120 protein-coding genes, 1 tRNA gene and 1 pseudogene (2 of these 122 only partly in view) are annotated in these 109,144 nt (G+C 65.6%); 63 read left to right on the top strand and 59 right to left on the bottom strand.

Annotation, left to right across the window (positions count from 1 at the left end):
* Nucleotides 1-1,091: the 5' portion of an ABC1 kinase family protein gene (locus HSR6_RS01970; RefSeq protein ID WP_199399068.1), read on the bottom strand. The gene continues 595 nt to the left of window position 1, outside the view; 1,091 of the gene's 1,686 nt are visible here — the first part of the coding sequence; the start codon lies at nt 1,089-1,091; the stop codon falls past the left edge of the window.
* Nucleotides 1,092-1,096: 5 nt separating this feature from the next.
* Complete coding sequence (locus tag HSR6_RS01965) at nt 1,097-1,447, bottom strand: Hsp20/alpha crystallin family protein (protein ID WP_070364369.1); 351 nt, start codon at nt 1,445-1,447, stop codon at nt 1,097-1,099.
* Nucleotides 1,448-1,547: 100 nt separating this feature from the next.
* Here HSR6_RS01965 and HSR6_RS01960 point away from each other — a divergent pair, with 100 nt between their 5' ends.
* Complete coding sequence (locus tag HSR6_RS01960) at nt 1,548-2,777, top strand: molybdopterin molybdotransferase MoeA (RefSeq protein ID WP_071932654.1); 1,230 nt, start codon at nt 1,548-1,550, stop codon at nt 2,775-2,777.
* On the opposite strand, the gene HSR6_RS01955 is transcribed toward HSR6_RS01960, so the two are convergent.
* The 3 genes from HSR6_RS01955 to HSR6_RS01945 form a co-directional block, all read right to left on the bottom strand.
* The gene (locus HSR6_RS01955; RefSeq protein ID WP_071932653.1) at nt 2,726-3,376 is read right to left on the bottom strand and encodes an HAD family hydrolase; all 651 of its coding nucleotides are present in this window, start codon (nt 3,374-3,376) and stop codon (nt 2,726-2,728) included. The genes HSR6_RS01960 and HSR6_RS01955 overlap by 52 nt on opposite strands.
* A gap of 43 nt (nt 3,377-3,419) precedes the next feature.
* Entirely contained in the window at nt 3,420-3,695 is a 276-nt protein-coding gene (locus tag HSR6_RS01950; protein WP_070364366.1) for a 4a-hydroxytetrahydrobiopterin dehydratase, read from the bottom strand.
* Between the two features lie 65 nt (nt 3,696-3,760).
* Nucleotides 3,761-4,174 (bottom strand): DUF5778 family protein, encoded by a 414-nt coding sequence (locus tag HSR6_RS01945; protein WP_070364365.1) that lies wholly within the window; start codon nt 4,172-4,174, stop codon nt 3,761-3,763.
* Between the two features lie 85 nt (nt 4,175-4,259).
* On the opposite strand from HSR6_RS01945, the gene uppS reads away from it, so the two are divergent.
* The 4 genes from uppS (at nt 4,260) to HSR6_RS01925 (ending at nt 7,965) form a co-directional block, all read left to right on the top strand.
* Nucleotides 4,260-5,162, top strand: a complete 903-nt coding sequence (gene uppS, locus HSR6_RS01940; RefSeq protein ID WP_070364364.1) for a polyprenyl diphosphate synthase — start codon at nt 4,260-4,262, stop codon at nt 5,160-5,162.
* 38 nt (nt 5,163-5,200) lie between these two features.
* Entirely contained in the window at nt 5,201-5,833 is a 633-nt protein-coding gene (locus HSR6_RS10800; protein ID WP_070364363.1) for a DUF6517 family protein, read from the top strand.
* 46 nt (nt 5,834-5,879) lie between these two features.
* Nucleotides 5,880-6,830, top strand: coding sequence for a glutathione S-transferase family protein (locus HSR6_RS01930; RefSeq protein ID WP_071932652.1), 951 nt, complete (start codon nt 5,880-5,882; stop codon nt 6,828-6,830).
* A gap of 91 nt (nt 6,831-6,921) precedes the next feature.
* A complete protein-coding gene (locus HSR6_RS01925; protein ID WP_083426077.1) occupies nt 6,922-7,965 on the top strand; it encodes a Cdc6/Cdc18 family protein in 1,044 nt (347 codons plus the stop codon).
* Here HSR6_RS01925 and HSR6_RS01920 read toward each other — a convergent pair.
* Nucleotides 7,962-8,834: a type II CAAX endopeptidase family protein gene (locus tag HSR6_RS01920; protein WP_071932651.1), complete on the bottom strand. Its 873-nt coding sequence runs from the start codon at nt 8,832-8,834 to the stop codon at nt 7,962-7,964. The two genes, HSR6_RS01925 and HSR6_RS01920, sit on opposite strands and share 4 nt — an antisense overlap.
* Nucleotides 8,835-9,027: 193 nt before the next feature.
* Here HSR6_RS01920 and HSR6_RS01915 point away from each other — a divergent pair, with 193 nt between their 5' ends.
* The 4 genes from HSR6_RS01915 to HSR6_RS01900 are packed head-to-tail and all read left to right on the top strand — an operon-like array spanning nt 9,028 to nt 13,210.
* Complete coding sequence (locus HSR6_RS01915; RefSeq protein ID WP_071932650.1) at nt 9,028-9,705, top strand: P-loop NTPase family protein; 678 nt, start codon at nt 9,028-9,030, stop codon at nt 9,703-9,705.
* Complete coding sequence (locus HSR6_RS10795) at nt 9,705-9,962, top strand: hypothetical protein (protein ID WP_070364360.1); 258 nt, start codon at nt 9,705-9,707, stop codon at nt 9,960-9,962. The genes HSR6_RS01915 and HSR6_RS10795 overlap by 1 nt, the downstream gene beginning before the upstream one ends.
* Nucleotides 9,963-12,092 (top strand): type B DNA-directed DNA polymerase, encoded by a 2,130-nt coding sequence (locus tag HSR6_RS01905; protein WP_071932649.1) that lies wholly within the window; start codon nt 9,963-9,965, stop codon nt 12,090-12,092.
* Between the two features lie 41 nt (nt 12,093-12,133).
* Nucleotides 12,134-13,210 carry a tubulin/FtsZ family protein gene (locus HSR6_RS01900; protein ID WP_071932648.1) on the top strand — a complete coding sequence of 359 codons (1,077 nt, stop codon included), beginning with the start codon at nt 12,134-12,136 and terminating at the stop codon, nt 13,208-13,210.
* Nucleotide 13,211: 1 nt separating this feature from the next.
* Here the strand turns inward: HSR6_RS01900 and HSR6_RS01895 are convergent, their stop codons facing one another.
* Nucleotides 13,212-13,820 (bottom strand): undecaprenyl diphosphate synthase family protein, encoded by a 609-nt coding sequence (locus tag HSR6_RS01895; protein WP_070364357.1) that lies wholly within the window; start codon nt 13,818-13,820, stop codon nt 13,212-13,214.
* Nucleotides 13,821-13,915: 95 nt separating this feature from the next.
* Here HSR6_RS01895 and HSR6_RS01890 point away from each other — a divergent pair, with 95 nt between their 5' ends.
* Nucleotides 13,916-15,208: a DUF92 domain-containing protein gene (locus tag HSR6_RS01890; RefSeq protein ID WP_071932647.1), complete on the top strand. Its 1,293-nt coding sequence runs from the start codon at nt 13,916-13,918 to the stop codon at nt 15,206-15,208.
* Here the strand turns inward: HSR6_RS01890 and dnaG are convergent.
* Nucleotides 15,205-16,455, bottom strand: coding sequence for a DNA primase DnaG (gene dnaG, locus HSR6_RS01885; RefSeq protein ID WP_071932646.1), 1,251 nt, complete (start codon nt 16,453-16,455; stop codon nt 15,205-15,207). The genes HSR6_RS01890 and dnaG overlap by 4 nt on opposite strands.
* A gap of 154 nt (nt 16,456-16,609) precedes the next feature.
* Here dnaG and HSR6_RS01880 point away from each other — a divergent pair, with 154 nt between their 5' ends.
* From HSR6_RS01880 to HSR6_RS01865, 4 genes are all read left to right on the top strand, one after another.
* Nucleotides 16,610-16,837, top strand: a complete 228-nt coding sequence (locus HSR6_RS01880; protein ID WP_070364354.1) for a DUF3311 domain-containing protein — start codon at nt 16,610-16,612, stop codon at nt 16,835-16,837.
* Nucleotides 16,834-18,342 (top strand): sodium:solute symporter family protein, encoded by a 1,509-nt coding sequence (locus tag HSR6_RS01875; RefSeq protein ID WP_071932645.1) that lies wholly within the window; start codon nt 16,834-16,836, stop codon nt 18,340-18,342. The genes HSR6_RS01880 and HSR6_RS01875 overlap by 4 nt, the downstream gene beginning before the upstream one ends.
* On the top strand, nt 18,339-19,280 hold the full coding sequence (locus HSR6_RS01870) for an HFX_2341 family transcriptional regulator (protein ID WP_070364352.1): 942 nt from the start codon (nt 18,339-18,341) through the stop codon (nt 19,278-19,280). Before HSR6_RS01875 ends, HSR6_RS01870 begins: the two co-directional genes overlap by 4 nt.
* Nucleotides 19,281-19,391: 111 nt before the next feature.
* Complete coding sequence (locus HSR6_RS01865) at nt 19,392-21,176, top strand: PAS domain-containing protein (RefSeq protein WP_070364351.1); 1,785 nt, start codon at nt 19,392-19,394, stop codon at nt 21,174-21,176.
* A gap of 3 nt (nt 21,177-21,179) precedes the next feature.
* On the opposite strand, the gene HSR6_RS01860 is transcribed toward HSR6_RS01865, so the two are convergent.
* From HSR6_RS01860 to HSR6_RS01840, 5 genes are all read right to left on the bottom strand, one after another.
* The gene (locus HSR6_RS01860; RefSeq protein ID WP_071932644.1) at nt 21,180-22,820 is read right to left on the bottom strand and encodes an ATP-binding protein; all 1,641 of its coding nucleotides are present in this window, start codon (nt 22,818-22,820) and stop codon (nt 21,180-21,182) included.
* 141 nt (nt 22,821-22,961) lie between these two features.
* Nucleotides 22,962-24,866 carry a vWA domain-containing protein gene (locus tag HSR6_RS01855; protein WP_071932643.1) on the bottom strand — a complete coding sequence of 635 codons (1,905 nt, stop codon included), beginning with the start codon at nt 24,864-24,866 and terminating at the stop codon, nt 22,962-22,964.
* A gap of 6 nt (nt 24,867-24,872) precedes the next feature.
* Nucleotides 24,873-25,919: an AAA family ATPase gene (locus HSR6_RS01850; RefSeq protein ID WP_070364348.1), complete on the bottom strand. Its 1,047-nt coding sequence runs from the start codon at nt 25,917-25,919 to the stop codon at nt 24,873-24,875.
* The gene (locus tag HSR6_RS01845) at nt 25,919-26,365 is read right to left on the bottom strand and encodes a hypothetical protein (protein WP_071932642.1); all 447 of its coding nucleotides are present in this window, start codon (nt 26,363-26,365) and stop codon (nt 25,919-25,921) included. Before HSR6_RS01845 ends, HSR6_RS01850 begins: the two co-directional genes overlap by 1 nt.
* 120 nt (nt 26,366-26,485) lie before the next feature.
* The gene (locus tag HSR6_RS01840; RefSeq protein WP_071932641.1) at nt 26,486-27,151 is read right to left on the bottom strand and encodes a DUF1405 domain-containing protein; all 666 of its coding nucleotides are present in this window, start codon (nt 27,149-27,151) and stop codon (nt 26,486-26,488) included.
* Nucleotides 27,152-27,284: 133 nt separating this feature from the next.
* On the opposite strand from HSR6_RS01840, the gene HSR6_RS01835 reads away from it, so the two are divergent.
* The 7 genes from HSR6_RS01835 to HSR6_RS01805 all read left to right on the top strand — a co-directional run bounded on the left by HSR6_RS01835 (nt 27,285) and on the right by HSR6_RS01805 (nt 35,079).
* On the top strand, nt 27,285-28,502 hold the full coding sequence (locus tag HSR6_RS01835; RefSeq protein ID WP_071932640.1) for a LeuA family protein: 1,218 nt from the start codon (nt 27,285-27,287) through the stop codon (nt 28,500-28,502).
* Nucleotides 28,503-28,725: 223 nt separating this feature from the next.
* Entirely contained in the window at nt 28,726-30,501 is a 1,776-nt protein-coding gene (ilvB, locus tag HSR6_RS01830) for a biosynthetic-type acetolactate synthase large subunit (RefSeq protein ID WP_071932639.1), read from the top strand.
* 11 nt (nt 30,502-30,512) lie between these two features.
* On the top strand, nt 30,513-31,088 hold the full coding sequence (gene ilvN, locus HSR6_RS01825) for an acetolactate synthase small subunit (RefSeq protein ID WP_070364343.1): 576 nt from the start codon (nt 30,513-30,515) through the stop codon (nt 31,086-31,088).
* Nucleotides 31,085-32,092, top strand: coding sequence for a ketol-acid reductoisomerase (gene ilvC / locus HSR6_RS01820; RefSeq protein ID WP_071932638.1), 1,008 nt, complete (start codon nt 31,085-31,087; stop codon nt 32,090-32,092). The genes ilvN and ilvC overlap by 4 nt, the downstream gene beginning before the upstream one ends.
* Entirely contained in the window at nt 32,085-33,491 is a 1,407-nt protein-coding gene (leuC, locus tag HSR6_RS01815) for a 3-isopropylmalate dehydratase large subunit (RefSeq protein WP_071932637.1), read from the top strand. The genes ilvC and leuC overlap by 8 nt, the downstream gene beginning before the upstream one ends.
* Complete coding sequence (locus tag HSR6_RS01810; protein WP_070364340.1) at nt 33,488-34,114, top strand: 3-isopropylmalate dehydratase small subunit; 627 nt, start codon at nt 33,488-33,490, stop codon at nt 34,112-34,114. Before leuC ends, HSR6_RS01810 begins: the two co-directional genes overlap by 4 nt.
* Nucleotides 34,111-35,079 (top strand): isocitrate/isopropylmalate dehydrogenase family protein, encoded by a 969-nt coding sequence (locus tag HSR6_RS01805; protein WP_071932636.1) that lies wholly within the window; start codon nt 34,111-34,113, stop codon nt 35,077-35,079. Before HSR6_RS01810 ends, HSR6_RS01805 begins: the two co-directional genes overlap by 4 nt.
* Before the next feature lies 1 nt (nt 35,080).
* Here the strand turns inward: HSR6_RS01805 and HSR6_RS01800 are convergent, their stop codons facing one another.
* The 3 genes and pseudogenes from HSR6_RS01800 to HSR6_RS11370 form a co-directional block, all read right to left on the bottom strand.
* On the bottom strand, nt 35,081-35,956 hold the full coding sequence (locus tag HSR6_RS01800) for a homoserine kinase (protein ID WP_071932635.1): 876 nt from the start codon (nt 35,954-35,956) through the stop codon (nt 35,081-35,083).
* Nucleotides 35,957-36,006: 50 nt separating this feature from the next.
* Nucleotides 36,007-36,159: a hypothetical protein gene (locus HSR6_RS11185; protein ID WP_233488545.1), complete on the bottom strand. Its 153-nt coding sequence runs from the start codon at nt 36,157-36,159 to the stop codon at nt 36,007-36,009.
* Nucleotides 36,160-36,216: 57 nt separating this feature from the next.
* Nucleotides 36,217-36,399 (bottom strand): annotated as a pseudogene (locus tag HSR6_RS11370) (transposase); the annotation flags it as partial.
* A 163-nt stretch (nt 36,400-36,562) separates the two neighbouring features.
* On the opposite strand from HSR6_RS11370, the gene HSR6_RS01790 reads away from it, so the two are divergent.
* Nucleotides 36,563-38,443: a C69 family dipeptidase gene (locus HSR6_RS01790; protein WP_083426075.1), complete on the top strand. Its 1,881-nt coding sequence runs from the start codon at nt 36,563-36,565 to the stop codon at nt 38,441-38,443.
* Between the two features lie 21 nt (nt 38,444-38,464).
* On the opposite strand, the gene HSR6_RS01785 is transcribed toward HSR6_RS01790, so the two are convergent.
* On the bottom strand, nt 38,465-39,058 hold the full coding sequence (locus tag HSR6_RS01785) for a metal-dependent hydrolase (protein ID WP_070364337.1): 594 nt from the start codon (nt 39,056-39,058) through the stop codon (nt 38,465-38,467).
* 192 nt (nt 39,059-39,250) lie between these two features.
* Here HSR6_RS01785 and HSR6_RS01780 point away from each other — a divergent pair, with 192 nt between their 5' ends.
* From HSR6_RS01780 to HSR6_RS01755, 6 genes are read left to right on the top strand one after another with little or no spacing between them, the layout of a single operon-like run.
* Entirely contained in the window at nt 39,251-41,110 is a 1,860-nt protein-coding gene (locus HSR6_RS01780; RefSeq protein ID WP_071932633.1) for a COG1361 S-layer family protein, read from the top strand.
* Nucleotides 41,111-41,115: 5 nt separating this feature from the next.
* Complete coding sequence (locus HSR6_RS01775) at nt 41,116-42,006, top strand: ABC transporter ATP-binding protein (RefSeq protein WP_070365893.1); 891 nt, start codon at nt 41,116-41,118, stop codon at nt 42,004-42,006.
* A complete protein-coding gene (locus tag HSR6_RS01770) occupies nt 42,003-42,791 on the top strand; it encodes an ABC transporter permease (protein ID WP_070364335.1) in 789 nt (262 codons plus the stop codon). Before HSR6_RS01775 ends, HSR6_RS01770 begins: the two co-directional genes overlap by 4 nt.
* A 53-nt stretch (nt 42,792-42,844) precedes the next feature.
* A complete protein-coding gene (locus tag HSR6_RS01765) occupies nt 42,845-44,038 on the top strand; it encodes an MBL fold metallo-hydrolase (RefSeq protein ID WP_071932632.1) in 1,194 nt (397 codons plus the stop codon).
* Between the two features lie 2 nt (nt 44,039-44,040).
* Nucleotides 44,041-44,523, top strand: a complete 483-nt coding sequence (locus HSR6_RS01760) for a YeeE/YedE family protein (protein ID WP_070364333.1) — start codon at nt 44,041-44,043, stop codon at nt 44,521-44,523.
* Nucleotides 44,520-44,936 (top strand): DUF6691 family protein, encoded by a 417-nt coding sequence (locus tag HSR6_RS01755; protein ID WP_070364332.1) that lies wholly within the window; start codon nt 44,520-44,522, stop codon nt 44,934-44,936. Before HSR6_RS01760 ends, HSR6_RS01755 begins: the two co-directional genes overlap by 4 nt.
* Here HSR6_RS01755 and HSR6_RS01750 read toward each other — a convergent pair.
* Genes HSR6_RS01750 through HSR6_RS01740 form a run of 3 tightly spaced genes read right to left on the bottom strand, consistent with a single transcriptional unit; the run spans nt 44,928 to nt 48,041 of the window.
* Complete coding sequence (locus tag HSR6_RS01750) at nt 44,928-46,262, bottom strand: MFS transporter (RefSeq protein WP_071932631.1); 1,335 nt, start codon at nt 46,260-46,262, stop codon at nt 44,928-44,930. The two genes, HSR6_RS01755 and HSR6_RS01750, sit on opposite strands and share 9 nt — an antisense overlap.
* 45 nt (nt 46,263-46,307) lie before the next feature.
* Nucleotides 46,308-47,507: a cation:proton antiporter gene (locus tag HSR6_RS01745; protein WP_071932630.1), complete on the bottom strand. Its 1,200-nt coding sequence runs from the start codon at nt 47,505-47,507 to the stop codon at nt 46,308-46,310.
* A 36-nt stretch (nt 47,508-47,543) separates the two neighbouring features.
* On the bottom strand, nt 47,544-48,041 hold the full coding sequence (locus HSR6_RS01740) for a cation:proton antiporter regulatory subunit (protein ID WP_071932629.1): 498 nt from the start codon (nt 48,039-48,041) through the stop codon (nt 47,544-47,546).
* A gap of 150 nt (nt 48,042-48,191) precedes the next feature.
* Here HSR6_RS01740 and HSR6_RS01735 point away from each other — a divergent pair, with 150 nt between their 5' ends.
* From HSR6_RS01735 to HSR6_RS01720, 4 genes are read left to right on the top strand one after another with little or no spacing between them, the layout of a single operon-like run.
* A complete protein-coding gene (locus HSR6_RS01735) occupies nt 48,192-48,704 on the top strand; it encodes an ester cyclase (protein WP_071932628.1) in 513 nt (170 codons plus the stop codon).
* Between the two features lie 51 nt (nt 48,705-48,755).
* On the top strand, nt 48,756-49,727 hold the full coding sequence (locus HSR6_RS01730) for a metal-dependent hydrolase (RefSeq protein WP_071932627.1): 972 nt from the start codon (nt 48,756-48,758) through the stop codon (nt 49,725-49,727).
* Between the two features lie 46 nt (nt 49,728-49,773).
* Complete coding sequence (locus tag HSR6_RS01725; RefSeq protein ID WP_071932626.1) at nt 49,774-50,319, top strand: hypothetical protein; 546 nt, start codon at nt 49,774-49,776, stop codon at nt 50,317-50,319.
* 34 nt (nt 50,320-50,353) lie between these two features.
* The gene (locus HSR6_RS01720; RefSeq protein WP_071932625.1) at nt 50,354-51,364 is read left to right on the top strand and encodes an aldo/keto reductase; all 1,011 of its coding nucleotides are present in this window, start codon (nt 50,354-50,356) and stop codon (nt 51,362-51,364) included.
* Here HSR6_RS01720 and HSR6_RS01715 read toward each other — a convergent pair.
* Nucleotides 51,361-53,187 carry a DEAD/DEAH box helicase gene (locus HSR6_RS01715; protein ID WP_071932624.1) on the bottom strand — a complete coding sequence of 609 codons (1,827 nt, stop codon included), beginning with the start codon at nt 53,185-53,187 and terminating at the stop codon, nt 51,361-51,363. The two genes, HSR6_RS01720 and HSR6_RS01715, sit on opposite strands and share 4 nt — an antisense overlap.
* 118 nt (nt 53,188-53,305) lie before the next feature.
* Between HSR6_RS01715 and HSR6_RS01710 the strand changes: the two genes are divergently transcribed.
* The gene (locus HSR6_RS01710; RefSeq protein WP_071932623.1) at nt 53,306-53,725 is read left to right on the top strand and encodes a universal stress protein; all 420 of its coding nucleotides are present in this window, start codon (nt 53,306-53,308) and stop codon (nt 53,723-53,725) included.
* A gap of 22 nt (nt 53,726-53,747) precedes the next feature.
* Here the strand turns inward: HSR6_RS01710 and HSR6_RS01705 are convergent, their stop codons facing one another.
* On the bottom strand, nt 53,748-54,506 hold the full coding sequence (locus tag HSR6_RS01705; protein ID WP_071932622.1) for an Lrp/AsnC family transcriptional regulator: 759 nt from the start codon (nt 54,504-54,506) through the stop codon (nt 53,748-53,750).
* A 307-nt stretch (nt 54,507-54,813) separates the two neighbouring features.
* Here HSR6_RS01705 and HSR6_RS01700 point away from each other — a divergent pair, with 307 nt between their 5' ends.
* The 5 genes from HSR6_RS01700 to HSR6_RS01680 all read left to right on the top strand — a co-directional run bounded on the left by HSR6_RS01700 (nt 54,814) and on the right by HSR6_RS01680 (nt 58,974).
* Nucleotides 54,814-55,008, top strand: coding sequence for a hypothetical protein (locus tag HSR6_RS01700; RefSeq protein ID WP_083426074.1), 195 nt, complete (start codon nt 54,814-54,816; stop codon nt 55,006-55,008).
* A gap of 45 nt (nt 55,009-55,053) precedes the next feature.
* Nucleotides 55,054-55,737 (top strand): potassium channel family protein, encoded by a 684-nt coding sequence (locus HSR6_RS01695; RefSeq protein WP_071932621.1) that lies wholly within the window; start codon nt 55,054-55,056, stop codon nt 55,735-55,737.
* A gap of 31 nt (nt 55,738-55,768) precedes the next feature.
* Nucleotides 55,769-57,343, top strand: coding sequence for a TrkH family potassium uptake protein (locus HSR6_RS01690; RefSeq protein ID WP_071932620.1), 1,575 nt, complete (start codon nt 55,769-55,771; stop codon nt 57,341-57,343).
* Nucleotides 57,340-57,558, top strand: a complete 219-nt coding sequence (locus HSR6_RS01685) for a hypothetical protein (RefSeq protein WP_070364319.1) — start codon at nt 57,340-57,342, stop codon at nt 57,556-57,558. The genes HSR6_RS01690 and HSR6_RS01685 overlap by 4 nt, the downstream gene beginning before the upstream one ends.
* A 111-nt stretch (nt 57,559-57,669) precedes the next feature.
* Entirely contained in the window at nt 57,670-58,974 is a 1,305-nt protein-coding gene (locus HSR6_RS01680) for an amidohydrolase (RefSeq protein ID WP_071932619.1), read from the top strand.
* Nucleotides 58,975-59,349: 375 nt separating this feature from the next.
* Here HSR6_RS01680 and secY read toward each other — a convergent pair whose 3' ends face one another.
* From secY to HSR6_RS01555, 25 genes are read right to left on the bottom strand one after another with little or no spacing between them, the layout of a single operon-like run.
* Complete coding sequence (gene secY, locus HSR6_RS01675) at nt 59,350-60,831, bottom strand: preprotein translocase subunit SecY (protein ID WP_070364317.1); 1,482 nt, start codon at nt 60,829-60,831, stop codon at nt 59,350-59,352.
* A 3-nt stretch (nt 60,832-60,834) separates the two neighbouring features.
* On the bottom strand, nt 60,835-61,299 hold the full coding sequence (locus tag HSR6_RS01670; protein WP_070364316.1) for an uL15m family ribosomal protein: 465 nt from the start codon (nt 61,297-61,299) through the stop codon (nt 60,835-60,837).
* 2 nt (nt 61,300-61,301) lie between these two features.
* Nucleotides 61,302-61,766 (bottom strand): 50S ribosomal protein L30, encoded by a 465-nt coding sequence (gene rpmD / locus HSR6_RS01665; protein WP_070364315.1) that lies wholly within the window; start codon nt 61,764-61,766, stop codon nt 61,302-61,304.
* On the bottom strand, nt 61,766-62,404 hold the full coding sequence (locus tag HSR6_RS01660) for a 30S ribosomal protein S5 (protein WP_070364314.1): 639 nt from the start codon (nt 62,402-62,404) through the stop codon (nt 61,766-61,768). The genes rpmD and HSR6_RS01660 overlap by 1 nt, the downstream gene beginning before the upstream one ends.
* On the bottom strand, nt 62,401-62,958 hold the full coding sequence (locus tag HSR6_RS01655; RefSeq protein WP_070364313.1) for a 50S ribosomal protein L18: 558 nt from the start codon (nt 62,956-62,958) through the stop codon (nt 62,401-62,403). Before HSR6_RS01655 ends, HSR6_RS01660 begins: the two co-directional genes overlap by 4 nt.
* Nucleotides 62,958-63,419, bottom strand: coding sequence for a 50S ribosomal protein L19e (locus tag HSR6_RS01650; protein WP_070364312.1), 462 nt, complete (start codon nt 63,417-63,419; stop codon nt 62,958-62,960). Before HSR6_RS01650 ends, HSR6_RS01655 begins: the two co-directional genes overlap by 1 nt.
* On the bottom strand, nt 63,412-64,134 hold the full coding sequence (locus tag HSR6_RS01645) for a 50S ribosomal protein L32e (RefSeq protein ID WP_071932618.1): 723 nt from the start codon (nt 64,132-64,134) through the stop codon (nt 63,412-63,414). The genes HSR6_RS01650 and HSR6_RS01645 overlap by 8 nt, the downstream gene beginning before the upstream one ends.
* A gap of 1 nt (nt 64,135) precedes the next feature.
* Nucleotides 64,136-64,672 carry a 50S ribosomal protein L6 gene (locus tag HSR6_RS01640; protein WP_070364310.1) on the bottom strand — a complete coding sequence of 179 codons (537 nt, stop codon included), beginning with the start codon at nt 64,670-64,672 and terminating at the stop codon, nt 64,136-64,138.
* 2 nt (nt 64,673-64,674) lie between these two features.
* Nucleotides 64,675-65,067 (bottom strand): 30S ribosomal protein S8, encoded by a 393-nt coding sequence (locus HSR6_RS01635; protein ID WP_071932617.1) that lies wholly within the window; start codon nt 65,065-65,067, stop codon nt 64,675-64,677.
* Between the two features lie 2 nt (nt 65,068-65,069).
* The gene (locus tag HSR6_RS01630; RefSeq protein ID WP_070364308.1) at nt 65,070-65,225 is read right to left on the bottom strand and encodes a 30S ribosomal protein S14; all 156 of its coding nucleotides are present in this window, start codon (nt 65,223-65,225) and stop codon (nt 65,070-65,072) included.
* Nucleotides 65,222-65,746: a 50S ribosomal protein L5 gene (locus HSR6_RS01625; protein ID WP_070364307.1), complete on the bottom strand. Its 525-nt coding sequence runs from the start codon at nt 65,744-65,746 to the stop codon at nt 65,222-65,224. Before HSR6_RS01625 ends, HSR6_RS01630 begins: the two co-directional genes overlap by 4 nt.
* A complete protein-coding gene (locus HSR6_RS01620; RefSeq protein ID WP_070364306.1) occupies nt 65,746-66,468 on the bottom strand; it encodes a 30S ribosomal protein S4e in 723 nt (240 codons plus the stop codon). The genes HSR6_RS01625 and HSR6_RS01620 overlap by 1 nt, the downstream gene beginning before the upstream one ends.
* Complete coding sequence (rplX, locus tag HSR6_RS01615) at nt 66,465-66,821, bottom strand: 50S ribosomal protein L24 (RefSeq protein WP_071932616.1); 357 nt, start codon at nt 66,819-66,821, stop codon at nt 66,465-66,467. The genes HSR6_RS01620 and rplX overlap by 4 nt, the downstream gene beginning before the upstream one ends.
* A gap of 2 nt (nt 66,822-66,823) precedes the next feature.
* Nucleotides 66,824-67,222, bottom strand: a complete 399-nt coding sequence (locus tag HSR6_RS01610; protein ID WP_070364304.1) for a 50S ribosomal protein L14 — start codon at nt 67,220-67,222, stop codon at nt 66,824-66,826.
* A complete protein-coding gene (locus tag HSR6_RS01605; protein WP_070364303.1) occupies nt 67,222-67,554 on the bottom strand; it encodes a 30S ribosomal protein S17 in 333 nt (110 codons plus the stop codon). The genes HSR6_RS01610 and HSR6_RS01605 overlap by 1 nt, the downstream gene beginning before the upstream one ends.
* Complete coding sequence (locus tag HSR6_RS01600; protein WP_070364302.1) at nt 67,545-67,907, bottom strand: ribonuclease P protein component 1; 363 nt, start codon at nt 67,905-67,907, stop codon at nt 67,545-67,547. The genes HSR6_RS01605 and HSR6_RS01600 overlap by 10 nt, the downstream gene beginning before the upstream one ends.
* Before the next feature lies 1 nt (nt 67,908).
* Entirely contained in the window at nt 67,909-68,127 is a 219-nt protein-coding gene (gene rpmC / locus HSR6_RS01595) for a 50S ribosomal protein L29 (protein ID WP_070364301.1), read from the bottom strand.
* On the bottom strand, nt 68,124-69,017 hold the full coding sequence (locus HSR6_RS01590; RefSeq protein WP_070364300.1) for a 30S ribosomal protein S3: 894 nt from the start codon (nt 69,015-69,017) through the stop codon (nt 68,124-68,126). Before HSR6_RS01590 ends, rpmC begins: the two co-directional genes overlap by 4 nt.
* A complete protein-coding gene (locus HSR6_RS01585) occupies nt 69,017-69,487 on the bottom strand; it encodes a 50S ribosomal protein L22 (protein WP_070364299.1) in 471 nt (156 codons plus the stop codon). The genes HSR6_RS01590 and HSR6_RS01585 overlap by 1 nt, the downstream gene beginning before the upstream one ends.
* A 2-nt stretch (nt 69,488-69,489) precedes the next feature.
* Complete coding sequence (locus HSR6_RS01580) at nt 69,490-69,912, bottom strand: 30S ribosomal protein S19 (protein WP_070364298.1); 423 nt, start codon at nt 69,910-69,912, stop codon at nt 69,490-69,492.
* A 1-nt stretch (nt 69,913) separates the two neighbouring features.
* On the bottom strand, nt 69,914-70,633 hold the full coding sequence (locus HSR6_RS01575) for a 50S ribosomal protein L2 (RefSeq protein WP_070364297.1): 720 nt from the start codon (nt 70,631-70,633) through the stop codon (nt 69,914-69,916).
* A gap of 1 nt (nt 70,634) precedes the next feature.
* Complete coding sequence (locus HSR6_RS01570; RefSeq protein ID WP_070364296.1) at nt 70,635-70,889, bottom strand: 50S ribosomal protein L23; 255 nt, start codon at nt 70,887-70,889, stop codon at nt 70,635-70,637.
* The gene (gene rpl4p, locus HSR6_RS01565; RefSeq protein ID WP_071932615.1) at nt 70,886-71,635 is read right to left on the bottom strand and encodes a 50S ribosomal protein L4; all 750 of its coding nucleotides are present in this window, start codon (nt 71,633-71,635) and stop codon (nt 70,886-70,888) included. Before rpl4p ends, HSR6_RS01570 begins: the two co-directional genes overlap by 4 nt.
* A gap of 3 nt (nt 71,636-71,638) precedes the next feature.
* Nucleotides 71,639-72,652, bottom strand: a complete 1,014-nt coding sequence (locus tag HSR6_RS01560) for a 50S ribosomal protein L3 (protein WP_070364294.1) — start codon at nt 72,650-72,652, stop codon at nt 71,639-71,641.
* A gap of 4 nt (nt 72,653-72,656) precedes the next feature.
* Nucleotides 72,657-73,523 carry a putative RNA uridine N3 methyltransferase gene (locus HSR6_RS01555; RefSeq protein ID WP_070364293.1) on the bottom strand — a complete coding sequence of 289 codons (867 nt, stop codon included), beginning with the start codon at nt 73,521-73,523 and terminating at the stop codon, nt 72,657-72,659.
* A gap of 212 nt (nt 73,524-73,735) precedes the next feature.
* On the opposite strand from HSR6_RS01555, the gene HSR6_RS01550 reads away from it, so the two are divergent.
* Both HSR6_RS01550 and HSR6_RS01545 read left to right on the top strand, forming a co-directional pair.
* Complete coding sequence (locus HSR6_RS01550; RefSeq protein WP_071932614.1) at nt 73,736-73,954, top strand: hypothetical protein; 219 nt, start codon at nt 73,736-73,738, stop codon at nt 73,952-73,954.
* A 57-nt stretch (nt 73,955-74,011) separates the two neighbouring features.
* Nucleotides 74,012-74,082, top strand: a tRNA-Gly gene (locus HSR6_RS01545).
* 585 nt (nt 74,083-74,667) lie between these two features.
* Here the strand turns inward: HSR6_RS01545 and HSR6_RS01540 are convergent.
* The gene (locus HSR6_RS01540) at nt 74,668-75,585 is read right to left on the bottom strand and encodes a DMT family transporter (protein WP_070364291.1); all 918 of its coding nucleotides are present in this window, start codon (nt 75,583-75,585) and stop codon (nt 74,668-74,670) included.
* A 49-nt stretch (nt 75,586-75,634) separates the two neighbouring features.
* Nucleotides 75,635-75,889, bottom strand: coding sequence for a hypothetical protein (locus HSR6_RS01535; protein WP_070364290.1), 255 nt, complete (start codon nt 75,887-75,889; stop codon nt 75,635-75,637).
* A gap of 107 nt (nt 75,890-75,996) precedes the next feature.
* On the opposite strand from HSR6_RS01535, the gene HSR6_RS01530 reads away from it, so the two are divergent.
* From HSR6_RS01530 to cruF, 6 genes are all read left to right on the top strand, one after another.
* Nucleotides 75,997-76,242, top strand: coding sequence for a DUF7533 family protein (locus HSR6_RS01530; RefSeq protein WP_071932613.1), 246 nt, complete (start codon nt 75,997-75,999; stop codon nt 76,240-76,242).
* Between the two features lie 258 nt (nt 76,243-76,500).
* Nucleotides 76,501-78,585, top strand: a complete 2,085-nt coding sequence (locus HSR6_RS01525; RefSeq protein WP_071932612.1) for a hypothetical protein — start codon at nt 76,501-76,503, stop codon at nt 78,583-78,585.
* A 97-nt stretch (nt 78,586-78,682) separates the two neighbouring features.
* A complete protein-coding gene (gene mch, locus HSR6_RS01520) occupies nt 78,683-79,618 on the top strand; it encodes a methenyltetrahydromethanopterin cyclohydrolase (RefSeq protein ID WP_071932611.1) in 936 nt (311 codons plus the stop codon).
* Between the two features lie 49 nt (nt 79,619-79,667).
* Complete coding sequence (locus tag HSR6_RS01515) at nt 79,668-81,203, top strand: phytoene desaturase family protein (RefSeq protein ID WP_070364286.1); 1,536 nt, start codon at nt 79,668-79,670, stop codon at nt 81,201-81,203.
* 3 nt (nt 81,204-81,206) lie between these two features.
* Nucleotides 81,207-82,034: a prenyltransferase gene (locus HSR6_RS01510; RefSeq protein WP_070364285.1), complete on the top strand. Its 828-nt coding sequence runs from the start codon at nt 81,207-81,209 to the stop codon at nt 82,032-82,034.
* The gene (gene cruF, locus HSR6_RS01505) at nt 82,027-82,869 is read left to right on the top strand and encodes a bisanhydrobacterioruberin hydratase (protein ID WP_070364284.1); all 843 of its coding nucleotides are present in this window, start codon (nt 82,027-82,029) and stop codon (nt 82,867-82,869) included. Before HSR6_RS01510 ends, cruF begins: the two co-directional genes overlap by 8 nt.
* On the opposite strand, the gene HSR6_RS01500 is transcribed toward cruF, so the two are convergent.
* Nucleotides 82,840-83,793: a phytoene/squalene synthase family protein gene (locus HSR6_RS01500; RefSeq protein WP_071932610.1), complete on the bottom strand. Its 954-nt coding sequence runs from the start codon at nt 83,791-83,793 to the stop codon at nt 82,840-82,842. The two genes, cruF and HSR6_RS01500, sit on opposite strands and share 30 nt — an antisense overlap.
* 72 nt (nt 83,794-83,865) lie before the next feature.
* A complete protein-coding gene (locus tag HSR6_RS01495) occupies nt 83,866-85,476 on the bottom strand; it encodes a GTPBP1 family GTP-binding protein (RefSeq protein WP_070364282.1) in 1,611 nt (536 codons plus the stop codon).
* Between the two features lie 366 nt (nt 85,477-85,842).
* Between HSR6_RS01495 and HSR6_RS01490 the strand changes: the two genes are divergently transcribed.
* A complete protein-coding gene (locus tag HSR6_RS01490; RefSeq protein ID WP_233488544.1) occupies nt 85,843-87,210 on the top strand; it encodes an RNA-guided endonuclease InsQ/TnpB family protein in 1,368 nt (455 codons plus the stop codon).
* A gap of 52 nt (nt 87,211-87,262) precedes the next feature.
* Here the strand turns inward: HSR6_RS01490 and pyrF are convergent, their stop codons facing one another.
* The 3 genes from pyrF to HSR6_RS01475 are packed head-to-tail and all read right to left on the bottom strand — an operon-like array spanning nt 87,263 to nt 88,874.
* Nucleotides 87,263-88,060, bottom strand: a complete 798-nt coding sequence (gene pyrF, locus HSR6_RS01485; protein WP_070364280.1) for an orotidine-5'-phosphate decarboxylase — start codon at nt 88,058-88,060, stop codon at nt 87,263-87,265.
* On the bottom strand, nt 88,057-88,428 hold the full coding sequence (locus HSR6_RS01480; RefSeq protein WP_070364279.1) for a hypothetical protein: 372 nt from the start codon (nt 88,426-88,428) through the stop codon (nt 88,057-88,059). Before HSR6_RS01480 ends, pyrF begins: the two co-directional genes overlap by 4 nt.
* On the bottom strand, nt 88,428-88,874 hold the full coding sequence (locus HSR6_RS01475; protein WP_070364278.1) for a DUF2240 family protein: 447 nt from the start codon (nt 88,872-88,874) through the stop codon (nt 88,428-88,430). Before HSR6_RS01475 ends, HSR6_RS01480 begins: the two co-directional genes overlap by 1 nt.
* 89 nt (nt 88,875-88,963) lie before the next feature.
* On the opposite strand from HSR6_RS01475, the gene HSR6_RS01470 reads away from it, so the two are divergent.
* Complete coding sequence (locus tag HSR6_RS01470; RefSeq protein WP_070364277.1) at nt 88,964-89,350, top strand: 30S ribosomal protein S8e; 387 nt, start codon at nt 88,964-88,966, stop codon at nt 89,348-89,350.
* Here HSR6_RS01470 and HSR6_RS01465 read toward each other — a convergent pair whose 3' ends face one another.
* Nucleotides 89,351-91,579 carry a CDC48 family AAA ATPase gene (locus HSR6_RS01465; protein ID WP_071932608.1) on the bottom strand — a complete coding sequence of 743 codons (2,229 nt, stop codon included), beginning with the start codon at nt 91,577-91,579 and terminating at the stop codon, nt 89,351-89,353.
* A gap of 102 nt (nt 91,580-91,681) precedes the next feature.
* Here HSR6_RS01465 and radB point away from each other — a divergent pair, with 102 nt between their 5' ends.
* Nucleotides 91,682-92,377, top strand: coding sequence for a DNA repair and recombination protein RadB (gene radB, locus HSR6_RS01460; RefSeq protein WP_070365891.1), 696 nt, complete (start codon nt 91,682-91,684; stop codon nt 92,375-92,377).
* Nucleotides 92,378-92,524: 147 nt separating this feature from the next.
* On the opposite strand, the gene HSR6_RS01455 is transcribed toward radB, so the two are convergent.
* Complete coding sequence (locus HSR6_RS01455; protein ID WP_071932607.1) at nt 92,525-93,781, bottom strand: RNA-guided endonuclease InsQ/TnpB family protein; 1,257 nt, start codon at nt 93,779-93,781, stop codon at nt 92,525-92,527.
* Between the two features lie 200 nt (nt 93,782-93,981).
* Between HSR6_RS01455 and HSR6_RS01450 the strand changes: the two genes are divergently transcribed.
* Nucleotides 93,982-94,257, top strand: coding sequence for an AbrB/MazE/SpoVT family DNA-binding domain-containing protein (locus tag HSR6_RS01450; protein ID WP_071932606.1), 276 nt, complete (start codon nt 93,982-93,984; stop codon nt 94,255-94,257).
* Nucleotides 94,254-94,655, top strand: coding sequence for a hypothetical protein (locus HSR6_RS01445; protein WP_071932605.1), 402 nt, complete (start codon nt 94,254-94,256; stop codon nt 94,653-94,655). The genes HSR6_RS01450 and HSR6_RS01445 overlap by 4 nt, the downstream gene beginning before the upstream one ends.
* A gap of 65 nt (nt 94,656-94,720) precedes the next feature.
* Here HSR6_RS01445 and HSR6_RS01440 read toward each other — a convergent pair whose 3' ends face one another.
* Complete coding sequence (locus HSR6_RS01440; protein ID WP_071932604.1) at nt 94,721-95,863, bottom strand: CBS domain-containing protein; 1,143 nt, start codon at nt 95,861-95,863, stop codon at nt 94,721-94,723.
* Nucleotides 95,864-95,976: 113 nt separating this feature from the next.
* Here HSR6_RS01440 and HSR6_RS01435 point away from each other — a divergent pair, with 113 nt between their 5' ends.
* The 11 genes from HSR6_RS01435 to carB all read left to right on the top strand — a co-directional run bounded on the left by HSR6_RS01435 (nt 95,977) and on the right by carB (nt 107,084).
* On the top strand, nt 95,977-97,284 hold the full coding sequence (locus HSR6_RS01435) for an NAD(P)/FAD-dependent oxidoreductase (RefSeq protein WP_071932603.1): 1,308 nt from the start codon (nt 95,977-95,979) through the stop codon (nt 97,282-97,284).
* Between the two features lie 49 nt (nt 97,285-97,333).
* Complete coding sequence (locus HSR6_RS01430; RefSeq protein ID WP_071932602.1) at nt 97,334-97,573, top strand: CDGSH iron-sulfur domain-containing protein; 240 nt, start codon at nt 97,334-97,336, stop codon at nt 97,571-97,573.
* Nucleotides 97,574-97,594: 21 nt separating this feature from the next.
* Nucleotides 97,595-98,284: an MBL fold metallo-hydrolase gene (locus tag HSR6_RS01425; RefSeq protein ID WP_071932601.1), complete on the top strand. Its 690-nt coding sequence runs from the start codon at nt 97,595-97,597 to the stop codon at nt 98,282-98,284.
* Nucleotides 98,285-98,328: 44 nt separating this feature from the next.
* The gene (locus HSR6_RS01420; protein WP_070364268.1) at nt 98,329-99,594 is read left to right on the top strand and encodes an NAD(P)/FAD-dependent oxidoreductase; all 1,266 of its coding nucleotides are present in this window, start codon (nt 98,329-98,331) and stop codon (nt 99,592-99,594) included.
* A gap of 40 nt (nt 99,595-99,634) precedes the next feature.
* Nucleotides 99,635-100,042: a DUF7124 domain-containing protein gene (locus HSR6_RS01415; RefSeq protein WP_198400424.1), complete on the top strand. Its 408-nt coding sequence runs from the start codon at nt 99,635-99,637 to the stop codon at nt 100,040-100,042.
* On the top strand, nt 100,039-100,581 hold the full coding sequence (locus HSR6_RS01410) for a DUF5815 family protein (RefSeq protein WP_070364267.1): 543 nt from the start codon (nt 100,039-100,041) through the stop codon (nt 100,579-100,581). The genes HSR6_RS01415 and HSR6_RS01410 overlap by 4 nt, the downstream gene beginning before the upstream one ends.
* Before the next feature lie 48 nt (nt 100,582-100,629).
* A complete protein-coding gene (gene pabB, locus HSR6_RS01405; RefSeq protein WP_071932600.1) occupies nt 100,630-102,075 on the top strand; it encodes an aminodeoxychorismate synthase, component I in 1,446 nt (481 codons plus the stop codon).
* Nucleotides 102,072-102,668, top strand: a complete 597-nt coding sequence (locus HSR6_RS01400; protein WP_071932599.1) for an anthranilate synthase component II — start codon at nt 102,072-102,074, stop codon at nt 102,666-102,668. The genes pabB and HSR6_RS01400 overlap by 4 nt, the downstream gene beginning before the upstream one ends.
* Nucleotides 102,653-103,519 (top strand): aminotransferase class IV, encoded by an 867-nt coding sequence (locus HSR6_RS01395; RefSeq protein WP_070364264.1) that lies wholly within the window; start codon nt 102,653-102,655, stop codon nt 103,517-103,519. The genes HSR6_RS01400 and HSR6_RS01395 overlap by 16 nt, the downstream gene beginning before the upstream one ends.
* A 23-nt stretch (nt 103,520-103,542) precedes the next feature.
* Nucleotides 103,543-103,788: a DUF7385 family protein gene (locus HSR6_RS01390; RefSeq protein WP_071932598.1), complete on the top strand. Its 246-nt coding sequence runs from the start codon at nt 103,543-103,545 to the stop codon at nt 103,786-103,788.
* 77 nt (nt 103,789-103,865) lie between these two features.
* On the top strand, nt 103,866-107,084 hold the full coding sequence (gene carB / locus HSR6_RS01385) for a carbamoyl-phosphate synthase large subunit (protein WP_199399066.1): 3,219 nt from the start codon (nt 103,866-103,868) through the stop codon (nt 107,082-107,084).
* On the opposite strand, the gene HSR6_RS01380 is transcribed toward carB, so the two are convergent.
* Nucleotides 107,085-107,645, bottom strand: coding sequence for a DUF1684 domain-containing protein (locus HSR6_RS01380; protein ID WP_070365889.1), 561 nt, complete (start codon nt 107,643-107,645; stop codon nt 107,085-107,087).
* 65 nt (nt 107,646-107,710) lie between these two features.
* The gene (gene carA / locus HSR6_RS01375) at nt 107,711-108,778 is read right to left on the bottom strand and encodes a glutamine-hydrolyzing carbamoyl-phosphate synthase small subunit (protein ID WP_070364261.1); all 1,068 of its coding nucleotides are present in this window, start codon (nt 108,776-108,778) and stop codon (nt 107,711-107,713) included.
* Between the two features lie 96 nt (nt 108,779-108,874).
* On the opposite strand from carA, the gene HSR6_RS01370 reads away from it, so the two are divergent.
* Nucleotides 108,875-109,144, top strand: partial view of an Lrp/AsnC family transcriptional regulator gene (locus HSR6_RS01370; protein WP_070364260.1) — the 5' portion only. It continues 144 nt past the right edge of the window; the window shows 270 of its 414 coding nt (coding positions 1-270); it begins with the start codon at nt 108,875-108,877; its stop codon lies off the right edge, out of view.

The raw sequence follows: 109,144 nt of genomic DNA, 5'->3' as shown, positions 1-109,144 counted from the left end.
CAGGTCTCGATCTCCTCGCCCCGGGCGTCCTGGATCGCGAGTTCCATCACCTCGGCCATCGTCTGTCGGTCGGCGTCGGGCGAGAGGGTCCCCATCTCGACCAGCACGTCCAGGATTTCGTCCACCTCGCGGTTCGCGACGGCGATGTAGAACTCGATGATCTTCTCCTGGAGGAACTGATCGACCCGGCCGCTCATCCCGAAGTCATAGAAGACGATGGTGCCATCGGACTGGACCGCCAGGTTTCCCGGGTGTGGGTCGGCGTGATAGACCCCATGCTCGGTGATCATCTCCAGGTAGGTCCGGGTGAGCCGCTCGGCGATTTCGGTCCGGTCGATGCCCTGGGCGTCGAGTTCCGAGATGTCGGTGATCTTCGTCCCCGGGATGTACTCCATCGTGAGCACGCGATCACTGGAGTGTGTGTCCACGACCGGCGGCATGCGGATCTTCGGATCGTCCTCGTAGTACTGGCGGATCTCCACGAGCATGTCCCGCTCCCGGCCGTAGTCCATCTCCTCGCGGATCGTGACCGCGAACTCGTCGGCGAAGTTCTCCAGGGAGAAGGCCCGGGCGTCGTCCACGAAGTAGAGCAACAGCGGGAGGGCCCACTTGATCGCCGTGAGGTCGGCCTCGACCAGTTCCTCGATGCCGGGTCGCCTGACCTTCACGGCCACCTCCTCGCCGTCGACGGTGGCCCGGTAGACCTGCCCCAGGCTCGCGCCGCTGATCGGGTCCGTGTCGAAGTCGTCGAACGTCGCCTCGATGGGCCCGATATCGTCCTCGATGACGGCCTTCGCCTCCGGCCACGGGGCCGGTGGCACCTTGTCCTGAAGCTGGGTGAGGACCTCGATGTACTCGGGTGGCAACACGTCCGGCCGGGTCGAGAGGATCTGGCCGAACTTGATGAACGTGGGCCCGAGGGTCAAAAGCGAGTCCAACAGTTGCTGGGCCCGGTCGCGTCGCTCCTCGCTCGTGATCGACCGCGAGGGGCCAAAGAGGACATAGCGGCGGCGGTCCCGGAGCCACCGCAACAGGAGCGGCATGAAGTTCCAGGTGACCAGCACGAACCGCCAGTACGAACGAAGGGCCACCACGGCTATCCCTCGATGGGGATCGATCGGCCCGACTCCTCGTGTCGCGGGACGTCGATCGTGAGAACCCCGTTCTCCAGCGTGGCGCTTGCCGCCTCCGGGTCGGCGTCGGTCGGCATCGGGATGGTCGCCGAGAGGGTCATCGAGCGGGCGTCGGTGTGATACTCGAAGCCCTCGGGGACCTGTTTTGTCCGGGTGGCACGAAGTTCGAGGTGGTGTTCGGTCGCTTCGAGGTCCAGGCCCGAACGGTCGACCCCGGGAACGTCCAGGATCAGTCGATAGGACGTCGGCGATTCGAGGAGGTCGGCAAAGACTGCATCCGGAAGGGTCGCCAGGGCCTCGCGTATCATATCCATAGTGGGACGTAGGCCGGGGAGGGCGTAAAAGGCAGTGGTACCGGACACCGACACGGCCAGGTCCAGGGGTGTTTTGGCCCGCGGGCACCAATTCGGAATCATGACCGAGACAGGGCCAGTCCGACTCGCGAATGCCATCTCGACGCTGGCCGAGCACCTGGGGGCCGTCGATCGGACCGAATCGGTCCCGCTCCAGTCGGCCGACGGTCGGGTCCTGGCTGCGGGCGTCCCGGCCGAACGGCCCCAGCCCCACTACCGTCGGGCGACCCGGGACGGGTACGCCGTGAGAGCTGCGGACACGGAAACCGCGACCGCAGCGAGCCCGACCGTGCTCGACCCCACCGAGGGCGCACTCGGGCCTGGCGAGGCCGCCTGGGTGCACACCGGGTCGGCGGTCCCCGAGGGCGCAGACGCCGTCGTCATGGTCGAGTGGACGACCGAGACGGGGGCAGGCATCGAAGTCACGGAATCGGTCGAAGCCGGCACCCACGTCGTCCCGGTCGGGGCAGACCTCGAAGCCGGGACACCGCTCTTCGAAGCGGGCCACCGGCTCCGACCGGGGGACCTGGGGGCACTGAAAGTCGCCGGCGTCCGAACCGTGTCGGTGATCGAACCGCCGACGGTCGCCGTGATTCCGACCGGCGAGGAACTCGTCCAGGCCGACCCGGGCCCCGGCCAGGTCGTCGAATCGAACGGGCTGGTCAGTGCACAACTCCTCGATCGCTGGGGGATGGCACCCCGCTACCGCGAGGTCGTGACCGACGAGCGAGAGGCCCTTCGAGAGGCGATCGAGCGGGACCTGGACGCCGATCTCGTGCTCACCAGCGGTGGATCGTCGGTGGGCGAGCGGGATCTCCTGCCAGCGGTCGTCGAAGACCTGGGCGAGGTCCTGGTCACCGAACTGGCAGTCCGACCCGGACACAGCGCCGGGATCGGGGTCGTGGACGGAACACCGATCGCGATGCTCCCCGGGACGCCGATGGCCAACCTCGCACTCGACTGGGTGCTCGTCCGGCCGGCACTCACGCGGGCGCTCGGGACGCCGCTCGTGGGCCCACCCTCGGTGAGGGCCCCGCTCAAATCCGAACTGAAGAGTCAGCCGGGCCGGCGGACGATTCACGGCGTGTCCCTCGACGGCGGTGTGAGCGAGGCGTCGGGTCACGGGCTCCCGTCGCTCTCACAAACCGACGGCTGGGTGCAGGTCGCGGAATCTCGGTCGGCGATCCCGGCGGGCGAATCGGTCACGGTCGAGCAGTGGGGTGGCTGTCCCCGACCGGTTCAGTCCGAGGCGGACCGGGAGAACAACTCCGAGAAGTCAGCAACGCGGTAGTCACCGAGGACACACTTCCCGCGTTCACAGGCCCCATGGCGTTCGACGTGAATCGCGTCGAGGCCCGCGTTCCAGGCCGCGCCGACGTCGGTATCCGCGTCGCCGGCCATCACGCCCCGGGCCGACTGGGGATCGACCCCCAGGTCGTCCATCGCGACCTGGAGCGGGGTGGGGTCGGGCTTCCAGCCCAGTTCGGACGAACAGGTGACCACAGTGTCGAACCAGTCGGCGATGTCCAGGTTCGCCATGACCGGGTCAGCGAGGAACGGCTGGGAGTGGGTCACCACGCCGACCGGCACGTCGAGGTCGGCGACGAACGCGGCGTCCTCGTGGAGATAGGTCGCTTCGGCCCGCTCCTGGGGGTCCTCGACGGCGTGAAACGTCTCCCAGAACTCGACCGGTTCGAACCCCAATTCTTCGAGGTAGGCATCACGCGACCCGAGCAAACCGTGCCAGAGCGCCCGGGCCTCCCGGTCGGAGAACGCATAGCCCAGTTGCTCGCCGACGGCATCAAAGACCTCGCGAGTGTAGGCCCACTCGGTGTCGACGATCGTGCCGTCGAGATCGAGTAACCAGAAGTCGTAGGCCTCGGGCTGCATACGGGCTCCCTTGTCAGTCGCCAGATAAGTGCCTTGCGCTGGTTCAGTCCAGATCGTTCACCCGGGCTGCGAGTTCGAGATCCTGCTCGGTTACCCCACCGGCCTCGTGGCTGGTGAACGCCACCGTCACGGCGCGAAACTCGATGACGATGCGCGGATGGTGAAACGCCTCGTCGGCGAGTTCGGCCACCTCGCGAGCGAACGCCACCCCGTCGAGATACGAATCGAATTCGACGGTTCGGAGTATCTCCGTGCCGTCGTACTCCCAGTCTGCCGGCAAGGATTCGTGAATCGTGTCCTCCGAGAGTGTGTCACTCATACACTAGCCAACGCGCTCCTGGCCAAAACACCCTTCCCCTCACGGTAATCAGCGCCCGTTTCGTGTCAGCGTGAAACGAAGCCGTCCTCAGTGATCGGGACGACGCGATCCGTGACCTCGGTGACAGAGTCGACGACGGCGTCGTGGGCCCCGGCCCGCTCCCAGTAGAAGACCAGATCGAAGGAATCCGCACGGAAGAGCTGCTGGCACTCCCAGATGAACTCGTCGTCCCCCAGGCGGCGACCGTGGAACTGTCCAGCCCCGAAGCGGTGGTCGTCCTCGCCGCTGTAGACGTACATCTCGTCGTCCTGGATCGCCGCGGCGATCCGCTCGCCGATCTCCAGCATCAACTCGTTCATCGCCGGTTCTTCGGTCCGGTCGAAGTCCGTGTGGACGACGATGCCCACGAGTTCGGCCTCCCCCGGTTGCAAAAGCGAGACGGCCTGCTGGTAGAGTTCGACGTCGCCTTGCTCGGACATGGGCCGCGATAGGACCAGGGCCGGTTTAGCCCCTCCGGTCCACCGAGCGGAAAACTGATAGCAGCCAGGCGTCTTGACCAGCACGATGAGAGACTGGATCGCTCGCGGCGTCCGGGCCGTCTACGAGCGGGTCCTCCGGCGGGAGATCTCCGGGGTCCCCACTCACGTCGCGATCATCCAGGACGGAAACCGACGCTACGCCCGCGAACAGGGAGCCGAGGCAAAGCGGGGCCACGAGGCCGGGGCCGAGACCACCGAACAGGTACTCGAGTGGTGTGCGGACCTGGGCATCGAGGAGTTGACGATCTATGCCTTCTCCACGGAGAACTTCGATCGACCCGCCGCCGAGCGAGAACACCTCTTCGACCTGTTGACCGAGAAGCTCTACGAGTTCGCGGACAGCGACCGAATCCACGAGGAGGGCGTCCGGATTCGAGCCCTCGGTCAGACCCACCGGGTTCCCGAACGGGTGCAGGACGCGATCGCCTACGCGAGACAGCAGACCGCGGCGTACGACAACCTGACGCTCAACGTCGCCATCGCGTACGGGGGGCGGGCGGCCCTGCTCGACGTCGCCCAGGACGTCGCCGACGGCGTCGCCACAGGCGATCTCGAACCGGAGGACGTGGACGTCGAGGCCATCGAATCCCGGCTCTACGACGGTGAACTGCGGGACGTCGATCTGATCGTCCGCACCGGCGGGGACGAACGCACGAGCAACTTCCTGCCCTGGCACGCGAACGGCAACGAGGCCGCGGCCTTCTTCTGTACACCCTACTGGCCGGAGTTCTCGAAGGTCGATTTCCTCCGGGCGATCCGGACCTACGAGGCCCGGGAAGCCTCCTGGCGGCAGACCCGGACCCAGCGGGCTCTCGCCCTGGTCCGGGCGCTGGGCGAGGGGCGGGGTCGCCGGGTGCTCGACCGTCTCGGTGAATCGCTCCCGGACGGAACGGAGCCGATCGAGGAGGCCGAGTCGAGCGCCGACTGACACGAAGGTTCAGGAGCGTGGAGTTACTTATGGGCGCCATGGACAGACGTACACTCCTCGCCGTGGCACTAATCGGACTCGTCGCACTCAGCGGCTGTGCGTTGCTCACGGGCGAGACCCTCGAATTCTCGGCCGGCCCCGCGACAGTCACGGAGGACGCCCAGAGCGCCGCCCAGTACGACCTGGTGGGCGTGGACACCCAGTCGATCAACCGGACTGTCTCGGTCGCCGGCCAGGAGCGAACCGTCGAGGCGACGAACCACATCGCCACCTACGAGCGGGACCTGGTGGTGACGACCAGTGAGGCCACCGGGACCGTGGTCGTGGTTTCGACCCCACAGATGGCCGTAGTGGATCGGCCGCTCAACCCGGTCGGATCGATGAGCCCGCGACAGCTCCTCGAAGCGGTCGCCACGAACCGGGCCGACCTCTCGGATGTCACCGTCCGTGACAATCGCACGGCGACGATCCTCGGGGAGAACGCTACGGTCACGGCCTTCGACGCGACGACCGAGTTCGGCGGGCAGTCCGTCGACGTCACCGTCCACCTGGTTCGCGTGGCGCACGACGGTGACTTCGTGATCGGCGTCGCCGTCCATCCCTCGGTCATGACGGCCGAACAGGCCGGCGTCGATCAGATGTTCGAAGGTATCGAGCACACGGGCACATAGCTGCCGCTGGCCCGGAGTATTTCCACTCTGAGCGCGTACGCGCTCTATGTTCGAGTCTGATACGGATGGCCGGTTCCAGCGCCAGGACGCGGCCTTCCGCGATCGCATCCAGGCAGATCCCGACGCCCGCTTCCCAGCGGAACCAGATCGGTATCACCTCTACATCTCCCGGGCCTGTCCCTGGGCGCACGGCGCCGTGTTAGTTCGGACGCTTCTCGGGCTCGAAGACGTGCTCTCGATGGACGTGCTCGACCCGTACCGCGAGTCGGCGGGCTGGCAGTTCACCCCCGAGAAACCGGGCTGCACCCCGGATACCGTAAACGACGTCGACTACCTGGCTGAGATCTACGAACTGGCCGATCCGGACTACGAAAAGCGCCCGACCGTGCCGGTCCTCTGGGACCGAAAGCGGGAGACGATCGTCAACAACGAGTCGATCGAGATCATGGCCATGCTGGCCGACGCTTTCGAGCCCCAGCAGGACGGGGCGGTCGACCTCTACCCCGCCGACCGGCGCGCGGAGATCGATCAGGTCGTCGCGAAACTCTACGACGCGATCAACAACGGCGTCTACCGGGCCGGCTTCGCGGACTCCCAGCAGGCCTACGACGAGGCGATCGATACCCTCTTTGCCGCCCTCGATCGCTGGGACGGCGTGCTCGCCGAGCAGCGCTATCTCCTCGGCGAGCAGGTGACCCTCGCGGACCTCCGGCTCTTTGCCACGCTCGTTCGCTTCGATTCGGTCTATCACACCCACTTCAAGTGCAACAGGAAGCAAATCGTGGACTACCCGAACCTCTGGGGGCACACCCGCGAGATCTATCAGCTTCCCGGGGTCGCCGAGACGGTCAACCTCGATCACATCAAGGAACACTACTACCGCACGCATCCCCAGATCAACCCCAAGCGAATCGTCGCTCGCGGGCCGTCACTCGACTTTTCGGCCCCCCACGACCGCGATCGGCTCCCGGGAGGCCCGCCGGCCGGCCTGCGCTAGCCGGCCTTCGACGGCCCCACTCGTCGGCGGTCAGTTTCACTTTCACTCCGGTAGGCTCGGGGTTTAGCCGCCGGCGAACACACTTCGAGTTATGCTGCACCGGTCCCACCGGAACGAGATCGTCGCGAACGCGGCGGTGTTCGACGCCGGCTGGGTCCCCGCGGACTTTCGCTCCCGGGACGCGGAACTGAACACGATGGCGACGGCCCTCGAACCGATCCTCGACGGCGAGCCAGCCTCGGGGCTGTTCCTCCATGGCCCCTCGGGGACGGGCAAGACGAGCAGCAGCCAGTACCTCCTCGAAAAGCTCGACGAGCACGCCGGGCACCTCGAGACGGCCACCGTCAACTGCTGGTCGAATCACTCCCGGTACCGGGTGCTCCGACGGATCGTCGAAGCGGTCGACGGCCCCCGGGCACGGACCCGGGATCACGCCGCAGCCGCACTCCAGGAGCGGCTGGCCGACCTCGAAACGCCCACGGTCGTCGTCCTGGACGAGGCCGATCAACTCGACGAGCCGGACGTACTCTACACGCTCTACGAACTGCCGGCGCTCCACGTCGTCGCCACGGCCAACACGAAAGCGGACGTGCTGCTCGGCCTCGACGAGCGGATCCAGTCCCGGCTCCGGACCTTCCACGACGTGCACTTCGCGCCCTACACGGCCGCCGAACTCGACGTGATCCTCCAGCAACGGGTCGACCACGGCCTCCAGCCCGACGTGATCGAGGCCGCACAGGTGAGACAGATCGCCCGGGCCGCAAACGGGAACGCCAGGGACGCGATCGCCGCACTCGACGGGGCGGCCCAGCGGGCAGTCGAGGACGGGGCCGAACGGATCCGGGATACCCACGTCGAGACGGCCATCGAGACCGCGAGCCGGGCGGTCCGGTCCGAGACACTCGACCGGCTCAACGACCACCAGCACGCGATTTACGAGATCGTCGCGGCCACGGAACCGGCCAGCCCGGGGGCGATCTACGAGCGCTATGCCGATCGAATGGCCGACCCCCGCTCGCGCCGGACGGTCCGGAAGTACCTCCGGAAGCTCGAACAGTACGACCTCCTCGTCGCCTCGGGCCATGCACAGGCACGCGAGTACCGGCTGGGGCCGGACGCACCGCGGCCGAGCTAATCGAGACCGAGGCGTTCGAGCCCGGGGCGATCGCGGGGCGCGAGGTGCTCGGCCCCGTAGATCACGACCAGGAGGGCCGCGAGGGCGACGAGCGGGACCGCGCCCGTGACCTCGGCCAGGAAGTTCAGCCAGGGATCGGGGACACCGCCGGGGGCGAGCACCGCCATATCGGCCGGGTGGAAGATCCCCATGGCGTTGATGCCGGCGTGGAAGACGGCCACGGCGAGGACGCTCCCGCCGGTACTGTTGTACATCCAGGTCCAGAGGATCGACCCCGCGATGATGGTGAAAAACCAGATGAACTGCTGGGAGCGCGACCAGCCGCCGTGGACCGTCGTGGCGTTGAGCAGGAGCGGCAGGTGCCACAGGGCCCAGGCCACTCCGACCGCCAGGCTGGAGACGAGCGCGCTGTACCGCTCCTGAAGCACCGGGAGCATGAACCCACGCCAGCCGAGTTCCTCCTGGCCGCCACCCCAGACGGTCCCCCAGACCAGGGCAAAGAGATAGATACCCGGGAAGGGGAAGGAGCCGAGATCGACCGGGCCGCCGAGGGCGACGAACAAGACACTCCCGAGTGCGAGGATGAGAAGCGGGAGACCGAGCGCGAGCAGCCACCATTTCGCGCCGATCCGCCACTTGAATAGTTGGCCGACCCACTGCCGGAGACTCCCCTCGCTCGCCCAGACCACGACGGCCGCCCCGACCGGCGGGCCGAAACCCCCCAACCCGATCAGGATGGAGTGTGTCCAGGAGGCCTCCATCCCGCTGGCCGCGAGCGCCCCCTGGATCGTCCACGTGAACGCGTACGTGACGAGGAGGAAACTCGCCAGTCGGTGAGCGTCGATCGTCGACCGAATAGTTCCGGGCATATCATGTTTGATGTACAACCAGACAGATAACGATAGTGGCGATTCTCGGTCCGGAAGCCGTTCGGAAGCGGGGAGCAGTCGGCACAGCGGGTGTTCGTATCGAATTCACTGTTCTCGATCCACCTACAGCCGGTCCGGAACGGCCGGAAGGGCCCGTGTTCGAGTTTTCCCGTCGGCACAACTCGGTTGGAGCATGCATCACACAGGTTCCGTGCCGGAGCTCCCCCAGCTCTCGCCCGGGGTCCGGCTCCTCGACGCTCCGCGACGCTCGATCGGCCCGCTGCACGCGCTCGTACTCGATCACCTGCTCGTGACGGGTGGCACCGCCGTCTGGATCGACGCCCACGGGCACGCGACCACGACCTATTTGGCCGAGGTCGCGCCCAGCCCGCGTGTCCTCGACCGGGTTCGCGTCGCCCGTGGGTTCACTCCCTACCAGCACCAGTCGCTGCTCCAGGACGCCGCGGCCGAGATCGACGGCGACACGAGTCTCGTCGTCGCGCCGGCCGTCGACGGGCTCTACCGCGACGAGGACGTTCGCGGGGCCGAACCCCAGTCGATGCTCCTCCGGAGTGTGGCCCGACTCGCCCGCTACGCTCGCGAGGCCGAGATCCCCGTCCTCACGACCCGGGCCGCGGCCGACGAGTTCAGCGCGCCGGTCTCCCAGGTTGCGGACAGCACCATCACGGTCGAGCGAACCCGGTTCGGGCCCCGGTTTCGGAGCCCGAACTTCGAGACCCAGATCTACGCCGAGTCGGGGCCGACCATGCAGACCACACTCACCTACTGGGCGCGGATCCTCCGGGCCCGACGCCCGGCCCACGAGACACAGCCCAGCCAGGAGCGGGCGATCGCGGAGGTGAGTCCCTGATGGGCCGGACCAACCCCACCTATCGCGACCGGCTCGACGCCCTCGAAGCCGACTGGGGCCCATACCGGCGCAGCCTCCGCCAGCACGAGCAGGGCCCCTTCGATCGACTCTGGGAGCACGCCCGGGCCCACGCCGACGCGAGCGGGATGTACAACCCCGCCGACCCGATGCAGACCGTCCTCCTCTCGGTCTGTCTGGAACAGGAGCGAGCGATCCAGACACTCACCGAGCGAGTGAGCAGCCTCGAAGCGGACTAGATGTTCAAAATCGACTACCGCGAGGACGGGGCCGTCCGCCGCTGGACGACGACCGAGGACGGGGCAACAGTCACGGTGGACACGGACTACCGACCGACGATCTACCTCTGGGCCGCTGAGTGGGAGACCGTCCAGACCCACCGGGAGCACGTCGCGGCCCATCCAAACGTGGCCTCAGTGACCGTCGCCTCGAAACGACCGGGCTGGCGACACGACCCCCAGGACGTGCTCGAAGTGACCCTGACCGACATCGAGGCGGTCGACGCGCTCGCGCCGCAGTTGGCGAACATGGGCCGGCCCGGTGACCTCCGCCTCTTCAACGTCGATTTCTCACGGGGGTTCCGGTACTGCCTCGAAACGGGCCAGTCGCCGGTGCCGACAGGTTCGCTCCACACGCTCTCGATCGACGTGCCGGCAGTCGAGGTACACCGGGAGGGGCACCTTCGCGAGGCCACCGTCGAGGGCGAGTCGATCACGGGCGATCCGTCCCAGGTGCTCGACGGCGTTCTCGACCGGATCCACGACGCTGACCCCGACGTGCTGGTGCTTTCGAGTGCCGAGATCGTCCCCGAACTGTTCGCGATCGCCGACACACAGGAGCGAGACCCCATCGCCGTCGGCCGACTGCCCGGATACCGGAAACTCGCCGGCGAGTCGACCTACGAGAGCTACGGCCAGGTCGGACACTCCCCGGCCCGCTATTCGGTGCCGGGGCGGGCGATCATCGACCGCTCGAACACGTTCTTCTACGCCCAGACGAACCTCGCCGGCGTCCTCGATCTGGTCGCACGCTCGCACAAACCCCTCCAGGAGCTGGCCTGGGCGTCGATCGGGAACGTCCTCACGGCGATCCAGATCCGGGCGGCCACACGGCGGGACGTGCTGGTCCCCTGGCGGTCCTTCCGCCACGAGCAGTTCAAGACGATGGGCCAGCTTCGGGCGGCCGACCGCGGCGGGTTCACGTTCTCGCCCGACGTGGGACTCCACGAGGACGTTCACGAACTCGATTTCGCCTCGATGTATCCGAACATCATCGTCACCCGAAACATCTCCCCGGAGACGATCCGGGGGGATTGTGACTCTTCGACGACGGTGCCCGAACTGGACTACGAGATCTGTGAGCAGCCAGGCTATCTCCCCGACGTGCTCGAACCGCTGGTCACGGCTCGCGAGGAGATCAAGGCCGAGCGGGCGGCGACGGACGACCCGGAGCAACGAGCGGCACTCGCCGGCCGCGCCGAGGCGATCAAGTGGATCCTCGTCTCCTGCTTTGGCTATCAGGGCTTCTCGAACGCGAAGTTCGGCCGGATCGAGGCCCACGAGGCCATCAACGCCTACGCCCGCGAGATCCTCCTCACCGCAAAAGAACGCCTGGAGGCCGGCGGCTGGCGCGTGGTCCACGGGATCGTCGACTCCATCTGGGTGACCCCGATGGCGGAGACCGACCAGCGACCGCTCGGGGAGATCACGGCGGCGATTACCGAGGCGACCGGGATCGAACTGGAGTACGAGGCCGCCTACGACTGGGTGGCCTTCGTCCCGAAGAAAGACACCGAAGCGGGCGCGTTGACCAGATACTTCGGGCGACGGGCCGACCCCGCGCCGGACGAGTCCCCCGTCAAGGTTCGCGGGATCGAGGCCAGACAGCGCTCGACCTGTGACTGGGTCGGCGACCTGCAGCGGACGCTGATCGAGGTCCTCGACGAGCACCGGGAACCCGAACCCGTCCTCGATGTGCTCAGGGAGCGACTCGATCGACTGGCCCGGGGGGCCGTGGACCCGGAGCGACTGTTGCTCACGAACCGGGTGGGAAAACCGCTGGCGGAGTACACCCAATCGACGCGGAACGTGGCCGCACTGAAGCGAACGCGAGCCACCGGGATCGACCTCGCGCCCGGCCAGGACGTCTCCTACGTGGTCGTCGACGACTCGAAGACCACCCGAGAGCGGGTGCGACTACAGGGAGAGCCACTCGAGGACTACGACGCCGATTTCTATCGAAAACGGGCCGTTCGCGCAGCGGCGTCGGTGCTGTCACCCCTGGGCGTTCGCGAACGCGATATCGAGTCCCACCTGGCCGATTTCGAGTCCACGAGCGTGACCGGCTGGACCGTGTCCCGAGAAATGTGAACCACCCAATATTAATATGTCAGCCCCACAATGAGAGTGGCATGAAAGCCGCCCTGGTCGGGCTCGGACAGGCAGGGGGACGGATCGCCGAGGCGATCCGGGACGCCGATCGGCAAGCCGGATACGGGGCTGTCGGGGGCGTCCTGGCGGTCAACACCGCACGGACGGACCTCACCGGCCTCGACGTGGACACCATGTTGATCGGCCAGGACCGCGTGGCCGGTCATGGCGTGGGGGCCGACAACGAACTCGGCGCGGAGATCATGACCGACGATCGGGGCGAAGTCCTGGCCGGACTCGACGGGATCATCACCGCGGAAACCGACGCGGTGGTGCTCGTCGCCGGACTGGGCGGTGGCACCGGCAGCGGGGCCGGCCCGGTTCTCGCCCAGGAGCTCAAACGCATCTACGACCAGCCGATCTACGGGCTCGGGATCCTTCCGGGCCGGGACGAGGGTGCGCTCTACCAGCAAAACGCCGGCCAGTCGCTCAAGACCTTCGCGCGGGAGGCCGACTCGTTGCTCCTGGTCGAGAACGACGCCTGGCGACAGGCCGATGAGAGTGTCGCAGCGTCCTTCCGGGCCATCAACGAGAAGATCGCCCGACGGCTCGATTTCCTCTTTGCCGCCGGCGAAGGGGTCGAGGGAGTCGGCGAGTCGGTCGTCGACGCGAGCGAGGTGATCAACACGCTCCGGCCGGGCGACATGGCAGCCGTGGGCTATGCCGCCGCGGACGCCGCACCCGATCCCGGCGAGAACGTGAACGTCATCACGAGCACGGCCCGGCGAGCCCTGCTGACCGGCATGAGCGTCCCGGAAACCACACGCGGGGAGGCCGCGCTGGTGCTCGTGGCCGGCGATCCGGACCGACTCTCGCGAAAGGGAATCGAGCGGGCCCGGAAGTGGATCGAGTCCGAGACGGGCACTATGGTCGTCCGGGGCGGCGATCTACCGATCCGGGGCGACCGCATCGCCGTAGTCGTCATCCTCTCGGGTATCGCCGGGTCGCCGCGGCTCCAATCGTTCCTGGAACGGGCCACCGCAGCCAGTCAGGCGGTCGAGGAGGAAACTGATCGGAAAAACGCCTTCCAGAACGACGAATTGGAGGACCTGTTCTAATTCACTGTCCGAACCGACGAGTGCGCTGTTTGTACTCCAGGACGGCCCGGAAGAACTCCCGGTCACGGAAGTCCCGCCAGTTGACGTCGGTGAAGTACAACTCGGAGTACACCGACTGCCAGATCATGAAATCCGAGAGTCGCTCCTCCCCGGTCTTGATGACCAGGTCGGGTTCGTCCGCGAAGACCAGTCGGTCCTCGATGTCCGCCGCCTCGATCGAATCCGGGTCCAGATCCCCGCGATCGACGGCCTCGGCGATCGATCGCACGGCGGTGGCGAACTCCTCTTTGCCCCCCAGCCCGAGGTTGATCTGAATCGGGGCCGAGCCGGGTTCGGGAGTTCGCGGGTCACGGACCGCGACCTCGCGTGGGAACTCGAGAGCTTCGACCGACCGCTCGACGGTGTCCAGGACGGCCTCGTCGAGCACGCTCACGTACACCGTCACTCGCTCGGCCCCGACGTCGAAGGCGAGTTCCACGAACCGCTCCAGGCTGCCGTAGGCCCCCTGTTCGAGGAGGTCACGCTCGGTGATGACCAGCGCGACGTGGGCCGGTGGCTCGCCGGCCGCGAGTCGAACGCGAAGGCCCAGATACCGGTCGTAAAGCGCCACAGGCCCAGTTCGACCGGGCGTTACTAAACGGGCCGGGATCGACCCGGCGACGGTTCGAGATACTTAAGTGAGCGCCGTCGAAAACCCGAGGACGTGTGAACCGTCCACTCTCCCGAACGGCGACGTTCGCGGCGCTGTCCACGGTTTCCCTGGCCGTGGCGCCTTCGGTGTGGGGGACGATAACAGCCTTTCTCGCGGTCGCGACCGCCGGGGCCCTGGTGACCACAGGACCGGTCTTCGAGGCGCTCTCGACGGCCGTCGACGAAAAAGACGGTCGCCTGCGGACCCTCATCTCGTTTGCGCTCACCGGGGCGGCACTGGCGGCCCTGATCGTGGCCGTCGAGCTCCCGAAACCCGTCTACGTCACGGCGATGGTGACCCTCGGGTTCGGTGATCTGGGCCGACGCATTTTTGAAGCGGTCCGGCCAGTCCCGATCCTCGCGACGGCGGGGTTCGTGTTCGTCGGCGGGGCCGCCGGCATCGGTGGCCAACTCCTCTTGAACGCGTTTTCGGGTGCGGTCGGCCACGGACCGACGATCCTCTTTCTCGCCGCGAGCGCCGCGTTCCTCGGGGCGCTCCTCCGCTCGGTGCTCGTCGCCCGGAACGATCCCCTGGTGCTCGGGTTTCTGACCGTGCTGCTCTGGCTGCTCGCCGCGCTGGCCGGGGACATTACCTGGACCGCGGTGCTCGTGGGCCTGGGCGTGTCCTTTCTGTTCGGCTCGCTCTCGATCGCGCTCGAAACCGCCTCGATTCCCGGGATGCTCACCGGCGTGTTCCTCTCGCTTTTGGCGGTCGTGCTGGGTGGGTACGGCTGGTTCGTCCTGCTGATCGCCTTCTTCGGGATCGGCGGGCTCTCCACGAAGTTCCGCTACGACGAGAAAGTGAGTCGAGGGGTCGCGGAGCCGAACGAGGGCGCTCGCGGGACCGGTAACGTCCTCGGGAACTCCCTGGCAGCGCTCTTTGCCCTGCTGCTCTATGCGGCCCACGCCCAGCTTCCCGTTCCGGGAATCGTCTTCGTCTATGCCTTCGCGGGGAGCGTGGCGACCGCGCTGGCTGACACTCTCTCCAGTGAAATCGGTGGCCTGTACGACCGGCCGCGCCTGGTCACCACCCTCTCGCGGGTCGAACCGGGCACCGACGGCGCGGTGACCTGGCAGGGTGAACTTGCGGGGGCTGGCGGCGCGACGATCATCGGCCTGCTCGCGTGGTTGGTCCTCCCGATCTCGGGGATCGGCGTCGTGCTCGTGGTGCTCGCTGGACTCGTGGGTATGACAGTCGACAGCCTCGCCGGGGCCACGATCGAGGGCGAACACGTCGGGAATCAGGCCGTGAACTTCATCGCCACGAGTGCCGGTGGCTGTGCGGGCGCGATCCTCGCTCTCTTCTAGCTGGCGTCGAGCGAGCGGATCCGCACCGAGGCGGGTTGCTTGACGATATCGCCCTCGCCGGTCCCATAAATCGCGGTCACACCGTGTTTCGCCGCGACATCGAGCAGGGGCTGGGCGACCGAGCCGTCGACGAGGACCGTTCGCGCGTCGTCGCCGGCCGCCCGGACGAGCGAGCGGGCTGCATCCAGGTCGCCGCTCTCGAGGAGTCGGAACTCCGCGTCGAGCACGCGGGCGGACTCACTCCCGCTGACAGCCTCGATCTGTGCGGCCAGGGTGGCCGCCGTGTCGCCCGTCGTGGTTTCAGAGTCGGGTTCCGAGTCGGCCGACTCGGCGGGCTGGGGGCTCACCGTCTCGGTAGTGACCGCGACGGTGCCGCCACCGCCGTCGGTCGCCGAGGATCCGGGTTGTGAAGCCGTGGCCGAATCCGACTCGGTCGATCGCTCGCGTTCCAGGGCCTCGACGGGGACTTTCTCCTGGAGGGCGGTGTGAACCTCGTGTCGCGAGAGGTCCTCGACGGACCGGCCCGGCGGCGAGAGCGCCACGTAATCGAGCTCCCCGACCTGCATGAGTTCCTCCCGAATGAGATCGCCGCCCCGGTCGCCGTCGAGGAAGGCCGTAGCGGTCTTCTCCCGGGTGAGTGCCGCGACCGCCTCCGGGACGTCGGTCCCCTCCACAGCGATCGCGTTTTTGATGCCATAGCGGAGCAGCGTGCGAACGTCCGCCCGCCCCTCGACGACGATGACGGCGTCGCTCTCCGCGACGTTCGGGCCGGCCGGCAGTCCCTCGTACTCGATGATGTCCCCGACCCGGATGCTCTCACGGACCTCCTCCAGGATCGCCCGGCTGTCCATCACCTGTTCGTCGAAGGCCGTGGCGAGCAGTTCCTTCGCCCGCTCGACGACCTCGCGGCGCTTTGCCGCCCGGACGTCCTCGATCCGGTCGATTTCGACGGTGGCCTGGCTCGGGCCGATCCGGTCGATCGCCTCCAGGGCGGCCGCGAGGGTCGCGGTTTCGACCCGATCGAGGCTGCTCGCGATCGTGATGGTTCCCCGGGACGTCCCGCCCTCGCTCCGTACCTCGACGTCGATCCGTCCAAGCTTCGAGGATTCCTGGAGGTCACGGAGTTCGAGTTCGTCCCCGAGCAGGCCCTCGGTCTGGCCGAAGACGGCCCCGACGACGTCGCTGCGCTCGATGACGCCGTCGGCGACAAAGCCCGCGTGGATGAGATATTTCGCCGTGTCCTCCATCGTTTCTGTCGGGTGGATGAACGGCTGGGCGGCTTTAAAAGCTGTCGTCGGTTCGCGGTCGATCCCGTCGGTTGAAGAAAAAATTTGTTCGATACGGCCGGTTGGACACCAATAGTAATTTATTAACCCGTTCAGAACGAGGTCGACGCTAACGATGGACCCGCGCTCGATCGGCTGGGCGATCGGCTTCTTCCTGCTCGCCGCCCTCGCGATCCCCTGGTTTCTCTGGGATTCGGCGGCCATGGCCTTCGGTCTCCCAGTCTGGCTGTGGTATCACATCGCCTGGCTGCTACTGGCTGCACTCGTGTTCCGACACTTTACCCGGCGAGGATGGGGACTCTGGATCGACGAGCGAACTGACAGCCACGGGGGTACGCGATGAGCGTGGCACTGCAACTCGGCATCATCGTGGGGTACCTCCTCGTCGCGCTTGGCGTGGGCCTGATCGCCTACCGGGTGACCGAGCGGACGGCCGAGGACTTCTACCTCGCGAGTCGGTCCTTCGGCACCGTCGTCCTGCTCTTTACGGTCTTTGCCACGCTGCTCTCGGCGTTCACGTTCTTCGGCGGGCCGGACAACGCCTACTCGCTGGGCCCGGAGTGGATCCTCGTCATGGGACTGATGGACGGGATCATCTTCGCGATCCTCTGGTACGTGATCGGCTACCGGCAGTGGCTGCTCGGCCAGCGTGAAGGCTACATGACACTGGGGGAACTGCTGGGAGACCGCTTTGGGTCCCGGGCCCTCCGCGGCCTGGTCGCGGTCGTCTCGCTTTTCTGGCTGTTCCCCTACGTGATGCTCCAGCAGATCGGCGCGGGGGCGGCCATCACCGGGCTCACACAGGGTGCCGTCCCGTTCTGGGCCGGAGCGACGCTCATCACCGCGTTCATGATTGCCTACGTCGCGCTGGCGGGGATGCGCGGGATCGCCTGGACGGACACCCTCCAGGGCGTGTTCATGCTCGCGATGGTCTGGCTCGCCCTGGCCTGGGTCCTCCTCGCTGTCGATGGCGGCATCGCCACGATCAACGCCGGCATCCAGGCGAACGCGCCCGACTTCTTCGCGCTGGGTGGTGGGGCTTACACCCCGCAGTTCATGCTCAGCTTCGCGATCTCGATCGCCTTCGGGGTCACCATGTTCCCCCAGATCAACCAGCGCTTTTTCGCCGCGGCCTCCGAGACGGTGCTCAAGCGCTCGTTCACGCTCTGGCCCGTGCTCGTCCTCTTGCTCTTCGTCCCGGCCTTCCTACTTGGCACCTGGGCCGCCGGGCTGGGCATCGAGGCCGACGTGGCCGCCGGCGAGAGTGTCCTCCCCCAGCTCCTCGCGGCCTACACCCCGACGTGGTTCGCCGCCCTGGTCATCGCGGGGGCCATCGCGGCGATGATGTCCTCCTCGGACTCGATGCTCCTCTCCGGATCCTCCTATTTCACCCGGGACCTCTATCGACCCTTCGTGGACCGGGCGCTCTCCGAGCGCCGTGAGGACCGGCTGGGCCGACTCGGCGTGGTGGGCTTTGCCGTCGCCGCCCTGCTCGCGAGCGTCTGGGCCGAGGGCGGGGGAATCGGGGCTGCGAGCGTCGGTTCGCTTTTGATCGAGATCGGTGACCTGGCCTTCGGGGGATTTGCCCAGCTCGCCGGCCCGGTGCTGCTGGCCCTCTACTGGCGCGGGACGACCCGACGCGGACTGATCGCCGGCATCCTGGCCCCACAGCTCGTCTACGTGGCCTTCAACTTCCTCCCCGCGACGACCGTCGCCGGCCTCCCGCTTTTCGCCACCAGCTATTTCGGCTGGGGGCTCTCCCTCTACGCGATGCTCTTCGGGGTGGCGGTGACAGCACTCGGCTCGGTCGCCGACCGCAAGCGCCGTTCCGGAGGTGCCAGGCCGTGAGTGAATCCGAGTCCGTCCCACAGACACACATCGTTCCCGTCGGGTTCGAGTACGACCGACTGATCGCCCCCCTGATCCGGGACCAGTTCACCGTAGATCGGGTGATCCTGCTCCAGGGCGCGGTCGGCAGCGAGGGCAACGTCGAGTACTCCAAACGGCTGGCCCGCAAACTGGAGGCTGATTTCCAGAATCTACTGGGGGCCCGAACCGAGCGGATGACCGTCACGGACGTGTACGATTACGACGCGGCCTTCGAGCAGGCTTTCGCGTGCATCACCGCCGAACTGGCGGCCGGTCGCGAGGTCTGGGTGAACGTCTCCTCGATGCCACGCCCGGTGAGTTTCGCCTTCGCGACTGCGGCCCACTCGGTGATGGTCGAGCGCGAGACCGACCGGGATCGCATCCACACCTACTACACGGCCCCCGAGAAGTACCTGGAGACCGAACTCGCCGAACAGCTCCGGGCGGGAATCGAGTTGCTCGAAACACTTGCGGCCGACATGGACGAGGACGGGACCGTGACTGTCGACCCGGAACGGATCCGCGACCGGCTGGCCGCCGCGACCTCGCTGCTCGCCGAGTTCGACGAGCGGGGCGCCACCGTCGGGACGGCGGAGATCGACGGCAGCCACGTCCAGGAACTCCCGGTCGCCCCGTTCTCGAATGTCAAGCCCTTCGAAGAGCTCATCCTCCACACCCTGGGTGAACACGGGGAGTTCGAGTCCATCAGCGAGTTCGCCGAGACCCTGGCTGCGGACCTCGGCGAGGAGTACACCGACAGTTTCCGCTCGAAGGTCATCTACAACGTGGATCGGCTGGGGCCGGGTGGCGTGGGCTACATCGAACGGGAGACCGAGGGCAAGTCCTACCGGATCAGGCTCTCCCGGATCGGCGAACTGTGGGTCCGTTCACACGCCACCGAGGGAGCAACAGCGTGAGAATCGGCACATCATTGATAAGTAGGGCCGCCGAGAATCGAGTGACGGGAAGCCCAAAGGTCAATTGGGGAGGGTGCCATGTGGCCGTGCCGGTTCGGGGACCGCCAAAGGATGGACATGGAGGGACACACCGAGGATCGGTCACGGTCGACCGCGGGCGAAGCCGGGGCTATCGGGACGTTTTCGGCCCCGGCACATCGCCGATACGTCGGGCTCACGACTGGTTTCGGCCTGCTGGTGCTCGTCGGGCTCTCGGTCGTCCAGAAGTGGCTCATCGGCGCGCCAACCGGCAACCTGGTCGGGTACGTGGTGCCGGCACTTTTCGGCGGCGGAACCGGGTTCGTATATGGGTACTTCAACGTCGGGCGAAAGCGGCGGATCCGGGAACTGGAGCGTGAGACCGAGATCCGGCGGCTCATCTCCGCGGTCAACCACGCCCTCGTCGAGACCGACGACGTCGCGGCGATGGGTCCCGAGATCGCCGGCATCGTGGGATCGAGTTCGCTGTTCGAGTGTACCTACGTCCACCTCTTTGCGCCGCCGGAATTCGAGACCGTCTGTGTCCGCAACGCGGACGAAACAGCCGCCACGATCCGGGCGTTCCACACCGAGACATACATCGAGCAGGTCTTCGAGTCCGGCGCCTACCGGATCGAAGACGTGACGGCGTCGCCCTTCGACCACCACGAGACTGACGAGCGGTCACACGCCGGCGTCGGAATCGCGATCGGCCACGAGGCACAGCGATATGGCGTGCTGACAGTTCACTTCCCGCCGTCGGTCACGCCGACGCCGGCTGAGATCGACTTACTCGAGACCATCGGGGACGATTTCGGCTACTTCGTTCACACCCAGATCCTCGAGGCGGAACGACAATCCTTCGCCGAGATCGTCGAACGGATCGACGACCCGGTCATGGTTCAGGACCGTGATGGGACGTTCCAGGTGCTCAACGAAGCCGTCACGGCCGTTGCGGGGAAATCACGATCGGCGTTGCTCGGGGCCGACGAGACCCCGTTCATGGACGAGGCCACGGCAGAGACGATCGCCGCGATGAAAGACCGGGTCCTCGAAACCGAAGCGCCGGTCTCCTATCAGGTCACGCCAAACTTCCCCGACGGCCAGGAGCGAACCTTCTCGACGACCCGATACCCCTATTACGACGAGCGGGGGCATCTTGACGGCACCGTCGCGATCTGCCGGGACGTCACCGACCTCCAGGCCCACCAGCGACAGCTTCGGGTGCTCGATCGAGTGCTCCGGCACAACGTCAACAACAATATGAACGTGGTCCAGGGGTATGCGGAGATGATCCGCGAAGAGGCAAGCGGTGTGTCCGCCAGCTACGCCGCGAAGATCGCGTCCAATAGCCAGCGACTGCTAGATATCGCCCACAAGCAGCGCAAGATCACGGATTTCCTCTCCGAGACCCAGCCGAGAGAGCGGATCGAACTCGAAGCGCTGTTGGACCAGATCGTCGGGCGGATCGAGTCGGAATTCCCGCACGCGTCGGTGTCACTCACCTGCCCCGGGGCGGTCCACGTGTGGGCAAGCCGATCGGTCGGCGACGCCATCGAAGAGCTCCTCACGAACAGTGTGGTCCACGCGGAGCGTGCCGAGCCGAACCCCCGCGTGACAGTCCAGACGGAGGCCCGGCGAGTTCGTGTTCGAATCGTCGACGAGAATCCAGCAATCCCCGAGATGGACCAGGATGTCATCTCGGGCGCGGACGAACTCGGGGCGCTGCGGCACGGCAGCGGCCTCGGACTGTGGCTGGTCAAACTCATCGTCGATCACAGCGGGGGAGCCATAGCCCACCGGGAGCGAGATCCCCAGGGCAACGTCGTGATAGTCGAGCTTCCGGCCAGCAGCCAGGCTGACACGGGGCCGAACTGATCCTCACTCCGAGACTGGGATTTCGACGACGAACACCGCCCCAGTCGGCTCGTTGTCCTCGACGGACACCGTGCCGTCGTACCGGTCGACCAGCGTCTGAACCAGGTAGAGACCGAGGCCGGTCCCTTCACTGTCGAATCCGATGCCCTCCTGGAAAATCGCTCGTTTGTGTTCGGCCCGAACGCCCGGCCCGTTATCGGCGACCCGCACGACGACCGTGTTTTCGTCCCGTTCGGCCGCGACCGTGACCGCTGGAACGGTCTTGTCGTTGTGATTGATCGCGTTTTTCAGCAGGTTCCGGAACACCGAGCCGAGCATGTCGTCGGCGAGAACCTCGACATCCGGGAGCGGGCCATCGACTGTCACCACGGCGTTCTCGTTGCTCGACTGAGCCGCGTTGATGACCTCTGTGAGAACGGCCCGGATGTTCTTGGGATGGAGGTCGACCGTGGATTGCAACATGACGTCGGTCACGTCCCTGGCGACTTCGGTGATCTCGACGGCCTCCCGGGCCGCTTCGAGTACCTGTTCGATGTAGCTCTCGCCCTCGGGTTCGACGTATGGCTGGACGGTCTCCGCGTAGGCCAGTACGAGCTGGAGGTCGTTTCTGATGTCGTGACGGACGACCTTGTTGATGAGCTCCAGATTGTCCCGCTGGGTTTCGAGCTGGGCCTCGTACTCCTTGAGCTCGGTGACGTCCCGGGCATAGCCGAGAACCGCGTCCTCACCACTCCCGGGCACGGTGTAGGGGATCTTCCGCGTCTGGAGGATACGTGTCTCGCCGTCGGCCGTGGTCAGTTTCTCCTCGGGGATGAACTTCGGCTCGCCCGACTCGATGACCGCGAGGTCGTCCTCCCTGAAGGAATCGGACTGGCTCGCTTCCGGAATCAGCTCGGGCTCCGTCCGTCCTTCGACCGCCTCGGGGTCCTGTCCATACGCCGCGGCAGTCGCCTCGTTTGCCAGCAGATACTCTCCCTCCCGGTTCTTCGCGAAGATCAGGTCCGGGACGAGGTCGATGATTCGGCGAAGCTGTTCCTGGGCCTGCTTGCGGTCGTCCCGCTGGGACTCGAGTTCTCGGCGGGTGCGTTCCTGTGTGAGTTCGTATCCCGCCCACTTCGAGAGCACCTGAACGAGGGTCCGCTCGTCCCGAGTGAAAGAACTCGCCTTTGGATCGTCGGACGCGAAACAGAACGTACCGTAGAGTTCGTCATCGACCTCGACTCGGCCGCCGATGTAACTCTCCAGTTCGAAGGTTTCGTAGGCCGGGTCATCGCCCCACCCGGCCTCGAGTGCGTTCTGTATGGTCAGGACGTCCTCGGATTGAATCGTTTTTCGACAGTACGCTTGCGAGAGTGGGGCCTCCGACCCCGGCTGGAGTAACTCGTGGTCGCCGACCGCCTGCTCGATCGTCTGGGTGCCCGTTTCCGCGTCGAGGTCCGCGACGTCGATCTGAGAGAGGAACCCGTATGGGAGCCCCAAGGTCTCGACGCCGATGGTGAGCAACCGATCGATCTTCTCCGAGAAGGAGAGCTCCGTGTCCATCGTCACGTCGTACACCGACTGAAAGGCGGCTATCGTGTCATCTGACTGCGCCCGCTCCTCGACGTGAGGCCCATCGGGGCTGTCGTTTGTGGATGAGTCCATCTCCGGATGGTTCGATTTCCCAGCCTGTGTCCTTCTAAATATCGGTGGGTGCACTCGTTGATCGATTGCCAAATTCGGGTGGGCGAGCAGAAGCGTTCCAGTGGGCATCGGGCACCCGGAGCAAAAATCGGCCGAAAAGTGCTACACGAGGATTTCGGTCGCTAGCTGTCTGAGTTTCTCCTGCAGATCGCTGCCCGGGGACGCAGTGACCGAGCGCGTGTAGGTCCCGGTGGCCGGAGCGTCGGCGAGGTTCACGCCCACCACTGGGAAGGTCGTCGCCGCGATGGTCTCGGAAAACGATCCCGGGTTGGCCGGTTTGTCGTCTGTCAGGACGAACATGACCCGCCTGGTCTCGCGGGCCGATTCGCGGTTCAGCCGCCGCCGGACGACATGAAGAACGGTCGTCAACGGCGTTCCGCCACCAGTTCGGCCGTGAAAGAGGCGATCGCGGTTCGAGTCCGAGGAGACCCCGAAGGGCTTTCCGATCCGAACGGTGGAATCGTACAGTTCGAAGACCGCCGTCTCGACCCCCACGTCTTCGAGCGCGTAGAGCAACAGTCCCAGTGCGAGTTCGGCCTGCCGGATCTTCCGGCCCATCGAGGCGGATCGGTCGAGCACGAACGCCATGTAGTAGTCCTTCCGGTCGGGTTCCTCGCGACGTCGCTTGAGATTCCCCGGATTCGATTCGATAGCGGTCCGGTAGAGACGCTTCGAGTCCAGCCGTCCCCGGCGGGTGCCCCGTCGAATCTTCGTCCGGCGCTCGTGCTGCAGCCGATTCCGGAAGAGTCGGGCCAGTGGGCGATAGTCGGAGCGAACGCGGTCCAGCACCGTCGGGTCGGCAGTCCAGGATTCTGTTGGAACCACGAGATCCAGGGAGCGCAGTCCGTCCCCGGCCCTGTTGCCGTCCCCAGCGAGTGCCGCTTCGAGTTCGTCGTACTCCTCGAGGGCGGCTTCCGTCACGTCGGCCTCCTCTCGGGCGTCGTCCGCCGCCGCCTCGGCGGCCTCGGCCTGTATCTCGGGGTCCACCTCGACGCTCGCCGCCGAGTCGGGCGCCGAGTCGCCCGGACCCCGTTCGTCCGGGTCGAAATCCGCAGCGTCCGCGGCGTCCAGCGCGTCGGCTGGAGCGATGCTCTCCCCGGAGTCGTTGTTCCGGGAATCGTCCGGCATCCCCTCACCGGCCGCCCCCTCGCCCGCACGACCGTTCTGCTGGGTCCGGCCGTCGGCATCGGCGTCGGCAAGAACCGCGAGGACCGTCTGGACGAATTCGAAGATCGCCGCGTTCCGATCGGTCGCCTCCGGCGTCGAGCGGACGGTCTCGACGATTCCCGGGAGTCGGGGCCACAGTTCAGTTTCGAAGCGCCGTCTGTCCGCCTCGGTGGTGAAGTGATGAGCGGGATCGCTCGGATCGAGCAGGGACCCGATTACTTCGAGGTCCAGCCCGTAGTCCGCCGCGAGCCAGCGGTCGAGAATCGAGGCGTGGACGGCATGTGCGAGGGGATACACGAAGCCACCGCGTTCGGGGTCCGGGATACCGACGGAGGCATCCTCGAGGAGGTTCGCGCGCAGCGCCCGGAGCGGTTCGTCGTAGTTGGGCCAGCGCCGGACGATCTGGGTCTCGATCGCCGCGTCTTCGAGGACGTTGTGCAGGGTGTGGGCGACGCCCGCCTCGCCGGTGTCCAGTTCCGCCAGCCGGGCCTCCCAGTCGGCGTAGTCGGTGTACCGGATGTGCCCGGCCTCGTGCACCGCGAGGGCCCGCTGGACGAGCCAGTCCCAGGCCCGCGGGTCGTAGTCGGTCACCGGCTGGTGGACCCGTCGCCCGGTGATCGCGACCTCGTATGCGGAGGTCGCCGTGGATTCCAGTTCCGTCGTCCGGATCGACTCGTCGATTCGGACGGTCGTCTCCCAGGCCCGGGAGAGTCGCCGGAGGTTCCGCTGGAGTCGCCGTCGACGCGACTCCCCCGTCCGGACTGCCTGCCGGTCGACGGCCTGGCCGAGGGCGCTCACCAGCGCATCTCGGTCCAGATCGGGATCGAGGGTGACGGGCATCTCGAATCAGAGTTCGTCGGCGATCGCGTCCCGGATGAACTGCTTGTCCGATTTCATCGCGGCCTGCCCGACGAACTTCACCCGGGCGGCCGCCGCAAAGCCCATGAACTCCTCGTCCGGGCCAGCCATCTCGACGGTGTCCCGGAGTTCCCGGTGGCCGATCGGGGTCGCGATGGCGTTTGCCTCCCGGCGGGCCTCCCGGAGGACCGCCGCAAAGCGGACGAGATCCCGGAGTTGCTCGGTGTTTGTCGCACCGGTCTCGGCTTCGAGCAACTCGACTTCGGTCTCGATTCCCGCCTGATCGTCCTCGCTTGCGGCCAGATACGGGTGTTCGATGACGACACACCGCGAGCGCAGGGCGTCGTTGAGTTCGGCGGTATCAGCGTAGTGCAGGGGATTGATCGTCGCCGTGGCGTGGAAGTCGGGATGGATGTAGCGCCCCAGATGTTCGTCCGGGTTCCAGGTTTCCCCCCGTGGGAGGTCCCGGAGCGTGCGCCCGACCCCACGCAGGTGCAGTTCGCGCTTGCCCCGATCCTCGAACAGCGGGTGTAGCGCGGCAGTGACCGACCCGGTCGCCATGTTGAGTTCGTCGGCGACATAGAGGCCGCCGAAGATCGCTGCCTTCGCTGCCTCGCCGAGGATGTAGTAGGTGCCACCCTGGCCGTCGAGGTCCTTCTCGCCCACCACGTCGAAGACCGAGGTCTCCGCCCCGAACTCCTGGCGATAGACCGGATGATTCACCGTGGCGGCCACCGTGCGGATCAAGTGGTTCTTTCCCGTGCCGGCCTCCCCTTCCAGAATGACCGGTTTGTCGAGCGAGAGCGCCCGGTAGAAGGTCTCCTCGGTGTCTCGGGGTACGTCCGGGAGTTCGGCCGGGAAATAGGGAACCGCAGTCTCCGGGATCGCCGGATGACCCGGCTCGAGTTTTCTGAGCCCGTTGACCTGTTCGCCCGTCGGCGCGCCGGCGAGCAGTCGGTCTGGGTCGACGTCCACTCGAATTCCGTTGATCGTGCCGTCCGTCTGCTCGCTGGACTGCTGATCTGGTGTTGCCATCACTGATCGGCCTCCCGGTAGTGGAATTTCCGGCCCACGACCCGGTGGATGTGGACCGTCCCAGTTCCGGTGTCATTCGCTTCCCGACTGGCTCGCCACAGCGGGCCGAAGTAGTCGGAAAGGGTCGTCTGCATCTCCGCGACGTGGGTCGCGTGCACGTGTGGTTCCCAGTCGTCGCGGTTGCTCGCCCGGCGCTCGGCGTGAACGGCGACCGTGTACTCGTCCTCGCGATCGATCGCGGCGATCTGCCGGTAGGGCGTGTGGGCGTAGAAGCCGCGAAACAGTTCGGTGACGGCCTCGACGGCCGTGTCGGGCAGCGATGCCAGTATCGGCTCGTCGTATGCGAGAGCCATCGACTCGACCTGAGCCGCCTCCGCCGCGGGCAGATCCTGGCCTGGCTCCTGGCCATCGAACAACCAGACGCTCGGTTCGGCTACCTGGGTCATTGTCGATCAGGTGGGGCCCGGCGACAAAGAGTGTGGCCGACCGGCACGATGCAACCGTGAGAGCGCGGGCAAAGCGGCGGGCATATCGATAGTTGGTCCCACGCCCACTCAAAATTGTTTCTATGGCTCGGTCCCACGCCGGAGTTCGTCGATCCGGGTCGAAAGCGCCAGGAAGGTCGCGAGGAGCGTGAGGACCACGGCCGCGCCGGCGGCCAGATCGTGGGCCGGGAGGTCGTGACTGAAGCCGCCGGCGACCTGTTCGGCCCGGAGCCAGGTGTGATGGAGCCGGCCCGCGAACGGGACGAAGTAGTCCACGAGGTCGTTGAGCCCGTACCAGAACGCGGCCACGGCCACCGCCGGGATCGAGAACGTGGCGTATCGGTGGATGACAAAGGCCTCGACGGCCATCGCGAGGTGGCTCGTAACGAGGAAGACGTACAGCCAGGGTGCGACTCCGGCCGGACCGTTGAGCACGAGCTGGACGAAGGGCGTCCAGAGCCCGAGCTTGAGCGCGCCGAAAAAGGCCAGCGCGTGGAGCCAGTCGGCGTCGAAATCAACGCGGTAGGCCAGCAGTGAGAGCGCGACGAACAGCGTGGCAACGGGGCTGTCGGGTACGAGCGGCCAGGCCACGATCGGGGTCGCCGCGAACTGAATCCGGTAGTACCAGAAGCCAAAGGCAGTGCCGAGGATGTTGATCAGGGCGATGGGAACCGCCAGTCGCAGGGCCAGATCCTCGATGAACCGGGGTAGCGGGGCGAGATACCACGGTGGACGCTCCGCGGACATATTCCAGGAATGGGCGGCTGGTGTCAAAGCCGTACTGATCCCGGACACGGGGGACGTGCCGTGGTAACACGTTCCCCGTCGAAGGGAAGACTTAACTGCGGGAGGGGACTTTCCCATCGTACGATGACCCAGACTGAGGAGTCGCTCGGCGCAAGCTCGGGCGATCGAGTTCTTCCAGGGCACGTTAGCTACACGTAGCGAGTTCGAATCGGTCCGGATCTTCGATACGACACTACGTGACGGCGAACAGACCCCGCGCACATCCTTTTCCGAGGCTGACAAGCGAGAGATAGCCCAGATACTCGACCAGATGGGGACCCACGTCATCGAGGCGGGGTTCCCGGCGAACAGCGACGCCGAACTCGAGGCGGTCCGTGACATCGCCCGGTCGACGGAGACGACCGTCGCTGGCCTGGCTCGCGTGGTCGAATCCGACGTCGAGGCGGCCATCGAGGCCGAAGTCGACATGATTCACGTCTTCGCGAGCACCAGCGACGTCCAGATCGAGGACTCCATGCACTCCAACCGCGAGGAGGTCAAGGAGCGCTCGGTCGCCGCCATCGAGCAGGCAAAACAGAGCGACGCCGAGGTGATGTTCTCGCCGATGGACGCCACCCGCACGGATCGAGACTACCTCGCCGACGTGCTTTCGGCCATCGACGAGGTCGATGTGGACTGGGTGAACATCCCGGACACGACCGGGGTCGCCAGTCCCTCCCGATTCGCCGACCTGATCGGCTTCGTGGGCGAGCACACCGACGCGCGAATCGACGTCCACACCCACGACGACTTCGGAATGGCGACGGCCAATGCCATTGCGGGCATCGAGGCCGGGGCCGACCAGGCCCAGGTCTCGATCAACGGCATCGGCGAGCGGGCCGGCAACGCCGCCTACGAGGAGGTCGTGATGGCCGCCGAGTCGATCTACGGTGCGGACACCGGGATCGACACGACCCGGATCTCCGAAATCGCGGCCATCATCGAGGAGAAATCCGGCGTTCCGATCCCGCCCAACAAGCCAATCGTCGGGGAGAACGCCTTCTCCCACGAGAGCGGCATCCACGCCGCGGGCGTGATCGAGAACGCCGACACCTTCGAACCCGGGATCATGACCCCCGAGATGGTCGGCGCCCAGCGTGCGATCGTCCTGGGGAAACACACCGGAAGCCACGCGGTCCGGGACCACCTGGAGGAGGCGGGCTATGCCCCCACCGATGAAGAGGTCCGGGAGGTGACCGAGCGGGTGAAAAATCGGGCCGCGGAGAAACACACGATCACCGTCGAGGACCTCCACCGGATCGCCGCCAAGGTCGGGGTGGACCGTGCCGAGTCCACGGAGGTGCATGCGTGATGGGGACCGCAAACCCTATATCGAGCCGTCGCCCACACTCGGGACAAGATGGCCCACACACGCATGCCCCGTCTCGCGTGTCCGGCCAGCATCGCGATCGTAGGGGCCTAGGGCCCCCAGTACACTACTTTCCTGACCCGACTGTAGCCCATCGCGGAGACAGTTCCCGCCACCTGGCGGCGATCGGTATCGACACGGAACCCACCGGACACGCACACGGACCATGAGTAAATCCCAACCGACGAACGAATCAGAAGCTTCGGCAGACACAGACGAGCTGTCGGAGGAAGCAAGCGACGAGCAGACAGCAAACAAAACCAAGGGGGCCCAATCGGTCGTCACGGCCCTGGAGAAGGCCGAGGTGGAGATCACCTTCGGCGTCCAGGGCGGAGCCATCATGCCAGTGTACGACGCCCTGGCGGACTCGGATATCCACCACGTCTCGATGGCCCACGAACAGGGGGCCTCGCATGCGGCCGACGCCTACGGGATCGTCTCCGGAAAACCGGGGGTCACGATCACGACCTCCGGGCCCGGCGCGACGAACCTGGTGACCGGCATCGCGGACGCCAACCTGGACTCGGATCCGATCGTCTCCCTGACCGGCCAGGTCCCCCAGGACATGGTCGGGAACGACGCCTTCCAGGAGACCAACACCATGGGCATCACCTCGCCCATCACGAAGGCCAACATCTTCGCCACCAGCCCGGACACGGTCGGTGACGACGTCGGAACGGCCCTCGCGCTGGCGGCGGAGGGGCGACAGGGGCCGACCCTGGTCGACCTGCCGAAGAACGTCACCACGAGCGAGACCGACGTCGAGCCCTCGGAACCAACAGTCCCGGAAGCCTATCAGGTGCCACCCGACGAGGCCGACCCCCACAGCGTCGAGGCGGCCGCCGAAGCCCTCGCCGCGGCCGACCGGCCGCTGATCCTCTCGGGCGGCGGCGTGATCAAAAGCGAGGCCAGCGAGCAACTGCGGGAGTTCGCGATCGAGTACGGCATCCCCGTGGTCACGACCATGCCCGGCCTGGGCTCGTTCCCCGAGGACAACGCCCTCGCGCTGGAGATGGGCGGCATGCACGGCACGGGCTATGCAAACATGGCCCTAAGCCACTGTGACGTGCTGCTGGGGATCGGAACCCGCTTCGACGACCGGCTGACCGGCGGCATCGAGACCTTCGCCCCGGAGGCCGAGGTCATCCACGTCGACATCGACCCCGCGGAGATCTCGAAGAACATCCACGCGGACTACCCGCTGATCGGCGACGCGGGAGCCGTGATCGAACAGCTCCACGGGGCCATGCCCGGCGAACCAGACGCGGAAGCCTGGCGCGATCGGACCATGGAGTGGAAGGCGACCTACCCGATGGGCTATGAAACCCCACAGGACGAGGCCGTCAAACCCCAGTTCGTCGTCGAGGCGATGAACGAGGCCGCCGCGGACGACGCGATCGTCACCACCGGCGTCGGCCAGCACCAGATGTGGGCCGCCCAGTACTGGACCTACACCGAGCCCCGGACCTGGGTCTCCTCGAACGGCCTGGGCACGATGGGCTACGGTGCGCCGGCAGCGGTCGGCGCGAAGTTGGCCGCCCCGGACACCCAGGTCATCGCCTTCGAGGGCGATGGCTCCTTCCTGATGACCAGCCAGGCCATCGCGCCGGCCGTGCGCGAGAACCTGGACATCACCGTGGCCATCCTCAACAACAGCTACGTCGGGATGATCCGGCAGTGGCAGGACGCCTTCTACGACGAGCGTCGCTACGAGAGCGACTGGGACTGGGGCCCGGACTTTGCAACCCTGGCGGAGGCCTACGGCGCACAGGGCCTGCGGGCGATGGGCTACGACGAGGTCCCCGACGTGATCGAGGAGGCCTTTGCCTACGACGGCCCCTCGGTGATCGACTTCCACGTCGATCCCGTCGCGGACGTGTACCCGATGGTGCCAAGCGGTGGGAACAACGCGGAGTTCGCCCTGGAGGCGGATCACCTATGACTGGTGAGAAGATGGCCGGCCCGGCCCCCGAGGACCGAGAGAAGCCGACAGGCCGCCGCAACTCACAGGGCATCCGCATCGACCCCCAGGCGGAAGCCGAGGCCAAGCCGCGACGGACCGTGATCTCGGCCCTGGTCGATCACAAACCCGGAGTCCTCGCGAAGGTCTCCGGCCTCTTCGCCCGCCGGCAGTTCAACATCGAGAGTTTGACTGTTGGGCCCACGGTCGATGAAACGATGGCCCGGATGACCATCGTCGTCGAGGAGCCCGAACCGGGCATCGAGCAGGCCAAACGCCAGCTCCGCAAGCAGGTCCACACCTGGTCGGTCCGGGAGGTCGAGGGCGCAATCGAGCGCGAACTCGCCCTGATCAAAGTTGACGGGCACGACCCCTCGGGGGTCGCCGCCCTCGCGGAGATGCACGGCGGACAGGCCGTGCGGGCCGACGACGAGGTCGTCACGGTCGAGTTGACGGGGACAGAGGAAGAGATCGACGCCGCCATCGCGGCGTTCGAACAGTTCGGCGTTCACGAAGTCGCCCGCACGGGCACCGCCGCCCTCGCCAGCGGCACGCGATCCACAGCATGACAGAGGAATTCACCCGACCGGTATACTACGACGAAGACGCGGACAGCTCACAGATCGACACAAAGACCGTCGCCGTCCTCGGCTACGGCAGCCAGGGCCACGCCCACGCCCAGAACCTCTCGGACAGCGGGGTCGACGTGGTCGTCGGCCTCCGGGAGGGTTCGTCCTCCCGGGACGCCGCCGAGGCCGACGGGCTCCGGGTCGCCACGCCCACGGCCGCGGCCGCCGAGGCCGACATCGTCTCGATGCTGGTCCCCGATACGGTCCAGCCCGCAGTGTACGAGGCCATCGAACCCGAACTGGACGAGGGTGATACCCTCCAGTTCGCCCACGGGTTCAACATCCACTACAACCAGATCGAGCCGCCCGAAGGCGTCGACGTAACCATGGTCGCACCGAAGAGCCCCGGACACCTGGTACGACGCAACTACGAGGCCGGCGAGGGCACGCCCGCGCTGGTCGCGATCTACCAGGACGAGACGGGCGAGGCCCTCGAGGAGGCCCTGGCCTACGCCCAGGGCATCGGCTGTGCCCGGGCCGGCGTCATCGAGACGAGCTTCCAGGAGGAGACCGAATCGGACCTCTTCGGCGAGCAGGCCGTCCTCTGTGGCGGGGTCACGAGCCTGGTGAAAACGGGCTACGAGACCCTGACCGAGAACGGCTACAGCCCCGAGATGGCCTACTTCGAGGTCCTCAACGAGCTCAAACTCATCGTGGACCTGATGTACGAGGGCGGGCTCGGCGAGATGTGGGACTCGGTGTCGGACACCGCCGAGTACGGCGGCCTGACCCGCGGCGACGTCGTCGTCGACGAGGAGGTCAAGGCGAACATGGAGGAGATCCTGACGGAGATCCAGGACGGCGAGTTCGCCCGCGAGTGGATCGCGGAGAACCAGGCCGGTCGGCCGTCCTACACGCAACTCCGCAACGCCGAGAGCGAGCGGGAGATCGAAGAGGTCGGGGACCGCCTGCGGTCGATGTTCGCGTGGGCCGACGATGAGTGAGGGCACCCTGTACGACCACGTCTGGAACGAGCACCTGGTCGAGACCCTGCCGACGGGCCAGGACCAGTTGTTCGTCGGGCTGCACCTGATCCACGAGGTCACGAGCCCCCAGGCGTTCGGGATGCTCCGGGAGCGGGACCTGGACGTCGCGTTCCCCGAGCGAACTCACGCGACCGTCGATCACGTCATCCCGACGAAGGATCGGTCGCGACCGCTCGAAGACGAGGCCGCAGAGGAGATGCTCTCGGCCCTGGAGACGAACACCAGTGAGGCCGGTATCACCTACTCCGGCCCCGAGACGGGTGATCAGGGGATCGCCCACGTGGTCGGTCCGGAGCAGGGGCTCACCCAGCCCGGCATGACCATCGTCTGTGGCGACAGTCACACCGCCACCCACGGGGCCTTCGGCGCGCTGGCCTTCGGGATCGGGACGAGCCAGATCCGGGACGTCCTCGCGACTGGCTCGGTCGCCGCGGAGAAACACGACGTCCGGCGCATCGAGATCACGGGCGAGTTGAGCGAGGCCGCGACGGTCAAGGACCTCGTACTCGGGCTTATCCGCGAACTCGGCACGGACGGCGGCGTGGGCTACGTCTATGAGTACGGCGGCCCCGTCGTCGAGGCCATGTCCATGGAGGAGCGAATGACCCTCGCGAACATGTCCATCGAGGGCGGTGCGACTGCGGGGTACATCAACCCCGACGAGACCACCTACGAGTACCTGCAGGGCCGCGACGCGGTCCCCGAAGGGGAGGCCTTCGAGGAGCGAAAGGCCTACTGGGAGTCGATCCGGTCGAACCCCGATGCGATCTACGACGACGTCGTCGAGTTCGACGCCTCCCAGATCGAGCCGTCTGTCACCTGGGGGATCACCCCGGGGCAGGTCGTCGGCGTCACCGAGCCGATTCCGGCCCCGGCGGATCTTCCGGCCGGCCAGCGAGATGCCGCCGAGCGAGCCTACGAGCACATGGACGTCTCGCCGGGCGAAACCATGGACGGCTACGGCGTCGACGTGGTCTTCCTCGGTTCCTGTACGAACGGCCGGTTGCCCGACCTGCGGGCTGCCGCCGAAGTCCTCGAGGGCCACGAGGTCGACACGGACGTAGAAGCCCTGGCCGTGCCAGGGAGCCAGCGGGTCAAGGCCGCCGCCGAGGCGGAGGGCCTCGATTCGATCTTCCGCGAGGCCGGCTTCGAGTGGCGTGACGCGGGCTGTTCGATGTGTCTGGGGATGAACGGCGACCGCCTGGAGGACGGCCAGGTTTCGGCCTCCTCGACGAATCGCAACTTCGTCGGTCGCCAGGGCAGCAAGGACGGCCGGACGATCCTGATGAGTCCCGAGATGGTCGCCGCCGCGGCGATCGAAGGCGAAGTGACCGACGTGCGAACCCTCGACCAATGAGCGACGAACCACCCGCCCCGCGTGTCACGTCCGTCAGCGGCACCGGGGTCCCGATCAGGGGCAACGACATCGACACCGACCAGATCCTGCCGGCCCGGTTTATGAAGGTCGTGACCTTCGAGGGCCTGGGGCAGTATGCCTTCTACGACCAGCGGGTCGAATCCGAGGAGCCACACCCCCTCGAAGACGACCGGTTCCGCGAGGGCTCGATCATGGCGGTCAACGCGAACTTCGGATCCGGCTCCTCCCGCGAGCACGCCCCACAGGCGCTGATGCGCTGGGGCGTCGAGGGCCTGATCGGCGAGTCCTTCGCCGAGATCTTCCGCGGGAACTGCCTCTCGCTCGGCCTGCCGACGGTCACCGCCGACAGCGAGACGGTGACCGAGATCCAGGACTGGATCGAGGCCAATCCCGACGGCGACATCGAGATCGACGTGGCCGAAGCCACGGTGACCTACGGCGGCAAGGAAATCGACGTGGAGATCGACGACGCCCAGAAGCGGGCCCTGACCGAGGGCACCTGGGACACCACCGCCGTAATGAAGGCGAACTTCGAACAGGTCCGTGAACGGGCCGCGGCCCTGCCCTACATCGAGGACGAGGAGATCCCGGAGGCACGATGACCCACGAGATCGCCGTGATCCCCGGGGACGGCATCGGTAGCGAGGTCATTCCGGCCGCGATCGAAGTACTAGAGGCCCTCGAGGTGGACTTCGAGTTCACCGAGGCCGAGGCCGGCGACCACCTCCTCGAAGCGGGCCGCGAGCCCCTGCCCGAAGCGACCGAAGCGCTGGCCGCCGAGGCCGACGCAACCCTCTTCGGGGCGGCCGGCGAGACGGCCGCTGACGTGATCATCCCGCTCCGGGCCGCCGTCGACTCCTTCGTGAACGTCCGCCCCGCGCGAACGTACCCGGGTGTGGACGCCGTCAAGAGCGAGACCGACCTGGTCTTCCTCCGGGAGAACACCGAAGGCGTGTACGCGGGCCACGAGGACGACCTGAGCGAGAATCTCAGCACGCTGACCCGGGTCGTCACCGACGAGGCCGCAGAGCGACTGGCCGAGTACGCCTGTGAGTACGCCCCCGAGGGCTTCACCATCGCGCACAAGGCAAACGTCATGCGGAAGACCGACGGCCGATTCCGCGACGCCGTCGCCCGCGTGGCCGAAGAAAACGACGTCGAGACCGACGAGGTACTCATCGACGCGCTGGCGATGCACCTGGTCTTGCGTCCGGAGGAGTACGACGTGATCGTCACGCCGAACCTGGCCGGAGACGTGCTCTCGGATCTGGCGGCGGGGCTGGTCGGCGGCCTCGGCCTGCTCCCGAGTGCGAACGTCGGGCCGGAGCGGGCGCTGTTCGAGCCAGTTCACGGGTCGGCCCCGGACATCGCCGGCGAGGGTATCGCCAACCCCAGCGCGACGATCCTGAGTGCGGCGATGTTGCTCGACTACCTTGCGGAACCGGAAGCGGCCGAACGCGTCCGCACGGCCGTCGAGGCGACCCTCGAAGCCGGCCCGCGGACGCCCGATTTGGGCGGCGAGGGCACGACCGAGGACGTGACCCGGGCGATTCTCTCGCGACTGTAAGTTAGTGCACCGTCGCGCCGGACCCGATCATCGTGGAGAAGGTTCGAGCGTCGATGTCGATCGACTCGAAGGCATCCACCATCGCACCGGCGACGGCCCGCTGGTCGCCCTGATGAGTCACAGCCAGCAGTGCCGGGCCGGCCCCGCTGACGGTGACGCCAGTCGCGCCGGCCGCGGTGGCGGCCTCGACTGCCCGCTCGTAGCCGTCGATGAGCGCGGCCCGGGCGGGCGTGACAGTCGACTCGGCCATGCCCTGACCGATCAGTTCGGGATCGTTTCGGTGCATGCCGATCGTGAGCGTCGCGGCGTTGCCCACCGTCTCGGTCATGGTCGACAGATCGACCGTCGACGGGAGGACCCCACGAGCCTCACGGGTTGAAACCACGGTTTCCGGGAGACAGGCCACCAGTGGGACCTTCGCGTCCACGGATTCGACGCCGTCCTCCCGCACGACCGTAAACCCGCCCATGATGGCCGGGGCCACGTTGTCGGCGTGCGCAGAGCCCGAGACCGCCGCCTCGCCCTCGGCGGCGACCCAGACCAGGTCCTCGCGGGTGTGATCGGTGTCGTACAGCTCGGAGAGTGCCACGGCCGCGGCGGCGGCGCTCGCGGCAGAGGAACCCAGCCCGGAGGACGGCCGGACGCCCTTGTCGATGACGATCCGGGCCGGGGTTCCCAGTTCCTGAGCCACGACGCCAGCGGTGTTCTTCGCGGGGTCTGTCGGAATGTACTGGCTCCCGACGCCGCTCACTTCGATCGTGGTTTCGGGGGCCCGCTCGACCCGCACCACGTCCAGCGGGCGGTCGAAGGCCACGCCGAACACGTCGAACCCGCTCCCGAGATTCGCACTCGTCGCTGGAGCCGTGACCGTCAGCATGCACCTGCGTAGCACGGGATCGTGGTATAAGTGTGGCGACCCGGCGGCACTCACCCGACCAGATCAGACAATGCTGGCGAGTCGGATCCTGCGGCGGACCGGAGGTCGTGGACGAAGTTGAGAACCGTCTTGTAGGACCGGTCCAGGTCGCTGGCGATGGACGTGATTGACTCGGAGTCCGTCTGCGTTACTATATAGCACATTTCCGAGACGGATAGTTGGTGGTTCTCAAACACCGTTCCAGTGAGGTCTGTAAACCCGCGGTCACAGTTCTGACACTGATACCGCTGTGTCTCTTTCCGTGAAGTGCCCTTCTTTATCGTGAACGAAGAGCTACAGTACGGACACCGTACCCCGTCTGGCCATCTGGCCTCCCTGATTCGATCGAGACACGACGCGTTCTCGGCCGGTATCGGGGTGCAACGTGACTCCGAATGGGCCATCGAGACCATGTACCACATTTTCAAGCAAAAGCGTTCTGTCAGACAGTTGTCTTCATCCGGGCACCGAGAACGCAGAACTACACATGGCACAGTGTCACGCGGTAAAAGGACGCATAACTACAGACAGCTTCAAATATATATCTCCGGACGGGGGAGGCAGGTCATGAAAGGACCACCACTGACCCGACGCAATTTCGGGTCACTCGTCGCCGCGGGCATCACGCTGCCGTCGATCGCTGGGGCTGCATCCGGCCAATCCGACACGACTGGCCAGGAAGCCAAAATCGACGACCGGGCAGGTGGAACGGAGATCCACACACCGGAGAAGAGCATGGGGATCTACGTGGGGAGCGATCTGACCGAGGACGGTTCGACGATCCTGGCCGGGTTCGGCCACGAGCCGTCGAGTCACTGGCTGGAGATCGTCCCCCACCAGGAACACGATTCCGATGCGACCTGGACCGTGGGCGTGACCGAGAACGCCGACATCCCGGGGGAACTCACCGAGATCCCACAGGCCGAGGAGACCTACAAGTACATCTCCTCGATGTACTCCTTTTACGCGGGCTTTCCGCCGCCCCTGACTAACGGCGGACTCAACGAACAGGGGGTCGCCGCCCGGGACATCTGGTCGCCGTCCCGACCCGAACTCGTGGAGATGGCCGAAGCCGAAGCACCACAGACCGGACCACAGTACTCCGACCTGGCGAAGGCTGCGATGGAGCGAGCGAGTACTGCGAAAGAAGCAGTCGAAATCGTCGGCGGGCTGATGGACGAACACGGCTATTCAACCTACGGCGGGAACTCACACCTGTTCGCCGACGAAGACGAGGGCTGGGTGTTCATCAACTTCGCCCATCCCGACGGCGACCTGTGGGCCGCCGAGCGTCTCGGCTCGGACGAGGTTCGGGTCTCGTATCCGGGGTATATCCAGGAGTTCCCGGTCGAACACGAGGACGACCCGGATTACATGGGCTCGGAGAAGCTCGTGAGCTTTGCGAAAGGCCAGGGCTGGTGGGACGGTGAGGGTGACACGCTCAATCTGCTCGAGGTCTACGGGGCGGGGCAGTTCCCGGCCGAGGCAGACGAGTACTTCTACCCCGAGTTCTACCAGGGAGCCCGGAGCCCGCCGGATCGAGAGCAGGACCTCCGGGACATGAGTCCGGTGAGCCTGGAGGACGCCCTCGTCTGGATCCGTGATCCACGCTGGTCGACCGACTTTCAGGGCTACGGCCAGGTCGCCCACATCCGTCCGGACACAAGGGAGGAATTGCAGACCCTGTGGACGACAGTCACCTCGTCGGCGGGGACCCCATTCGTCCCAATCCCGATCGCAACCGAGGAGGTACCCCTCGAATTCGAGCAGCATCGTTACATGACGGCGGATGCAGCGAGTAACTTCCTCGATAAGAACTGGCAGCACCAGGAGGCGACCCGATATGCGACCCGCGAGTTCAAGCGGTTGCTCTACCTGACTGCCGAGCATCCCGAGGAGTTCTACACGGACGTGACGGGCGCGATCGAGGGCTTCGAGCAAGATCTGCTCGCGGAACGAGACGAGATCGAGTCCGAGGCGATCAGCCACTACGAATCAGGCGAGGACCAAAAAGCGCGTGACCTGATCACGGAGAACGTCAGGACTCGCCTGCTCGAAAGCCTCTCCCTCGGGATGGAACTCGCCGACGAAGTGCAGGCAACCACCCGGGAAGAGTTCGGGTTCAGACGGCCAGAACGGCAGGAGGCCCCCGGTGAGACGGCTCCTGGGACGAGTCAACCGATGGCCGAAGGTGGCTGGGGCGACATGGTGTACGTCTACGACGACGCCACCCACGAGTTCCCCCGAGAACACGGCAGTTTCACCGAGTCCGAGTCGACCGAGACGCCGACGACCACGGAACAGGAAGCAACGTCCACCGAAACACCCACGGAAACTGACACGGCGACCACAGAAACCGACGCCCCAGGCTTCACGGCCCTCACGGCGGGTGCCGGCGCGGGAGCTGCCGGGTATCTGCTGAAGCGGCACGTCGACAGCGACGACTGAGCGGCCACCCAGGCACGCTTTTCAGACGATCTCGCCGTCCTGCACGAGATGCACGGAGACGCCAAAGAGGAACAGTGCCGGCAGCACGATGGCCGAGTACAGCGTGGCCGTCGGCGAGAACCCCAGCGCCGGACCGGCGACGTAGAGCCCGGTACCACACGCCGCCCCGACCCCGACCCAGAAGGCCAGTTCGTGCAACAGGCCGCGATGCGCGGGCAAGATGGCTTGCAGGCCGTCGTCAGTTTTCGCCAGCACGATCGTCACCGCTGCAGCCACTAGCAAGACGACCAGCAATTCCGGTGGGACCGTCGGCAGGCGTTCGCTCGCGGAGCCCTCGACGACCGCGACGAGCAACTCCCAGTAGCGCCCGACGAAGACACCGATCGCGAGCACGAGGAGACTGCTGATGACAGCGACCAGCCGCCGACGGGGGATCGAACTGTTCGAGTCCAGATCCGGGGCCATTCCGCCCACGACGACCAATCCCGAGCCCAGCAGCCCCACTGCCGCGAGCCACGGGTCCCCGGTCAGGACGTACGTGAGCCCAGTTATCAACGGGGCGACAAGCATGGCGACCATCTTGGCCGCACCAACGTGTTCGTCGTATCCAGGCATGTCGACAGGAAATGGATGGGGCGGCAAAAGTCCACGGCTATCCCGGCGACGGCAGCGGGGTGGGCCGATCCGACGACGACCAGGGGCACATACTGTTATGGGCCAGCCAGGCGAACGAGCGAGTATGAACAGCGAAGCGGGTAGCTGGGGCGTGCACCGACGGTCCGAGGGGCGCCCAGAGAGGCGATCGTGATGAAACAACTCCGGGTCGTTCTGCTGGCCGTGCTGGTGGCCGGCAGCGTGCTCGCCGTGCCAGTGGCGGCGATCGAGGACCCTCGCTTCGAGACGATGGTCTCCGAACCGCAGCTCCAGCCGGGTGTCGAACAGTCCCTCGCGGTGACGATCACGAACGACGACGAGGACCCCGATGACCGCGTGGAGACGGCCTCGAACGTCCTGGTGACCGCGACTGGCGGCTCGACCCCGATCGACGTGCACTCCGGCCAGCGGCGGCTCACGGACCTGCCGGATGGGGCCTCAGACACCGTCGAATTCACCGTCGAAGTGCCGGCCGACCTCCCGGGGGGCACCTACGAACTACCGATCGAGATTACCTACGAGTACGAGGGCGACGAGCGTGAGACCGACACCATTTACGCGACTGTCGAGGTCCCCGAGCGACCGATCTTCGAGGTGACCGAACGGGCGACAGATCTCTACGTGGGCGAGACTGGCGTCCTCAACCTCTCGGTTCGGAACAACGGTTCGGTGCCCGCAACCGACGCGACTCTCGCAGTCGCCGCGCCGAATTCCGCACTGACCGTCGGCGAGGGGACTGCAAACGCCCACGTCACCGAGTTGGCACCCGGGAGTACCACAGAAATCGCCGTTCCCGTCACGGCGAGTCAGTCCGCAGTCGCCAACGCGTATCCCGTGACCGTCACGCCGACCTACAACAACGAGAACGGCATCGAGCGGACAGCCCCCTCGCTCTCGATCGGGGCGACACCGAAGCGCGGCTCCCGGATCGACGTTCGCGAGGTGACCGGGACAGTCGTCGCGGGCGAGACGAACCGCGTCGAGGTGACCCTCGAAAATGCGGGCTCCACGACGCTTACCGAATCCGTCCTGCACCTGGAAGCCGTCTCGCCGGGGCTCACTTTCGACGGGGCAGCCACGACCGCACAGTTCCTGGGGGCCTGGGCCCCCGGGGAGACCCGCACCGTCTCGACTGACGTGACCATTGGCGAGGGAGCCGAACCCGGTGACGCCCCGATCGAGGCGACTGTTGCCTTCGTCCATCCGACTGGCCTCTCTGCGCGGGCTGGACCCACCACCCTCGGTGTGGGCCCGCCTGCAGGCGGTCCCATCGAGTTCGACGCCGTGGAAATCACCCACCAGGGACCGGGGGCCGTGCTCTCCGCCCAGGTGACAAACCAGGGCGAAAAGCGGCTCGAAAACGCCGTGGCCACCCTGGAGTCGGTCGATCCGACGATCGACGTGGGCGGACCGGCGACGATCGGGACCCTCGACCCGGATGAGACGGCAACGATCGCCGTCGAGTTGGACGGTGCACCCGGAGTGAACCCTGCCACCGGGGCCTTCCAGGCACAACTCCAGTACGACCGCGCCGACCAGCCGTACCGAAGCGACCGAACGACGCTTCGACCCGCGGTCACCGCTCCGAAACACCTCTTCGAGGTGACGCCGCGAAACGCCACCTTCGAGATCGACGCCACCAACGAACTGCGGGTGACCGTCGAAAACGAGGGCGAGACACAATTAACCGACCTCAGAGCCCGGCTGTCAGTCCGGGAACCCTACACCAGCCAATCCCCGACCGCCTTCGTCGAATCCCTCGGCCCTGGTGAATCGGCGATCCTGACCTTCGAGGTCACCACCCCGGAGGACGGGGTCCCGACCACGGATGTCCTGTCCCTGAACCTGACCGCCGAGACGCCGGCTGACCGAACCGTCGTCGACGGTCCCCATCGGGTGCCGGTGACCATCGACAGTCCCAGCGGCGGGACGAGTGGGTCCACCGCCGTCGCCATCGGGGCCGTCGTCGTGATCCTCATCCTGGCCGGGGGCTGGTGGTGGCTCAACCGGTGACCGAGATGCCGGCGATCGAGGTTCAAGCGCTGACAAAGCGCTTCGGCGAGACTGTCGCGAACGACGCCCTCGAATTTCGCGTCGAAAGCGGGGAGATATTCGGCTTCCTCGGGCCGAACGGAGCCGGCAAGACGACCACGTTGCGAACGCTGCTCGGGTTGCTCTCCCCGACGAGCGGGACCGCCACCGTCCTGGGGGCCGACGTCCGGGACGAGGAACCACTCAGGCAGGCCCGAAAACGGATCGGCTACCTGCCCGCCGAGTTGAGTTTCACCGAGTCGGTGACCGGGGAGTCGTTTCTCGGCTATCAGGCCGCCCTGAAGGGCGATGAGCGACTGACTGAAATGACCGACCTCTTCGACCCGCCACTCGAAAAGCCCATCCGAACCTACTCCTCGGGCAACCGTCAGATGCTCGGCCTCATCCAGGCGTTCATGCACGACCCCGATCTGGTCATCATGGACGAGCCCACAAGCGGGCTCGATCCGCTCAAACAGGAACGGCTCAACAGCTTCCTCCGGGCCGAGCGAGAGGCTGGCACGACGATCTTCTTCTCATCACACGTGCTGGGCGAGGTGCGGCGAGTCTGTGATCGGGTCGGGATCATCCGCGAGGGCGAACTGGTCGCCCTGGAGGACATCGACTCGCTTTTGCGCAAGGGTGGCAAGCGGGTCCGACTCCATACCGACGAGCCACTCGACGAAGACGCCCTGGCCCTCCCGGGGATCGTCGACTTCGAGCAGGTCGGGACGGTGACTCGCTTTACCTTCACGGGGGATTACAACGAGCTATTGGCAGCGCTCTCGACGTACTCGCTGATCGACATGGAGATCGAGGAACCGCCACTGGAGGAGGTCTTCATGCATTACTACGGGGACGACCGGGGGGACCGATGACCGAGATCATGAAGTACGAGGCTCAACAACGCCTCAAAGGGACGTTGACGCTTCTGGTAGTGGTGAGTTTCTATCTCGCGCTTTTGGTGTGGCTGTTTCCCTCGATCGAGGCGGCGGGCCCGTCCTTCGAGGAGTACGCCCAGGCGTTGCCCGAGTCCCTGCAGGCGGCCTTCGCCATCGAGTCGATCACGACCATCGAGGGGTTTCTCGCCGCCGAGATCTACCAGTTCATCTGGATTCTCATGCTCGGGCTGTATGTCACCTACCTCGGGGGCGGGCTGATTGCCGGGGACATCGAATCCGGGCGCATCGACCTGTTACTGGCTGCGCCGGTCTCCCGAATTCGCGTCGTCGTCGAGAAGTTCGGGTCACTTTTGGTGCCGATCCTGGCGATCAACGTCCTCATGCCGGTCGTGGTGCTCGCCGCGGTCCTCAGTATCGGGGAGTCCCTGCCGGCCTTCGACCTGGTCGTCCTGCATGCCTTCTCGGTTCCCTACCTGCTTCTCGCCGCGGCGATCGGACTCTTCCTCTCGGTGTTCTTCGACCGGGCCGACATCCCCCAGCGGGCCGGACTGGGGGTTCTCTTCGCGCTTTTCACCCTGGAGACGGTGACCTACGACACGGACATCGAGTGGGTCGGCGCGCTGAGCCCGACCCGGTACTACGACCCGGCCGCGATTCTCGTCGACGGGGAGTACGACGTCGCCGGCGCACTCATCCTGCTTGCGGCCACGCTGTTGCTCGTGATCGCCAGCGCGGAGTGGTTTCGCCGCCGAGACGTGTGACCCTTGCAGGGGCACACAGCCTTATACTCGTCCGGACCCAATTCGTGACAGCGATGCACGAGCGCGATACTGGAGCGGCCGTTCCCGAACCGCCGGCCCCCGCCGAGTCGATCTCCCCGACGGCGCTCCGCGAACGGATCGATCGCGGCGATCCGGTGACGGTCCTCGACGTGCGGACCGCGAGTGACTTCGAGGAATGGCACCTCGAAGGGGAGACCGTGACAGTGGAAAACCGGCCGTACTACGAGTTCCTCGACGGGGCGGAACTCCCCGAGGATCTACCCCAGGGCGACCCGCTAATCGTCGTCTGCGCGGAAGGGGACGCCAGCGACTACGTGGCCGGCGAACTGCGGTCGGCCGGCCGGGACGCCGTCACCCTCGACGGCGGCATGGCCGCCTGGGCGCGCATCTACGACCGCAACGAGATCACCGATTACGACGGCCCCGGCGAGCTCTATCAGTACCATCGCCCCTCGACTGGCTGTCTCTCCTATCTGCTTGTCGACGGCGGGGAGGCCGCAGTCGTGGACCCACTGCGGGCCTTCCGGGACCGGTATGTCGAGGACGCCGCCGCCCAGGGCGCGGATCTGGTATACGCGATCGACACACATTGTCACGCAGACCACGTCAGTGGCGTCACTGCCCTCGCAAAGCAGGGTGTGACCGGTGTCGTCCCGGAGCCGACCACCCAGCGGGGGATGGAAGCAGACGTCGACCTGCTTCGCATCGAGGACGGTGAGGAACTCACGGTTGGGAACGCCACGATCGAGACCAGACACACACCGGGGCACACCAGCGGTATGAGTTCCTATCTCGTCGGCGAAAGCGTAGTGCTAACGGGTGACAGCTTGTTCGTGGACAGCGTCGCCCGGCCGGACCTGGAAGCCGGCGACGATGGGGCCCCCGAGGCCGCCAGACAGCTCTATCGAAGCCTCCAAGAGCGGCTCCTCACCCTCGATCAGGACGTGATCGTCGCCGGCGGACACACCGCCCCGAGTGACTCGCCTGGTCCCGACGGCACCTTCACCGCGCGGCTGGGCGCGCTCGTCGATCGCATGCCCGTCCTCTCGAAGCCCGAGGACGAGTTCGTGGAGTACGTCCTGGCCGACATGCCACCACGGCCGGCCAACTTCGAGCAGATCATCGCGGCGAATCTCGGCAAACAGGCCGTCGACGACGAGGAGGCCTTCCGCATCGAACTCGGGCCGAACAACTGCGCGGCCGGCCACGGGGCTTCGACCGGGTAAGGATGGTCTTTGGCCCACCCCTCGAGTTGTTTCCAAACGGAATTATCCACTACGCCGTCGGCGGCCTGCTCGTTGGCCTGGGCGTCGTCGTTATCTACCTCGGAACTGGCCTGACTCCCGGAGCGAGCACGGTCCTCGAATCTACCCTCTCGTATGTCTCGGATCGGGAGTGGTTCCAGCGACCCTCGCTCACTGCCTCCCGAAGCTGGCGGCTCGTGTTCACCCTCGGAATCGTCTCGGGGGCGGCCCTGTACGCACTCGTCCTCGGTGAGGGTATCTGGACGACCGAGGTCCAGCTCTGGCGGCTGGCGATCGGTGGCTTCCTCGTGGGTGTGGGCACCCGCGTCGGGAAAGGGTGTACCTCCGGCCACGGGATCTGTGGCATCGGGTCGCTCTCCGGGACCTCGGTTGTGAACGTCCTGCTCTTTCTTTCCGTTGCGATCCTGACCGCCGGGGCGGTCGCTGCACTGGGGGTGAGCCCATGAACGACCGCGGACTCGGCTTCCTGGGCCTGGTCTACGTCGGCGGCCTGCTCTTCGGCCTGGGGCTCGCGGTGAGCCAGATGGCCCGGCCGGAGGTCGTCCTCGATTTCCTCCAGCTCGAGGACCTGGGCCTGCTCTTCGTCATGGGTGGGGGTGCAGCCCTCGCCGGTGTCGTGTTTGCGATCGCGAGTCGGTCGGGCCGGTCCGCCCCCCTGACCGGCCGCCCCTACGGCTTGCGGCTCCGCGAGTTCGACCGGAACGTCGCCATCGGCGGCGTGATCTTCGGGGTGGGATGGGGCCTCTCGGGTATCTGCCCGGGCGCGGCCTACGCGAGTGTTGGCATCGGCAACTACCCGATCCTAATCGCCATCGCGGGCATGTTCGCCGGCGCGTACGTCCAGGGCGTGTTACGGTGAGCGGGCCGAAAGCGCCCGGAGTGAGCCGACGAGAACGGCTCCAGCCACCACCAGTCCACCGGCGACGGTGAAGGCAACGACGTAGCCGAAGGTGGCGAGCCAGCCGCCAAGGACGCTGCCGATCCCGCCGGCAAACGCCCCCAGTGCGGTATAACTCCCCAGCACCTCCCCGCGAACGGACGGGGTCGCGAGGCGGGAGACGATCGTGGTTCCGACCACCAGAATGACGGCCCAGGTGAGTCCGATCGCGGTCAGCAACACACCGAGCATAATCGTCCCAAGACTGGTAAGCCCGACCCCAGCGAGCAACGCGACCAGCGGGAAGAGCAGGCCCCGAACGAGCAGCGCGCCGGACTGGAGGAGCCGAACGTCCAGGCGGTCCGCGAGTGTACCCACTCCCTCGTAGAGCACAGCCGAGCCGAGACTGGAGACCAGGTACAGCGCGAAGACCCGCCCGGCGTCGAGGCCAGCCGCGGTCAACAAGTGTGGCAGTGGGGCCCAGAACATCGCAAAGCCCGTGAAGAAGAGGGCGGCGGCGAGGAGATAGGTCCCGAGAACCGAATCCAGTCTGGAGCGAAGGCGCCCGGGACTGATCGCCCGCGTCGACCAGTAGATGCGGTTGGGCGACATGGCGAAGGTCGCCTCCCGAACCCCACGCCCGGAGCGTTCCACAAGACGAGCGATTCGGCGGATCTCCCGCTCGCTTTGCGGACCGCCCGCCGGTCGTGGAAGGGTCCGCGCAGCGCCGATCGTACTCGCCGCGGCAAGGCCCGCGAGAAGAAAGAAGAGCAGGCGAGAGATCGCCTGCGGCTCGAACACCCGTGTCGTGACAAGCGGGACGACCGTCCCCAGGACGAGCCCCGCGGCCCAGCCATACCCCTGGAACTTGTTCACCCGGCCGATCTGTCGGCTCCAGGCCGACTCCGGTTGGTCGGCGACCACCAACATCGTCACGACCGGTCCGACCGCAGCCACCACCAGCCAGAGCACCGTGTTCGCCGCGATCACCGCGGGAATGGACTGGAGAAACGGGAGGATCACGAGCACGACGGTGACGGTCCCCAGTGTCACCAGCACCAGCGAGCGACGGTGGCCGACGTGACTCGCCAGTCGGCCGAACAGGATAGCCCCGGGAACACCGGCAAAGGCCGCCATCGCGGCCAGGATTCCCAGTTCCGCCGGGCCGGCCCCGAGCTGGACGATGTAGAGCGGAACCAGAAGCGACGCCCCGCCGAACGCCGCGGCTCCGAGCGCCCAGGCGAGAACCCACCCTTCGGTCCCCGGGGCCGCTGACGGTTCGGCGTTCGCTGGGGACGGCTCGGTCACTGACTGTGCGTTGGATCGTCGCCGTCAAAAATCTGGGCGGCCGTTTCAGGCAAACCGCCGACTGACCGCGTTCTCGATCGGGGTGGCATACTGCATCAGTGTGGTCCCCAGCACGCTCATCACGAGCACGTAGCCCACCGCGAAGGCATAAATCGTCTCCGCGAGACCGGTCGACAGCACCCCGCCCGCCCCCGAGAGCGCGAGCGCGGCGATGATGAGCGTGAACTCGCCCCGGGTCGTCATGCCCAGGGCAACCCGAGTCGAGCGACGGACGTTCAACCCGTAGATCCGGCCCGCCAGGTAGCCACTGGCGAGTTTCGTCGGGGTGGTCAGGAAAACGGCCAGGACGATCAGGCCGAGGACCTCTCCCAGCAGGAGCGGGTCGGTCACCAGGCCGATCCAGAAGAAGAATATCGCGGCGAAAACGTCCCGAACCGGCTCGAGCAGCGTCTCCAGCCGCGAGACGTGCCCGGTCGCCGAGACGGCCATTCCGACGAAGAAGGCTGCGACGGCCTCGCTCACGCCCAGTAGGAGCCCGAGTCCGGCGATGGGCACCACGAGTCCAAGCGCCCGAAGAACGAGAAACTCCCTGGAATTCGTTTCGAGCAGCGCCTCGAACACCGGCGTTCCGTAGTGGACGACGACCAGCAAGCCCAGCATGAAGCCCACGGCGACCCCCATCGACTGGACAGTCCCCGCGAGATCACTCCCACCGGCCAGCATCGCGGATGCCACCACGAGATAGAGTGCGATCAGGAGGTCCTCGGCGACCAGGGTGCCCAGTATCGGGCTGGCCTCGTCGTTGGCGATCCACCCGAGGTCGATCAGCGACTTCGAGATGATCGCCGAGGAGGAGATGTAGACCGCACCGGCGATCAGGAACGCCGGCAGGACGGCCCGAAAGAGGACATACCCCAGCAACAGTCCCACGCCGAAATTGATCGCGAAGTCGATCGCGCCGGCCGCACTTATTCGGGCCCGATCGGCCAGCAGTCGATCGAGATTGAACTCCAGGCCCAGGAAAAGCAGGAGGAGCACGATCCCCACTTCCGCGCCGAGTTCGACGAATGGCGTGGTCTCCAGGGAGATCGGGGCGACTCGGCCCGCGACGAAGGGGTTGAGCACCATCCCGGCGAGGATGTAAAACGGGATGACCGACTGGTCGATCCGGGCCGCAAGCGCCCCGACGAGCCCGACGGCTGCGAACAGCAAGCCAAGCTCCAGCAGGGCCGTCTCACCCGCCACGGGCCCACACCTCCGGGTCGATCCAGTCCAGGGCCATCACTCCTCAGTGACCTCGTCGGCGACCAGCGTCTCGAAGTCGAGGACCTGGGACTGGGTCCCGATCACGACGAGGACGTCCCCGGGCTCGACGGTGGTATCCGGCCCTGGCGAGGTAATGATCTCCTCGCCACGCTGGATAGCGACCACGAGGACGTCACTGCCCTCCCGAATGGCCGACTCGCCCAACGAGCAGCCGGCGAGTTCCGAGTCAGGGGTGACGGTGTACCACTCGAGGACGGTGTCCCCCGGGAGCATCGTCCCCTCGTGGTCCACCTCCACCGGCTGGAACTTCGCCCCCTCCAGGATCGAGCCGATGGTCTGGGACAGTTGGTTCGAGGCCTCGAAGACCTTCTCCGCATCGGCCTCCGGGTTCGGCTTGCGGTAGACCTCCCGCTTGCCCGTGTTGTGGATCACGATGACCAACTGAGCCCCGTTGTCGACATCGATCTCGAACTTCCGACCGACGCCGGGCAAATCGGTCTCGTAGACGGTCATGGCGTGGGGTTGTCGGCCCGAAACATTAAACGGGTGGGGCGGCCGATCCGAGATTGGTTCTCACTGGCGGAGAATTGCCAGCACTACCTTATATTTTGCCAACATTTTAGGACGCGTCGGTGCCCGGTTGGCATCGCAGGGGAGAGGACCATGACAGCAGAGAAAACCACGGAACAAACGATCAAAGAGACAGAGCGCAGATTCGTCGAGGAAGTCTGGAACGGTCGACAGTACGACCGAATCGCGGAGATGCACACCGAGGACTTCCTCGGACACTGGTTCGACCCGGAGCAAGACCCGACCGATCTGGCGGGGCTCGAACGGTTCATCAAGACCGCCCACGAGGGATTCTCGGACTTCGAGATGACGATCGAGTTCATGCACGTCGAGGAGTCGACAGTCACCGCCGGGTTCACCGCCACCGGAACGCACGACGGGGAGTACATGGGTATCCCGGCGACCGATGAACCGGGGAACACGCGAGGGATCTGGGTGCACAGATACGAGGACGGCAAGATCGCCGAGGCCTGGGCGGCCTGGGACGCCCTCGGACAACTTCAGCAACTCGGGGTCATTCCGGAACAGTTCTCCCTCGCCTCGTTCCTCGAGACCGGGGCAAGCCTGGCGACACGGGGTATTCTCAAGCGGAGCCACTCGGACTGACACGAGCGGCGGCCACAACACCCAGGACACTCCGTCACGAAGAGGGACTCGATGTTCGTGGGCCACGAGTTTTTGGCACTTGCCGCCGGAATCGCCCTCGCCCGGGCGGCCGGGTTACGGGCCGATTCGGCACTGGCAGTCGGGCTCGTGGCCGGCGTGAGCGCCGCGCTCCCCGACCTCGACGTTCTCGTCGCCGTCGTGGGCGCAGCGGGGGCCCTCGCGGAACTGAGCGTCGCCGGCTGGGAGCAGTTCTGGGTCGCCTCGGAGGGGATCCATCGGGGAGTTACCCACACACTGATCGCGGGTGGCAGTGCCGCCGTGGTGCTCGCCGCGAGTGCGGTCGGCCAGCGCGCAGCGAGGCAGGGCCGACGCGGGGAGTTAGCCGGAGCGATCGCGGTCGGGGTCGGGACGGTGGTGGCGGTGCTTGCTTTCCTGGGCCCGGCCGTCCCGAGGACGGGCTGGCTGGGCTACAGCCTCATGCTCCTCGGGGCCATCGTCGTGGGCGGGGTGGTCGGCTCGCGGACGATCCTTGGATGGCGACCCGTCCTCGGCGCTTCCCTGCTCGGGCTTCTCAGTCATCCCTTCGGTGACGTGTTCATGGCGAGTCCGCCCCAGGCCTGCTACCCGCTGGGGCCGTTCATGACCGCCCCGATCAGGCTGGCCGCCGATCCCACGCTGAACCTGCTCAGGATCGCACTGGTCGAACTCGGGGCGGTCTGGATCGGGCTGTTCGCGGTTACCCGTGTGCGGGACCTGAATATCGTGCGTGCGATCGACCGGCTGGCACTCGCCGGCCTGACGTTTCCGCTCTTTATGACACTGCTTCCGACCCCGACGATGGCCGCGGCCCACTGGCTGGGGTTCCCCCTCGTGCCGTTTGCGCTACTGGGGCTCGCCCCACTGCGGGACAGCGAGCGACCGGCTGAGGAACGAATCTACCGCTCGATCGCCACCGGGACCGCCACGCTCACCCTGGGCCTGCTCGCCTATGGGCTACTCCTGCTGGCTCCGGGGCTGGCCTGAATTTGACCGACACAAAACACATGAGTCGATGGGGCAACCTGCAAACATGACCGCCCGCCCACAGGTCCCCCTCCACGCCATCGTCCTCGTCCTCTCGGTGGTGATCGCTGCCCTCGCCACCCGGTGGACCCTCACAGCCCGCGGGGCCCCGGAAGCTCCCCACCGGTGGCCCCAGGTCTTTCTCAACCGACTGCTGGGAGGATTGCAAGCGGGCGGCCGAGAGCGGTACTACTGGGTCGGAATTTTGGTCTACGGGGCCGTCGTCTCCGGGCTTCACTTCGGCGGCCTGCACTTTGCCGTGTACGATGCGATCGCCCAGTGGGATCTGTTTACCCACGCGCTGAGCGGGGCCGGGGTCGCCGCCATCCTCTCGCTCACCTTCAGGCAGCAGGAAAGCCGGCAGTCACAGTGGTGGATCCTGCCGGCCGTCCTGGCCATCGGGGCCGGCTTCGAGATTTACGAGTTCGTCTTCAAGGGCTTCTGGCACACCTGGTCCTGGCAGTTCTACCTTTCGGACACCGTCCTCGACCTCGTGGTGAACGTCCTCGGGGCTGGCGTGTTCGTCGGGCTGGCCGCGCTCCGGAACAGTTGAACCTTTTTTGGCGACTGCCACCAATTGCGTGTCCATGACGGATCTGGCGTCGATCGACCTCGACTTCGTCGAACTCGGTGCGACCGGCATCCAGACCAGCGAACTGCAGTTTGGAACCTGGCGGTTCGGCCGGGAGACCCAGGAGGGGAACGTCGAGATCGACGAACAACGGGGCACAGAACTGCTGTCGGCCTACGAACAGGCCGGCGGCCGCTACATCGACACGGCCGACATCTACGGGGGCGGCCAGGCCGAGACGTGGATCGGCGACTGGCTCGAAGATCGGGACCGCGAGCGGTTCACCATCGCCTCGAAGATCTACTGGCAGACCCGCGACGGGGATCCGAACAGCCGGGGCACGAACCGCAAGAACATTCGCCATCGCATCGACACACTGCTGGACCGACTGGGCACCGAGTACGTCGATGTGCTCTACATCCACCGCTGGGACGACGCCACGGGTGCCCGGGAGCTGATGAGGACGCTGAACGGGCTCGTCGAGGCCGGGAAAGTCCACTATCTGGGAGCTTCGACGCTTCGGCCGAACGCCTGGAAGGTCGTTAAAGCGAACCAGATCGCCCGTCGGGAGGGCTGGGAGCCCTTCACCGTCCTGCAGCCCCGGTACAACCTGGCCGATCGAGAGATCGAGGGCGACTACCTGGAGATGGCCCGCCGGGAGGACCTGGCGGTCTGTCCCTGGAGCCCGCTCGGCCAGGGCTTTCTCACCGGGAAGTACAGCCGTGAGGATGGCCTGACCGGCGAGTCCCGGGCCGCCGAGTCTGACCGCTTCCGTGAGAACTACCTCACCGAAGCGAACTTCGACCTGCACGAGGAACTCGATGCCGTCGCCGAGGCCGTCGGGGCGACCCCGGCCCAGACGGCCCTGGCCTGGCTCATGCACCGGGACGGCGTGACCGCACCGATCGTGGGGGCCCGAACCGTGGCCCAACTCGAAGAGAACCTGGGCGCGGCGACGATCGAACTGAGTGACGAGCAGGTCGCTCGGCTCACGGAGGCAAAACCGGGGCCCTACGCAGGACTCTAGTCCGAACCGAGCGTGCGCTCGGTGACGGGCACCCCCTTGCTCGAGAGATGATGCATCTGCTGGACGGCGAAATCCGACTCCCGTGAGCCCTCGGTGGCGAGGACCACGACGGAGGCGTTACCCGAGGGGCGCATGATTCGACCGGCCCGCTGGGTACCCTGGCGTCTGGACCCGCCGAGACCGGAGGCGATGACCGCGAGTTCGGCGTCTGGCAGGTCGATCCCCTCGTCGGCCACCCGCGAGACGACGAGGGTGTCGAGGTCGCCCCGGCGGAACGACTGGAACAGCCGGGCCCGTTCGGCATGCGGGGTCTCCCCACTCACGAACGGCACGTCGAGGGCGTTTGCGAGCCGGTCGCCCTGATCGAGGTACTCCACGAAGACAAGCGCCTTCGCGTCGGGTCGTTCGGCCAGCGTGTCCCGGACCGCCTCGATTTTCGCCGGGTTGGTCGCGGCCAGCATCCGTTTCTGGTGGGTGCTGGCTGCAGCATGCTCGTCCTTGGCCGCGTCCTCGAAGGGGACATACCGGATCTCCACGCTGGGCTGTTCGACGTAGCCGGCGTCGAAAAGGGTGTCCCAGTCGGTCCCGATCGGCGGGCCGATCAGCGTGTAGATGTCCCGCTCGCGGTCGTCCTCCCGCAGGGGCGAGGCCGTCAGTCCCAGCCGATGGCGACTCTGGAGGTCGGCGGTCAGTCGATGGACCGGCGAGGGAACCCGGTGGGCCTCGTCGTAGACGATCAGGCCCCAGCGCCGGCTGTCGAAGAGGCCACGATGCCGGTCCATACTCGCGATCTGGTAGGTCGCGATCGTCACCGGACGGATCGATTGCTCGCCGCCGTGATACTCCCCGATATCCGCGGGGTCGAGGTCGGTGTGCCGGCGGAGTTCCTCGTGCCACTGGCCGGCCAGTTCCCGGGTCGGGACGAGAATCAGCGTCTCGGCTTCCAGTTCCGCGAGGATGCCCATCGCCGCCACGGTCTTGCCGCTCCCGGCCGGCCCGACGAGCACCCCGGCCCCGGCCTCCAGGAAGCGGTCCCGCCAGTCCTGCTGGTAGTCCCGGAGTTCGAGGGAGAGCGAGCACTCCAGCCGGTCGCCGGTGTCGAGTTCCCGCTCGTCGCGTACGGGATAGCCCGCCTCGTAGAGAATGCGCTTGATCTCGGCTTCGGCGCCCTCGACCACCCAGCTCGTGGCGTCGTCGATCGGGCCGTGAAGCTGTGTGTCGCCCAGTTCCTCGCGAGCGACGTTGCCCATCAGCGAGTCGCTCTGGGCTTCGAGTATCGTGTAGCCGTCCTCGTGGGTCCGAAGCGTGAACTGGCGGGCCCGCTGCCACTGGGACTCGATCCAGTCTTCGAGGGTTGGTTCGGGCCCGCCCAGCACGTCTCTCACGGTTCCGCGCAAGGACTCGAAGGAATCGTGTGGGGCCGCCCAGACGTCCGCCTGGCGGATCTCGTAGCGGTAGCCCGCCTGGCCGTTCGTGTCAGCGAGTCTGGCGAACTGCGAGAGCTGTGCGCGGGTGAACTGGGCGGGCTGGTCGACGACGATCTCGTGGCGGTCGGGAAACGGCACGACCCGCTCGCGGGTGGTCGTGTCCGCCCACTGCTCGGCGTAGAACACCACCGGATCGCCGTCGACTGCCACGCTCGATACCTGTCCCGCCTCGACCAGTTCATCGAGCAGGTCGGCCGCCGCGGCCTGGGTGTATCCCAGGGCCGTCGCCACGTCCGTCGCGGTGACGACGGGTCGCTCGGCGGCTTCGATGGCGTCGCGAAACGCCTCGATGGCCGCGTCGGGATCGGCGGGTGGCGTTGAATCGGACCGTGTCACGACTGGATTAGTCTCCGGGGAGTTAAGCCCGTTACCCTCGATACGAACCCGTGGATTTTCGCCATCGAACCGTGCTATCGTGGACCTCGTTTATGGTGCAGTCGCCCATAGATCCCGTATGGCAAAACGCGTTCTCGTCCCGATGGACGACTCGGAGATGGCGACACATGCACTGGAGTTCGCGATCGAGACCCACCCGGACGCGAAGATCACGGTCCTCACCGTCGTCGGCGAGCCCTCCTCGATGATGGGACAGGCGACTGGGCTGGCTCTCGCCGTGGATTTCGAATCGAAAGCCGACGAGTACGCCGCACCGGTCCTGGAGTCCGCAAGAGAGACGGCCGCCGCGGCCGGCGTCGAGATCCAGACCGATGTCGCCGTCGGGCACCCGGCCCGGGCGATCATCAACCACGCCGAGGAGTACGACCTGGTGGTGCTGGGCAGCCACGGTGGCTCGCTCTCCGATCGGTTGCTCGTGGGCAACGTCGCCGAGAAGGTGTTCCGACGGTCGCCGGTCCCGGTCACGGTCGTCAGATAGGGCGCTCGACGGCTGGGCGCGGTCACCGCGAGGGTGCACGCTCCCCGAGGAACGCCTTCAGGGTCGCTTCGGAGAGCCCCGATCGGGAGTGCAGCGTGACGAAATCCCCCGTCTCGATTCGCGTCTCGCCGGTCGGCGTGAGTGACTCGCCGTCCCGGTTGATTCGAACGATGAGCACGTCTTCGGACAGCAGTCCGGACGCCTTTGCCGATTTGAGGGTCTGTCCGGCCACGGCGGCGTCCGCCTGGACCAGCAACTCGAAGACCGCCGCGTTGCCCGCGAGGCCATCGACACCCGTGACCGGCGAGACGGGATCCGCCTCGCGAGGGCCAAACGGCGCGTAGGGCCGAACGTACTCCCGGTAGACGAGTTTTTCGTCGTCGATATCGACGCCCAGCGAACTCACGTGCTGGGCGATCTGGGTCAGATCGTCGGTATCGTCACCGACGACTTTCACGCTCAGATCGCCTTTTCCAGACATGTACTCCTGGACCTCGATGACCCCGGAGATGTCGAGGATTCGCTGGGCCATCTCCTCCCGGTCGTGATCGCCGGTCGAGCAGACGAAGGTGTAGGTCAACCGACCGTCGACCTGTTCGTAATCGATATCCGCGTGATACCCCCGGATGATCCCCGCTGACTCCAGTTTCCGAATGCGATTGCGTACCGTCGGCGCGGAAACGTCCACCGCCTCGGCGATCTCCGGGGCGGACGTGTGGCGGGCCTCCTGGGAGAGGTGATACAGGATCGTCTCGTCGATGGAATCGATACCCCGTGTCATCGATGACTGAAACTTGGTTTCGATCGGTAATATATGCCCGATATTTCGCTTCGTTCAGTGCCGCTGAAATATTTGCCCGAGGTGCCGGGCGGCTTCCGGTGAACGGAGCACGAAACAGCCACAGCACTGCCAGCCACTGATCAAACGATACCGTAATTTTGGCCTCGAAATAGCCCGATCGAATACCTAAGCGTAATTGTTTTACAGTCTCCGGTAAAGCACTCAGTATACCGATACGGGGACTGCCCACCCGGTCGACGCGGTGGCATCACCCGCCTGACGGAATTCGGTGTGGAGAACATGTCCCATGATCCGTAGTACACTTGGCCGGCCCGGAATCGCGCTCCTCGTGATCGTGTTCCTGGTCCTGTTCGTCGAGGACATTCTGATCTGGCACAACTCCGGAGCCCTTCCGGCCATCGAGTTCCTGCTGCTGGATGTCGCCGTGTTGGCCGTGTTGGCCCTCGCTATCAGGGAGGTTCGCCGTCGAAGGCCACCCTGAGAAGTGCAACAATTAACCCCATCCCATCCAAACTGAGCGAAAACCATGTATCTCATCATCGTCGGTGCGGGCGATATCGGCACGCCACTGATCGATATCGCGACCGCGGCCGGAAACGAAGTCGTCGTGATCGAACGCGACGAAGCCCGAGCGGATTTCATCGCGAGCGAGTACGACTGCCTGGTGCTCAACGCGGACGCGACGAACATCGATACGTTCGAGGAGGCCGGCGCAGGGAAGGCCGATGCGATCATCTCCACGGCCGAACACGACGCGACGAACGTGATGACGAGTCTCCTTGCCGAGGAGTTCGAAATTCCACACGTGCTCTCGGTTATGCACAACACCGATCACCGTGAGCTCTTCAGGCGGATCGGCGTCCAGACGATGGAGAACCCGGAGGACCTGATCGCAGATCACCTCTACCGGGCGGTCGAACGACCGGCGATCAGGGACTTCCTTCGGATCGGTGAGGATGCAGAGGTCTTCGAGATCACGGTGACCGAGGACGCCGAACTGGCAGGGATGAGCATCGGCGAGGCGGCCGAACAGAGCCGGATCCCCGAAGACGTGCTGTTCGTCGCGATCGATCGGGAGGGCTGTGACCGGCCGATCACCCCTGGCGGCAATACGGTTCTTCAGGCCGGCGATCTGGTGACCGTCTACTCCGGGTTCGGCGCGGACCCCGAACTCACTGACCTGTTCGGCCACTTCGAGGACCACCTTTAGGGCCACGCCCTGTACGAGACGATCCACGATCATGTATCACCCACGATTCAACCTCCACATCGGGACCGGCCCCCAGACGGTCATTCGGGACATCGGCCGGATGCTCGAGGCCCTCGGCGGACTGATGGTGGTCTCCCTCCTGATTCCGCTCGTCTGGCAGGAATTCTACGCCATCCCGGCACTTTTGGTCTCGGCAGCGATCCCAATTGGCCTGGGCCGCTTTCTGCACCAGCGCTTCGCGTCGGCGAGTGACCCCACGCGGTATCACGGGATGGTGATCGCCGCGTCCGGCTGGTTCTTCGTCGCGCTCTTTGGCGCCCTGCCCTTCCTCCTGATCGCCTGGACGGTCAGACTCGACCCGGCCCTGCTGCGCGTGCCGGCTGAAACGGCCACGCTCGCCGCGTTCACGGACCCGCTCAACGCACTGTTCGAGTCGATGAGCGGCTTTACCGGAACGGGGCTAACCATGACCGACGACGAATCGGTCCTGCCACACACCCTCCAGTGGTGGCGGACGTTCACCGAGTGGGTCGGCGGCGTCGGGGTGATCGTTCTGACCGCGGCGATTCTGTCCCGACCCGGGAGTGGCTCGTTGACCCTCTATCAGAGCGAGGCGCGGTCGAAGAAGATCCACCCGAGCATCGTCTCGACGGTCCGGACCATCTGGTGGATCTTCCTCCTCTTTACCTTCGTCTCCATCTTCGCGCTGTTCCTCGCCGGCATGCCCATCTGGGATTCGATCAACCACGCGATGACCGGACTCGCGACCGGCGGGTTCTCGATCACGGACAACTCGATTGCCACCTACGACAGCGCCGTGATCGACTTCGTGTTGATTCCGATCATGCTCATGGGCTCGATCGCCTTTCCCGTCCACTATCTGATGCTCAACGGCGATCTGCGAAACCTCTATCAGGACCTGCAGACCCGGTGGGTGTTCCTCTACATGGGGGCCGGGTCGGCACTCGTGTGGGCGATCGTGTACGCGACTGGCGTCTACGAGACCGCCTTCGCGGCGCTTCGGTACGGGCTCTTCCAGTTCGTCTCGGCGGCTACCTGTACGGGGTTCCAGACCGCCGTTGACGCGACGAACGTCGCGCTGGGCAGTTGGCCGGCCGCAGCCCAGCTCACCGTGACGGGTGGCATGGTCGTCGGGGGTGCAGCCGGGTCGACCGTCGGCGGGATCAAGCTCATCCGGGCCCTCACGCTGGCCAAGGGGATGCGGTTCCAGATCGCGGGCGTCTTCTATCCCGATTCGGCGGTTCGACGCATGAAAATCGACGGCCGGAGTCTCACACCGGAAGAGAGTCACCGCGAGTTCACCGAGGCCGCCATCATCACGCTGCTCTGGGTGCTCTTTCTGTTGGTCGGCGTGATGGTGTTGTTGGTGATCCTCCCCGACACCTACACCCTGGAGAACGTCCTCTTCGAGGTCGCAAGCGCACAGGGGAACGTCGGCCTCTCGGCTGGCATCACGGGCCCCGAATCCCTGCCCCGGATCGGGAAAGTCCTCTTTCTCTTTCACATGTGGATCGGCCGGCTGGAGATCATCCCGATCCTGGTGACGATGCGGTCGGCCCTCCACTATCTGGGGGGATACAAATGAACCCGACGGCCATCCCGCTCGTCGAGACCGTATTCGAGGTCGGCGCCCAGGACCGCCTGTTCGACGGGCTCCTCCTGATCGGTCCCGTCCTCCTCGTGCTGATCGCGGCCGTGGGTCGAACCCCGCTCACGATGGCGTTGGCCGGGGGGTACATCGCGGCCTTCCTCCTCCATATCGGTCATCGATACGCCCGAGAAGAATCGGGCAGTGCATGACTCCAGGAGCTCCCGGTCGATCACTCTCAGCGACACTTCCGATGGCCAGTGGCACACCCGAAAGACGAGCGGGAAAAGCTACTTCGAAGCGTCGACGCGTAGCACCGGTGAATGACAGTACTCGACAACGTGCCGTCCCGGCGTCGGCTCAGCAGCCTTCGACGGGCCTTCCATCGCTATCCCGAGCCCGGGTGGCGGGAGTTCTACACGACGGTCCGGATCGTCGACGAACTCGAATCCATCGGCGTGGACGAAATCGCTGTCGGGCCGGCGGCCCTCGACACCGCGAAACGGCTCGGCGTGCCGGACACCGAGGAACTCGACGAGTGGTTCCAGGAGGCCAAAGATCGCTACGACGGCCAGTCGGACGTGTTCGACGCGATCGAAGGGGGTCATACGGGGGCCGTGGCCGTACTGGACCGTGGGGACGGGCCCACCGTCGGCCTTCGGGTGGATATCGACGCGCTCCCGGTCACGGAGTCCGAGGATCCGGCCCACGTTCCCGCAGCGGAAGGGTTCCGCTCGGAGAACGAGGGCTACATGCACGCCTGCGGACACGATGCACACATCACGTTCGGCCTCGGAACCATCGAGACCCTCCAGCGGAGTGACTTCGAGGGAACGCTCAAAGTGTTCTTCCAGCCGGCAGAGGAGCTGCTCGGTGGGGGTAAAGCGATGGCCAACGGCCCGCACATCGAGGACGTCGATTACATGATCGGGACCCACGTCGGCCTGGGACAGCCGACCGGCGGGGTCGTCGCTGGGGCCAGGGGAGCCCTCGCGCTCAACCGGATGCAATTCGAGTTCAGCGGCACGCAGGCCCACGCCGGTCTGGCACCGAACCAGGGAGACAACGCCCTCCAGGCGTTCCTCACGGCGGCCGAGAACCTCTACGGGATTCCCCGACATCGAGAGGGTGTAACCCGGGTGAACGTCGGCCAGGTCCGCTCGGAGAACGGCACAAACGTCATCGCCGATCGCGTACAGGCGCAGGTAGAGGTCCGGGGCGAGACGACCGAACTGATGGGGTACATGCGGGATTCCGTCGAGCGGATCCTGGAATCCGCCGCCGAGATGCACGAGTGTAGCGTCGAGTACACGACCATCGGCGAGTCCATCCGGCACGATTCGGACCCGGAGCTGGTCGAGCTGGTGACCGGGGTAGCAGACGACGTGGACGGCGTCTCAGAAGTAGTGCCCTGGATGGAAATGGGGTCGAGCGAAGACGTCACCTACCTGCTGAAGGCAGTCAGCGACACCGGCGGGTACAGCACGCTAATCGGGATCGGAACGAGCCACCCCGGGGACTATCACACACCGACCTTCGACGTCATCGAGGACAGTCTCCCGATCGGGGTTGGCATCCTCTCGACGGTCGCCCGTCGGCTCTTCGAGGATCCGCTTTCCGTGGACTGACGCCCCGAAACCGCTTCTCCGTTTACCGGTCGAAACGCTGTCCGACAGATCAGTTCAGTAGGGATTCACCTCGATGCGGGCCAACGTGGCAAGCGATGGTCGATAAACAGCAGTTTATCTTACTGATTACTTGTCAACTGCTAAAAACGAAGGGTCCCGGACACCCGTCCGTAAGGGGATTGGTTTTGGAAAATTGGTTGTACGATTGCCACGATTCTCGATTTGGTCTACGTAAAGTCCTGTGGTGGTGGGTTTCAGTAGACTCACGCCCTTCATCTTTTCTGGGAATACCCGTAATCGGATGTCGGATCAGACATGTGACTGTCCGAGTTAGTGAAAGCGAGATAAAATTGGGGTGAAAGCCACTTACGATAACTACTCCTGGAACATCTCGCGCATCATGGGATGCATCTCCATGAGCTGCTCCTCGGCGATCTCCTCGTAGAGCTTGTAGATGATGGAGATCGTCAGGAGCAGGCCCGTTCCGGAGACCTGCCCGATGGTGCCGAGCATGTTCGCCAGGACGGCGAGCAGCCCCACGAGGGCCCCGCCAATGACGGTGACCTGGGGGATGTACCGCTCCATGACCTTCTCGATAACGCCGACGTTCTGCCGGAACCCGGGGATCTGCATCCCGGAGTTCTGGATCTGCTTTGCCGTCGCCTCGGGCCCCATGTCGGCGGTCTCCACCCAGAAGATGGCGAAGATCGCCCCGCCGACGATCATGATGAAGAGGTCGATCGCGACCCGGAGCATGATCTGGGCCGGGTCCTGGGCCGTCCCGCCGAGCCACCACATCCAGTCCGAACGCTGGTAGATGGGCGCCAGGTAATAGAACAACCCATCAACTGGGACGAGTTGGCCCTGAGTCTCCTGGTAGACGCCCAACCAGGTCGGCATGCCGGCTTCGCCGAGTTGGCTCCGCAACAGCCGCCCGAGGAACTGAATGTTTGCCTGCAACGCCCGAACGAGAATCATCGGCAGCACGCTCGCGTAGATGAGCTTCACCGGGAAGCGGCCCCGGGCACCCTTCACGCGGGCGTGACTGAGCGGAATCTCGACCCGCACCGACTCGGCGTAGACGACGACCGAGAAGATGAGGATGGTCGTGATGATGGCGAGAATCTGCCCGTCGATGAGCAGGAACATGATCCCGTCCGCAGAGAGGATCGAGGGCATCGCCCCGGCGTTCCCCAGTGCGATGTCGATCCAGGTGGGGATCACGCCCTCGTTGCCGACCTCGCCCTCCCAGAAGAACAGGCCGCCGACCAGACTCTGGGAGACACCGGCGACGATGAACAGGCCGATCCCCGATCCGACACCCCACTTGGAGATGACCTCGTCCATGTAGAGGATGAGGATCCCGCCGACGAGCACCTGGGCAAATATCAGCGACTGCACGCCGAACGTCCCGATTCCCAGGCTGGCGGCGATCTGATCACTGGGCGGCAGGAAATTGCCCATGTAGACGATCGGGATCGCCGTTAGCAGGGTCATCACGATCACGAGGAGCTTCTGGAGGCCCTGATAGAGCGCCTGGTCGCGGGGGTCTGAGGTATCCAGCCCCAGCAGGTTCGCCCCGCCCAGAAGCTGCAAGACGATGGAGGCGGTGACGATCGGGCCGATCCCGACCTGCAGGATCGTCCCCTGACCGCCGGCGAGCAGGCTGCGGAACTGTCCGAACAGGTCCTCGCCGCCGCCCGCCACGCCGAAGAGATACACGTTCGTCAGGAAGAAGTAAAGCACCAGCACGGCGCCCGTCCAGGCCAGCTTGCGCTTGAACGGAACGTGGCCCGTCGGTCGCTCGACCGAGGGCATCCGGGTCAGATAGGGTTCAGCGGCCTCCTTCCATCCCATGGGTTAGTCCTCGCTTTCGTCCGGTTCGTCCGTGGCGTCCTCGGGAACGATGGCGTCCCCGCCGGTCGCTTCGAGTGCGTCCCGGGCACCGTCGGTGAAGGCGTCGGCCGTGACCGAAAGGGTGTGGTGGAGTTGCCCCCCACCCAGGACCTTCACGACGTCGGCCTCCGCATCGCCCAGTTCGCGGGCGTCGACCTGATAGCCGTCGTCGGTCTCGGTGACGACACCCGACTCGACGAGAAGCGGAAGATCCTCGTCGATCTCGCGGAGTTTGACCTCCGAGACGGTCGTCTGTACCTTCTCCGGACGCTTGAAGCCGCTCTTGCCGAGCGGTTCGTAGTGGTGATACTCGTGTTTGTCGCGGCCGGCGCGGCCACGGCCCCCGCGATGACCGGCTCCACGCCGGTTCTTCTGGGACCCGCTGCTGTGGGTTCGCGTGCCGCGCTGGCGTCGTTTCTTGCTCGTCATGGTTATCGCATCGCCGCGAGGAGTTCGTCTATCTCCGCGGTGCTGTGAGTGCCAAGCTGACCGCCCTGGCTCCGGGGGTTCTTGATGCCCTCGTGGCCGCCCCGTGGTGGGTGCAGCCGGAGGGTCGGCGAGAGACCAAGCTCTCGCAGTGTGGTCTCCTCCTCAAGCAGCGCGGCTGCGAGGGACTCGAAGGAGTCGTACTCGGTGTGCTCGGCCAGCCACGCCTCGTCCACGTCGGCGTCGCCTTCGAGCGGTTCGAGGCGCGTTGCCAGAACCGTCTCCAGCGCGTCCTGGCTGGGCTCGCCGAAGGCCACGTAGTCGTTGACCTTCGTGAGCATGCCACGATACGTGTCGGTCTCCGGCACTAGCGTGCAGTGGTTGACGCCATGAAGGTTCAGCATGTCGAGGGTGTCCTCGACGGCCGCCATCATGTTGACGTCACCACGGATCTGAACGACGGCCTGCATCACTCGATCACCTCACGCACGTCGAGCGTGCGGTCGGGGACCCGGGCCTCGGTCGTCCGCTTGAGGGCGTTGAAGGTCGCCTTGCCGAAGTTGACCGTACTCCGGGTCTTCCCCGACGAGCGGGTCCAGATGTCCTCGATCCCGGCGATCGAGAGCACCTGGCGGACCGTTTCACCGGCCGCGAGACCGAGGCCTCGTGGCGCGGGGATCAGTTCGACCTCGACGCTCCCGGCCTTGCCGGTCGTGCGGAGCGCGACGGTGTGGGGCAGCCCACAGCCACACTCCCAGGACCCACAGCCCCGAGAGACGTCGATGATGTTCAGCTTCGCGATGTCGATGGCTTTCTGGATCGCCCCGCCGACCTGGTCGTCGCGGCCCTCGGCGTAGCCAACATAGCCGTCGCGGTTGCCGACGACGACCGCCACGCGGAACTTCACGCGGCGGCCGGAGTCGGTCATCCGCTGGACCATGTTGATGTCGAGTACCTCGTCGTCGAGCCCCGGCAGGAGCGTGTCGACGATTTCCGGCTCCTTCAGTGGAAGGCCGGAGTTGAGGGCGGCGGACATGTCTTCGATCTCGCCGTCCTTGGTGCGACGACCCAGTCGGGTCGTGGGCTCCCAGGCGTCGGTGTGACTCATTCGTTATCCTCCAGTAGGGCCGAACGCACTGTATCGAAGTGGTCCGGCAGGTCTGTTGCGTCGAACGAACCGCTGTAAAGCGGCTCGTCGAGTTGCGTTGCGTACTCGGCGATGTGTTCGCCACGGGTCCGTTCCCAGTCCGCGAAGACCGAATCGTTGTGCGGGATCGAGAGCCCGGCGTCGATGGCACCCTCCTGAATGGCGAACACCTTCGCGCCCGGGGTCGCTCGGTTGAGGCCGATGTCGAGCACGGCCTCGGTCAGTCCCGCTTCGAGGGCCCGCGTGCCGGCCAGGAGGCCGGTCAGGTAGGCCGCCGGGAGATTGCCCGTGGGGGCCTCCCAGCCGAACTCGGCCAGATCGGCCGAGATCGCCTTCGCGATCGTTTCGTCTCCGTCCGGACCGAGAGTCACCAGCTGCGCCCTGGCGTGCTGGTTGCTCACGCGAGCAACCAGTCGGGGCTTCCCGGATTTCAGCAGGCGCAACCGCTGATGGTAATCTGTCCGGACCTCGCGGCGTCGCCGCATCGGTACTTTGTAGCGTGGTCCGCTGGCCATTAGATGTCACCTCGTTCGATGTCGTAGTTGTCCTCGATGTAGGCCCGGAGCCGGCGGACGCTGTCGAACTCGCCACCGCTTGCCATCCGATAGAGCTGGCGGTACTGCGAGCGGGAGAGCGGGCCGTCGTCCCGCAGCTCGCGGAGTTCGCGTCGAATCGCCCGGATGCCGTCCCGGTACTCGTCCGCCGGGTCCGAACGAGCCCCGGCCTTCCCTTTGCGGGTGCCCGGGCCCTTCCGATGGCCGGCGGCGCGTTTTTCGTCTCGTTTCCGGGCGCGACCGCGGGAGTTGCCCGACGGCTCGCTCGCCCGAATCGTCCCGTTCTGGACCAGTTCGCGGATGTCCTCGCGGGTGATCGCTTCGGCGATCTCGCTCTGTTCGTCCGGGTCGAGCCAGATACGGTTCTCGCCGACATCGAGCACGTCGGCGGCGAGTCGCTTCTGGGTCGAGAGATCACTCATTCTCGGTCACCTCCACTTCCTCGTAGGTCGGGTTGAGCACGCGGATCTCCCGCTCGGCCGCGATGTCCTCAATGCGCTCGCGCTTGCGTCCGCCGACGGCGCTGGCGATCCGAACCGCCTCCCGGTCGGGATCGACGTCTTCGAGGTCCTCGGGGCGGTGAACCCGCACTTCTTCGAAGCCGCTGGGGTGCAGGCCGCGGACGGCCGTCGGGGTCCGGTAACCGGCCTCGACGGTCGCGCCCTTCCCCTTGATACCCAGTCGCTGCTTCGAGAGGTTCCCACGTGGCTTGCGCCACGAGGCACTCACACGCTTTTTCTTGTGGTGGTCCTGCTGGTTGAACGCCGGTTTGCCCTCCCGTGCTCGCTGGGCGAGCAGCCGGGAGCGCTCCCCGTCGAGGTCGGGCGTCTTGTCGGCCACGCCACGGGGGCGCAGCTCGGTCTCGACCTCCGTGTCCGCAGCTTCTTCTTCTTCTTCTTCTTCGGCTTCGGTCTCGACCTCGGCCTCGGTCTCCTCCTCGATTTCGAGGCCGCCGACGTCCGCCTTGATGCGGGCCGCAAGCGCGTTCCCGATTCCCTCGAGTTCGGCGAGTTCGGACTGGCTTGCCGCCTGCAGGTCCGTAATCGTCTCGTAGCCGCCCTCCCGGAGGGCGTCTGCCTTCGAGGGGCCGATCCCGCTGATGTCTTCGAGCTCTCCTGGCTCGCCGTTGTCGCTCATCTCAGGCACCTCCACGGGACGGCTTCTCGACGATGTACACGCCGTCCTGGAACACCCGCGTGTCCTTGTCGGGAACCCGGGTGAGTTGTTCGATCTCGCCGGCGGTCTGCCCCACGGCCTCCTTGTCGGGGCCGGTAAGGGTGATCTCGTCGCCGTCGATTGTTACCTCGGTGTCGCCGCGAATGGGGGCCCGTCGTGGGGCCTTCTCGCCGAGGAAGTTCTGGATCACGACCGCGTCGTCCTCGACGGAGACCTGCATCGGGAAGTGAGAGTAGTGGATCTGCATCCGGTACTCGAACTCCTCGGTGACCCCGTGGATCATGTTCTCCACGTGGCTCTGGAAGGTCCCCATCGTGGCGTTGGTCTTGGCGTCCGCCGCGTCGGATTCGATGCAGACGGTCTCGTCCTCGACGGAAACGGTCACGCCGGGGAACCAGAGTCGTCGCTGCACCGAGCCCGCCGGCCCCTCGACCGTGAGGTCAAAGCGCTCGGTCTCGGCGGAAACGTCCTCGGGTAGTTGGATTTCGATTCGTGACATTGTCAGTATACGTACGCGATGAGCTGGCCACCGATGCCCTTCTCGCGGGCCTCGTAGTGGCTCATGATCCCGCTTGAGGTCGTCACGATCAGCGTGCCGTAGTCCCGAGCCGGGAGAAATTGCTTCTCCCACTTCTCGAGTTCGTCCACGCCGGACGAGTATCGCGGGTTCACGGGTCCACACTCGTTGATGGACCCCGTCAGTTCGACCTCGAACGTTCCGGCGCGGCCGTCATCGACGTACTCGAAGCCGCCGATGTACCCGCGGTCATAGAGGACCTCGAGTACCGCACCGATCTCGTTCGAGGCGGGCGTTACCGTATGTGTCAACTGGCCAACACTCTCGGCATTGTTGATGCCCGAGAGCGCGTTCGCCAGTGGGTCGTCTGCTGTCATGATTAGCTGTACTTCTTGAAGCCCATCTGCGGGGCGATCTCCCGGAAGCACTGTCGACACAGCCAGATGTCGTACTTTCCGACGAGACCCTGTTCGCGGTCACATCGGCGACACGTGTGTGTCTGTCCGGTCTCCTGGGTATCTTCTGTGTCGCTCATGTCGTTACCTCCAGGTCGTAGTTGGCTTCGAGGTACGCGATGGCGTCCTCGGCCGTCAGCCGGTGGTTCGACGGGATCTGGCGAGTGGCCTGGTCGCGCTTGGAGACGCGATAGCCCGGCCGGACCATGTTGACGGTCACGTCGAGGCCGAAGATCCCGATGGTCGGGTCGTACTCCTGGCTGGGGAAGTCGGTGTGCTCTTCGATGCCGAAGCTCACGTTTCCGGTCTGATCGAAGTTCCCACGGGTCACGTCGGCGATCGCGAGTGCCCGGTCGAGGAAGTCCTCGGCGAGGTCACCACGGATGGTGACCTTCGCGCCGATCGGGTCGCCCGCGCGAATGCCGAACTCCGGTTCGGTCCGCTTGGCGGTCGTCCGGACCGGCTCCTGGCCCGTGATCTCTTCGAGGATCGTCTCGGCCAGCTGCAGATCCTCCCCACCGTGGCCGACGCCCATGTGGACGACGACCTTCTCGATGCTCGGTTCGCGCATCACGTGGAAGTCAGTCTCGGTGCTGGACATCAGGCATCACCCTCCGTGGGCAACTCGGCGTCCTCGCCGACGAAGTTCTCGTCGATGACGACGACGTACTCCTCGACGGTCTCGAAGACGCCCTCGCCGGTGTCGACGGTGACGGTGTTCGAGGCGCTGCCGGGGGTTACGCTAATGTCTTCGACAGTACCGATCTCGCCGGCGTGCTGGCCGGCGACGGCGGTCACGAGTGCGCCCTCCTCGTACACGAAGTGGGCGACGATCTCGTTTGTCTCGTTGTCCAGGACGATCGAGTCGTTCCCGCTGTAGTCCTCGTCCTCGACGATCAGGTTCGCACCGTCGTGGAGGTTCAGCTGGGTCCGACCGCCCGAGACGGTCGTCTTGCCGATGATCTTCCCGAGTTTGGAGCCCGCGTCGGCCTCGTCGATCGGCGTCAGGCCGAGCCGGCCGCCCTCGTCCGGGAACACCCGGTAGTACTCGTCGCGTTCGGGGAACGCCAGGATGTCGAACATCCCGACTGGTCGGTTGCGATCGTCGACGCTGTCACCGTTGATGCGGACGCCACCGGAGTTCACCGCGTAGGTGGCCTCCGTGGCGGTGTCGACGTACCCGAGTACGTCCCGAAGGACGATCACGAGGGGGACGCCGTCCTCGCCGTGCGGTCCGCCGGCGGCTTTCGCCGTGAAGGTGGCGGTCTTGCGTTCGACCGGCCAGGACTTCGGGACCGAGAGTCGTTTCTGATGGTTGCTCATTCTGTCTCACCTTCGAGTCGCGCTTCGCGCACGGGATCCTCCAGGTCCAGCTCCGTGACCCGCAGGTTCGAGGCGTCGAGGGGACGAGGCACTTCCTCGTCCTCCGCGGTCTCCTGGGTGACACCCTCGACGTGGACGACGGCGGCCTTCAGATCGACGGCCAGAACCTCGCCTTCCTCCCCGGCGAAATCGCCGCGAAGGACCTCGACGGTGTCACCAGCGTTGACGATGACACTCCGCTGTCCGTACTCCTCGCGGAGGTCGTCGCTGAGCGTGGCCCGAACCTGCTTGTGTCGCTCGTGGAGCGGCGCACGTTCGGTTCCCATACGCTGTTTGGTTGGTTGTTCACTCATAGCTATACGATCATTGTCGCTGTCGACGCGATGCTTCCGTACCGCTCTGCGACTTCCCGGGCGATGGGGCCTTTGATCTCCGTGCCCCGCGGCTCGCCCATGTCGTCGATGATGACGGCAGCGTTGTCTTCGAATTTGACACGCGTGCCATCCGGTCGGCGGATGGGCTTGCGCTGTCGAACGACGACGGCCTCGAGCACCTGGCGACGCATTTCGGGCGTGCCTTTGGTGACCGAGACGGTCACTTTGTCACCCAGGCCGGCCTTCGGATGCCGGTTGATCGTTCCCTGGTACCCGGAGACGCTAATTACCTTGAGTTCGCGTGCGCCCGTGTTGTCCGCACACGTGATCAGCGAACCCTTCTCCAGGCCCGGGGTGACATCGGCCTTGATGGCTTCCATCAGGCCTCACCCCCGTCGTCGGTAATTTCGACGACGACGTGGCTTTTCGTCTTCGAGAGCGGTCGTGTCTCTGCGATGCGGACCGTGTCGCCTGTCTGCAAGTCAAAGCACGCCGGGGCGTGAGCCGCGACGCGCGATCGACGCTTCATGTACCGATCGTATTTCGGTACGTACACGTCGTACTCGCGCTCGACGACGACGGTCTTTTCCATGTCCGTCGAGGCAACCGTGCCCTCGATGACCTGGCCGCGCACGGAAAGGCTTCCGTGGAACGGACAGTTGTCATCGGCGCAGGTGCCTTCCGGCTCCGTTACGTTCAGTCCTATCGCCATTGTAATCGTCCTCCTGAAACGGTTCTGCGGGCGGGTCGTGAGAGCAATCGACGTCCATCCACCGTAACGGAGGCCGTCGCCTCGCCAGCCGAGCCAGCCGACACGGCCGGTTGAGCGACGGTCCCGGCGCCCTTCGCGGACGCCGCGGCTTCATCTGTGATCACGAATTCGAATGTCGTTCCCGCCTTGGGAACCCGAACCTCGCCCGAGTCACGCTCGATCAGGAGCGTGTGTTTCGTCTCGTCGACGACCCGGCCCTCGATACCGACCCGTGTCGGGTCAGTCGAAGTCGCGACTCGGACCCGCAGTCCGATGAGCTCGTGGCCGGGCAACGTCTCGGGCGAGAGTGTCATCTTACTGTTCCTCCGCGGCTGGGTCGCTCTCCTCGGCCTGGATCGTCTTGATCCGGGCGACGGTGCGCCGCAGCTCCTTGATTCGTGCCGGGTTCTCCGGCGCGCCACCGGCGGCCTTGACCGCCTTGGCGTTGAGAAGTTCCGTCTGTAGCTCCTCGAGTTCGGACTCCCGTTCGGCCGGAGTCATGTCCCGGATCTCGGTGGGGTAGAGGATCGTCATTCCTCCACCTCCTCGTCCATCTCATCCAGGAGTTGCTCGGCCTCGGCCTCGGCGTCTTCCTCGACGTCCTCGATTTCGGGCGCCTCGGCCGCCTCGGTGTCTTCGGTCTCGGGCTCCTCCTCGACGTCTTCGAGGAGTTCCTCTTCGATTTCGGCCTCCTCCGGGGACTCGTCCCCGCCGGGGGTCTCGACTTCTTCGAAGTCCTCGGCGGCGGCTTCGGTGTCCTCGGGTTCGCCTTCGAGGAGCTCCTCGACGGACTCGCCCTCCGTTTCGACCACGAGATCCGAAATGTCGGCGTCCTCCTCGATGGTGAAGTCGTCGGGCAACTCGGCCTCGGGCGGGATGATCTTCACGTTGACCCCGATCGTGCCGAGTTTCATGACCGCGACGGCCTGACCCGCATCGACGATCTCCTCGGCGGGTTCGCCGTTGTGCTTGATGTAGCCACGGTTGAACTTCTCGACACGGGATCGAGCGCCGGTCACCTTGCCGGCGAGCACGATCTCCGCGCCGAGCGCGCCGGCTTCCATGATCCGGTCGATCGTCGTGTGACCGGCCTTCCGGAAGTACCAGCCGCGTTCGAGGGCGTTCGCCAGCCGGTCGGCCACGATCTGGGCGTTCAGATCCGGCTCCTCGACCTCCTGCACGTCGATCTGTGGGTCTTCGAGGTTGAACCGCTCCTCGAGTTCGGTCGTGATCTTCCGGATGTTCTTTCCGCCCTTGCCGATGACCATGCCGGGCTTTTCCGCTTCGAGGACGATCTGGGTCCCCATCGGCGTGTGAGCGACTTCCATGCCGCCGTAGCCCGCACGGGCGAGTTCGTCCGCGAAGAACTCGTCGATCTGGGAGCGCTGTAGCCCCTGCTCGATGAATTCGAGTTCGTCTGCCATTATTGCTCACCTGCCTCCGGATCGACGACGATCATCTCGACGTCGACTTGGGTCGTGTTCCAGGGCGAGGCCCGCCCGAACGCGCGGGGCTTTCGTCCCTCCTGCTCGCCGACCTTGTGGGCGGCGACGTGGGCAATCTCCATCTCGGCGGGCTCGTGCCCGGCCTGTTCGGCGTTGTTGGAGACGTTTCCCAAAAGCGACTGGAAGGCCGCGGTGGCCTTCTCGGGGTATCGACCGGCGTCCCAGCCGTCGATGTCCCCGCGGTGACCGACACCGCTGTTGTGCTGTTTGAACGGCACGGACTGCTCGCCGGCCGCCACCGCTTCGAGGTACGCTTCGGCCTCCTCGACGGTCCGCCCTTTGATGGCACGGGCGATGGCCTTGCTGTGCTTCAGGCTCATAGGCCGATCGCGGAGCATCCCCTTCGCGGAGGACTCCGGATCGACGTCGACGCTGTAACTGATTCCCATGCTCATTTCAGTGGCACGAACTTCGAAGAGCGGGTCGCGCCGATGCCCGCCTGCCCGTGCTCGACCTGTGTCCGGGTCTGCTGGAACTCGCCGAGGTAGTGCCCGAGCATCTCGGGCTCGACCTTGACGCGTTCGAAGCTCTGTCCGGTGTACACGGCAAACGTCAGGCCCACGAACTCCGGGACCACCGGCATATCACGCAGGTGGGTCCGGATCGGGTCGTCGGCCGTCTGTTCGGGTTCAGCGTCTCGCGCCTCGGCGAGCAGCTTCTCGTGTTCCGTGGACAGGCCACGGGTGATAGTTCGCCGCTGTCGTGCGGGAAGCAGTTCCGCGACCTCCTCAAGGGACATCTCCTGCAACTCCTCTAGTTCGTAGCCGCGATAGGTGAATGCCTCGTCCTCGCGGCCGGTGCGTAGTTCGCTCATGTTAGTTCCCTCCGCGGCCGGTTCGTCGTGATCCGATGTCGCCGACCTTGCGACCCGGCGGGGCGTTCTTCGAGACGCTCTTCGGGCGTCCCGGGTGCTGTCGGCCGCCACCACCGAACGGGTGGTCGACGGCGTTCATCGCGACCCCGCGAACCCGCGGCCACTTCGTGCCCCGGGATTTCATTTTGTGATGTTTCTTCCCTGCCTTGACGAAGGGCTTCTCGGTCCGACCGCCACCGGCGACGACGCCGATGGTCGCCCGGCAGTCCGGGGAGAGCCGTTTGACCTCGTCACTCGGGAGCTTGACGACCGTCGCGTCCCGTTCGTGAGTGACCAGGTCGGCACTGACCCCGGACGCCCGGGCGTACTTCCCGCCGTCGCCCGGCTGGGCTTCGACGTTGACGATCGGAACCCCTTCGGGGATCTCCGCCAGGGGCAGCGTGTTGCCCGGTTCGATGGCGGCGGAGACGCCGACCTCGATCCGGTCGCCGACCCCGACCCCTTCCGGCGCCAGCACCAGTCGCTCGTCGCCGTCTTCGAAGGCGACGCGAGCGACGGGGGCACTCCGGGCGGGGTCGTGTTCGATGTCCGTGACTTCGCCGACGAGGAGATCGCCCTCCTCCTCGACCTTGTGGGAGAGTTCCGCTTTGTACCGATGGGAAGGCGCCCGGAACGTCGAGGTTCCGCGACCGCGTCGTTGTCCCTGAATGCGTCGTCCCATCTCAGAACACCCCGATTCTGGAGGCGACGTCCTGTGCGTCGTCGTCCTCCGAGAGTGTCACGATTGCTTTCTTCGTCCCGTTCATGGTAATCATCGTATTGACGTCCAGTACGGACACGTCATAGCGGTCCTCGACCTCGTCGCGAACCGCCGGCTTCGACGCGTCCATGTCGACGACGAACTGAAGCTTGTTGTCGAAGTCCATCGCGTTCATCGCCTTCTCGGTCACGAGGGGGTGGTCGATGACGTCGCTCATCGGTCTGCCACCTCCGCGAGGCCGCTTTCGGTGAAGACGGTGAGTCGACCGACCTCGCCACCGGGGGCCAGGTCCTCGGCGTTGACCTCTCGACCGGTCGCCACGGTGACGCCGGCCAGGTTGCGGGCGGCCCGCGAGGGCCCGCTCTCACTGGAAGTGACCACGAGGACCGAGCTCGGACGTCGGTATTTGCGGCCACGCCGCTTGCCCTGCCCAGCCCGGATGGATCGTCCCTCGTCGGCGCGCTCGATGTCGGCCCCGAGGCCCACGGCCTCGAGGGTGGCGAGTGCCTCCTGGGTCTTCTGCACGTCCTCGAAGTCGTCCTCGAGGACGATGGGGAGTGTCTCGGCGTCGAACTGGTGACCGCGTTCGGCGACCAGTTCGGGATCCGTCGTCGCCGCGATGGCGCTGCGGACCGCTGCCTTTCGCTCCTTGTCGTTGATGGTTCGCGTGCGATCCTTCTCGGCTTTCGGCGGATGGGCCGTACGGCCCCCGACGGTGTGGGGAACCCGAACGCCCTGTCCCTCCGAGCGCGGCACGTGGGCCATCCCACGACCGCTCCCGAAGGACTCGCCGGACGTTCGCATCCCGGCGTACTCGTCGGCACCGTAGTCCTGTCGACGGTTGGCCTGGGCGGCGGTCACAGCCTGCCGGACGAGGTCCGGGCGGACTGGCTCGTCGAAGACCGTCGGTAAGTCGACGGTCTCGACTTCCTCGCCGTCCAGGTCTCTGAGTGGTACCTGCATGGTTTATCCTTGGTTCGAGGCGGTGCTCACGTGCCGCACCTCGGGATCGAGACGCGGCGACTGGTTCGGCCGTACAGCCGGCCGGAACCGCACCAGGCGCTTCTCCGGACCGGGAACCGATCCTTCGATGAGCGCGTACGGGCCCTCGATTTCGCCGTAGTTGGGGAAGCCACCGTCGACGGTGACGTCATCCTCGTCGCCGAATTCGAGGAGCCGCTTGTTGAGTTCAGTTCGCTGGTGGTAGCCGGTCTGCCCCTGCTGGGGGACCGTCGAGCGAACGCGTGAGGGGTTCCACGGGCCGAGGTTGCCGATCCGGCGACGCCAGCCCTGGCGGGCGTGTTTGCCCTTTCGCTTCTGGACACCCCAGCGCTTGACGGGCCCCTGCAGGCCCTTGCCCTTGGTGACGCCCGCGACGTCGAGGAACTCGCCGGCGCGGAACACGTCGCCGAACTCGAAGGCCCCCTCGGCGTCGAGGAGGTCGAGGGCGAACTCCACGCGGTCGCCGATCGTGCCGCCGCCGACGCGATTCTCCATCACGTCTGGCTTCTTGCGTGGCACGCTTGGCACCTCGGCGGGAACCGTATAGGAGACGACACGTACGTCGTCGACGGATCCGTCTTCGAGGGCCGCAGTCAGTGTGTCTCTGTTCTCGTCCTGTGCACCGTCCGGTAGGGAGACAGCTCGATCGAGGTCGGGATGGGCGTTCTCGGCCCAGACCTCAGTGAGGGGGCGTTTCCCGTAAGCCGTGTTCTCGTACGCACGCACGGCTGCAACGCGCATGGGCGGGGTCTCCACGACGGTTACGGGCACGGTCGTCTCCATGCCTTCAGTCGCGGAATTGGCCTGGTCGTCGATCATGACGACGTGGGACATGCCAGCTTTGTACCCGGCAAATCCCTGCAGGCCGACCTGCCCGTCGTCGTCGGGCCACGAGCCGAATCGTGGCACGACACTCTGAGCGCGCTTGCGGGGGCTGAACCCCATCGAGCCTTTTCGTGGTCGGTTTGGTTGTGGCATCGTATCACTCCGTGAGCGTCAGGTGAGCGAGGGTCGCGAACATCGCCTCCTCGGTTCGCACGACCTCGCTGCCCTGGTCCGGGATAGTATTCAGCCAGGCGTCGAATCCGGCCGGTGAGTCGGTGGGACGGGTCTCGCTGTCCATCGGGGGGCCCGAATCGGCCGCCAGTTCGCCCGGATCGAGTCCGAGCATCGCCGGCAGGCCACGACCCGGGGCCCCAAACGCGACGGTCAGTCCGTCCTCGACGCCCTGGGTCGCTACCTCGGTCGCCATGGACGCCGTCAACGGCGTGCCGTGACGAGAGGTACCGACCCGGAGTCCGGCGTCGGGACGACCGAGAGCGTCCCGGAGGTTCACGCGCTCGACGGCAAAGCCCGGAAGGGGCTCGGCCACGAGCTTCGCGCGAACCGGTCGTCGCGAAGAGACCCTGATGGTCACGCGTTCCCCCTCCGCCACGTCCATACCGGGTGGCGTGTGGAGGGAGACCGGGTGTTGCAGTCCGCAATTGACCCGAACGCGCCCGTCAGATCCGACCTGGGTCACTACTCCCTGACGTAACGACCCCGAACCGCTCGATTCGGAGCCGGTCCATGCCGAGAGACGGAGCGGGGGAAGCACACCGGCGTACTCCAGTTCGTCCCGCGTCCCGAATACCTCCTTTCGGAGGTAGGGCGGTGTCGCGGCGTACCGGAGGACCGTCTCGACGAACCCGCCGCCCCATCGATTCTCCCCCTCGGGGTCCGGAAAGACCTCGAGGCGGTCGGCCCGGAAGACCGCCGCCGCCCGGGCGACGTACCCCAGCTTGAGGGTCGCCGACCGTTTGTCGGTGGTCTCCCGGACGAGGGACGACGGCACGAGTACACTGATCATGCCGGCCCGCGTCCGCGTCTCGCCATGAGACTGTAGGCATCTTTTTCGACTCGCCCATATAAGCATGGCGTTTCAATCCGCGAGTATGCGTCGGTTTGACGTACGTTTTCGGACGTTTCGGGGTGTTTTGGGCCGGTCGAAATCCTGGGTCCCGTCCGGGACGGGCACTCGCCGCCGAACGAGGTATGTGGTTGGAACACAAACATGTTCATATGCTCCCCCTCCAGGTTCCCGGCGGGATGGAACTGCTGATCATCCTGCTCCTCTTTGTCCTGCCACTCGTGGTGATCGTCGGCCTGCTCGTCATTCTGAAACGCATGCTCACCGGGGACAACGTCGACGAGGAGCGGATCGACGAGCTCGAAGCGGAGCTCGAGGACCTGGAGCGGACCGTCGAACGGTTGCAAACGGAGCGAAGCGACGGAGAGTGAGCCCCTCGATTCGAAAGGGTTTTTCCCATGGCTCACTCAGAGTCAGTTGCAAGGCCTGCGCTGGTAGTGTAGTGGTATCACGTGACCTTGCCATGGTCACAACCGGGGTTCAAATCCCCGCCAGCGCATTTCTCATTGACTTCTACCCTCGAGCGACCAGCTTGCTGTGTCGCGAGAGGTAGAATCGCGGTCGTAAATGCGGCTGGGATTTGAATCAGGGAACGAGCGCAGCGAAGTGACCGTGGTTCAAATCCCCGCCAGCGCATTTCTCAATTACATCGACACCGAGCGACCCGCAGGTGTCGCTCGGTTCGATTTGCGGTCGTGAATGCGGCTGGGATTTGAATCAGGGAACGAGCGCAGCGAAGTGACCGTGGTTCAAATCCCCGCCAGCGCACAGCGAGGCGCGAGCTGAGCGAGCGCCTCGATACGGCGAACGGGGAGGGACGACCCGTGAGCCCCACTTTTTCCGAGGGGCTGCTCCGCAGCCCCTCGCAAAAACTTGGGGAAAAGACCGCTATCGGCTGTGAAGGTCTGGTTCAAATCCCCGCCAGCGCACTTCTCCGAGACGTTCACCGGCGAGCGACCAGCTTGCTGTGTCGCGAGCCGTGAACTCGACTGATGAGGGCGGCTGGGATTTGAACCCTATCAGGCGCGCGCAGCGGAGCGAGCACGGCTGATTTCGGTTCAAATCCCCGCCAGCAGCCGCCTAGTCACAAGAAAAGCCCGGGTTCGACCGTCACGAACACCACCCCGATCACCACGAGCAACGCACCCAGGACGATCCCCCGCGTGACCCGTTCGAGGTCCTTGAGGAAGAAATAGGCGAAGACGGTGGTGAAAAGCGGGGCCGTCGAGGCCAACGACTCCACGATGGCCACTCGCCCGGCCGGAAGCGCGAGCGCCCCGAACATCGAGAGCAGGGCGACGGCAGTGAGGACACCACTCCCGGCGAAATAGAGGTAGGAACGGCGCTCTGCCGACCGGAAGCCGGCCGTCCCACTGACCGCGGCATACCCCAGAAAGACGAGCAGGGCCCCGGCCTCGTTGAGCGCGACGGCCTGCAGCACGTCCGCGCCGCCGGTTCCAAGCCCCAGCCGTCGGAGCACGTTCCCGAAGGCAAAGAGCGTGCCCGAGGCGAGCGGGTAGGCCAGATCACGGGTCTCCCAACCCGTGATGTCACCGCCCTTCGAGAGGCTGAGAATCGCCAGGCCCGCGACGAGAACGACGATCCCCACGCCGGTCGCGAGCGAGACCGGTTCGCCGAGCAGTCCGAAAGCGAGGGCCGTCGCGAACAGCGGGCGGGCGCTGACGACGGCGCTGTTGATGCTCGCCCCCACCCGGTCGACACCGACGAAGATGGCCAGCCGACCCAGGGCCGTTCCAGTCATGCCGGCGAAGAGAAAGAGCCCCGCCACAGCCGGATCGAGCCCGGCAAGCAGGGCCGGGCCGCGGAACACGAGCAACGCTAGGACAAAAAGCGTGAGGTCCACGACGACCACTGTCAGCGAGGCCTGGAGTGCGGTCCCCGAAAGGGACATCCCGCGCTTGTCGAGCACGGGAGAGAACCCCCAGATGACCGCCGGAACGAACGCGAGGAGATAGACCGTGGCGTCGGGACCGAGAGTCATACCGGCCCTCCGGCCGACGGGCCCAAGAAGCCACCCGTTTGCCGACGACTCAATCCACCCGGGTGACGACCAGCGGCTCGGCTTCGTCCATCGGCACCTCGATCTGGAGGAACGATTCGTTTTCGGTGTCGTAAATCACCATGATGTCCTCGCCGGTGCAGAACATCTGGCAGGTCGCACAGGTGTACTTCTTCCCGGTCTCCAGCCCTTCGGCGATTTCCTGCAGTTCCTCGGCGGTTACGTCCTCGTCGCCCGAGAGCCGGTCGACGATCGATTCGAGCCTGGCCTGTGTGTCCTGTTCCATGGTAACACTCGCACATATTAATTGGTTCTCTCACATGAAAACACTGATGCCACAATACGCGGGGAACGCGACGAACGGCTTTTCGTGCCGGAGGCAAAATCACCAGTATGTCGCAGCTGGGAATCGTCGATCTGTTCACGCTCGGTGGGACGCTTCTGTTCGCGCTCCCGATCGGCGTGTTCGGGCTCTCACTTCTCGCCCGCGGAGAGTTGCTGCTGGGGTTCGTCGGGACGGGGGTGGCGGCTGGGCTCGTGATGGTCGAGCGACTGCTTTGGACCCCGGAGGACGTGCCCGGCGAGTTCCTCCAGTCGCTCGCCGATCGGATTGTCGAACGGCCGCCCGAGGATCAGTGAGCGAGGGTTGTCCGAGCTATCCGAGGATCGGTGTTCTCCAACTGAAGATCTTTTTCCAGCGTGACCACCATCAATAATTTGACGAAGCAACCGGTTGAAGAAGCCCTATGACCGACCCGGAAACCGAGCCAGACGAGTCCGAATCGAGCGGGCGGCTCGACAAGCTAATCGAGGTGGCCATCGAGTTGCTAGATCTCTTCTGAGCAAAGTCATCCAACGGCCACGCTTTAACGGCTCACTCCCCTGAAAAGATATATCGTGTCACTCGACGATTCGACCACCGTCGACCGACGGACCTTCCTCACGGCAGCCACGGCACTTGGTATGTCCTCGCTGGCTGGCTGTTCGTCGATCTCGCCTGCCGAAGACGGCAAGACGAGTCCCCTGGACGAACAGCGCGCTCGCGAACTCGCCGAGCAGTTCGCCCCGACGCTGTACTTCGATGCCCACGAGAAGTGGTTTCCGACCGATCCACGGGTCTACGAGACCGAACAGGACGGCGAACCCATCGTCGACGGGTTCGACGCGTTCGACGGGTACACCGACCGAGCGAAAGAATCGGACAGCCCACCGGATCCGACGGTGTTCTACCACGGGGTCGGCTACGAGGAGTCGCCACTCGCGGTCATCCAGTTCTGGTACTACTCGACCTTCGACCAGTTCACGACGAACTTTCACTGGCATGACTGGGAGGTCCTCCACGTCTTCGTCGATACGGACACCGGTGAGCCACAGCTGTACGTCGCAAGCTCCCACTCGGGCACCGTGCCCAACAACGAGTTTCTCGACCCCGCCCCGGGGCGTATTCCCCGTATCCTCTCGGAACTCGGCTCACACTCCAGTGCGCTCTCGGTCAACGACGTCGCGGATCGGTTCCAGCGATTCTCCCTCGAAGATACCTTCGCGGACATCACCAACAGCAGCATCGAGGGCCTCGAAGACATCATCAACATCCCGATCGCGTACGGCCTGCCACGGGACGAGGGGTCACGACTCCCCTACGTGGTGCCCGAGCTCGATGGCGAGCCGATTTACGAGCACGATCGACTCCCCTCGATCGAGCCCGAAGACCTCATCGCCGAGGAACTGACGATCCGGTCGTTTGCCGACCTCACTTCGCCACCGGGGGACTTGCCCGGCCGGGCGACGGGCACGGTCTTTCAGTACGAGGAGAGCGACCGAGACGACGCCGTGGCCTACGACCTCGTCCCGACGAGCGAGGTCGAACACATCACCGACTTCACAGGCCCCCAGTTGAGCTTCGAGTTCGCCATCCCCGATTTCGCGGAAGACATGCTAGCAAGCCACATTACGACAGCCGGGGTTCCCTGGGAACAGGCCCGCTATGACGACCCGGCCGAGGACATCACCGAGCCAAACCACCGGTCGACGCTGGCCGACCGATACGACGCGATTTCCCAGCCGCCGTCGATTAATACGGTGATCGCCGGGATCACGGAGACAGTGACCAGCGAGGACGCCCCCGACGGCGAGGGGCTGACCACACAAGACCTCGGGGTCGAGTCCGTGGCGCTGCTCGAGAGCGAACCCGAAGCACTCCCCACCTTCCGCGGCGTGGCAGTCGCTCGGGACGTCCCGAGTGGGGACCATCGGTTGACGGTCAACGGCCCCGGTGTCGAACCCCACAGCGAATCGGTAAGAGTCGACGAGGAAGCGAGCGGGCCCACGACCGCCGGCGTCGAAGGAGAGATCCCGCTTGTCGCTCGCGAGCACTCGATGAAACTCGAAATCGACCCCGAGGGCGCGGACAGCGAGCTAAATGCCATGGCCATCGAGGACGATTTTGCCGGGCGCATCTACGATGCCCCGCTTCTCGACCGGGATGGCGTGTACCTCCACCAGGGCGGTGCCTACACGACCGAAGTCAGAGACACCGACGACGAACTCGGCGCGTATCGCGTCAACCCGACCGGCCAGGGGCGAGTCCGCCTCTCCGAACCCCGGACCGGCAAAGCCTCGCTTGCGACCTACCTCGCCGACGTCGCAACGGAGACGAGCGCGGCCGTCGCGGCACTCGCTGAGGAGGATGGCGAGACCGATTCGGAACCCGGTGGTGGCGCCGAGAACGCGATCCAGGGGCTCGCCCGCGCCCTCGAAGCTGTCGGCGAGGCCGCCCAGCGAGCAGCCGACCAGGCACGGGCCGGGGATCGAGGCCGTGCGGATGAAAGTCTGCGAACGGTCCAGGAGCGTCTCGGCCGCGTCCAGACGAGACTGGTCGAGGCGAGCGATCAGCTTCCGGCCGATCTCGAAAACGCGAACGAGCGTCGACTCGAACAGTTGAATCGTCGGGCCGATCAGGCACGGGAATCCTCGAAAGTGTGATGGTCGCGGTCGCAAACGGGCCGGAAGTAGAGCGCCATAGAGCTCGGTAACTCCCCAGGTACGAAACTCTTTATCCGAGGACGGAAAACCCCGGGCCATGGAGCCGCTCAACCGGATGGCCATCGAACTGGCCGACGAGGCGCTGGATTTTGCCGACGAACTCGGGGTCTCGCCCCACGAACTCCCCTCGGGCGCGACGGTCATCGACTTCGGCATCGAGGCCGACGGCGGGCTGGAGGCCGGCCTGCTGCTCACCGAGCTACAGACCGCCGGGCTGGCCACCGTCCAGACCCGGATGGACACCGTCGCCGATTTCCCCCGCCCCCACGTCGAACTCGCGACCGACCAGCCCGGGCTCGCCCTGCTCGGCTCCCAGAAAGCCGGCTGGGAACTCGCCCTGTCAGACTTCGAGGGGCTGGGTTCGGGCCCGGCCCGCGCCCAGGTCGCCGAAGAGACCGAGTACCAGCGCCTGGAGTACGCAGAGGCCTTCGACCTGTCCGTCCTGAGTGTCGAAACGGACCAGCAGCCAACGGATTCGGTCGCCGAGCACGTCGCCGAGCGGGCCGGCGTCGACCCCCAGGCCGTCTACCTGCCGGCCTACCGCACCGCCAGCCTGGCCGGGAGCGTCAGCGGGGCCGGTCGGGCCGCCGAACTCGCCGTCTTCCGGCTCTTCGAGCTAGGATATGACCCCACGGACGTAATCACCGCAAGCGGATCCGCCCCAGTGCCCCCTGTCGCGGCAAGCGAGGAGACCGCCATGGGTCGGGTCAACGACGCCGTCGTCTACGGCGGGGACGTCCATCTCACCGTTCGCGAGGACGATTCGGTGCTGGCAGACGTGGCCTCGACCGCCGCCGTGACCTACGGCGAGCCCTTCGAGGCCATCTACGAGCGTGTCGACTGGGACCTCTCCCAGATCGACCCGGCGGTCTTCGGCCCCGCCCGGGTGACCATCGACGTGCTTGGCGGGCCGACCTACACCGCCGGCGACCGCCACGAGTCGATCCTCGCGAGTAGTTTCGGCCTGGAGTGAGGTTACCGGGGCCCATCGCTTTTTGGTACCAGCCGTTGAATTACCTGACATGACTGTGCTCTCCGGTCGGGACGTGACCGTCGTCGGGGCCGGCTTCGGTGGGCTGGCCACCGCCGCCTACCTGGCCGACGCCGGGGCCGACGTGCGCGTGATCGAGAAAAACGAGGAACTGGGCGGGCGGGCGGCGGTCATGGAGGCCGAGGGCTTTCGCTTCGACATGGGGCCCTCCTGGTACCTGATGCCCGACGTCTTCGAGCGCTTTTTCGACCACTTCGACCGCTCGCCAGGGGAGTTCTACGACCTGGAGCATCTGGATCCACACTACCGGCTTTTCTTCAAGGAGAACGTCGGACCACGTCCGGACGGGGACCCACCAGGGCTCGACCGCCAGCCAGCGGGAGACCGCATCGACATCACCCCCGATCTGGACCGAACCATCGAACTCTTCGAGGCCTTCGAGGACGGGGCCGGGGCGGCCCTGCAGGACTACCTCGATAAGTCACAGGAGAACTACGAGATCGGGATGGAACACTTCGTCTACGAGGATCGCTCGCGCCTGCGGGATTTCCTCGATCCGCGGCTCGTGAAGTACGCCCGCGGTCTGACCCTGCTCGGGACGATGCAGGACCACGTCGAGGGCTACTTCGAACACCCCAAACTCCGCCAGATCATGCAGTACACCCTCGTCTTCCTCGGGGGCGCACCGCGAAACACCCCCGCGCTCTACAACCTGATGAGCCACGTCGATTTCAACCTCGGCGTGTTCTACCCCGAGGGTGGCATCGGCGGGGTCGTCGACGCCCTCGTCGAGTTGAACGAGGATCTGGGTGTCGAGTTTCACGCCGACGAGCCAGTTACGGCGATTCGCGGGACGCGAGGGAACTTCACCGTGCGCACGGACACGGGCGAGTACGCGACCGACCTCGTCGTCTCGGACGCCGATTACGCCCACACCGAGCAGGAACTCCTGAAGCCGGAAGCCCGCCAGTACGACGCCGAATACTGGGACTCACGAACGTACGCTCCCTCGGCATTCATGCTCTACCTGGGCGTCGAGGGCGAGGTGCCCGAACTGGCCCATCACACCCTCGTCCTGCCCGGGAACTGGGAGGACCACTTCGACACCATCTTCGAGAACCCGGCCTGGCCCGAGGACCCCGCCTACTACGTCTCGGTTCCGTCCGAGACCGACGACACGGTCGCACCCGCCGGCCACAGCGCGGTCGTGGTCCTCGTGCCTATCGCGCCTGGCCTGGACGACGACGAGGCGACCCGCCAGGCCTACCGGGACAAGATCCTTCGGGACCTGGCCGACGAGACTGACACCGACCTCCGGGATCGGATCGTCTTCGAGCGGATCGTCTCGGTCTCGGAGTACGAACAGTTCTACAACAGCGTCCAGGGCACGGCACTCGGCCTGGCCCACACGCTACGCCAGACCGCAGTGTTCCGGCCCGGCCATCGCTCCGGGGCCCTGGATGGGCTGTACTTCACTGGTTCGTACACCACGCCGGGCATCGGCGTCCCGATGACCTTGATCAGCGGCGAGCACACCGCGAACTACCTCATCGCGGACGAACGGTAGGCCATGCTCCGCTATCTCGTCGTCCTCTCCCGGCCCCGATTCTGGCTCTACCTGGCCGGGCCCGTGCTCGTGGGGGCCGCCTACGGCGCGTCGACTCTCGATGCGCTTCTCTCACCCACCGTCGGGTTGCTCGTTGGTTACTTCCTCCTGCCCGCGAACGTCTATCTCTACGGCGTCAACGACATCTTCGATCGGGACACGGACCAATACAACCCGAAAAAGGGGGGCCGGGAAGCCCGCTACCGGGACCAGTGGCCGGTCACCGTCGCGGTGCTGGGGAGCGGGCTGTTGCTGGTGCCCGTCGCGGCCACGCTCCCACGGGCGAGTTGGCCGGCACTGGCCGGGTGGGCCCTCCTTGCGACGGCCTATTCCGCCCCGCCGCTCCGGTTCAAGGCGCGGCCCCTGTTCGATTCGCTCTCGAACGGGCTCTACATCCTCCCGGGACTGGCGACGTTCACCGCGCTCGCGGGGAGTCAACCGCCCCTCGCCGCCGTCTTCGGTGGCTGGCTCTGGGCGATGGCGATGCACACCTTCTCGGCGATTCCCGATATCGAGCCGGATCGGGCGGCCGACCTGCGGACCACCGCCACCTGGCTGGGCGAGCGCGGCGCAGTCCGGTACTGCGGGCTGCTCTGGACCGGCGCCGCGCTCTCTTTCGGGCTGCTGGACTGGCGACTCGGGGCCGTTCTCGCCGTCTACCCGATCCTGCTCTGGGGAATCCGTCGGGCCGGAATATCGATCGACCGGGCCTACTGGTGGTATCCCGCGGTGAACACACTCGTCGGTGGGCTCTTGACCGTCGGCGGCCTCTCATCATTCGTCTATGGATAGGCGGGCCATCGAGGGCCGGCTGGAGACGCTGGTCTCCGAGAACCGGTTCACCATCGCGGTCGTGTTCCCCGTGGTCGGCGCGCTGTTGCTGCTCGGGAGTGCGGAAGGCTGGGTCCCGGAGCCGCTGGCCTTCCAGCCCACGATGGTCCTCTTCGGGACCGCGGTGATGCGGCTCCCACTGATCGTCGGCGTGCTCCCGCTCCTCGACCGCCGCGGCGCGATCGGCCTGCTCGCGCTCACCGGCTACGCCTACGGCATCGAACTGGTGGGCGTCCACACCGGCCTCCCCTACGGCGATTTTGCCTACCTGATCGAACTTGGGCCGATGCTCTTCGGGTCGGTGCCACTGGGCCTGCCGGTCTTTTTCTTCCCGCTGGTGTTGAACAGTTACCTGCTCGTCGTCCTGCTGGCCGGGGACCGGGCCCGCTCGACCCCAGTCAGGCTTCTCGGCACGCTCGGGATGGTCCTCGCGATGGATCTGGTGCTCGACCCCGGCGCGGTCGGCCTGGGCTTTTGGGCCTACGCCGAGGGCGGGGCCTACTACGGCGTTCCGGCCTCGAACTACGCGGGCTGGGTCCTCTCGGGGGCCGTCTCTGTCTGGATCTTCGACTGGATGCTCGATGGCACCGCGTTGCTCGATCGACTGGCTCGAACTCCCTTCATGCTCGATGATCTGGTGAGTTTCGTCATCCTCTGGGGCGGGATCAACCTCTACTTCGGGCACCTGGTCCCCGCGATCCTCGCGGTCCTCCTGGGACTGGGACTGGCTCGAACCGATCGGTTCGACACCGCGATCCGGCCGACACTACTGGGTCGGCGCCTCGACTGGCGGTAGGGGCTCCCGGTCGAGGTGGTCGGGCTCGCCGATGGCGGCTACGCGGTCGAAGACGGCCACGGGATCGCCAGAGAGCGCCCAGTGCAGTCGGGTGCGAGCAACCAGGGAGAGCTTGCGCCAGGTCGAAAGGGAGGGGCGCTCGCTCAGCACGTCGTACTCCTGGCTCGCGATGACATGGTGGTACTCGGCGTACAGCACCGCGGCGGCGAGCACCGGAAACTGGGTCCCTTTGGGGAGGTGACGGATCCCCGCCACGCCGACACGATACCGCGCTTCGGTCCGGGCGAGTTCGACCTGCATGGTCCGACGGAACCCGGTGTCGGCCTCGCCGGCTTCGAGCTGGTCGATCGTGACCCCGTAGGCCTGCCGCACCTCACCCGGCAGGTAAACGCGGTCGTAATCCCGAATGTCCTCGCGCACGTCCCGGAGGAAGTTCGTCAGCTGGAAGGCCTCAGCGAGAGCAGCGGCGTGCGGACGGGCTGCGGCCTCGTCGTCGACGTCCATCACCGCGAGCATCATGTTCGCGACGGCCACCGCCGACCCGCGCATGTAGGCGTCGAGTTCTTCTCGGGTCGCGTAGGGCTCGTGGTCGATGTCGGCGACCATGGCGTCGATGAAGGACTCGACCTCGTGCTCGGGGATATCGTACTTGACGAGGAGCTCCCGGGTGGCGAGCAACACTGGTTCGTCGGTCTCGGCCCGCCCGAGCACGGCCGCCCGGATATGTTCGAGTCGCTCGCGCTGGGAGTCCGGCGATCGATCCTCGGTGGTGTCGACGACGTCATCCGCGATGCGGAAGAAGGCATAGAGGACGTAGGTCGCCTCACGCACGTCCTTGGGAAACAGTCGAGTGGCGAGATAGAAGGTCCGGCCGGTACGGCGGTGGATTCGCTTGCTTTTCGCGAGTTGTGACCGGGAGGGCATGGGTTGGATTGACGTACCGTGGTGTTGGGTCGTTGGGTGGTTTGCTGTGGTGGTTCAGGCAGAACACGCCCCCTAATGGGAGTCGCGTCCGGGAATAGCTGTTACGGTCCCAACACCTTTGCTCTGTCCCTCGCGGAAGACAAACTGCTGGCCTTCCTCGATGAGGTAGGGGTTGAACTTGAACGTGATCTGTGCCCGGCCGGAGTCCCCCGGGAGCAACTGGCCGTCCAGCGGGTCGATGCGAGCGGCCTCGCTTACCGTCTCCAGATGGACGACCGGTTCGTAGCCCGTGTGGATGCGAGTCGGGTGGTTGAGCACCATCACCTCGGCCTCGAAGCTCCGGGTCGGGGTCGGATCGGCCGATCGGGGCACCAGTGCCATCCCTCGAGTGAGGTCTGACTCCTCGATTCCCGACAGGGCGATCCCGACGATCCGGCCCGCTTCGGCTCGATCGACGCGGTGGTAGTGGGTTTCGATCGACCGGGCCTCGACCGGCCGGAATCCAGTCTCCCCGACCGGACCGACGAGCAGTTCGTCCCCCGCCTCGACCGTTCCCGACTCGATCGTGCCCGAGGCAACTGGCCCCACGCCCGTGATTCGGTAGGTCCGGTCGATGTACATCCGGAAGTCACCGCCCGCTGCAGCGGTCTTGGGCAGACACTCGAAGAACGTATCGAGGATCGGGAGCCCGTCCATCGTGACCGCGCTCGTCCGGACGATGGGCACCACGCCGTCCCCGATCTCCTCGATGGCTGCCTCGACGCCGTGGCGGGACACCGAAAGCGGGCTCCGACCCGCCTGGCGGAGCAGGCGCTCGACGTCCCGCTCGACGGTTTCGACGGCCGCTTCGTCGACCATGTCGGTCTTGGTGATCGCGACGATAGTCGGGAGGTCCGTCGCCAGAAGCACGCCCAGGTGCTCCCGGGTGGTCGCGGTTGGCCCGTCGTCGGCGGCGACAGTGAGCAGCCCGTAGTCCAGTTTCTGGCCGAGCAGCCCCCGGATCGTGGTCGAGAGCCAGGGCTCGTGACCCACGGTGTCGACGAAGGAAACCACCCGGTCGGCGGACTCGACGACCGCCGCGCGTTCTGATTTCCGGTCGGGCTTCTCGACTCGAACCGGGCCCGCCTCGTCGAAGCCATAGACCCCATACGAGAGGTCCGCGCTCAGTCCGCGCTCGACCTCGTGGGGCTTGACGTCCAGGTAGGAACGCATGCCGCCCTCGCCGTCGTCCGGGCGGCCGGTCACGAGGCTACCGACCAGGGTGCTCTTGCCGTGATCGACGTGGCCCGCCGTGCCGACGATGAGGTGGTCGGTGGCGACTTCCAGGGCCCCGCCGTCCTGGATCGTCGCCACGCCGACCAGCCCACCGTTTTCGGTCCCCCAGGTCTCGACGGATTCGAGGTGGGCGCCGGCCTCCTCGGCCAGCAGGCTCAACACGTCCATCGACTCGGAGAAGGCCGCCTGTGAGATCCCCGCGATCGCGCCGTCGTCGGTCACGCCCACGACGTAGGTGGCCTCGCCGTCCCCGGAGAGTACGCGATGGCGAAGCTGTGCCGCCAGACTCTCGAAGCGTGCCTCGGAGAGATGGACCTCCCGGGAGAGCCGCTCTTTGAACTCGACGCGGCCGTCGGTCCGTTCGCCCTGCGAGAGCGCCTCCTGGAGCAGGGCCCGGTCACCGGCCATGAACGGGGGTTCGGGAGTGTCGGAGTTAAGCCTACCTGTAACAGCGAGAGAGTCCCGCCCTTACCGTGAGGGGCGAGCGTTCCGACAGAACGTCGGAACCGAGGACTGAACAGGGCGGGCGTGAATCGCGTAAGCTCCCGTGAGAAACCGCCGCGTTACTTCTGGTCTTGAGTCTCCAACGTTTCGAGTCCCGTTTCCAGCACCTCGATATACGCTTCATCGAGCGACAGGTCGTTTGCTTCGGCGTAGTCTTTCACCCGTCCGTGTAGTCCATGTGAAATATCTATTGCTGGTCGCATTGTCGCACAAGACTTATTTAACGTACAGACGTGAAAACAATTGTGGCATGAAGCGTACACGTTCGCTGTGCGACCGCTTTCCGATACTGGAGAGCAACTGCTACGGGACCTGTTGGACGCTTCCGCCGCTCTCTGGAACGAGGTCAATTACCAGCGCCTCATGCGGTACAACGACGAGGACGGCTTCGACGGCGGCGTATGGGACGCCGATACAGGCCGACTCGAAGGCAAATACAAAAGCGTTCTCGGCGCGTCCACCGCCCAACAGGTGATACGCAAAAACAGCGAAGCGTGGCGCGGGTTCTTCGACACGAAGAACAAGTACCACGACGAGTCGAATACGTCGGTTACGGAACACCCAGAACCCCCGGGGTTCCGTGGGAACGAGGACGATGGACGTGTACTCAAAGGCGTCATTCGCAACACGTCGTACACCGTCGAATGGGGCGAGCGGTCCCGACTTGAGATACTTGTCGGGAGCGAGTTGAAAGACCGATATGATCACACCGGGCGTCTCCGACTCGAAATCGCTGGCGACCCGAATTGGCCCGAATACGAGAAACAGGGTCGGTTGGACCTGTGGTACGACGAGACTGACGGCACCTTCCGAGCTTCGCAACCCGTGACTCTTTCTGCCGAGACACGGGATACTCCACTGGCCGACGAAAAGGCCGCTCTGGACATTGGTGCGAACAATCTCGTTGCCTGTACCACCACAACTGGCGAGCAATACCTGTACGAAGGCCGCGAGTTGTTCCAACGATTCCGTGAGACGACGCGAGAAATCGCCCGGTTACAGTCCAAGTTGCCCGAGAGACGGAGTCTCTCGGAATCACGGAAGACGGAGTCTTCCGGACGACTACGGGAAGGCCGATACAGTAGCAAACGTATCCGGCGGCTGTACCGGAAACGGACTCGTCGCCGCGACCACGCCCAAGAAGCACTGTGTCGTGACCTGCTGGAACGGCTGTACGCCGAAGGTGTCGATACTGTATATATCGGTGGCTTGACCGACGTACTCGAAAGACACTGGTCGGTCAGGGTGAACGCCAAGACACACAACTTCTGGGCGTTCAAGCAATTCACCGACCGACTGGTCAGTACCGCCGAGGAATACGGTATCTCGGTGGAAGTCCGGTCGGAAGCGTGGACCAGCCAAGAGTGCCCCCAGTGTGGCGGCACAGACCGAACGACACGGCATCAGGACACGCTCACCTGCCCGTGTGGGTTCGAGGGACACGCCGACCTTACAGCGTCAGAAACGTTCCTGAAGCGGTATACGAACAAAGAAGTCAGGCCGATGGCACGGCCCGTGCGGTTGGAGTGGGACAGCCACGAATGGCTGGAGCTATCACACTCTCATCGTCCCAAACAACAGCGCACAGACCCGAGTACCGTCCACCGTGACGGGAATGTTGCTTCCGGGGAATCTTAGACAGGCTGAGACTCCCACGGAGGAAACCACGCGGTTCACCGCGCGGAGGATGTCATCCCCGGTAGGCGTTCAGCTCATCGCGCAGCCGTTTGGCCGCGACGCCAGCCGCCCGCTCCCAGTTCGGTCCGTCCTCGCCAGCGAAGATGATTCCCCGGGACGAGTTCACGAGGCCCACGCCATCGGCCAGACCGGCCGTCGCCGCGGCCTCGATGTCCCCGCCCTGTGCTCCGACCCCGGGGACGAGAAATGGCAATTCGGGCACCCGATCCCGCAGCGATTCAAGTTCGTCCGGTGCCGTCGCCCCCACCACCAGCCCTACGTTGCCGTGTTCGTTCCAGCCGGCCGCGAGGTCGGCCACGCGCTCGTAGACGGTCCGACCGTCGGTCAGTTCGCGGTCCTGGAGGTCCGCCCCACCCGGGTTCGAGGTCCGGCAGAGGACGAACACGCCCTTCTCGGCCTTCGAGAGGAAGGGCTGCAGGGAGTCACCGCCCAGATAGGGGTTGACCGTGATCCCGTCGGCGTGTTCGAGCAGGTCGGCGTACTGGCGGGCGGTGTTCCCGATGTCCCCGCGCTTGGCGTCCAGAAGCACCGGCACGTCCTTCCCGTGGGCGTAGGCGATCGTCTCCCGGAGGGCCCGCCAGCCGTCGGGATCCTCGTAGAAGGCGGCGTTTGGCTTGTAGGCCGCGGCGTACTCGTGGGTCGCGTCGATGATCCGGCGGTTGAAGGCGAATCGAGGTAAATCAGCGTCCCGAACCGAGTCGGGAAGCCGGGCCGGGTCGGGGTCCAGCCCCACGCTCACGACGCTGTCGATCCGATCGATTCGGTCCCCGAGGGCCGCGAAGAAGCTCATTGGGACGGGAGTACCGCCCGGAGCACATCAATGACCCGTTTCACCGCCGCCCCGCGCTCGACGAAGAGCAGTGTTGCCGGCGGCGTCGTCGCCTTCGGTCGCACCCGGAGCCCGGCCTCGCGACCCGCCTCGGCCACGGTCGCGGGGGCCTCGCTGAAGGAGAGAACCAATCGCGTATCCTGTTTGGTCGCCTCGAAGACCGGCTCCGAGCCGTCCTGAACGGCAAACGCCGGGGTGTCGAGAGTGTCGGGTTCGGCGTCGAGATCGACGACCGTCAGTCGATCGAAGGGCGGGTCGGTGAACCCCTCGATCTCGGCCCGGAGCAGCGTCGCCAACCGGTCGGGATCGGTGATCTCGTCCTCGACCATCAGGAACGCAACTCCGTGGTGACTTCGGTGGCGATCTCGGAGACATCGACGCCCTGCTTTCGAGCGTAGAGCACGCCCGCCGTCCCGGCAGTCACCGAAAGGGACTCCTGGAGGGTGTTGATCGCGGCGACGGTCTCGCGGCGGTCCAGCCCCGACGCGACGAGCGTGTCGATTATCGCCTCGATCGGCGACTGGTCCTGGAAGAGCGCCTCGTCCGGCACGAACCCGTCGGGGACGGTGACCGAGGTTGGGTCGAACGTGGCCTGGAGTTCCTCGTCGGCCGACTGGAGAAGCCCCCGCTTCTGGCCGAGTTCGATCAGCGTCTTTGCCTGATCGGGGGAGACCCAGTTGCGATCCACCGCCAGATCGACCACGAAGGCCTGTTCGGTGAGTTGGTCCCGCCCCGCCCGCTGGAAGGGCGCGGCGACCGCCACACGCAGACTCATCGTGGGAGAGATGGCCCGCCGACCCTAAACGGTTCGGTTCCCCGATCCCAAGCGAGGGGTTAAAGTGTGCGCTGGGGCTGGATATGGGTATGCAAGATCAGGGCCGCTCTACGCGCACCAAGACCGGTGGTCGCATCCACCCCCACGCGAACAAGAAGAAACACCAGCTCGGCAACAACCCGACCGAGACCCAGTTCGACGAGCCGTCCTACCGGACGGTGGCGGGCCGAGGCAACACCTCGAAGATCCGCGCGCTCGCGACCAACGTCGCCAACGTGACGACCGAGGGCGAGACCGAACGCGTCGAGATCGAGAACGTCGTCGACAACCCCGCGAACCCGAACTACGCTCGCCGGAACATCATCACGAAGGGCGCGATCATCGAGACCGAACTCGGCTTCGCGCGGGTGACCTCCCGACCCGGCCAGACCGGCCAGGTCAACGCGATGACCGTCGACTACGAGCCCGAGGAGTAATTACTGGAAGCCGACGTGGCGTTCGTGGTCCCGACCCGTAGCGGCGGGGCCCGTCCCTCCTGTCAGTTCTTCTTCGACCTGGTCGTAGTACTCGAGCAGGTCATCGGTCACCGTCGGACGCACGTCCTCCAGGGCCGCCCGGAAGTGTGGCATCTCCACGGCCTCGGCGTCGGGGTCGTCCCGCAGCGCCTCGATGGCGGCTTCCCGGGCGACTGTCGCCAGGTCCGAACCCACGAAGCCGTCGGTCCGTTCGGCGATCTCCCGCAGACTCACGTCCGGCGAGAGCGGCGTGTCCGCCGTGTGGATCCGCAGGATCTCCTCGCGACCAGCCTCGTCGGGCTGGCCGACCATCACCAGGCGGTCGAACCGGCCCGAGCGAATCAGCGCGGGGTCGATGATATCGGGACGGTTCGTCGCGGCGACGACCATGACCCCCTCCATCTGTTCGAGGCCATCGAGTTCAGTCAGCAACTGATTGACCACCCGCTCGGACACGTTGTTGCCCGCGTCCTGGCCCCGGCCGGGGGCCAGGCTGTCGAGTTCGTCGAAGAAGACCACCGTGGGGCTGACCTGTCTGGCCTTCCGGAAGGTCTGGCGGATGGCCTTCTCGGATTCGCCGACCCACTTCGAGAGGAGCTGTGGCCCGCGCACGCTGATGAAGTTGGCGTCGGTCTCGTTTGCCACCGCCTTGGCCATCAGGGTCTTGCCCGTCCCGGGCGGCCCGTAGAGCAACACGCCCGCAGGCGGGTCCACGCCCAGGCGCTCGAAGTTCTCCGCACCGGAGAGGGGCCACTCGACGCTCTCTTTGATCTGGGATTTGACCGATTCGAGGCCACCGACGTCGTCCCAGGTGACCTTCGGGAGTTCGACCAGCACCTCCCGCATCGCCGAGGGCTCGACCTCGTTGAGCGCCCCTTCGAAGTCCCGTTCGGTGACGATCATCCGGTCGATCAGCGAGGCTGGCACCTCCTGTTCGTCCAGGTCGATCTCGGGGAGATAGCGACGGAGCGCCCGCATCGCAGCCTCCTTGGAGAGGGACTCGATGTCCGCGCCCACGAAGCCGTGGGTGTCATCCGCGAGTTCGGAGAGCTCGACGTCCTCGGCCAGGGGCATCCCGCGGGTGTGAACCCGCAGGATCTCCTCGCGGCCGACCTCGTCCGGAACGCCGATCTCGATCTCGCGGTCGAATCGGCCCGGACGACGCAGCGCCGGATCGACGGCATCGACCCGGTTGGTCGCCGCGATCACGATGACCTGACCACGTCCCTCCAGGCCGTCCATCATGGTCAACAGCTGGGCGACGACCCGGCGCTCGACCTCGCCGGTCACGTCCTCGCGTTTCGGCGCGATGGAGTCCAGTTCGTCGATGAAGACGATCGCCGGGGCGTCCTCTTTGGCGTCCTCGAAGATCTCCCGGAGTTGCTGTTCGGATTCGCCGTAGTACTTCGAGATGATCTCCGGGCCGGCGATGGAGAAGAAACTCGCGGCGGTCTCGTTGGCCACGGCCTTCGCGAGGAGGGTCTTGCCCGTCCCGGGCGGGCCGTGGAGGAGTACGCCCTGTGGTGGCTCGATGCCGAGCTTCTTGAACACCTGTGGGTGTTTCATCGGCAACTCGACCATCTCCCGGACCCGCTGGATCTCCTTGTCCAGGCCGCCGATGTCCTCGTAGGTGATGCCGCCGCCAGTGCGCTCGAAGCCGGCGATGGGTTCCTCGCGGAGTTCGACTTCGGTGTCCTCGGTGATCAGCACCGTACCCTCCGGCTCGGTCTCGACGGCGATCAGCGGGATCGCCTGCCCCGGCGAGCGCATGAAGGGGTGGTTGGTGCTGGACATCACGGGGACGATATCGTGGGCGACGACGGGGCGTTTGAGGATCTGGCGTTTGACCATTCCGGCCGCGTCCGAGCCGAACTGCACGCTTGCGTCCTCCGGCGGCGCGAGCACCAGTCGGTCGGCCGGTTCGGTGCTGGCCTTCCGGATGGTGACCCGTTCGCCGATGCCGACGTCGGCGTTCTGTCTGGTGAACCCGTCGATCCGGACGGTGTCGCTGTTCCAGTCCTGGCGGTCGGCCCGCCAGACCTTCGCGGCCGTCCACTCCGCCCCTTCGATCTCGATGATGTCGCCGGGGCTGAGTTTGAGATGCAACAGCGTATCCGGATCGAGACGAGCGATACCGCGGCCCGAGTCGTTCGGGTAGGCCTTTGCCACCTCGAGTTGGACTTCGTTCATGGTCGCCCTGTGGGGATGTGTTACAGTGCGATTGGTAGACGGATGAACGTTGCGCCGGGCAACACCGGGGGCTTTTCAACCGATGGCGACCAACTCCCGCCCGTGACAGACGACGTGCCCACCGGCTGTGGGGCTCTCGATGACCTCCTCGGTGGCGGGTTCGAGCGCGGGACGGCGACCCAGCTCTATGGCCCGCCCGGCGCGGGCAAGACCAACCTCGCGTTGAGCGCCAGCGTCGCCGTGGCGAAGGCGGGCGGTGAGGCCCTCTACGTCGACACCGAGGGCCTGTCCGTCGAGCGCTTCGAGCAGATCCTGGACGGCCAGACCGACGAGGCCGAGGCCGTCGCGCGGAACATCGTCGTGACCGAGGCGACGGACTTCGAGGAGCAGGCCGAGGCGGTGCGGGACGCCGCGGAGTTCGCCGAGCGGATGGACCTGATCGTCCTGGACAGCGCGACGGGCTTCTACCGCCTGAAGCGGACCGGCGACGCGGAGCGAGGGGACACACTGCGGGCCGTCGCCGACCAGGTGACCCACCTGCTCGCGCTGGCCAGAAAGCACGATCTCGCGGTCGTGCTCACGAACCAGGTCTTCAGCGATCCCGAGAGCGAGTCGGGCCGACCCAAACCCCTGGGCGGGCACACCCTCTCGCACTGGACCGGGACGATCGTTCGCCTCGACCGCTACAAGGGTGGAAACCGGCGGGCGATCCTGGAGAAACACCGGGCCAAGCCGGAGGGCGAGCAGGCGGACTTTCAAATTACTGGCGCGGGGATCGAAGACGCCGAGCGACGGTAGGTTCATCGACCCCCCGGGGGTTTTCGGGCTATTGTGGGTCGACGAAACTACTAACAGCCAGCGGGGAGTAGCAGGGCGCAAGTGGCCGGTTTTGGCCATGGTTTCAGACGGACCCTAGTGGGGGTCAACTACCCCACCCTACTTCGCTCAGTCAGAAGACTTCGCTCGTGGAGGGTGGGGCTTGTCCGTGAACTCGGCCTCAAACCCGTCCGGGTAGGCAGTAAATCCGCCGTTCGGCGTCACTGTTCCAGACTTTAGGGCGAGTTGACTGTCGCCCGTCCGCCGAGACGACTGTTGGCCCCGACGGACATAGCGCATACCGATGTTCTTCGCCGCATTGTAATCTGCGTTCGCTTCTGTCCCGCACTTCTGACAGCAGAAATCGTTGCGAGTTGAGCGGTTCTCGTCTGCCGTGAATCCACACTCTGCACACCGTTTCGACGTGTATGCTGGCCCAACTTGTTTCACGGAGATTCCAACTGCCTCTGCTTTGTAATCGACTTGCTCGTAGAGCGTGCGGAACGCCCACTTATGGCCCCACGACGCCCCCGTTTGCTCACGGATATGCGTCAAGTCCTCGAACGCAATCACATCACACTCGTACCGACGTGCTTCGTCAACGATGGCGTTCGACGCCCGGTGTAACACGTCGCGAATGTACTGCAGTTCCCGGCCACTCAACTGTTCGAGTGTCCGGTGGGCGCTTCGTGTCCCGGTCTGTTGCAAGCCGGTGCGTACCTTCTCGAACTCGCGAAGGTCGTGGGTTAGCTCTCGCCCGCTGAAGAAATAGGCAGTGCTGGTGACGGCAAGGTTCTCGATGCCGAGGTCAACCCCGAGGACCGTTCCGTCCTCGGCGGTGTCCCGTTCGGTATCGGTCTTGTGTCGACGGAAACCGATATGTAAGAAGAAGTCACCGTCACGAGTGGTTAGCGTGCTTTCGGTGACGTTCCACTCCTCTGAATCAAGGTACTGTCGCTGGTAGCCGTCGTCGTCCTCGGGCAAGGCAAGTTCACATCTGACGCGACTCTCTGTGGTTGCGAGAGATACTGTATCGTCCTCAAACAGCGTCATCGTCCGAGTGTCGTATTTCACCGTCGGAGCGCTGAAGGTCGGTTTGGTAGCCTTCTTGCCCTTAGACCGGCGTTCGATACAGCCGGTGATGGCTTGTGCGGCTTGGTGGGTAGCAAGAATCGCGTGCTGACTACTGAGGTCGGTTTGCTCACGCACGTCGTCGTAGGCGAGGGGCTGTACATCGCTTTTTGCGTTGCACTTACCCCACGCCATGTCCGTAGCGAGTTGGCAACCACGTTTCCACTCGGTGATGGTATCTTCGAGCAGATCACGTTGCTCGTCAGTCACCAAGAGGCGAGTGATTGCCGTCCGACGCACATAGTCCGTTGCCACAGTTTCAATGTTTATCTGCGGCTACTTAAATTCCGGTGTGTGTAGCTTATGCGAACGCGCTCCTCCCCTCTCTACCCGCTCTCTTCGGTCACTCCTTGAGGGATGGGGCTCCGCGCTACCGCTTCAGTTAAAGTAACACAGCGTGGAAACGACCAACCCGCCGAACGTTTTAATGGTACTACGGCCCGTAGTACTTGATAATGAGTACGGGGAACGATATCGAGAGCGAAACGACCCGTATCACCCGGAAGGGCCAGGTGACGATCCCAAAAGCGTTCCGCGACGAGCTTGGCCTCGATGAGGGAGACGAAATCCGCTGGGAAAAGACCGAAGACGGGATTCGGATCAAGAAGGCGACGGGCTCGGCGGGACGTGGCATGTTAGTCGAAGACGTTGCGGCAGAAAAACGCGAGGAGATGGCCGAAGAGATGGCGGCCGAGATCCGCAAGAAGCGTCGGACGGAGTGGCATCCGTGACTCGCTACACCGTCGACGGCGTGGCTATGGCCCACTATCTCGTCGATCGACTGCCGGCAGCCGCAGACGAGGTTTTCGAGCGGGCCGAACAAGGGATCGACGTGCTCGAAGCACCAACAGTGGCCGTCAGCGAAGCCATCTGGGCTGCATCGAAGAAGGGGAAAATCGCGGGCATCGAGGTCGACGTTTCGGCGAAGGAAGTGCTGGGCGGGCTCGTGAACGACGGCCCGGTTCAGGTCGCTCCGAGCGACGAGCAGGACCTCGCGGTTTTTGCCAGCCTCGTTACCCACCACACGCTACACGACGCCCTGCTGATAGCGAATCATCGAGTCCGGGACACCGAAGCGATCGTCACCGCTGATGTGGAGTTCGCGAGCGAGACGACCATCTGGAAGTGAGTTGAAGCGGGGAACTCTGGAGAATTACCACCCAAAAAAAAACCTGCGCCGACCGGAGCCGCCGTCTACAGTTCGTTCAGCTTGCGAAGCAACTGGCCTTCGTACTCCTCGTCCGCGCGGATGTCCTTGAGTTCGAGGACGTTCCGCTCCAGCTTGTCCATCGCGACGTGGAAGGCGTTGTCGGAGCCGTAGCCCTCACCCGTACCGGCGACCTGCCCGCGGTTGGTCCGGAGCCGGATCTGGGCCTGAATCAGCGGCGTGCCACGGAGCTTCTCGTTGTGCTTGTGGAACCGCACGTGAGCGTGCTGGACCTGCATGTCGCTGTACTTGTCCGCCGCGGCGGTGATGCGCTCGCGGATCTCCGCGCGGGAGAGGGTATCGAGCAGGTCGATGTTGGTGATCTGCACGTCCATCTGCTGCTCTTCGGTGAAGGTCAGCGCCCGCAGCACGTCGGTCTTGGTCACCACGCCGTCGACCCGTCGGTCGTCGTCGGGATCGGTAACCACGACGCCGCCGATATCCTCCGCGAGCATGGTCCGCACGGCGTCCTCGACGGAGACCGTCGGCGTGACCGTCTCGACCGGGTTGGACATCATGTCGTACACCGGCAGGTCCAGCACCCGCTCGACCTCGCCGCGGCGGTCCCCCACCGTCGCCTTGGACATGTCCCGGATGACCACGTTGACCACGTCGTGGACGGTCACGACGCCGGTGAGGTCACCCGCGTCGTCGAGAACGGGCAGCCGGGAGATGCCGTTCTCCCGCAGGCGGTTGATGACCTGCCCGACCGTGTCGCTTTCGGTGACCGTGACGATGTTCGTGGAGTAGATGTCGGCCACGTCCAGGGCATCGAGGTTGTCGAGCACCGCCTCCAGGATCAGATCCTCGGTGACGATCCCCCAGAGGGAGCCGTCCTCGAAGACCGGGGCCACCTTGGTGTTGCCCTCGACCAGCATCCGAGCCGTCTCTCGGATGTCCTCCGTGCGAGACACCTTCGGAGCGTGTTTTGCCAGCGCCTCGGCCTTGGCGTCGTCCTCGACGTGGGACTGGAGGAGCTGTCGTTCGGTGATCACGCCGCGGTACTCGCCGTCCTCGATAACGATGATCCCCTTGGGGTGTTCCTGCTCGAAGATAGATCGCACCTTCCCGAGTCGTCGGTCGACGGGCACTTCGATGTAGTCCGCCGTCGCGATGTCGGCAATATCCATAGTGAGTGGGCAAAGATTCGACCGGGAGAGGTTTTAAGGTTTGTTTTGAAATCGCAACCAGTCCAACCGGCCCGATCACAATCCTATTCCACCCGGCTCGCGGAGGATGGAGTATGATCGCTATCGTCGGGGGTGGCATCGCGGGACTCGCCGCCGCCTATCGGCTCCGGCAGGCCGGCCGGGAGGTCCGGGTTTACGAGGCCGCCGAGGCCGTCGGTGGGCTGGCCGGGACCTACGAGACCGCCGGGGACCCAATCGAGCGGTACTACCATCACCTCTCGAAGTCCGAGGAGCGGATCGTCGAGTTGATCGACGAACTGGGGCTCGGACCCGACCTGCAGTGGCCGATCGGCAAGAACGCCTACTACATGGACGGGACGGTCTATCCGCTGGATACGCCCTGGGAGATCGCCGCCTACCCATATCTGAGCGTCTATGACACGTTCCGGCTCGGGATGCTCGTCCTGGGGGTGGACATGCGGGGTGGGATTCCCAGCCCCGGGGCGTACGAGGACCTGACCGCCTACGAGGACGTGCCGATCGAGGACTTCGTCCGTGAACACACCACCGACGGCGTCTACGAGAACTTCTTCGAACCGCTCCTGGAGGCCAAGTTCGGCGAACGAAAGACCGAGGTAAGCGCGGCCTGGCTTCTCGGGCGAGTCCGCTTCCGTGGCGAGCGGGACCTGCTGCGTGGCGAACCGCTTGGCTACCTCGACGGGGGCTTCGGCCGGCTGATCGACGCCCTCGTGGACGCGATCGGCGAGGAACACGTCGTCACGGGCACGCGCGTGACGGCTGTCGAAGTCGACGACAGCGTCCAGTCGATCACCGTCGAGGGTGCGGAATCCGGCACTCGCGAGGTCGAGGCCGTGATCGTCGCGACGATGCCAGACGTCCTGGCTGATCTGACCGGCTACGAGAGTGACGTGTCCTTCCAGGGGACGGTCTGTTCGGTGGTCTCGATGGACGAACCGCTGACGGATACCTACTGGCTGAACATCGGCGACGAGGCTCCCTTCGGCGCGCTCATCGAGCACACGAACTTCGTCGACCCCGAGCACTACGGCGGGGAACACCTGCTCTACGTGCCGAAGTACGTCCAGTCGATGGACGACCCGCTGTGGGAGCAAACTGATTCGGAGATCGAATCGACGTGGCTCGCGGGCATCGAGTCGCTGTTCCCCGATTTCGACCGGGAGGCGATCAACTGGATCGAGACGAGTCGAAACCGGCGAACGGCCCCGGTCTACGAGCGCGGCTACCTGGAGACGGTGATTCCCTTCGACCTTCAGGCCGCTGTCGGCGAGGGAGTCTACTACGCCGGCATGGCCTCCCGGGCGCAGTACCCCGAGCGGAGCCTGGACGGCGGGGTCGTGGCCGGAGAGACCGTCGCCGACCTCGTACTGGCCCAGGAATAGCCACGTTTTGTCATCGGAGTATAAGTATCGGGCCAGCGAAACAGGTGGTATGGCCCGCGAAATCACCCACGAAGCCACCGGCCCGAAGATCATCGACGAAGAAGACATCGATCCCGAGAAGGGGAACGTCGCCATCTGCATGTGTGGCCTGTCCGCCGACTACCCCTTCTGTGATGGTTCACACACCGCAACCCGTGACGAGGAGCCGGACACACACTACAAATACGAGGGCGACGATGACGAGGGCACGCGCCGGACCATCGCCGAGATGGTCTACGCCGAGGAGTAGCCCGGGTCGGCTTTCTCGTACATGGCACGCCAACTCACTGACGAGGTCTGGCTCGTCGAACGGCCCCGGGTCAACGTGTCGCTCGTCGATGACGACGTGCTGACGCTAATCGACGCGGGGCTCCCCTGGGACGGACCGGCGATCCGCGAGGCCGTCCGGGAGATCGGGTTCGATCCGGATCGAATAAAGCGAGTCCTCGTGACACACTTCGATCTCGACCACGTCGGCGGTCTGCGAGCGTTCCCCGAGGCCGAAGCGATCCACGTCGGGCGAGCGGACGCCGACTACGTGCGCGGGGACCTGACTCCGAGACTCAGCGATCGGAAACGGCTCTTCCAGCGCCTGACCGAATTCTTCCGAAAGCCTCCCCAGGTCCCGGTCTCACCAGTCGAGGACGGCGAGACGATCGGATCGTTCACCGCGGTCCACACGCCCGGCCACACGCCAGGCCACACCGCCTACTTTAGCGAGAAACTGGACGTGGTTTTCGTGGGCGATCTGGTGTTCAGCGACGGCCAGGCCCTCTCGCTGCCGCCCTGGTATCTGAGCCAGGATACCGACCAACTCCGGGCGAGTGTGGACGCGCTAGCGAGCCGACTCCCGCCAATCGAGGTGCTCGTCTCCGGCCACGGCGAGCCGCTGGTGACCGGAGGGTCCCAGACCCTCCAGAACATGGCTCAAGAAACGTGTGGGTCCGGCGGGAACGGCTGACTGATATAGCAATCCACTTTAGGGGCGACGGTGAAGGGCCGAATATGAGCGCGTCGTACGTAATTATTGGCGATGGTATCGCGGGCAGCACCGCGGCCGAGACACTGCGAGAGCACGACGACGAGGCGGACATCACCGTCATCACCGACGAGGGCGAGGCCCTCTACAACCGGATTCTGATCAAGGAGTTCGCGAAGGGCAAGATGCCCGAGGGGCCGGTCTCGATCCACGACGGCGACTGGTACAGCGAGCGGGACATCGACCTGCAGCTGAACACCCACGTCACGCAGGTCGACGACGAGGCCCACGAGGTTCACACCCACACCGGCGACACCATCGAATACGACAAGCTGCTTGTCGCCACGGGTGGCACCCCGACCCAGCTCCCCGTCCCGGGCAGTGACGCCGAGGGCGTCCATCACTTCTGGACCTTCGAGGACGCCCGTGGCATCCGGGAAGGGATGGAAGCCGCAGACGACGCCGTCATCGTCGGGGCCGGCCTGCTCGGCATCGACCTGGCTGCGATCGCCGGCGCACACGACGTCGAGAACGCCCGGTACATCATGCGTGGCAACCGCTGGTGGCGCTACGCGCTGAGCCTGGAGGGGGCCGAGATCATGCACGACGCGATGCGGGACCTGGGTGTGGAACTCGTTCTGGAGTCCGGCGTCGAGGAGTTCGTCACGGACGAGGACGGCCACGTCGAGGCCACCATCGACGCCAACGGCGACCGCTACGAGAGTGACTTCGTGGGCGCGGCCATCGGCCTGAACTTCAACACGGAACTGCTCCAGGGGACGGCCGTCGAGGCCGACAGCGACGGGATCCACACGGATTCGTACATGCGGACCGACGCCGAGGACGTCTATGCGGCCGGTGACATCGTGGTCTTCGAAGACCCGATCGTCGGCCGCGAGGCCCAGAACGGCTCCTGGGGCTCGGCGAAGGAACAGGGCGACCTGGCGGCCCGGACGATGCTCGCGGACGCGGGCGAGGACGTCGAGACCGAGGCGTTCCGCTGGGTCTCCTCGTACTCGATCACCCACTTTGACTTCCCGTTCCTCTCCTTTGGCTACCCCACCGAGGGCGACGACGAAGCCGAGCGCAAGTACGACGAGACGACCTGGCGGCGGCTCGCCTTCGAGGACGGCCAGCTGATCGGCGGGGTCCTCATCGGCGACATGGCGGCCCAGTCCAAATTCAAGGCCATCATCAAGAGCGGGGCCGAGGTTGCCGATCAGAAGGACGTGCTCCTCCAGGAGAACTTCGACGTCGAGGACCTGGACGTGGACGTCGAGATCGACGCATAGGGACCGAAGCCGTTTTGCGCGAATCGCCCCCAGTCCAGGTATGAGCATATCGGACGGGGGCGGGATGACACTCGCTTTCGAGCTGTCGGCACTCCAGTCCCTGACGGAACCGGGGACGGCCTTCGCCGACGCTCGGCGCTTTACCGAGTTCACGGGCGTCGTGACCGAGGCAGGCCCGGACCGACTCGCCAGGTTCACCCGCAGGCGACGCATTCGACCGGATTTTACCACTCGTAAGGAGGGCATCCTCGAAACCCTGGAGCGCGTGATGGCGGAGTACGAGGCCGATCGCTACGTCCTGGTCACCGACGGGGAGACCGATCGGGAGCCAGTCGAGGCGGCCGGCTGGGAGTACCTCCCGGTCGAGGAGGCCGCAGCGGCCGCCGACTGGACCGTCGGCGCGCAACGCAAGCCTGACGGGGACGTGGAGCGTACAGACTGGCCATGACGGCCCAGCCCGGCGTCCCGAATCACGAGAGCGACGCGGAGATCGATCTGCCCTGTGGCGAAAAGAAGGCGGTGGCCGACCTCGATCTGGGCATGCGAGAGTTCGACTGTGACTGTGGGGAGACCCATGCGGTCGTGATGGATCCCCACCCGCCGTCCCGGTTCCTGCCGGAGGAGGTAAGTGACATTCTGGCGGAGACAATCGTCACCGAGGGCGGGGAGATCGAGGAGTTCGGCACGATCCCGCTGATGGGACTGGTGATGGAGGCCCACCCGGACCGAATCGTCACTCACGACGCCTCCGAGGACGGGACGACCGGGTTTGCCGTCGCCTGGATCGCCGACTTCGAGGCCCAGCGACTCCACGAGATCGTCGTCGAGACGGTGATCGATCTCATGCAGGAGGCCGTGGAGAACGCCGAGGCGGATTCGGCCGCCGCCAAATTCACCAGGGAGTTGGCGACCTTCGACGTCGAGGAGTTCGTCGCGGACTACCGCGAGCAGCGGGACTTCGAGGACGAGTTCGACGAACCGGTCTGATCGGGGCCAACCCAAAGTGTCTTGAGCCGCGGCCGACCTTCCTCGATTATGCGACCGTTCACGGTATCGACCACCCGATCGGCGTTCGCGGAGCGGGCCGCCGGTGCCCCCGACGGGGCGCGGGTCCCGATCGTCGGTCGGCTGGAGGCGACCCCCTGGATGGCCTACCGCCGGGCTCGTGGGTCCGAGCCCTCCTTCTTCTTCGAGACCTCCGGCGGCCGCGAGGGCTGGGGCTACTTCGGTGTCGAGCCGACCGAATTTCTCACCGTCGACGGGCAGGGAGCCCTCGACCGACTCGAAGCGACACTCGAAACGGAGGCGCTCGTCGAGACCGACTGTGAAATCCCCTATCCGGGCGGGCTCTTCGGCTGGCTTTCCTATGATGTCGTCCGGGAGCTGGAGGAGCTCCCCACGATGGCGGCGGACGATCGGGACCTGCCACACCTCCAGTTCGGTGTCTACGAGGCCATCGCCGCCTGGCGAATGCCCTTCGAGGACGAACTCTTCCTCGTCGCCTCGCCACGGGTCGAGGGGGACCCCGAAGCAGCCTACGACCGCGGCCGCGACCGGCTGGACGCCCTCGCGACGGCCATCCAGGAGGGCGACCCCGCAGTCGGGGCACCCCCGGCGACGGCAGCCACCGCAGCCTTCGAGAGTCGAACCGACCGGGACGCCTACGCCGAGCGGGTCGGACGGGTGAAAAATTACATCCGCGAGGGCGATACCTTCCAGGTCAACATCTCCCAGCGGCTGGAAGCCCCCGCAGCGGTCCACCCGGTCGAGGCCTACGACGCGCTCCGGACGGTGAACCCGGCCCCGTACTCCGGCCTGCTCGAATACCCGGGGGTCGATCTGGTGAGTGCGAGTCCCGAACTCCTGTTAGAACGTGAGGGCGACCGGATCGAGACCGAACCCATCGCTGGCACGCGGCCCCGTGGCGAGACCGAAGCCGAGGACCAACAACTCGAAGCCGACCTCACTGGCGACGAGAAAGAGCGCGCCGAGCACGCGATGCTCGTGGACCTGGAACGCAACGATCTGGGCAAGGTGTCCGAATACGGCACCGTCACCGTCGATGAGTACCGGCGTGTCGATCGCTACTCCGAGGTCATGCATCTGGTCTCTTTGGTCTCGGGCCAACTCCGGGAGGACGAAAGCGTGGTGGATGCCATCCGGGCGGTGTTCCCCGGCGGAACGATCACCGGCGCGCCGAAACCCCGGACCATGGAGATCATCGAGGAACTCGAACAGACCCGTCGCGGGCCGTACACGGGAAGCATGGCCGCGATCGGGTTCGACGGCCGGGCGACCCTGAACATCGTCATCCGGACGCTGGTTCGCCACGCCGACCAGTACCACCTCCGGGTCGGTGGCGGGATCGTCCACGATTCGGTCCCCGACCGGGAGTACGACGAGACCCTGGACAAAGCTCGGGCACTCCTGAACGCCGTCGACGCGGCCCTCGATGCGGGCGCCCTGGAGGTGGAGGAATGAGCGACTGTGCGCCACACCTGCTGGTCGTCGACAACTACGACTCCTTTGCCTACAATCTGGTGCAGTACGCCGGGGAGTTCGCGGGCGAGGTGACGGTCCGCCGGAACGACAAGATCGACCTGGACGGGATTCGAGCCCTCGACCCGGACGGCATCATCGTCTCGCCAGGGCCGGGGATCCCCCAGAACGCGGGGGTCTCGATGCCGATCTTCGAGGAGCTCTCCTATCCCACGCTCGGGGTCTGTCTGGGCCACCAGGCGCTCTGTGCGGTCCACGGCGCGCCGGTGGATCACGCGCCGGGTGTGGTCCACGGGAAGTCCTCGGTGGTGACCCACGACGGCAAGGGGATCTACGCGGCCCTGCCTGCCGAGTTCGAGGCGGGCCGGTATCACTCCCTTGGCGTCGAGCGCGAGAACCTCCCGGACTGCCTGGAGGAGACGGCCTGGACCGATGACGAACCCGAACTCGTGATGGGGGTGCGCCACGCGGACGAGCCTCACTACGGGGCCCAGTACCATCCGGAGAGTATCCTCACCGACCGGGGGAAAGATATCGTTCGCGCATTTATCGCCGAAGTATGCAGTATCACGTAAACGGCGAACTGGTACCCGAAGCCGAGGCGACAGTTTCCGTCGACGACCGGGGCTTTCAGTACGGTGACGCCGGATTCGAGACGCTGCGAGCCTACGGCGGGACCCTCTTCAAGTGGGCGGAACACCTCGACCGACTCCAGAACACCTGTGAGCTGTTGGGAATGCCCGACGTCATTCCCGGGGACCTCCGCGAGCGCGTCGAGGCGACACTCGACGCGAACGACCTGGCAGACGCCTACGTCCGCATGTCGATCACGCGGGGGCGACAGCCAGGGGCGTTGACCCCCCAGCCGGAGGTCGACCCGACGGTGGTAATCATCGTGAAGGAACTCCCGCGGGCGGGCGTCCACGGGACCCCACGCTGGGACGGGCCAGCAACGGTGCAACTCGTCGAAACGCGGCGCAACCACCCCGACGCGATTCCGCCGGGCCTGAAGACCCACAACTACCTCAACGGCATCCTCGCCCGCCTGGAGCTTCGAGCCGCGGACGGCACCATCGAGGCCGACGACGGGATCATGCTCGACACCGAGGGCTACGTGGCGGAGGGGACCACGGCCAACGTCTTCTTCGTCGAAGACGGCGTGTTACACACGCCCTCCCTCGACGGCCCGATCCTGGCCGGCGTGACCAGAGATGTCGTACTCGAACTCGCGGCCGACCTCGACATCCCGGTCGAGACGGGCCGCTACCGCCCGGAGCGCCTGCGGGAGGCCGATGAGCTCTTCCTGACCAACACCACGGGCGAGGTCTGGCCGATCGGCAAACTCGACGACCAGCCCTTCGAAGTGGGCCCGGTGACCGAACGGCTCCAGGCCGCCTACGACGAACTGGTCGAGGCGTTCTACTGACGGGGACAAACACACTACAATCGATGGAGACCCTTGACCTGTCAGACGGCTTTTCGATCCACGACTATCGCCACGGGCTCAAGTTGCTTCGCCAGGACGGGGAGCGGACGCTGCTCGAAAACCGCGCGGAGTATGCCTGCCCGGCCTGCGGCGAACCCTTCGAGCGACTGCTGGTGACCGAAAATGCGGTCCACTCCTTCCAGACGCCGCCGTCCGGACCGATCTGTCTGGCCCGCACGGGAGAGAAACTGCTCGTGCTGACCCACTGACTTCGAATTTCGAAATCGAGTTGCGAAAACTGGAATCTATCGCCGGACTTATTACGATGTGCGGGTTTTCATCGGTAATGCCAGACGACCGGACCGTACTTCTCATCGGAAGTGGGCCGATCCAGATCGGACAGGCTGCCGAGTTCGACTACTCCGGTGCACAGGCCTGCCGAGCCCTCCAGGAGGAGGGCGTCCGGGTCGTCCTCGTGAACTCCAACCCGGCGACGATCATGACCGACCCCGAGATGGCCGATAAGGTCTACATCGAGCCGATCACCACCGAGGCCATCGCGGAGGTCATCCGGAAGGAAAGTCCGGATGGCGTCATCGCCGGGCTGGGCGGCCAGACCGGTCTGAACGTCACCGCCGAGTTGGCCGAACAGGGCGTCCTCGAGGAACACGACGTGGAGATCATGGGGACCCCACTCGATACGATCTACGCGACCGAGGACCGCGAGCAGTTCCGCGACCGGATGCAGAACCTCGATCAGCCGGTCCCGAAATCGGTCACCATCGAATCCATGGACGAGATCGAGGACGCCGTCGACTCGGTCGGCGGGCTCCCGGTCATCATGCGCACGACCTACACCCTGGGCGGGCAGGGATCGGGGGTCGTCCACGACATGGACGAACTCCACCAGCGGGTGAAACGCGGTCTGAATCTCTCGCGGAACCACGAGGTGATGATCACCGAGTCCATCGACGGCTGGGTCGAACTGGAGTATGAGGTGATGCGTGACGCCGCGGACTCCACGATCATCATCTGTAACATGGAGAACCTGGACCCGATGGGGATCCACACCGGCGAGTCCATGGTCGTGACCCCGAGTCAGGTCATCCCCGACGAGGGCCACCAGGAGATGCGGGATGCGGCACTGGAGGTCATCCGCGATCTGGGCATCCAGGGCGGCTGTAACATCCAGTTCGCCTGGCACGACGACGGTACCCCCGGCGGGGAGTACCGGGTCGTCGAGGTCAACCCACGTGTCTCCCGATCCTCCGCGCTGGCCTCGAAGGCGACCGGTTACCCCATCGCCCGGGTGACCGCGAAGGTCGCACTGGGCAAGAAACTCCACGAGATCGAAAACGAGATCACCGGCGAGACCACCGCCGCCTTCGAGCCGGCCATCGATTACGTGGTCACCAAGGTCCCCCGGTGGCCCAAAGACAAGTTCCCCGAGGTGGACTTCGAGCTCTCGACGGCCATGAAATCGACCGGCGAGGCGATGGCCATCGGCCGGACCTTCGAGGAGTCCCTGCTCAAGGCCCTGCGCTCGACGGAGTACGTCCCCGCCGTCGACTGGGGGACGGTCTCGGACGAACAGCTAATCGAGAACCACCTGGAGCGGCCGACCCCGGATCGGCCCTACGCCATCTTCGAGGCCTTCGAGCGGGGCTACTCCTCCGCGGAGATCGTCGAGTGGACCGGCATCGAGGAGTGGTACATCGAGCGCTTCGAGAACGTCGCCGCGGCTGCCATCGACGCCGCAGCCGGCGACTTCGAGACGGCCATCGAGACCGGCTTCACCGACGCCGAGGCCGCAGCGATGGCGACGAGCGGCGAACCCGACCTCACCGCCACCGGTGGCGGGGTCGGCCCGACCGAGGTCGATCTCCCAGGCACGGAGCCGAACCCGGAAGTCAGCGTCGAGACCGCCCACGCCGAAGGGCTCCCCCGGACGTTCAAGCAGGTCGACACCTGTGCGGGAGAGTTCGCGGCCTCCACGCCGTACTACTACTCCTCCCGGTCCCCGAGCGAACGCACCCGCGAGGAGGTCCAGACCGACCCGGACGTCGAGAGTGTCGTCATCGTGGGAGCGGGCCCGATTCGGATCGGACAGGGTGTGGAGTTCGACTACGTGACCGTCCACGCGGTTCGGGCGCTGCGGGAGGCGGGCATCGAGACCCACATCGTCAACAACAACCCCGAGACCGTCTCGACCGACTATGACACCTCCGACGGCCTGTTCTTCGAGCCGATCACCGCCGAGGAGGTCGCGGACGTCATCGAGGCCACGAACGCGGACGGCGTGATGGTACAGTTCGGCGGGCAGACCTCCGTGAACATCGGCGATCCGCTGGCCGCGGAGATCGAACGCCGGGACCTGGACTGTGAACTGCTTGGCACCAGCGTCGAGGCGATGGATCTGGCGGAGGACCGCGACCGATTCAACGTCCTGATGGACGAGATGGGCGTCGAACAGCCCGCCGGCGGAACGGCCACCAACGAAACCGAGGCACTCGACCTGGCCCACGAGATCGGCTATCCCGTGCTGGTCCGGCCGAGTTACGTCCTCGGTGGCCGGGCGATGGAGGTCGTCTACGACGACACCGAGCTCAAGTCCTACATCGAGGAGGCCGTTCGGGTCTCCCCCGAGAAACCGATCCTCGTCGACGATTATCTGGAGGGAGCCATCGAACTCGACGTGGACGCCGTCGCGGACGGCACGGACGTGCTCATCGGCGGCGTGATGGAACACATCGAGTCCGCCGGGGTGCACTCCGGGGACTCCGCGGTGATGATCCCGCCACAGAACCTGGACGACGCGACGATGGCCCGCGTCCGGGAGGTCGTCGAGGACATCGCGACGGCCCTGGAGACCGTCGGCCTGCTCAACGTCCAACTGGCGATCCAGGACGACACCGTCTACGTCCTGGAGGCCAATCCCCGGTCCTCCCGGACGGTGCCGTTCATCTCGAAGGCCACGGGCGTGCCCATCGCGAAGATCGCCGCGAAGGTCATGGCCGGGCAGTCCCTGGCCGAGCAGGGCATCGAAGAGCAGATCCCCGAACAGGTGTCGGTGAAGGAGGTCGTGCTGCCCTTCGATCGGCTCCCTGGGTCCGATCCGACCCTGGGCCCGGAGATGAAATCCACCGGCGAGGTCATGGGCACGGCAGACACCTGGGCCAAGGCCTACCAGAAGTCCCAGATGGCGATCAACAAGCCGATCCCGACCGAGGGCACGGCGCTGATCGACCTGAACAACCCCGAGTTCCCCGATCGGGACAGCCCCGCCGGCCGGGAGCTCATCGAGGGCTACGCCCGGCACTTTGCCATCGCGGACTTCGAGGACGAATCGGACTTCGAGGCGGCCATCGAATCCGGGGAGATCGATCTGATCATCTCGCGGAATCGGGACCCGCTCCAGGTCGCCGTGGAGCAAGACGTTACCTACTTCTCGACCTATCCCTCGGCGAAGGCCGCCCTCGCCGCCATCGAGGCCCAGGACGAACCCCTGGACATCGAATCGGTCTCCGAACGGCCAAAGCGCACCGCGAAGTGGGGCCTGGAGTAGTTAGCGGTCCGGGGCGTGAGGTTCGTCCGGATAGGCCTTCTCGCCCGCTTCGATCCGCACGTCGAGCCAGTTCTCGGTCGGGATCAACGGACACTCGTAGGCCTCGTTGTACGCACAGGTCGGGTTGTAGGCCATGTTGAAGTCGATGAGCCACGTGCCGTCCTCGTAGTGTCGGTCCCGTTCGAGGTCGAGATACCGGCCCGCGCCGTAGGTCTCCTCGCTGTTCGTCTCGTCCCGGAAGGGAACCCAGAGTCGATCCTCGGACGGATCGCCCTTGTACGCCTGGATCGTCACCGTCTCACCCTCGATCTCCAGGTGGAACTCACCCCAGCGCAGGTACTCCTGGGCGTTGCCGGCCGTGGTCTCGACGGTCAGGCTCTCGGGGTCTGCGTGCTCGTGGAGTTCGGCCTCGAAACGCATCGAGGGATCGACCGGGAAGTACTCCAGGCCCGCAAAGTCGGCCTGGGCCGAGCGCGGAATCGGCGACCGTGGGCTCTCCGCGAAGTACTCCTCCTTCTGTTGGCGCTGTTCGCGGACGTGTTCCTCGTACTCGTGTGCCATCAGCACACGATTCGACTGCGCGGAGTAAAGGCCACCGGCTGTCCCCATTCGGGGGACAAAACCGCCTACTGGGTCGCTTCGGGATGGGCGCCGGCCGCGGCCATCGAGAGCACGTCGTCGAAAAAGCCAAGCGTATCGTGGGGGCCGGGATGGGCCTCGGGGTGGTACTGGCGGGTGATGACGTCCATGTCGACGGATTCGGCACCCTCCGGCGTGTCGTCGTTGACGTTGATCTGGGTCACGTCCAGGTCCCCGGCATCCGAAACCATGTAGCCGTGATTCTGGGTCGTCATGACGACCTGGCCGGTGCGCTCGTCCAGGACGGGCTGGTTGACCCCCCGGTGGCCGAACTCCATCTTCTCGGTCTCGCCGTTGACCGCGTTGGCGACGATCTGCATCCCCAGACAGATGCCTGCGATGGGGATATCACCGAGGAAGTGCTCGACCAGGGACTGGGTGGCCTCGTAGTTGGCCGGGTCGCCCGGCCCGTTCGAGATGAAGAGCAGGTCCGGGTCCAGCGCTTCGATCTCGGCAGGCGCGACGTCGTGTGGGAAGACGTGGACGTCCGAGCCACGCTCGTTCAGCGAGGAGATGATGCTCTTTTTCGTTCCACAGTGGATCAACGCGGTGGTCGGCCCATCCCCCTCCGCGGGATACACCTCGACGTCGTCGACGCTGACCATGTCCCCGATGTCCGAAATGTCGCTCATGTGTGGACAGACCGAGAGTTGCTCCCGGGCCTTTTCGGGAGTCGCATCGGGACCGGCGGCGATACCACACTGCATCGCGCCGCCGTCACGAATGTCCAGGACGAGATCCCGCGTGTCTACCGAGTCGACGGCGGGAATCCCCTCCTCCTGAAGCCACACGGCGACGTCGTCGGTGAGTTCGCGGGCGACGACCGCGCTGGGATGGACACGATCGGACTCGAAGCGCTCCGCTCGGACGCCGTAGTTGCCGATCAGCGGGTAGGCGAAGGTCAGTACCTGGGCCTCGTAAGAGGGGTCGGTCAGGCTCTCCTCGTAGCCGGTATACGGCGTGGTGAAGACAAGTTCGCCGTGGGTCTCCCCGGGCGACCTGGCGCGACCCTCGAGGACCTCCCCGGTCTCCAGGGCGATGTAGGCGTCCGACATTACGAGATTCAAACGCTGCGGAGAATATAAGGCTTGCTTTCGTAGCGGAATTACGAAATTCGAAACAGTTTTCGGCCAGGCGACGGAGAGTGGAACATGGACGACCTCGACCGGGAAATTCTGGCCCTGCTTCGACAGGACTCCCGGACCCCCTACACCGAAATCGGCGACATGCTCGATGTCTCGGAGGGGACCGTTCGCAACCGGGTCGATCGGCTGCTCGAGAACGGCACGATCGAGCGGTTCACCATCGCGACCCGCACGGGCAACGTGAAATCGATGGTCGAAGTGTCGGTCGCCGTCGACGTCGACACCCAGGCACTGGCCGAGCGGATGGCCGAGTGGACGGAAGTCGATTTCGTCTGG

Origin of the sequence: Halodesulfurarchaeum formicicum (genome assembly GCF_001886955.1) — an archaeon.
Classification (GTDB): domain Archaea; phylum Halobacteriota; class Halobacteria; order Halobacteriales; family Halobacteriaceae; genus Halodesulfurarchaeum; species Halodesulfurarchaeum formicicum.
The sequence above is the reverse complement of the archived record's forward strand: the minus strand, read 5'-3'. Positions and strand labels throughout refer to the sequence as shown.

Excerpts from the sequence above, each read along its gene's own strand:
- HSR6_RS01800 (WP_071932635.1), bottom strand. The coding sequence starts at position 35,956 with ATGCTGACGGTCACGGCTCCAGCGACGAGTGCGAATCTCGGGAGCGGG.
- HSR6_RS10800 (WP_070364363.1), top strand. The coding sequence starts at position 5,201 with ATGGACAGACGTACACTCCTCGCCGTGGCACTAATCGGACTCGTCGCA.
- HSR6_RS01710 (WP_071932623.1), top strand. The coding sequence starts at position 53,306 with ATGGCAAAACGCGTTCTCGTCCCGATGGACGACTCGGAGATGGCGACA.
- ilvB (WP_071932639.1), top strand. The coding sequence starts at position 28,726 with ATGAGTAAATCCCAACCGACGAACGAATCAGAAGCTTCGGCAGACACA.
- HSR6_RS10795 (WP_070364360.1), top strand. The coding sequence starts at position 9,705 with ATGGGCCGGACCAACCCCACCTATCGCGACCGGCTCGACGCCCTCGAA.
- HSR6_RS01765 (WP_071932632.1), top strand. The coding sequence starts at position 42,845 with ATGCACGAGCGCGATACTGGAGCGGCCGTTCCCGAACCGCCGGCCCCC.
- rpl4p (WP_071932615.1), bottom strand. The coding sequence starts at position 71,635 with ATGCAGGTACCACTCAGAGACCTGGACGGCGAGGAAGTCGAGACCGTC.
- HSR6_RS01860 (WP_071932644.1), bottom strand. The coding sequence starts at position 22,820 with ATGGACTCATCCACAAACGACAGCCCCGATGGGCCTCACGTCGAGGAG.
- HSR6_RS01560 (WP_070364294.1), bottom strand. The coding sequence starts at position 72,652 with ATGCCACAACCAAACCGACCACGAAAAGGCTCGATGGGGTTCAGCCCC.
- HSR6_RS01550 (WP_071932614.1), top strand. The coding sequence starts at position 73,736 with ATGCTCCCCCTCCAGGTTCCCGGCGGGATGGAACTGCTGATCATCCTG.
- HSR6_RS01690 (WP_071932620.1), top strand. The coding sequence starts at position 55,769 with ATGTATCACCCACGATTCAACCTCCACATCGGGACCGGCCCCCAGACG.
- ilvC (WP_071932638.1), top strand. The coding sequence starts at position 31,085 with ATGACAGAGGAATTCACCCGACCGGTATACTACGACGAAGACGCGGAC.
- HSR6_RS01655 (WP_070364313.1), bottom strand. The coding sequence starts at position 62,958 with ATGGCCAGCGGACCACGCTACAAAGTACCGATGCGGCGACGCCGCGAG.
- HSR6_RS01450 (WP_071932606.1), top strand. The coding sequence starts at position 93,982 with ATGAGTACGGGGAACGATATCGAGAGCGAAACGACCCGTATCACCCGG.
- HSR6_RS01670 (WP_070364316.1), bottom strand. The coding sequence starts at position 61,299 with ATGACGAGCAAGAAACGACGCCAGCGCGGCACGCGAACCCACAGCAGC.
- dnaG (WP_071932646.1), bottom strand. The coding sequence starts at position 16,455 with ATGGAGGACACGGCGAAATATCTCATCCACGCGGGCTTTGTCGCCGAC.
- HSR6_RS01925 (WP_083426077.1), top strand. The coding sequence starts at position 6,922 with ATGCTGCACCGGTCCCACCGGAACGAGATCGTCGCGAACGCGGCGGTG.
- HSR6_RS01775 (WP_070365893.1), top strand. The coding sequence starts at position 41,116 with ATGCCGGCGATCGAGGTTCAAGCGCTGACAAAGCGCTTCGGCGAGACT.
- leuC (WP_071932637.1), top strand. The coding sequence starts at position 32,085 with ATGAGTGAGGGCACCCTGTACGACCACGTCTGGAACGAGCACCTGGTC.
- HSR6_RS01435 (WP_071932603.1), top strand. The coding sequence starts at position 95,977 with ATGATCGCTATCGTCGGGGGTGGCATCGCGGGACTCGCCGCCGCCTAT.
- HSR6_RS01740 (WP_071932629.1), bottom strand. The coding sequence starts at position 48,041 with ATGACCGTCTACGAGACCGATTTGCCCGGCGTCGGTCGGAAGTTCGAG.
- HSR6_RS01810 (WP_070364340.1), top strand. The coding sequence starts at position 33,488 with ATGAGCGACGAACCACCCGCCCCGCGTGTCACGTCCGTCAGCGGCACC.
- HSR6_RS01845 (WP_071932642.1), bottom strand. The coding sequence starts at position 26,365 with ATGACCCAGGTAGCCGAACCGAGCGTCTGGTTGTTCGATGGCCAGGAG.
- HSR6_RS01610 (WP_070364304.1), bottom strand. The coding sequence starts at position 67,222 with ATGGAAGCCATCAAGGCCGATGTCACCCCGGGCCTGGAGAAGGGTTCG.
- HSR6_RS01585 (WP_070364299.1), bottom strand. The coding sequence starts at position 69,487 with ATGGGAATCAGTTACAGCGTCGACGTCGATCCGGAGTCCTCCGCGAAG.
- HSR6_RS01915 (WP_071932650.1), top strand. The coding sequence starts at position 9,028 with ATGCATCACACAGGTTCCGTGCCGGAGCTCCCCCAGCTCTCGCCCGGG.
- HSR6_RS01390 (WP_071932598.1), top strand. The coding sequence starts at position 103,543 with ATGGAGACCCTTGACCTGTCAGACGGCTTTTCGATCCACGACTATCGC.
- HSR6_RS01875 (WP_071932645.1), top strand. The coding sequence starts at position 16,834 with ATGAGCGTGGCACTGCAACTCGGCATCATCGTGGGGTACCTCCTCGTC.
- HSR6_RS01920 (WP_071932651.1), bottom strand. The coding sequence starts at position 8,834 with ATGCCCGGAACTATTCGGTCGACGATCGACGCTCACCGACTGGCGAGT.
- HSR6_RS11185 (WP_233488545.1), bottom strand. The coding sequence starts at position 36,159 with ATGTGCTATATAGTAACGCAGACGGACTCCGAGTCAATCACGTCCATC.
- HSR6_RS01685 (WP_070364319.1), top strand. The coding sequence starts at position 57,340 with ATGAACCCGACGGCCATCCCGCTCGTCGAGACCGTATTCGAGGTCGGC.
- mch (WP_071932611.1), top strand. The coding sequence starts at position 78,683 with ATGGAGCCGCTCAACCGGATGGCCATCGAACTGGCCGACGAGGCGCTG.
- HSR6_RS01540 (WP_070364291.1), bottom strand. The coding sequence starts at position 75,585 with ATGACTCTCGGTCCCGACGCCACGGTCTATCTCCTCGCGTTCGTTCCG.
- HSR6_RS01510 (WP_070364285.1), top strand. The coding sequence starts at position 81,207 with ATGCTCCGCTATCTCGTCGTCCTCTCCCGGCCCCGATTCTGGCTCTAC.
- pabB (WP_071932600.1), top strand. The coding sequence starts at position 100,630 with ATGCGACCGTTCACGGTATCGACCACCCGATCGGCGTTCGCGGAGCGG.
- HSR6_RS01950 (WP_070364366.1), bottom strand. The coding sequence starts at position 3,695 with ATGAGTGACACACTCTCGGAGGACACGATTCACGAATCCTTGCCGGCA.
- HSR6_RS01555 (WP_070364293.1), bottom strand. The coding sequence starts at position 73,523 with ATGATCAGTGTACTCGTGCCGTCGTCCCTCGTCCGGGAGACCACCGAC.
- HSR6_RS01470 (WP_070364277.1), top strand. The coding sequence starts at position 88,964 with ATGCAAGATCAGGGCCGCTCTACGCGCACCAAGACCGGTGGTCGCATC.
- HSR6_RS01620 (WP_070364306.1), bottom strand. The coding sequence starts at position 66,468 with ATGAGCAACCATCAGAAACGACTCTCGGTCCCGAAGTCCTGGCCGGTC.
- HSR6_RS01855 (WP_071932643.1), bottom strand. The coding sequence starts at position 24,866 with ATGCCCGTCACCCTCGATCCCGATCTGGACCGAGATGCGCTGGTGAGC.
- HSR6_RS01735 (WP_071932628.1), top strand. The coding sequence starts at position 48,192 with ATGACAGCAGAGAAAACCACGGAACAAACGATCAAAGAGACAGAGCGC.
- carB (WP_199399066.1), top strand. The coding sequence starts at position 103,866 with ATGCCAGACGACCGGACCGTACTTCTCATCGGAAGTGGGCCGATCCAG.
- uppS (WP_070364364.1), top strand. The coding sequence starts at position 4,260 with ATGAGAGACTGGATCGCTCGCGGCGTCCGGGCCGTCTACGAGCGGGTC.
- HSR6_RS01410 (WP_070364267.1), top strand. The coding sequence starts at position 100,039 with ATGACGGCCCAGCCCGGCGTCCCGAATCACGAGAGCGACGCGGAGATC.
- HSR6_RS01395 (WP_070364264.1), top strand. The coding sequence starts at position 102,653 with ATGCAGTATCACGTAAACGGCGAACTGGTACCCGAAGCCGAGGCGACA.
- carA (WP_070364261.1), bottom strand. The coding sequence starts at position 108,778 with ATGTCGGACGCCTACATCGCCCTGGAGACCGGGGAGGTCCTCGAGGGT.
- HSR6_RS01495 (WP_070364282.1), bottom strand. The coding sequence starts at position 85,476 with ATGGCCGGTGACCGGGCCCTGCTCCAGGAGGCGCTCTCGCAGGGCGAA.
- HSR6_RS01535 (WP_070364290.1), bottom strand. The coding sequence starts at position 75,889 with ATGGAACAGGACACACAGGCCAGGCTCGAATCGATCGTCGACCGGCTC.
- HSR6_RS01590 (WP_070364300.1), bottom strand. The coding sequence starts at position 69,017 with ATGGCAGACGAACTCGAATTCATCGAGCAGGGGCTACAGCGCTCCCAG.
- HSR6_RS01945 (WP_070364365.1), bottom strand. The coding sequence starts at position 4,174 with ATGTCCGAGCAAGGCGACGTCGAACTCTACCAGCAGGCCGTCTCGCTT.
- HSR6_RS01960 (WP_071932654.1), top strand. The coding sequence starts at position 1,548 with ATGACCGAGACAGGGCCAGTCCGACTCGCGAATGCCATCTCGACGCTG.
- HSR6_RS01965 (WP_070364369.1), bottom strand. The coding sequence starts at position 1,447 with ATGGATATGATACGCGAGGCCCTGGCGACCCTTCCGGATGCAGTCTTT.
- HSR6_RS01850 (WP_070364348.1), bottom strand. The coding sequence starts at position 25,919 with ATGGCAACACCAGATCAGCAGTCCAGCGAGCAGACGGACGGCACGATC.
- HSR6_RS01865 (WP_070364351.1), top strand. The coding sequence starts at position 19,392 with ATGGACATGGAGGGACACACCGAGGATCGGTCACGGTCGACCGCGGGC.
- HSR6_RS01645 (WP_071932618.1), bottom strand. The coding sequence starts at position 64,134 with ATGAGCGACAACGGCGAGCCAGGAGAGCTCGAAGACATCAGCGGGATC.
- HSR6_RS01905 (WP_071932649.1), top strand. The coding sequence starts at position 9,963 with ATGTTCAAAATCGACTACCGCGAGGACGGGGCCGTCCGCCGCTGGACG.
- HSR6_RS01720 (WP_071932625.1), top strand. The coding sequence starts at position 50,354 with ATGACGGATCTGGCGTCGATCGACCTCGACTTCGTCGAACTCGGTGCG.
- HSR6_RS01530 (WP_071932613.1), top strand. The coding sequence starts at position 75,997 with ATGTCGCAGCTGGGAATCGTCGATCTGTTCACGCTCGGTGGGACGCTT.
- HSR6_RS01725 (WP_071932626.1), top strand. The coding sequence starts at position 49,774 with ATGACCGCCCGCCCACAGGTCCCCCTCCACGCCATCGTCCTCGTCCTC.
- HSR6_RS01625 (WP_070364307.1), bottom strand. The coding sequence starts at position 65,746 with ATGTCCAGCACCGAGACTGACTTCCACGTGATGCGCGAACCGAGCATC.
- HSR6_RS01380 (WP_070365889.1), bottom strand. The coding sequence starts at position 107,645 with ATGGCACACGAGTACGAGGAACACGTCCGCGAACAGCGCCAACAGAAG.
- HSR6_RS01785 (WP_070364337.1), bottom strand. The coding sequence starts at position 39,058 with ATGCCTGGATACGACGAACACGTTGGTGCGGCCAAGATGGTCGCCATG.
- HSR6_RS01480 (WP_070364279.1), bottom strand. The coding sequence starts at position 88,428 with ATGGTCGAGGACGAGATCACCGATCCCGACCGGTTGGCGACGCTGCTC.
- HSR6_RS01600 (WP_070364302.1), bottom strand. The coding sequence starts at position 67,907 with ATGACACTCTCGCCCGAGACGTTGCCCGGCCACGAGCTCATCGGACTG.
- HSR6_RS01570 (WP_070364296.1), bottom strand. The coding sequence starts at position 70,889 with ATGAGCGACGTCATCGACCACCCCCTCGTGACCGAGAAGGCGATGAAC.
- HSR6_RS01695 (WP_071932621.1), top strand. The coding sequence starts at position 55,054 with ATGTATCTCATCATCGTCGGTGCGGGCGATATCGGCACGCCACTGATC.
- HSR6_RS01700 (WP_083426074.1), top strand. The coding sequence starts at position 54,814 with ATGATCCGTAGTACACTTGGCCGGCCCGGAATCGCGCTCCTCGTGATC.
- HSR6_RS01605 (WP_070364303.1), bottom strand. The coding sequence starts at position 67,554 with ATGGCGATAGGACTGAACGTAACGGAGCCGGAAGGCACCTGCGCCGAT.
- HSR6_RS01900 (WP_071932648.1), top strand. The coding sequence starts at position 12,134 with ATGAAAGCCGCCCTGGTCGGGCTCGGACAGGCAGGGGGACGGATCGCC.
- HSR6_RS01755 (WP_070364332.1), top strand. The coding sequence starts at position 44,520 with ATGAACGACCGCGGACTCGGCTTCCTGGGCCTGGTCTACGTCGGCGGC.
- HSR6_RS01500 (WP_071932610.1), bottom strand. The coding sequence starts at position 83,793 with ATGCCCTCCCGGTCACAACTCGCGAAAAGCAAGCGAATCCACCGCCGT.
- HSR6_RS01420 (WP_070364268.1), top strand. The coding sequence starts at position 98,329 with ATGAGCGCGTCGTACGTAATTATTGGCGATGGTATCGCGGGCAGCACC.
- HSR6_RS01680 (WP_071932619.1), top strand. The coding sequence starts at position 57,670 with ATGACAGTACTCGACAACGTGCCGTCCCGGCGTCGGCTCAGCAGCCTT.
- HSR6_RS01955 (WP_071932653.1), bottom strand. The coding sequence starts at position 3,376 with ATGCAGCCCGAGGCCTACGACTTCTGGTTACTCGATCTCGACGGCACG.
- HSR6_RS01475 (WP_070364278.1), bottom strand. The coding sequence starts at position 88,874 with ATGAGTCTGCGTGTGGCGGTCGCCGCGCCCTTCCAGCGGGCGGGGCGG.
- HSR6_RS01660 (WP_070364314.1), bottom strand. The coding sequence starts at position 62,404 with ATGAGTCACACCGACGCCTGGGAGCCCACGACCCGACTGGGTCGTCGC.
- HSR6_RS01705 (WP_071932622.1), bottom strand. The coding sequence starts at position 54,506 with ATGACACGGGGTATCGATTCCATCGACGAGACGATCCTGTATCACCTC.
- HSR6_RS01575 (WP_070364297.1), bottom strand. The coding sequence starts at position 70,633 with ATGGGACGACGCATTCAGGGACAACGACGCGGTCGCGGAACCTCGACG.
- HSR6_RS01760 (WP_070364333.1), top strand. The coding sequence starts at position 44,041 with ATGGTCTTTGGCCCACCCCTCGAGTTGTTTCCAAACGGAATTATCCAC.
- secY (WP_070364317.1), bottom strand. The coding sequence starts at position 60,831 with ATGGGATGGAAGGAGGCCGCTGAACCCTATCTGACCCGGATGCCCTCG.
- HSR6_RS01840 (WP_071932641.1), bottom strand. The coding sequence starts at position 27,151 with ATGTCCGCGGAGCGTCCACCGTGGTATCTCGCCCCGCTACCCCGGTTC.
- HSR6_RS01515 (WP_070364286.1), top strand. The coding sequence starts at position 79,668 with ATGACTGTGCTCTCCGGTCGGGACGTGACCGTCGTCGGGGCCGGCTTC.
- HSR6_RS01465 (WP_071932608.1), bottom strand. The coding sequence starts at position 91,579 with ATGAACGAAGTCCAACTCGAGGTGGCAAAGGCCTACCCGAACGACTCG.
- HSR6_RS01580 (WP_070364298.1), bottom strand. The coding sequence starts at position 69,912 with ATGAGCGAACTACGCACCGGCCGCGAGGACGAGGCATTCACCTATCGC.
- rpmD (WP_070364315.1), bottom strand. The coding sequence starts at position 61,766 with ATGCAGGCCGTCGTTCAGATCCGTGGTGACGTCAACATGATGGCGGCC.
- HSR6_RS01805 (WP_071932636.1), top strand. The coding sequence starts at position 34,111 with ATGACCCACGAGATCGCCGTGATCCCCGGGGACGGCATCGGTAGCGAG.
- rplX (WP_071932616.1), bottom strand. The coding sequence starts at position 66,821 with ATGAGTGAACAACCAACCAAACAGCGTATGGGAACCGAACGTGCGCCG.
- HSR6_RS01650 (WP_070364312.1), bottom strand. The coding sequence starts at position 63,419 with ATGAGTGATCTCTCGACCCAGAAGCGACTCGCCGCCGACGTGCTCGAT.
- HSR6_RS01730 (WP_071932627.1), top strand. The coding sequence starts at position 48,756 with ATGTTCGTGGGCCACGAGTTTTTGGCACTTGCCGCCGGAATCGCCCTC.
- HSR6_RS01630 (WP_070364308.1), bottom strand. The coding sequence starts at position 65,225 with ATGAGCGACACAGAAGATACCCAGGAGACCGGACAGACACACACGTGT.
- rpmC (WP_070364301.1), bottom strand. The coding sequence starts at position 68,127 with ATGACGATCCTCTACCCCACCGAGATCCGGGACATGACTCCGGCCGAA.
- HSR6_RS01635 (WP_071932617.1), bottom strand. The coding sequence starts at position 65,067 with ATGACAGCAGACGACCCACTGGCGAACGCGCTCTCGGGCATCAACAAT.
- HSR6_RS01430 (WP_071932602.1), top strand. The coding sequence starts at position 97,334 with ATGGCCCGCGAAATCACCCACGAAGCCACCGGCCCGAAGATCATCGAC.
- HSR6_RS01790 (WP_083426075.1), top strand. The coding sequence starts at position 36,563 with ATGAAAGGACCACCACTGACCCGACGCAATTTCGGGTCACTCGTCGCC.
- HSR6_RS01425 (WP_071932601.1), top strand. The coding sequence starts at position 97,595 with ATGGCACGCCAACTCACTGACGAGGTCTGGCTCGTCGAACGGCCCCGG.
- HSR6_RS01880 (WP_070364354.1), top strand. The coding sequence starts at position 16,610 with ATGGACCCGCGCTCGATCGGCTGGGCGATCGGCTTCTTCCTGCTCGCC.
- HSR6_RS01400 (WP_071932599.1), top strand. The coding sequence starts at position 102,072 with ATGAGCGACTGTGCGCCACACCTGCTGGTCGTCGACAACTACGACTCC.
- HSR6_RS01415 (WP_198400424.1), top strand. The coding sequence starts at position 99,635 with ATGAGCATATCGGACGGGGGCGGGATGACACTCGCTTTCGAGCTGTCG.
- pyrF (WP_070364280.1), bottom strand. The coding sequence starts at position 88,060 with ATGAGCTTCTTCGCGGCCCTCGGGGACCGAATCGATCGGATCGACAGC.
- HSR6_RS01640 (WP_070364310.1), bottom strand. The coding sequence starts at position 64,672 with ATGTCACGAATCGAAATCCAACTACCCGAGGACGTTTCCGCCGAGACC.
- HSR6_RS01930 (WP_071932652.1), top strand. The coding sequence starts at position 5,880 with ATGTTCGAGTCTGATACGGATGGCCGGTTCCAGCGCCAGGACGCGGCC.
- ilvN (WP_070364343.1), top strand. The coding sequence starts at position 30,513 with ATGGCCGGCCCGGCCCCCGAGGACCGAGAGAAGCCGACAGGCCGCCGC.
- HSR6_RS01440 (WP_071932604.1), bottom strand. The coding sequence starts at position 95,863 with ATGGATATTGCCGACATCGCGACGGCGGACTACATCGAAGTGCCCGTC.
- cruF (WP_070364284.1), top strand. The coding sequence starts at position 82,027 with ATGGATAGGCGGGCCATCGAGGGCCGGCTGGAGACGCTGGTCTCCGAG.
- HSR6_RS01780 (WP_071932633.1), top strand. The coding sequence starts at position 39,251 with ATGAAACAACTCCGGGTCGTTCTGCTGGCCGTGCTGGTGGCCGGCAGC.
- HSR6_RS01770 (WP_070364335.1), top strand. The coding sequence starts at position 42,003 with ATGACCGAGATCATGAAGTACGAGGCTCAACAACGCCTCAAAGGGACG.